Genomic DNA, 115343 nt, shown 5'->3' with positions numbered 1-115343 from the left:
CGGGAATTGTCGATGCAGGCCCTACTGGACTTGGCGTAGAATCAACAGTACTTGACTGCACCGAGGATATTCCAGTGATCCTGCGTCCAGGTAGTGTTACAAAGCAGCAATTAGAAGAAGTCATCGGTTCGGTGCGCATAGATGCTGCTGTGCTGAATCAGGAGGAATTGCCGAAAGCGCCGGGCATGAAATATACACATTATGCACCTGATGCTCCTTTAACGATTGTCGATGGAAGCAAAGAATTTATTGAACAATTAATACAAAAAGAGAAAGAAAAAGAAAAAAAAGTCGGGGTGTTGACAACAGAAGAAAATAGTCGTTTTTACAGCGCGGATAAAATTGTTGTCTGCGGAAAAAGAAGCGATTTGCGAACAGTTGCCAGCACACTGTATGATTCGCTCAGAAAATTTAATGAAGACCAGCTGGATGTATTATTCAGCGAAGCGTTTCCTGCGGAAGGCGTTGGACAAGCTATTATGAATCGCTTGTTAAAAGCTGCATCCCACCGGATCATAAAAGAACGGTAAACTTTTAATGCCTTGAACAAAAATCGGCGCTCAGGCCGGTTTTTTTTTAGTCCAGACTTTCTGATCTTTTGTCTAAAAGGCGGAATTGACAGATCAAAAGCAAATATAAAAATGGTAAAGGCCATCTGCCAGCGCACGCATAGGCAGAAACAGATCGCGCAGTTAAATAAACAGAAATCAATGAACCGGGCGCCATTCTTTGTCATAATGTCCCTCTGACGTGCATATCGTTCAATATGCGTGTCCGGGGGAGGTGATCTATATGGCTGCAGAAATAGTAACTTTATTTTTAATGGCATTTGCATTAGGGATGGATGCCTTTTCAGTGAGCCTTGGGATGGGCTTAGCTCGTTTGCGATGGAAGCAAATTTTTGACATCGGTATATACATTGGGATTTTTCATATGATCATGCCGCTTATCGGAATTGTCTTGGGGAAAGTACTATCGGAAAAGTTTGGTTTAGTTGCCATGTATATTGGAGGATGTCTGCTCACTCTTTTAGGAATTCAAATGATTTATTCGTCTTTTAAACGCGATGAATCGCCTTTCATTGCACCGGTCGGCATCGGCCTGTTCCTTTTTGCGCTGAGCGTCAGTTTAGACAGTTTTTCGGTAGGATTAAGTCTAGGTATCTACGGAGCGGAGGTTTTGTTAACCGTCGTAATGTTTGGTTTTATGAGCATGGTGCTCACTTGGAGCGGGTTATTGATCGGCAAACGGGTTCAAGATTGGTTCGGTACATATAGTGAAGCTTTTGGCGGCAGCATTTTGCTTGTATTTGGCTTGAAATTATTATTTTCAATGTAGAAAGCTGTATTGTCTAAACCAATCATTTGAGCACAGTCATTGGACGTGCTTTTTTGTTAATTTTTTGGTTAAATATGCCTATTATGCAAAAAAATTGTGACTTTTTGTCGATAATAAAAATAAAAAAATTCCTCATGGTTTCCATTCTTTCGAACTTTTTGATTATAATGAAGGTAACATCAAAAGGGAGATATAGAAGGGAGAAAACCTTGTGACAAACATTTTATTCGTTTGCACCGGAAATACATGTCGAAGCCCGATGGCGGAGGCTATTTTTAAGCATTTGCAAAAAAACGGCGGATTTAACGTTCGTTCAGCAGGCGTGTTTGCATTGGATGGGCAGAAAATTTCAGAAAATGCAAAAAAAGTGCTGGAGGAAAAGGGAATACATGTTGAGCACAGTGCTTCAAAACTTACGGAAGAACATATCGATTGGGCAACATATGTATTTACGATGACTAAAGATCATAAAAACATATTATGCCAATTTTTTCCTAAAGCAGCCGAAAAAACATTTACGGTAAGCGAGTTCGTTGTTGGAAAAGATGAGGAGGTACGTGATATTACCGACCCATTTGGCAGTTCCGTGGAAACGTACAGGAAAACAAGGGATGAGCTGGAGCAATTGCTGCAAAAGCTTATTTCAAAATTAGAAACAAATTAGCAGGCAGGTGGACTCTGTGAAAAACAAGAATCGATACAAATTCAGCATCCGTTTAAAAATCGTCATTTTTATTACGATTGTTGCTCTTATTACATATTCAACAAGCGGATTTTTCATTTATGTTGTATACGAGTATGTGAAACAATATATTGACCGAACATCTTTTACCATTTTGACGCTGACTCTTGGAATCATATGGTCAGGGGTTTTAACAGCTATTGCAGCTGGATTTCTTATTTCTCCGCTCAAGCGGCTTGAAAAAGCTGCTCTTATAGCGGCCGATGGCGATATTTCCGTAAATGTTCCTGACATCAAATCAGATGATGAAATTCGGTCTTTAAGCAGAGCCTTTAATGAAATGCTTTCCAATTTAAGACATATGGTGAAAAACATTGAAATAAATTTTGAGCAAACAAATGAGCAGGTGAAACAAATACATGCTGCAACAGAACAGGCAACAAGACAAGCTGAAAGCATTTCATATACGATTAAGGAAATTTCAACAGGAGCTGACCAATCGGCGGCTGCTATTCAGGAAACAGCAGAAGCGGTGGAAGATACGGTAGAGCTTGCTAGTCAGGTAAAAGAAAAAGCAAAAGTATCCGAAAAAATGGCGAATGAAATGGTTCAATCACTTGACCAAAGCAAAAAGATATTTCAATCTTTAATTAAAGGGATTCAATCGTTGGCCGAAAAAAACGAGCAATCTATTTTGGCGGTACAGCGTCTTGAAGAAAATGCCAAAAAGGTGGAGACTATTGTATCCCTTGTCGGCGATATTGCCGATCAAACAAACCTGCTGGCGCTGAACGCGTCAATTGAAGCGGCAAGAGCAGGTGAACACGGCAGAGGGTTTGCCGTCGTTGCGGAAGAAGTTCGAAAGCTTGCTGACCAAAGCGCCAAAGCTGTTCAAGGAATTTCCGAGCTGATCTCTAACATTCAAAAGGAAGTAAGCAATGTTGTTGAACAGATTGGAGATCAAGTGAAAACAGCTCGACAAGAAGCGCAAAGAGGGAAAGAAACAGAGAAAATTCTTGTGGAGATGTCGAAATCGATTTTGCATGTTGCCGAAGCGGTTAAGGTGATCAGCGAGCTGATGGACGAACAGCAAAAAAGCATTCAACAAACAGGAGCGCAATCTGAAGAAGTGGCAGCGATTGCCGAAGAGACATCTGCTGGTGCACAGGAAGTGGCCTCATCTGTACAAGAACAAGCTGATAATATTTCTAACATTAATCAATTAACGAGAGAGCTTGAAGCAAGCGCTCAGCAGCTAAAGAAAGTAATCGATCGATTTACTTATGAAAAATAAAAAGGAGGAGCAGCTAGTGAAAGTTATAATTGCCTCAGATCACGGAGGGGTCAACATACGTGAAGAAATCAAAAAATTGCTTGACGAGATGAATATCGAATACGAAGATATCGGCTGCGATTGTGGGACATCAGTTGATTATCCTGATTACGCATTGCCGGCAGCTGAACGAGTCGCGAAAGGCGAATTTGACCGCGGTATTTTAATTTGCGGAACAGGGATCGGAATGTCAATAGCGGCCAATAAAGTAAAGGGTATTCGCTGCGCCCTTGTACATGATGTGTTTAGCGCAAAAGCAACCCGGGAGCATAACGACAGCAACATGCTTGCAATGGGTGAACGTGTCATCGGGCCGGGACTTGCCCGCGAAATTGTGAAAACGTGGCTGACAACTGAATATGTGGGAGGCAGGCATGCGAATAGAATAGAAAAAATTTCAAAATATGAAGAAACCCATTTATAAGGTGATGATCGAATGCCGGAATTGCAAGAATACCGGGAACAGCTTTTAACAGTGTTGGCCGATTTTAAAGAAAAAGCACCAATTCAAAAAGGGCAGCTGATTGTCATAGGGTGCTCAACGAGCGAAGTAATCGGAGAAAAAATCGGCACTGCCGGAAATACGGATGTTGCCGAAATGATATTTTCTGCATTATCGGAATTTCAAAAAGAAACAGGTGTAGAGCTCGCTTTTCAATGCTGCGAGCATTTGAATCGCGCTCTTGTCGTTGAACGGGAAACAGCAGAAAAGCGCAATTACGAAATCGTTTCTGTCATCCCAATCCCGAAAGCAGGCGGTTCCATGGCAGCGTTTGCTTATGAGCATATGAGGGATCCGGTTGTTGTTGAATTTATTAAGGCAGATGCAGGCATTGACATCGGAGATACACTTATTGGCATGCATTTAAAGCATGTTGCTGTCCCTGTTAGAAGTTCGGTCAAACAAGTCGGACAAGCCCATGTAAACTTAGCTTTTAGCCGACCGAAGCTTATCGGCGGTGCGCGGGCAGTTTATACAAAATAAACATTCGAATATGAGCAGTGCGAACTTACGTCATGGTTTGTGCTGCTATTTTTTATAAAAGAAGTGGAGCGGAACGAAAAAAAACATGCACATCATTTCTTTGAAGTATATCGGGGCCCCTCCATCTTTAGAAATTGTAAGCAAAAGTCGTATCAAACTTTGATGCGATTTTGTTAGTGAAAATACAGGTTGCCGATCATTTCCTGCTTGACGACTCTGTGCATTGAGCTAGGTATAGAAGCTCCGTTGGTCGAGTTGTACAAGACATGATTCATTTTACAAACTGATAGTTTAAGAATACAGGCAGAATCGAGGTTTTAAGAAATTCCGAATTAAAAACTATTCATGCCAAAAAAAAGTTTGGGAAGAATGCGCTTACATAAAAGAAAAGGGTTGCCAAAGGATGATCAATACGGTTATTCTGATTAATAAGTAGATCGGCATGACGATTTTGTCGCTCGCCTGTGCCGTTCAATCGATGAAAGACTAGAGGGGGAACATTTCATGAAATATATTCAACAACAGGATCCTGAAGTATATGAAGCGATACAGAACGAATTAAAGCGCCAGCGTACGAAAATCGAACTGATTGCGTCAGAAAATTTTGTCAGTGAAGCGGTAATGGAGGCCCAAGGTTCTGTATTAACAAATAAATATGCAGAAGGTTATCCGGGACGTCGCTACTATGGAGGATGCGAATATGTTGATGTTGCGGAAGATTTAGCTCGCGAACGGGCGAAAAAAATTTTTGGAGCTGAGCATGCAAACGTTCAGCCGCATTCCGGTTCTCAAGCCAATATGGCTGTTTACTATGCTGTCTTAAATCATGGGGACACTGTTCTCGGAATGAATTTGTCTCACGGCGGCCATTTAACGCATGGAAGTCCGGTAAACTTCAGCGGAATGCAATTTAATTTTGTTGAATACGGTGTTGATCCTAACACTCATCTTATCGATTATGATGATGTTCGAGCTAAAGCTCTTGAGCATAAACCGAAAATCATTGTTGCTGGTGCCAGCGCTTATCCTCGTGAAATTGATTTTAAAAAGTTTCGGGAAATCGCTGATGAAGTGGGAGCTTACTTAATGGTTGACATGGCTCATATTGCCGGCCTTGTTGCTGCAGGTCTTCATCAAAATCCTGTGCCGTACTCCCATTTTGTAACAACTACGACGCATAAAACACTTCGCGGTCCAAGAGGCGGAATGATTTTATGCAAAGAAGAATTTGCAAAACAAATTGATAAAATCATTTTCCCAGGCATTCAAGGCGGTCCGTTAATGCATGTTATTGCAGCAAAAGCGGTAGCATTGGGAGAAGTTTTACAAGAAGAATTTAAAACATATGCGCAAAACATTATCAACAATGCGAAGCGGCTGGCAGAAAAATTAAAAGAAGAAGGACTGACTTTAGTATCTGGAGGAACAGATAACCATTTGATTTTAGTTGATGTCCGCAACTTGCAATTAACAGGAAAAGTTGCTGAACATGTTTTGGACGAAATCGGCATTACTGTGAATAAAAACGCGATTCCATACGATCCTGAATCACCTTTTGTTACAAGCGGAATCCGTATTGGAACGGCAGCTGTCACAAGCCGCGGATTTGGTTTGGAAGAAATGGATGAAATCGGATCGATTATTGCATTTGCATTGAAATTCCATCAAGACGAAGCTAAATTGGAAGAAGCGAGAAAACGGGTGCAAGCTTTAACAGAAAAATTCCCGCTCTACCCAAATTATTGAGGAAATATTGAGTGTTCGAGGCCACATGCTTCGGACGCTCTTTTTTTATTTTCATTTTCTGCCTCTTAAAACTATTTAAAATGGATTTCATCGTTTGGAATGTTGGCGAAAAAGGTTGATGAAAATGTTGAAACTCAAAAATTTTTTCTGTAAAATCTATTGAGGCAAAAGAAAAGGAGATGTGAAACTTGGGCAAAGTGTTTGTATTTGATCACCCGTTAATTCAGCATAAGCTATCCTATATTCGCGATAAAAAAACCGGAACAAAAGAATTTCGAGAGCTTGTGGATGAGATTGCTACATTAATGGCGTTTGAGATAACACGAGATCTTCCGCTGGAGGAAGTGGAAGTAGAAACCCCGGTAGGAGTAGCGAAAACAAAAATCTTGTCAGGAAAAAAACTTGGGGTTATTCCCATTTTGCGTGCGGGGCTAGGAATGGTTGACGGCATTTTGAAACTGATTCCTGCCGCAAAAGTCGGCCATATCGGGTTATATCGGGATCCGAAAACATTAAAGCCTGTAGAATACTATGTAAAACTTCCTTCTGATGTGGAAGAGCGGGATTTCATCGTTGTTGACCCAATGCTGGCTACCGGCGGTTCAGCAGTTGAAGCAATAGAGTGTCTAAAAAAACGCGGTGCAAAAAATATCCGTTTCATGTGTCTAGTAGCTGCTCCTGAAGGGGTAAAAGCAATGGAAGAAGCTCATCCAGATGTCGATATTTACATTGCCGCTCTTGATGAGAAATTAAACGACCATGGCTATATCGTACCAGGTTTAGGAGATGCAGGAGACCGTTTATTTGGTACAAAATAACAGGAGAGGGCGAAGTGAAGTGCCCTCTCTTTCTTTTTAGATTCATTAAAAACGACTGCAGTTCGTTTAATTGGAGAATTAGGTGATATTCGACGATTCAAAAACCATAAACAACTGAATGCTTACGTTGGTATTGATATTATGAGATATCAATCTGGGAATACCTTTTATAAAGACAAGATTAATAAAAGAGGAAATAACAAACTTAGAAAAATTCTATTTTACATGATCCAGACTACATGATCCAGACCATGATCCAACTACGGAAAAACACACAAAATCATATTGTAGATTATTATGATAAATTAAAAACGCAACCCCAGAGGAAACCTCATAAAGTTGCGTCCATAGCATGCGTGAATAAGTTCTTGAAATCGGCTTATCACCTTATCACACATAATCCGAAATACGATTACGAAAAGGCAACAATGCATCAGTAATCGTAAGTAAGATTATATCACAAAGACCTGACGAAAAAAATGGAAATCGTGAGGTCTATTTGTCATGCGAAAATTTATTTTGGAAGGAAGGGGTCCCCTTCCTTCCAAAATAAAATCTATATTAACCAAATTATTTAATAAAAAATACTTGACTAGAGGTAAGAAGGAGCTGTCCAGAAAGTTAAATCCCCATTGAAAACAAAAAATCATAAACATCGATATATCAACGTTTCTAAAACATTAATGGGCGTCAATAAGCCGTAAAAACGACTTATTAAACAGCTCCATCAATTTCTCACTTTTCCCTTAAAACGACTTTTTTCATGCAATAAACTGATGTTCATAGCGAACAATAAGTGCTGAGGTGATAGAAATGGGAAACCCTTCAGTGCGAATTTGTTTGCTTTTTTTCTTCATTTTCCACGTTTTTGATATAACTGCTTTTGCAAAGACCTTCCCCGAACATCCGCAAATCCCTGAAGAGAATGCGGATGAACAAGTCACAATGATCATTGTTTTGTCAGATCAGAACCTTTCAAAAATAAAAGAGTTGATTCAAAAAAAATATCCGGAAATAAACATTTGCTGGGAATATAAAAAAACGTTTACCGGATTTTCCGTAAAAGGGAAAAAAAGAGACCTAGATCAGCTCGTAAAAGAGCCTTACATTGAACATGCAGAGCCAGTAACGACTTTTCAAGCAACGGTTGAAGAAAGTGTTCCTTTTATAGGCGGCATCGATGCACGCGGCTATTTTGACGCGAAGGATGAAAGATTGACGGGAAAAGGAGTGAAAGTAGCTGTTATAGATACGGGGATCGACTACAACCACCGAGATTTACAAAAAAATTATCAAGGCGGATTTGATTTTGTAGATCAAGATAAAGACCCAATGGAAACAGTCGCGAAAGACAATTCGAGGACAATTCACGGCACTCACGTAGCAGGAATTATAGCGGCAAATGGAAAATTAAAAGGGGTTGCTCCGGAAGCCTCCATCATTGCCTATAGAGCGCTTGGCCCTCATGGGTACGGGACGACAGACCAAGTTATTGCAGCGATTGAAAAATCGATTGAGGATCAGGTAGATATCGTAAATCTTTCCCTTGGCAATGATGTGAACGGCCCGGATTATCCGACAAGCCTGGCGTTAAACCGAGCCGTTGAAGAGGGGATAACTGCAGTTGTATCAAGCGGAAACTCTGGACCTAACATTTGGACCGTCGGTTCGCCTGGCACTGCAAGCAAAGCAATTTCCGTCGGCGCATCGACACCGCCGCTTGACGTAAAGTATTTAACCCTTTCAGGATTTCAAAAGAAAATACCAGCTGACTCTTTGTTCAATTCTGCCCCTTGGACAACAATTAGAGGACGGATAGAATATGCAGGCTTAGGGGAGAAAAAAGACTTTAAACCTTCTGTTAAAGGAAAAATAGCCTTGGTGAAGCGCGGGGAGATCACGTTTGCCGAAAAAGTGAAAAATGCAAAATCAGCCGGAGCCCAAGCGTTGATTATTTACAATAACATGAAAGGGAGATTTACCGGCAATTTAGAAGAAAAATTGGACTTTCCTGTTGTCTCCATCTCAAAGGAAGATGGCGAATGGCTGCTGAAACAATTGAATGAAAAATCGTTCGTCAAAACAACCATTCAGATAGAACAAGATCGCCTCGCACCCTTTTCATCAAAAGGGCCGGTAACAGTCACATGGGAAGTGAAGCCCGATCTTGTCGCACCTGGTGTAGCAATTGACAGCACAATACCTAAAGGGTATATGGCTCTTCAAGGAACAAGCATGGCTGCTCCGCATATAGCAGGTGCAGCGGCATTGATCAAACAAAAGCATCCAGATTGGTCGCCGGAACAAATAAAAGCAGCTATGATGAATACTGCTAAACCGCTTTATGATCAAAATGGAAGGCTGTACAAGGTGTTTGAGCAGGGGGCGGGAAGAATCGATATTTTATCGGCTGTTCAGACAAGAGCTCTCATTTATCCGGCATCTCTATCATTCGGTCAATTTCACAAAAATATCGGCAGGAAAAAGAAAGAGATCACGTTAACTCTTGAAAATCTCTCCGATCAAGAAAAAACGTTTGTTTTTTCTAAACCGCATTATCAAAAAGGGGTTCAATGGCAGCTCCCTATTTCCGTAAAGGTTCCTGCTAACGGGAAAAGAGAAGTATCCGTCTCGATTGATGTTGCACCAAAATCATTGAGGGAAGGATTGTATGACGGGACTCTTGTTGTAACAGCCGGCAGCCAGACAATCCGCCTTCCATATTTATTCGTTGTTGGCGAACCGAATTATCCAAAAATCATGGGATTTGAATTTGGGCTTGCCGATCAAGGGAATATGTACCATTATGAGCTTTATTTGCCGCAAGGGGCGGATGAATTCGGGATTGCCCTGTATGATCCGGACACTTTAACATTCAAAGGCTTTTTAGACTGGCAAAGAAATATTCCGGGAGGTTTGTTGAAAAGAGACATTTCCGGGCAATTTAAGGACATTCCAAACGGCGTTTACAAAGCGCTTATTTTTGCAAAAAAAGACGGGGAAGAAAGCAGCTATGAAACGACAATCATTTTAGATAAAAAAATATTAAAAAGTCAATAGAAACACCAAAAATATTTGTGAACAAATTGTGATATTATTAACAAATAGCTCAACTTTTGACGTGAAACAGATTGACATTGATTGGTGCCTATTGTATGCTAAACGGGGTGGGATGATAAGGTTTTCAACAGCCTTTTAACATAATGAAATATAAGGTAATTTTATATTGTGAGGACATACCCAATGCGGCAAAAAGAGCACCATCCGCTCCGAGCATACGCTTTAATGACCGCCATTCTTTCCTATTTGGCAGGGTCAGTGCTCGTTGGGATTTTTGCAGGAAGATGGCTTGATCGACATTTGCATACAGAACCCGTTTTTTTGATCATCGGTCTTCTAATTGGACTGGCTGCGGGAATAATTGCGATGCTGAGATTAGTCCAACATTTTTTTCAGGAGAATGAACGGTAACTATGGATCGTATAGAAAAATTGTTTGTGCGCAGCAAAAAATATTTGCTGTTTTTGCTTGCCATCTATGTGTTAGCGTGGGGGTTTACTCCTTATCAAGATATTTTCCTCGGTCTTGCCCTTGGTACAAGCTTTAGCCTCTATAATTTATGGATACTAGTGCGTAAATCAAAGCAAATACAGCAAGCAATTGAAGAAGGTCGTACAGCACGTTCGCTTGGAACGGTTTCAAGGATGGCAGCCGCAGGATTGGCGGTATTAATCGCACTTAAATTCCCTGAACATTTCCATTTAATTAGCGTGGTTATTGGTTTAATGACAATCTATATTGTCATTATGATAGATTCTATTCTATACATTTGCGGACAAGCTTGGGAAGAGAGGTGAATTTTGTTGGGTCACGAAGCGCCGATAGTAAAATTATTAGGGCTTGAATTTAATTTGTCCAATATTTTAATGATTCTTGTATCTAGCGCAATTGTATTTATCATCGCCGTATTGTCGACCCGCTCTTTGGCAATGAAGCCAACGGGCATGCAAAACTTTTTGGAATGGGTCATGGATTTTGTGAAAAACATTATTAACAGCACGATGGACTGGCAGACAGGCGGCCGATTCCTTACATTAGGAATGACGCTCATCATGTACATTTTTGTTTCCAACATGCTTGGTCTACCATTCGCTATCGTTGTTGACCATGAACTTTGGTGGAAATCGCCTACGGCTGATCCTACTATAACGCTGACACTGGCCATTTTAGTCGTCGGTTTATCGCATTATTACGGGATTAAATTAAAGGGCTTTTCCGCCTATGGAAGCGACTTTTTCAAGCCACTGCCGTTTTTGTTCCCGCTTAAAATTATTGAAGAGTTTGCAAACACGTTGACGCTTGGTCTTCGTCTTTACGGTAACATCTATGCTGGGGAAATTTTGCTAGGTCTGCTTGTCAGCTTGGCAACTAGCGGAGCATTTGGCTTCCTCGGGGCAATTATTCCGATGATGGCGTGGCAGGCATTCAGTATTTTTGTAGGTGCAATCCAAGCTTTTATCTTTACAATGTTGACAATGGTTTATATGGCGCATAAAGTTAGCCATGACCATTAAAAATAAATGACTTCATCATTATGTTTGTGTAAAAAATTATCTTTAAACAAATAAAGGAGGACTTTATTCATGAATTTATTAGCAGCTGCAATTGCAATTGGTTTAGCGGCACTTGGTGCTGGTATTGGTAACGGACTTATCGTATCTCGTACAGTAGAAGGTATTGCACGTCAACCTGAGGCGCGCGGTATGCTTCAAACAACTATGTTTATCGGGGTTGCGTTGGTTGAGGCGATTCCGATTATCGCGGTTGTTATTGCATTTATGGCTTTTGGTGCATAATTCAAAAATTTCAAAAGAGCCTTGCCCAGATTGGTGTTGGAAAAAGGCTTTTTAGAAGTGCATGCAATCAATTTGCGTGAAGTCCGAATCGAAAGGACAGCAAGTGAAAAAGAGGAAATGGCGAAGTTTTTTAAGCATCTTCGCCATTCCTTTATGTTGTGAATGGTAACAGAGTCCCAATATAGCCGGTAGTTGGAAAACGGAAGTTTTGAAGGGAGTGAAACGAAGCCGTGTTAACAGTTGAATTTGCCCTCGGAGCTGGAGGCTTCGCAGCAGGAGATATGCTCGTTCAGCTCGTTGTATTTTTAGTTTTGTTAGCATTGCTCAAAAAATATGCTTTTGGTCCGCTTATGGGCATTATGAAACAGAGGGAAGAATTTATTGCAAATGAAATAAACGCTGCGGAAGAAAAGCATGCGGAAGCCAAAAAGCTTGCCGAAGAGCAGCGTGAGCTATTAAAGCAAGCCCGCATCGAAGCACAGGAGCTTGTTGAAAATGCGAAAAAACTCGGCGAACAGCAAAAAGAAGATATCATCCAAGCGGCTCGTGCGGAGGCAGAAAGACTGAAAGAAGCAGCCAAGAAAGAAATCGAACACGAAAAAGAGCAAGCCGTTGCTGAATTGCGTAATCAAGTGGCATCATTATCCGTTCTTATTGCTTCTAAAGTGATTGAAAAAGAATTGAATGAGGCTGAGCAAGAGAAGCTGATCAATGATTATATTAAAGAGGTAGGAGAACAGTTATGATTGGCGGAGTGGCAAAGCGCTATGCGTCAGCTCTTTTTCAAATTGCAAAGGAAAAAAATCAAGTGAAGCAGTTTGAAGAAGAATTGCGGATTGTAAAGCAGGTGTTTATTGAAAATCAAAAATTGCTGCAAATTTTAGAGCATCCGAAGGTGTTGCTCGAAAATAAAAAATCATTGGTCAATGAAGCGTTTTCTTCATTGAGTGCTGAAATTATCAATACTCTTCTTCTGCTTATCGATCGCCATCGCATCCGCTTAGTTCCTGAACTTGTAGATAACTTTGTGGAGCTTGCAAATGAAGAACAGCAAACAGCAGAAGCAACGGTTTACTCCGTCCGTCCGTTGAAGGATGAAGAAAAGCAGGCTCTTTCAGAAGTATTTGCGCAAAAGGTCGGAAAAAAATCGCTTAAGATCACAAACATCATTGATCAGAACTTAATTGGCGGACTGAAACTTCAAATCGGCAATCGTATTTTTGACGGTAGCATCAAGAGTAAGCTCGAACGCATCGGGCGGAATTTAGCGAAAAGTTCGTAGATAGGGGTGAAACTCATGAGCATCAAAGCTGAAGAAATTAGTGCACTGATAAAAAAGCAAATTGAAAACTATCAGTCTGAAATAGAAGTTAGCGATGTCGGCACAGTTATTCAAGTAGGTGACGGGATCGCACGTGCTCATGGCCTCGACAATGTCATGGCCGGTGAGCTTGTCGAATTTTCAAACGGCGTTATGGGATTAGCCCAAAACCTTGAAGAAAATAACGTCGGTATTGTTATTTTAGGCCCTTTTAAAGACATTCGTGAAGGCGATGAAGTGAGAAGAACAGGACGGATTATGGAAGTTCCTGTTGGAGAAGAGCTGATCGGCCGCGTTGTAAATCCGCTTGGACAACCAGTGGACGGGTTAGGCCCGATTGAAACAACCAAAACACGTCCGATTGAAAGCCCTGCCCCAGGCGTCATGGACCGGAAATCTGTTCATGAACCGCTGCAAACGGGTATTAAAGCGATCGACGCTCTTATCCCAATTGGCCGCGGACAACGCGAGCTCATCATCGGTGACCGTCAAACAGGTAAAACGCAAATTGCGATCGACACAATCATTAACCAAAAAGAAGAAAACATGATTTGTATCTATGTTGCGATCGGACAAAAAGAATCAACAGTTCGAAATGTTGTTGAAACACTCCGTAAACACGGTGCATTAGATTATACGATCGTTGTAACGGCATCTGCGTCTCAACCGGCTCCATTGCTTTATTTGGCCCCATATGCCGGTGTATCTATGGGCGAATATTTTATGTACCAAGGAAAACACGTCCTTATCGTATATGATGATCTTTCAAAGCAAGCTGCCGCTTACCGTGAGCTTTCTCTATTACTACGCCGTCCACCTGGACGTGAAGCGTTCCCTGGGGATGTCTTTTACTTGCACTCCCGTCTATTGGAACGTGCAGCAAAACTTAGCGATGCAAAAGGCGGCGGATCTTTGACGGCATTACCATTTGTTGAAACGCAGGCTGGCGACATCTCAGCTTACATTCCTACGAACGTAATTTCCATTACAGACGGACAAATTTTCTTGCAATCTGACCTATTCTTCTCAGGTGTGCGCCCTGCGGTAAACGCCGGATTGTCCGTTTCCCGCGTCGGCGGTGCAGCGCAAATCAAAGCGATGAAAAAAGTTTCGGGTACGCTTCGGTTAGACCTTGCGGCATACAGAGAGCTTGAAGCATTCGCTCAATTCGGTTCAGATCTAGATAAAGCAACTCAGGCGAAGTTAAACCGCGGTATGCGTACAGTTGAAGTATTGAAGCAAGGCATCAACAAGCCGATCCCAGTTGAAAAACAAGTCATGATCCTTTACACCTTAACAAAAGGATTTTTAGATGATATTCCTGTTGAGGATATTCGCCGCTTTGAAGAAGAATTTTATGCTTATTTAGATCAAAATGAAAAAGAGCTTCTTGAAGAAATCCGTTCGACAGGAAATCTGCCTGAAGACGAGAAAATGGAAAAAGCCATCAAAGGATTCAAAAAAACTTTTGCAGTTTCTGAATAAAGAACGATAAGGCTGTGAAAATACGGGGATTCTTTTCACAGCCGTTTTCAAAACATGATCGGCTATTTTTCAAAAAGGTGGTGAGAACCTTTGGCATCGTTGCGCGATATTAAAACACGCATCAATTCGACGAAGAAGACAAGCCAAATTACAAAGGCGATGGAGATGGTTTCAGCTTCGAAGCTGAATCGGGCGGAAACCAGCGCCAAGTCATTTGTGCCTTACATGGAGAAAATTCAAGAAGTTGTGGCAAACATCGCCCTTGGGAGTACGGACGTAAGCCACCCGATGCTTGAAAAGCGTCCGGTCAAAAAGACAGGATACGTTGTCATTACATCAGATCGCGGGCTTGCCGGTGCGTTTAACAGCAACGTGCTGCGCGCCGTTTATCAAACGATTCAAGAACGGCATCGTTCGACGGATGAATACGCCGTGATTGCCATCGGAAAGGTCGGCCGCGATTTTTTCAAAAAACGCGGTATGCCTGTCGTTGAAGAAATTGTCGGATTAGGCGATGATATAAGCTTTTCGGATATTAAAGAAATTGCTTCCAATACAGTCAAGCTGTTCGAGGATGGAAAAGTAGATGAAATTTATATGTTCTACAACCATTATGTCAGCGCCATCCAGCAGGAAGTAACGGAGAAAAAGCTGCTGCCGCTTTCGGACATCGCTGCGAATAAAAAAATGACGTCTTATGAATTCGAACCGTCTCAGGAAGACATTTTGGCAGTGCTTTTGCCGCAATATGCTGAAAGTTTAATTTACGGCGCCTTGCTTGACAGCAAAGCAAGCGAACATGCTGCGAGAATGACGGCAATGAAGAATGCAACAGACAACGCAAAAGAACTGATCAATACGCTGACTCTTTCCTACAACAGAGCTCGTCAGGCAGCGATTACGCAAGAAATTACAGAAATTGTTGGCGGGGCATCAGCGCTTGAATAGATCACTGAAACAGTACGTTAGGAGGGAAACAGGAACATGAAAGGACGCGTAGTTCAAGTAATGGGTCCGGTAGTGGACGTAAAGTTTGAAAGCGGACATTTGCCGGAAATTTATAACGCCCTAAAAATTTCACATAAAGCGCGCAATGAAAACGAGGTAGACATTGATTTAACGTTGGAAGTAGCGCTTCATTTAGGGGATGACACCGTTCGGACAATCGCTATGGCTTCAACGGACGGCGTAACGCGCGGAATGGAAGTCGAAGACTTAGGCGCTCCAATCTCCGTGCCAGTTGGAGATGTCACATTAGGACGGGTATTCAATGTGTTAGGGGAACATATTGACCTTGGAGACCCGATTCCAGCGGAAGCGCGCCGGGATCCAATTCATAAGCCTGCTCCGAAATTTGAACAGCTGTCAACACAAGTTGAAATTTTGGAAACAGGAATCAAAGTTGTTGACTTGCTTGCTCCATATATTAAAGGTGGAAAAATCGGCTTGTTCGGCGGTGCAGGAGTTGGAAAAACGGTTTTAATCCAAGAGCTGATCAATAACATTGCACAAGAGCACGGCGGTATTTCCGTATTTGCTGGAGTTGGGGAGCGTACTCGTGAAGGAAACGACCTATACTTTGAAATGAAAGACTCCGGCGTTATCAGCAAAACAGCAATGGTGTTCGGACAAATGAACGAGCCGCCTGGAGCGCGTATGCGCGTTGCATTAACAGGTTTGACAATGGCTGAATATTTCCGTGATGAACAAGGGCAAGACGTTCTCTTCTTCATCGACAACATCTTCCGCTTTACACAAGCTGGTTCCGAAGTATCTGCGTTGCTTGGACGTATGCCTTCTGCTGTTGGATACCAACCGACGCTTGCGACAGAAATGGGACAATTGCAGGAGCGGATTACATCAACAAACGTAGGTTCTGTTACATCGATTCAGGCGATTTACGTGCCTGCTGACGACTATACAGACCCTGCTCCGGCTACAACATTCGCACACTTAGATGCGACAACAAACCTTGACCGTAAGCTGTCAGAGATGGGTATTTATCCAGCGGTGGATCCACTTGCTTCAACGTCACGTGCATTGGCTCCGGAAATCGTCGGTGAAGAGCATTACAACGTTGCCCGCCAAGTTCAGGCAACATTGCAAAGATATAGAGAGTTGCAAGATATTATTGCAATCCTTGGTATGGACGAGCTTTCAGATGAAGATAAGCTTGTTGTACATCGTGCTAGAAGAATCCAATTCTTCTTATCACAAAACTTCCACGTTGCTGAGCAGTTTACAGGGCAGCCTGGTTCATATGTGCCTGTAAAAGAGACTGTACGTGGATTTAAAGAAATTCTTGAAGGTAAGTACGACCACATTCCTGAAGATGCGTTCCGCTTAGTGGGCACAATTGAAGATGTCCTTGAAAGAGCGAAGCAAATGGGCGTTGAAGTATAATATTTTGGGACCCTAGGAGGAACTGAATATGAAGACCGTACAAGTCAGTGTCGTCACTCCCGATGGCCCAGTTTATGATGCGGATATAGAATTGGTCAGCGCCAAAGCTCAAAGCGGCGAGCTTGGAATTTTGCCTGGTCATATTCCAATGGTTGCGCCGCTTGCAATTGGCGCAGTTCGGCTGAAAAAAGGAAATAATACAGAACTCGTGGCTGTCAGCGGAGGTTTTTTGGAAGTTCGCCCTGATAAAGTCACGATCTTGGCACAAGCAGCTGAAAGAGCTGAAGATATCGATGTTGCCCGCGCGGAAGCTGCAAAGAAACGTGCTGAGGAACGCTTGCAGCGCAAAGGCCAAGGGCAGGAAGACATAGATTTTAAACGCGCTGAACTGGCGCTGCAACGTGCTATCAATCGTATTAACGTGGCGAAAAAGAAATTTTAATTTCTCATTTAAGACGTCCCGGCATTTCCGTTCGGGCCGTCTTTTTTGAAAAAACTAAGAAATCATGATCATGGCTATTTTGCAATGTTGGCTCTAGCCTGGATGCAAAAAATCGGCAACTTACTTTTATTGACAGCAAAAAATGGACAACATGTAATCGCATCATTCAACTCTAAAACTGCAAATCAAAAAATAACGAATTGACCTCCTATCTACATTCCACATCAATGAATGCTTCATTTATAAGAAATAACAACATGAAAAAACTGCCTAACCATTGTTTTTCACAAAATCAAATAAAAAGTGTGCATGAATAGGCAAGATTTTTATATAATAAAGTGGGTTTGTGAAACAAGAAAGGAAGATTTCGGAAGGAGGAGTAATGTGACGGGGCTAGGCCAGCAGGCGCTCATTAGCATCATAGTAAATTTAGTATTTATTTTTCTAACTTGGCGGGCTTTACAGGCTCTTCAAATTGAAAAAATCATTCGTAAAGGAAGAGTTGTCGAGACAAGGCTTTTGCTCATTTTATTGACCATCGCCATTGCGTCATCAGTGAGCAATTTTTTCTTGAACTATTTTTTTTGGTCACAGCAGCTGCAATATCTTTTTTAAACATGTCGAGGGACAATGAATACATAAAGGCTGTTGTCTAATCTTGACGACTTTTTCCACGTATGCCAAAACCCTTTCCGGCAACACTTTTAATAAGGAAAGGGTGATGGCGGTGAAAAATTTATATTTTGTCTTTATTTTCATATTTTTATTCGGTTTTCTTTTGTCAGCTTGGCACACAGAACGAACGAATGCTGAAAGACACGATATTCATGTAGAGGAAATCGTGGAGCAATTTCAGCAACAAAACATAGATGTGGCAGAATGGTCAATTTTTGCAAAATTTTCTTTTCCCCAAAATAGCAAAAAAGTGAAACGAATCTACACACAGTTTCGTCAATTTAATTGGTCTTACTTGGAAAACGGTAATTTTGAAAAGTGGACCGGCACTTATTACAACAGCGATAAGCAGATCACTGAAACATTGCAAATTATTAAACCTCATGCAAAAGCAAGCCCGAAAATTCAAGTTATATATGAAGCAACAGGGAAACGTTGGAATGGCCGTGCATGGATGAAGCTGGAGCGCTATTTTAACCGTCACATTTTCGACAAAATTCCAGGAAATCCTACATTTTTCACTTGTGTCAAAGGCTATACAGATGATAAGATGAAAGGTGTTTTGTTTTTTGAGGCAAATAACCTTTTAAAAAGGTTTCATGCAAAACCGGTGGAAAGCTTAAACGAGCAACGCTTCGTTTCCATATCCGGTTTTACAAACGATTGGGATCATTCTATTAAAACGAAAAATGGAAAGATGAACATTCAAATTTCGCTCAGAAGTGCAGGAATGGGCGAAAGAACTACTGTAACAGTAGGAACACCTATTATTACAACTGAATATTAATATAGAGAAAATGGGACGCGGAGGGGAATACCTTGGAAAAAATCATCGTCCGCGGCGGTCGAAAGTTAAACGGTACAGTAAAGATCGAAGGAGCCAAAAATGCCGTTTTACCTGTCATCGCTGCATCTTTATTAGCTAGTGAAGGAAAGAGTGAAATTTGTGATGTTCCTAAGCTCTCCGATGTTTACACGATAAACGAAGTTCTCCGCTATCTCGGAGCAGAGGTTCGTTTTGATGGTAATCAAGTAGTTGTCGATGCATGCGGAGAGCTTTTAACGGAAGCGTCATTTGAATATGTTAGAAAAATGCGTGCATCTGTGCTTGTTATGGGACCTCTTCTTGCCCGCAAAGGCCGTGCACGTGTTGCTTTGCCGGGAGGATGTGCCATCGGATCCCGTCCGATTGATCAGCACTTGAAAGGCTTCGAAGCGATGGGTGCAACGATAAAAGTCGGCAACGGCTTTATTGATGCAGAAGTGAATGGCAGACTTCGCGGAGCCAAAATTTATTTGGATTTCCCAAGTGTCGGCGCAACAGAAAACATTATGATGGCAGCCGCACTTGCAGAAGGAACAACTGTAATCGAAAACTGTGCAAAGGAGCCTGAAATTGTCGATCTTGCGAATTTTATAAACAAAATGGGCGGAAATGTCCGCGGCGCAGGCACTGGTACTATCAGAATTGAAGGTGTAGATTCCTTGCACGGTGCAAAGCATTTAATTATTCCAGATCGTATTGAAGCAGGAACATTTATGGTTGCTGCTGCCATTACGAAAGGGAATGTCCTTGTAAAAGGAGCAGTTCCGGAGCATTTGACATCATTAATTGCGAAAATGGAAGAAATGGGCGTAACCATTATCGAGGAAGAAGAAGGCATTCGTGTCATTGGTCCGGAAACATTGAAGGCAGTGGATATTAAAACAATGCCGCATCCAGGTTTTCCTACTGACATGCAGTCTCAGATGATGGCCCTGCTGCTTCAGGCAAACGGAACTAGCGTAATTACCGAAACGGTATTTGAAAACCGCTTTATGCACGTAGAAGAATTTCGTCGTATGAACGGAGATATTAAAATCGAAGGCCGCTCTTGTATCATCAACGGTCCTGTAAAGCTTCAAGGTGCAGAAGTAACGGCAACCGATTTAAGAGCGGCAGCTGCATTAATTTTAGCTGGGCTTGCTGCAGAAGGGTATACACGGGTTACGGAGCTGAAGCATTTAGATCGCGGCTACGTCCGTTTTCATGAGAAGTTAAAAGAACTTGGCGCAGATATTGAACGTGTCAATGATGAAGCAGACATCCCGGCAATTGAACAACAAGCCGTTGCAACGAATTTAAATGTATAATTTCACAAAAGAAGCTAGCCTCTTTTAGGAGATGCTAGCTTCTTTTTCGTATTACCCGCTTATTTTTTTCATATTTTTTCGTTTTATACATAAAACTCCCCCCTGCAAACAGCATCTCCGATTTCAGTCATAAAAGGTTGTCCTTCCCCATAAACTTTACTGAAGTCAGCGATAAAAGAAATGGGGGCTGTAATATGAAACGAGTGAAACCGTTCTTTCTTTTTTTTGCAGCAATATTTTTCATTATTTTGATGGTGCCAAGTTTGCTGGTAGCCCCGTTTGCCGAGAAGACGAAAGCTACGCTTGGCGAGGAACTAGCCGAGAAGAAAACAACGGATGTGCTACAAAAGGAATCAAAAGTTTCTGTACCAATTTATCGTTCCCAAGAAAAAAAAATTGATGAAGTTCCGCTTGAAGAATATGTGGTCGGTGTTGTCGCCGCCGAGATGCCCGCAGAATTTGAAAAAGAAGCGTTAAAGGCTCAAGCTTTAGCTGCTAGAACATACATTGTGAAAGAGCTGTTTACGGGCCAAAATGTCGGCTCTCCCGAAGGAGCGGTAGTCACGGATACTGAGCTCCATCAAGTTTATAAAAATGAAGAAGAATTAAGGAGAATTTGGAAAAAAGATTTTGATTGGAAAATAAAAAAGATTAAAGAAGCTGTTGCCGAAACAAGAGGCCAAATTTTAACGTATGACGACAAGCCGATTGATGCTTCTTTTTTTTCAACGAGCAATGGATATACGGAAAATTCGGAGGCCATTTGGCCGAACGCCCTTCCTTATTTAAAAAGCGTGGAAAGCCCTTGGGATGAGAAATCGGAAAAATTTCTCGCCAGGGAGGTATTCACCGTTCAAGAGTTTGAACAAAAATTAGGGATTAAAATAGGGAAAGGCAATTCAATTGGAAAAATTATCGAAAGGACGCCAGGACACAGGGTCGCTCTAGTCGAAATTAACGGGAAAAAGTTTACTGGAAGAGAAATAAGAGAAAAGCTAGGTCTAAGGTCAACGGATTTTTCGTGGACATTGAAAGGCGACCAAATTATTGTTACGACAAAAGGATACGGACACGGAGTCGGCATGAGTCAGTACGGTGCCAATTTTATGGCGCAGGAAGGGAAAAATTATAAAGAGATTGTCTCTTATTATTACCAGGGAATTGAAATTTCGCAAGCCAACCCGTTTTTATCAAAATATATGGCGAAAAAATAAAAAATCGGTGCGTTTTGTGAGAAAATCGGTAATCGGTTTTCTCACATTTGTGTGCGCCCGGCATGGGTGTAATCTATAGGGTGAAAGTCCCGAGCTGCGAAGGCAGAAGTAGCAGTTAGCTTAACGCAAGGGTGTCCGTGGCGACGCGGAATCTGAAGGAAGCGAGCGGCAAACTTTAAGGTCTCTCGGAACACGAACTTCATATGAGGCTAGGTATCACTGGGTGAGTTTGCACAACAAAACAAAGCCCTTTCTGCCGAAGGTGATACAGAGTAAATGAAGCAGATGGATGGAAGGAAAGATTACACTCTTACCCGGGGAGGTCTGGCTGGCACGCCAAGTAACCTTGGTAACCTATCTAGTGATAGATAGCTGAACCGTCAGAAGTCAGCAGAGGTCATAGTATTAGTTGGTCTAGAACAACTAAGAAGGACCGAACAATTAAGAGAGAATAGCCCTTGGCATTCAGTGAGTCATGATGAACACAGGAAACGTAGTACCTCACTTGAGGGAGGAAGCGGTGAATCCCGTGGGAGACCTCTTGGAGGGTGGAGTGACCACTGGCATAAAGAGAACAGCTATTCACGGAAGTTATAAAGACTTGCGTCAATCATCTTAATTGAACCGCCGTATACGGAACCGTACGTACGGTGGTGTGAGAGGTCGGGGGTTAGTCACCCCCTCCTACTCGATTTCTTTAAGGCTACCGCTGATAGTGCCATTAAGCTGCCAACTTCATTTCGAACTAAATGAAATATTGATCGACTCGATAAATTCTTTTTTAGATCCCAGCCTTAAAAGCGCTGGGATCTTTTTAATGCTGCTAATTTGCAAAAAAACGTTTTTAGCTTCGATTCGTCTTTTTGGAAATAAAAGATTTTGACGATATAGTAGGATGCGAAAACACCGATTGTATCCTTAATAAGATCAATGATTGTCGCAGATCTTGAAGGAACGAAATATTGATGAATTTCATCACACAGCCCGTAAAAAACAGCGATCATCGCTGAGGCGAAACTTAATTTTTCTGTAAGCTTTTCATGGACAGCGAAGGCGAAAATGAAAAGCCAATAAAGAATTCCGAACTCAATGAGATGAAGCGACTCTTTCAATAAATGGTCGAACGAAAACGGCGTTTTGACGAAAGTGTCAGCTGGATAGCTAGATAAGATCCAAATGACCGCCATATATATAATCGGTAAAATACTGATTACATATACTGCAAACTTCTTCATGATCCAAACTCCTTCAAATATTTTTCAACAATATGCATAGAAAAAAACAAATAGCAAAAAATAAAAGAAAAAATTTTATTTTGATGTATAGATTCTCTCAAACTTGTTCACAATGGTTGCTGAGGTGATGAACAATGAGAGAGGAAGAAAAGAAACGTACTTCTCAAGGCTCGAAGTTCCAACAGTTTTTCAGAAAAAAATGGGTTTTTCCTGCTATTTATTTAGTCAGTGCAGCCGTTATTTTAACAGCCGTTTTATGGTATCAAGCAATCCGCAACAATGATGCAAACGATTTATCAACGGACGATGGTACAGACGTTTCCTATAATGAAGATCAATCGGTGGAAGTAAATCAATCCGTCGAAAACTTCAAAATGCCGGCCATCGATCCTGATGCTGTGAAAGTAGTAACAAACTTTTATGACTTTAATGCTTCAGAAAAAGAACAAGAAACGGCACTTGTCTTCCATAATAACACATACCATCCAAACCAAGGTATCGATATCGCATCAAATGATGGAAAAGCATTTGAAGTCACTGCATCTTTAAGCGGAACGGTTGCAAAAGCTGAAAAAGATTCCCTTTTAGGATATGTCGTAGAAATTGAACATGAAAACGGTGTAAAAACCATTTACCAATCGCTTGCCGATACGAAAGTACAGGCCGGCGACAAAGTTAAACAAGGAGAAATTATCGGACAAGCTGGGAAAAACCAATTCAATAAAGACGCTGGCGTCCATGTTCATTTTGAAATCCGCAAAGACGGTAAAGCCTACAATCCATTAAACTACATGGACGAGCCGTTAACAAGTTTAACTGAAAAATCTGTTGAAGAGCCTTCTGACGGGGCAGCACAAAAAGAAAATAATAAAGATGGAGAGGAAGCTACTTCAGACGAAACAGCCCCATCAGATGAAACTCAGCCTGATGAAGAACAATCTCAGTCAAAAGAAAATTCAGAACAAGAAAAATCTGATAATTCTACAACTAAACCTTAACTAATACAATCCTACTCAAACGAGTAGGTTTTTTTTGTCTAAATCATATCTGGTAAAAATTTAATGAGCATAGGCCGCTGAAATTTTCATAAAGAACAGACCGAAAAATTTTTCATAAACGGTACAAGAAACAACGTACGGTGAGGTGCAAGCGAGAAAGCAGGCTTGCCGAAACATTTTTTAAAAACATAATGTGAAGCGATCGAAAATTCACTTTATTCCATATATAATAAAATCAATCTAAGCAAGAGAAAGGAAGAAGCACGTGGAAAATATTCGCTTTCGAGATGCAACGATACATGACTTGCCTAAAATCGTCTCGATCTACAATTCAACGATCCCAAGCCGGATGGTGACAGCTGATACTGAACCTATTTCAGTGGAAGACCGTATACAGTGGTTTCATGAGCACAATCCAAAAACGAGGCCGTTGTGGATGATCGAGCAGGATGGAAGCGTTGCTGGCTGGCTCAGCTTTCAATCCTTTTATGGAAGGCCTGCTTATAACGGAACTGCGGAAATTAGCATTTACATTGATGAACAGTACCGGGGAAAACAAATCGGCGATTTTGCCTTGAAGACCGCTATAGAAAAGGCTCCAAGCCTCCAAATAAAAAATTTGCTTGGCTTTATTTTCAAGCACAACATCCCGAGCTTAAAGCTGTTTTACAAAAATGGCTTCCGCGATTGGGGGCACTTTCCCCGTGTGGCGGTACTGGACGGTGTTGAGCGAGATTTAGTGATAGTGGGGAAACGTGTAGCCGATTGAACGTATTAACAGTGTCTCCGCTCGCAATATAGTATTTTAGCTTCTTTTTCATTCGCCAGTTGAGAAAAAAGCGTCTTTTTAGCCAAACTGCAATCCTTTTTTACAACATGATTGTTCGACTGTTTAAATTTGTTTGAATCTATAGACTGATGTTGAGTTTTCCTGCGGAAAATTGTTCGCTGCATGATTATGGGCGATCCTGTTTTCTGGCAGTTTGTGCAGCGAAAGAAATTCAATCAGATCTGCCATCTGCGAGTATGTATATTTTAATTGCGTACCAGAGTATTAAATAAATGTTTGCTTCCATTGAGTGATAGGGGCTTTTTTATGTCGATTTCTTTTTGATACGAACGCTTCGATTAACGATTTATGTGGACTGGAAAACTTGCTTAACAGCAGCAATCCACCAGTGCTGAAAAAACATCCGCAGCAGCCGTTTTGGCCGGATTGACAAGCTTTACACAGAAGCAGCAAAAGTAAGTATCTTGCTGCGTAAAAGCACTTTTTCAAAAGGAGGGTGGAAACGGTGGAATTTTCGATTCAACCGCTTGGTGATACAGGAATCATCATTCAATTCGGCACGGAGATTTCCGAAGCAATTTATCAACAAATCCGCCAATATGTATATTGGCTGGAACAAAGCTGCATTGAAGGAATAGTCGAATGGGTTCCTGCTTACACCACCCTTGCTGTTTTTTATCGACCAAATATTATTTCGTACGATGAACTTTCTCAAAAGCTTTTAAAAATTGGAGAAAAGATAGAAAGCATGCCAGTGCCGGATCCAATAGTCATTGAAATCCCGACATTATATGGCAAGGAGGCAGGACCAGATATTCAGTTTGTTGCTGAAACGAATGGATTGTCGGTAGAAGAAGTAGTGAAGATTCATTCATCCTCCGATTATTTGATTTATATGATTGGGTTTGTTCCAGGGTTTCCATATTTAGGCGGGATGGACAAAAGGATTGCGGCGCCGAGGAAAAAGACACCCAGATCTAGAATTCCTGCCGGTTCAATTGGAATTGCCGGGGAGCAAACAGGGATTTATCCTTTGGAAACACCGGGAGGCTGGCAAATCATCGGGAGAACGCCTGTCAAATTGTATGATCCGCAGAAACAAGATCCAATATTGCTAAAAGCCGGTGATTACATCCGATTTGTCCCCATTACGGAAAGAGAATATGAAAAAATTGAACAGCAGGTGCTAAAGGGTTCATATAAAGTGGCCAAATATAAAAAGGAGGCGGCAGAAACATGATATCTGTTGACTTAAACAGCGATTTAGGGGAAAGCTTCGGCCATTTTAAAATTGGAAATGATGAAGAGCTGCTTCGCTGTATTTCTTCAGCCAACATTGCTTGTGGATTTCATGCCGGCGACCATAATGTCATGATGCGGACTGTAGAGCTTGCGAAAAAGTTTGATGTGGCGATAGGCGCTCATCCAGGGTTGAACGATTTAGCCGGATTCGGACGAAGGGAATTGAAAGTATCTCCTGAGGAAGTCTACAATATGGTCGTTTATCAAATTGGAGCTTTGCAGGCTGTGGCGGCATCAAAAGGGATGAAGCTGAACCATGTGAAGCCCCACGGCGCTCTATACAATATGGCTGAAAAAGACAAGGCGTTAGCGGAGGCGATTGCTCAAGCAGTAAAAGATGTTGACGAGTCGCTTATCCTATATGGACTCTCAGGAGGCGTCCTTTGCCGTGCGGGGGAAAAGATCGGACTTACGGTCGCGCATGAAGTCTTTGCCGACAGAACGTATCAGCCTGACGGAACATTAACTTCAAGATCAGAAAAAAATGCAATCATACACGATCCAGAGGAAGCGGTAGAAAGAGTTCTCCGTATGGTGAAGGAGGGAAAAGTAGCGGCAATAAACGGGCATGACATCCCCATTCAAGCTGATACAATCTGCATCCATGGCGACGGTCCGAAGGCATTAGCATTCGCTGAAGCTTTAAAAAGCAAACTGGAAGAAGAAAATATTCGTATTGTCAATCCGGGAGCGAAAAAAGATGAAAGAAATATTGTTAGTTGAAAAGCCTGGTTTGTTAACGACTGTTCAAGATTTAGGAAGAACGGGCTATCAGCAATACGGAGTTGTTGTTGCCGGCGCTATGGATTCGTTTTCCATGCAAATCGCAAATCTTTTAGTCGGCAACCGAAAAGATGAAGCGGTGCTGGAGGTAACAATCGCAGGTCCTTCCTTAAGGGCCGTCCGTGATATTGTGATTGCGATATGCGGAGGCGATCTAGCGGCAAAAATCAATGGGAAAGACGCTCCGTTATGGAAAAGCGTGCTGCTGAAAAAGGGAGATCAGCTTTCTTTTACCGGCTTGAAAAGCGGAGCGAGAGCCTATATCGCAATCGCAGGCGGAATTAACGTCCCTAAGGTCATGGGGAGTAAATCAACGTACTTAAAAGCGGGAATAGGAGGATTAAATGGAAGAGCCCTTCAAAAAGGGGATGTAATCATGGGTTCGGATGCTGTAAAAACAAGTACGATTGGCCGAATGTTATCCCCTTCCCTTATCCCGAAATACGAAAAGCACATGACCATTCGCATTGTCCCGGGTCCACATGAAGAAGCGTTTACAAAAGAAGGAATCGACACTTTTTTTTCTTCTGTATATGAAGTCACACCGCAATCGGACAGAATGGGCTATCGGCTGAAAGGGCCGAAAATTTCTCATAGAAAGCCTGCCGACATTTTGTCGGAAGCAGCTCCCCTTGGCGGAATTCAAATACCTGCTGACGGACAGCCGATCATTTTAATGGCTGATCGGCAAACAACGGGCGGATATACGAGAATCGGAACAGTTATTACAGTGGATTTGATGTACGTTGCTCAAGCAGTGCCAGGGGCAAAGATTCGCTTTCAGCCGGTTTCCGTTCAAGAGGCTCAAAAGCTTTATTTTGAGCAGATGCGCATCATACGCCAAATTTCAGTCGGAGCTGGCATATACGATGAATAAACAGAAGTTTGGAAAGAGAACGTACTGCATCACAGCGTTAAATATGAAATGTGTGATGATTGCGCGGAATCTTATAGAATGCGGCCCGATAAGAATGAACAAAACGGGAACAATTTAATGTGTTTTGGTATTTTGCACTAATAAAAGCTTGAGAAAGCCAGATAATTTCGGAACTTAACAAGCAAGGGAGAACCTTTCCATATTACCAAAGGAGCTAAGATAAAGTTTTTCCTGTTTTGCCATAAGAATCGATACTTTGCTTTATAGATTATAGAACCATTTCCTATTTTTCGACGGGGCTGTCTAATAAGTCGATTTTCCGGCTTATAGACGCCCCTTTAATGTTTTAGAAACGTTGATATATCAATGCTTATGATGTTTCGTTTTCAATGGATTTTGACTTTCTGGACAGCCCCGTTTTTTTTTCACTGGAATTATACATATTTCCCGGAAAATGATTGGCGTATATCGTCGAAAAACTAATCAATGAAAAGTGTCGAAACATGCCCTCGACTTTAAGTGGAAAATAAATTTTCATAAATCCCTTGTCCTTCTTGACTTTTCAAGAATATATCTTCACCCAAGCTAATAAAATGTTACAAACCTAACAAGAGAGTGTTTGAGGTGAGGGATCGTGGAGATAGATGATCAATACAGCAAAAATGGCAACTTTAGATTCTACATCATGTATATAGCTGTATACACTGTGCATGCGAATCTCATTTCACACTTCTCACATCCACATTAGGGAGGTCGAGTGGTGTGCACGATTACATCAAAGAACGCACAATCAAGATTGGAAAGTATATCGTGGAGACGAAAAAAACTGTTCGTGTCATCGCGAAAGAGTTTGGCGTTTCCAAGAGTACCGTCCATAAAGATTTAACGGAAAGGCTGCCGGAGATAAATCCTGATTTAGCAAACGAAGTAAAGAAAATACTAGATTATCATAAATCGATTCGCCATCTTCGTGGCGGAGAAGCAACAAAATTAAAATATAAAAAAGAAGAACAGCAAAAAGAACCGATAAAACGATGATGATTCTCGACGCCAACCGACAAAACTCTCCGAAAATCTTGTCTTTTTTTACAAAATCATACTTTTTATGCAATTATATGATACAATAAGAAATTAGGATATTAGTTGGAGAGATGATGATTGGCAAGGGAGGATCATAGTAATATGTTTTCAAAAGATGTAGGAATCGACCTAGGAACAGCAAATGTGCTGATTCATGTAAAGGGCAGAGGCATTGTGTTAAATGAGCCTTCTGTTGTGGCACTTGACCGCAACAACGGAAAGGTGTTAGCGGTTGGCGAGGAAGCGAGACGTATGGTTGGCCGTACACCTGGCAATATTGTTGCCATACGCCCGCTGAAGGATGGTGTCATCGCAGATTTTGATATTACAGAAACAATGCTCAAACATTTTTTGAATAAGTTAAATGTCAAAGGCATTATATCAAAGCCGCGGATTTTAATTTGCTGCCCGACAAACATTACTTCAGTGGAGCGGAAAGCGATCCGAGAGGCAGCTGAAAAATGCGGCGGCAAGCAAGTCTTTTTAGAGGAAGAACCAAAAGTAGCTGCAATTGGCGCTGGGATGGAGATTTTCCAGCCGAGTGGAAACATGGTGGTGGATATTGGCGGCGGGACGACGGACATAGCTGTACTATCCATGGGTGATATCGTTACCGCCTCGTCCTTGAAAGTGGCTGGAGACAAATTTGATCTTGAAATTTTAAATTATATTAAACGGGAGTATAAGCTTCTGATCGGTGAACGAACTGCAGAAGATATTAAAGTGAAAGCGGCAACAGTATTTCCAGGTGCACGCGACGAAGAAATCGATATTCGGGGTCGTGATATGGTCACAGGACTGCCTCGGACGATCACTATTAGGTCGAAAGAAATCGAGCAAGCATTAAAAGAACCTGTCGAAGCCATTATTCAAGCAGCTAAAAATGTGTTGGAGCGCACACCTCCTGAGCTGTCTGCAGACATCATTGACCGCGGTGTTATTTTAACAGGCGGCGGAGCACTCCTGCATGGGCTTGATCTGCTCTTGTCTGAAGAGCTGAAGGTTCCGGTTACCATAGCGGATGATCCGCTGCACTGCGTTGCTGTCGGAACAGGAATCATGCTTGAAAACATGGACAAACTGCCAAAAAGAAAGTTTATATAACAAAATCGTAGCAATAAGTTTTTTAGAAATCGGCTTTTACGCCGATTTTTTTACTATTAAATCTGAAAGACCAATTCTTGCTTTTACATACCCATTCAGCTCCCAACATCCAAATGATATTTTTCTTTATGAACAGTTTGGAAAGGAGACGGAAGATAAAAGACCTATCAGAAAATTGTGATCTTTTACCTATAAGATAATAAAAAAATTGTAATGAGAATCATCGAAAAGTCCTTTATAATATAAAATTAGGAGAACATGTCGGATTTGTTGGATGGGGTGAAAAATCATGCTTCGAGGATTCTATACAGCTGCAGCAGGAATGCTCACACAGCAGCGCCATGCGGAAATGCTTTCAAACAATATAGCCAACGCTAACACGCCGGGATATAAATCTGACCGGGCTGCAATACGGGCTTTTCCGGAAATGCTTTTGTCAAGAATTGAAACAAAAAACGGTGTGACAAATATTTCGGAAGTTGGATCTGTCAATACAGGCGTTTATATGCAAGAATTGATTCCACTATTTACCCAAGGGGATATCCGTGCAACTGATTTGCCGACTGATGTAGCTTTAGTGGAAGAAGCGGTTCCAATTCATGAAGAAACGAATTTAAAAGGCACTCTCTTTTTTGCTGTTGAAACGGGAAATGGTGAAGTGAAATATACGAGAAACGGCCACTTTACGATTGATGAGCAAGGCCGCCTGACAATGGCAGGAAACCCTGTCCTGTCTGTAGCCGGAACGCCGATTATTATTGAAGGAAACGATTTTACTATTACGCCTGAAGGAGAAGTTCTGGAAAACGGGCAATACACAGGTCAAACGATCGACATTCGGTTTGAAGATGATGTCCGCAATCTTGTCAATGAAGGGAATGGCTTGTTTCGAACGGCTGACGGAACAGAGCTGCCAAGTGCAATTGGAAACGGCAATGTGCAATATGTGCTGCGCCAAGGATATATTGAACGTTCCAACGTTGATGTTGCAAGGGCTTATACGGATATGCTGACAGCCTATCGTTCTTTTGAAGCAAATCAGAAGGTGCTGCAAGCATATGACAGAAGTATGGACAAAGCAGTCAATGAAATCGGCCGCATCGGCTGACAAAGAGGTGTTGTAAATGCTCCGCTCAATGATTACAGCGACTAATACGATGAATCAGTTACAGCAGCAATTGGATGCAATCGGTCATAACTTAGCGAATATCGATACAAACGGTTATAAAAAAACGAGCACAACCTTTCACGAATTGATGAGACAAGAGCTGAACAATCAGCCGGATCTTCAAAAAGAAACAGGCAGATTGACTGATTACGGCCTTCGTCTTGGCGTCGGCGCCAGACTGGATAAACAGCTTGTCTTTCATCAAGGCGCTATTAAAACGACAGGCAGAGAGCTAGATGTTGCGCTTTTACACAAGGATCAGTTTTTACAAGTGGAAGTAGACGGCGAGGTCCGGTATACAAGAGACGGTGCTCTTTATTTATCTCCTGCAAACGATGGTACGAACCGCCTTATGCTTGTGACGAAAGACGGCTACCGAGTGCTTGATGAAAATCAAAACCCGATTTACTTGGACGGAGATATTCACGATATTGTCATTTCTGCAAACGGGACACTTACAGCAGCGTCACGGAATGAAGAAGAACTGCCGCAAACGGTTAATCTTGGAGTTGTCAGAGTAGATCGTCCGAGCATGATGATTTCACTCGGCAATAATATATACGGCTTACAGCAATTAGGAAACGTGCCCATCACAGATGTGCTGACGAATTTGGAAGGGGATTTGCGGACGGAAATCGGCATGCGGCAAGGGGCTCTGGAAAGCTCAAATGTCGACCTGACTCAAGAAATTACAGACTTAATGATCGCACAACGCTCCTACCAACTAAATGCTCGGTCAATCACGATCGGCGATCAAATGCTTGGACTAATCAACACGGTGAGGTAATAGGGCGATTTCTGCAATTGTGTTGAACAGTTGAAAATCGGCAAAAATGCAATTTAACAAGTTTTACCTTTAGCCTTAAACGGGTGTTGGCGTGAATATAGAAATAGGTCTTTTTGATCTTTGACCTTAAAAGAAGCTGCTGTAGCAGCTTTTTAAAACTTGTTAATTTTTTAAGGGAGTTTTTATGATGGCTGCTCAGGAAAAAGTTGATATTTTAACAAGGGAAGAACGGAAAAAAGCGAAAAAAGAGGACGGAGTCAAGAGAAAAACGCGCACACGAGTCCGGCTTATTCCAATTTGGCTTCGTCTCATTTTACTTGTTTTTGGAATGGTCATCAGCATGGCAATCGGTGCGATGATCGGATATGGAGTGTTGGGGGACGGACGTCCATTAGATGCACTTAAACCGTCTACATGGCAGCACATCATAGATCTTGTTGAAAAGGACGCGTAATTCTAATATACTTGATGAAAGACTGGGGGAATTTTCCTCCTTGTTAAGATCTTCTGCAAGACTGGTTCTAAGAAACGAGTTGATGCATTGCTCAGATGCCGGAGATCGGGAGACGAAAAAATGGGGCATAATTCGTTTATTAGAGCCATAAAAAGCTGCGGAAACAGACTATCGTTTTAACGGATTTCCGAAAGAAGTCTCCCATCCTCAAGGAATGTGTAGGGCGTAGCCCAATGAGTAGGTGGGAGATGAATTTCGATTGGCTTTAGCCAACGAATATGATAGAATATGGCTAGAACGGACACCTTCGGAGCGAAGGGAAGCGTAAAGGGTTCTTGTGTGTGGCTTACCGTTCAGCGAACACACACAAGTCGCTTGAAGCCCCAACCTCTAAGCGAAGCGTAGGTGGTGGGTAGTTCACTCCTTAAGGAGGCATCTTCATGTTGGATATTCAGCAAATAAAAGAGATCATACCACATCGATATCCGTTTTTGCTAGTGGATCGAGTTGTTGAATTAGAGGAAGGCAAGCGGGCGGTCGGCATCAAAAATGTCACAATTAACGAACCGTTTTTTAACGGACATTATCCGGATTATCCGGTTATGCCAGGCGTTTTGATCGTTGAAGCACTGGCTCAAGTAGGCGGAGTTGCCATGATGAAAAAAGAAGAATATAAAGGGAAGCTCCCTCTTTTTGCTGGCATTGATAAATGCCGTTTTAAAAGACAAGTACGCCCCGGTGATCAACTAAAACTGGAAGTGGAAATTATTGTACAGCGGGGTCCGATCGGAAAAGCAAAAGGAATTGCAAAAGTTGATGACGAAATCGCTTGTGAAGCTGAATTAACATTTGCTGTGAAATAAACGGGTGCCTTATAATGGCATCTGTTTTTTATTAAAAAGGCAAATTAGACAGCCGCTTTTTTCAAAAGTTTTCAAGGAGGCTGTTGTATTGACCTCGTTTTGAATGTACTTGCATCTTAAAAGATCTTCTTTCTGTATTCTCTCCCAAAATTTTCGATGTGCTCCAGTACGGTGTATTCATCTCTATATCTTCATTTTTTATTTCTTCTGATGTTGAAAATATGGCTTTCGTTTGTTTTTCCCCGATTATGAGCCCTTCTAAAGTGTTTTCTCTTACATTTGGATATGAAAATGTTGGATTGCAAAAGTTTATTTTCGAAATCGTTCTTTTACGAATATTCCTTCTTATCCTTTCTTCAATCTATGTCATCATATACTGAAGGTTGAAAAATTAATCTGTATTTTAGAAAAATTTGTTGAATGTGTTAAAAATACTTGGGCATGTTAAGAACGTATAACAATAGGAAAGGAGCAATCATATGAAAAAGAAATGGATGTACATGTTGTTTAGCTTGCTAATGGCGTTTATGGTGGTAACAGGGTGCAATACGAATGATGAGGTCCCTCCGGACAATAATGACGATACAGAAGAAAATCTAGGTCCAACAGATGAAGACAATAACGGGAATACTTTAGATGAAGAATTGCCACCGGATGATGAAGAAGGTGCCGATAACAATCAAGATGATACTGCCGACGATAATAACGACGAAAACAACATGGAACAAGAAAATCAATAATTAAAGAAGGCCGTCCGTGCCTTCTATTTTATTTTTAGGAGTTAAATGAGGTGTCTCATAACTGATTTAAGTTAAAATTGATTATATGTGGAGCATCTGCGGTTTCATCTAGGCAAATCTGGCCAGGATTTTTGTTGGCTTTCACATTAAAATACGCATGACTATCCTTTTTCATGGAGGACTATTCAATTTTTTTTAAATCGGGATTTTGCTTTCGGATCATTGATTTTATTGATTGCTTTACTAAATGCCTCCAGCAGCTCTTGTCCAGATAGACCTTTTGAAATTAATTCTCTGAGGACCATTTCTGCTTCCTGTTTGGAAGTTCGGTTATTATAAATTCTGCCGTCAAAAAGGACAGAAATATGATCCTTTAACATAGTGATCGAACGAATTTTTGCAATGATATGAGCGGGTCTGTTATTTTTTTTAGTAATCGTGGCTAAAAGCTTGAGTTCATCATTATTTTGCAAATGGTGTTCAAAATAAGGACGAAACTGTTTAGAAAGAAGCACCTCAATTAACCACGAATTTTCGCCGTCCTCTTTATTAATGATCAGCCCATCAGCAAGAGGTAAATTTTCGATGCGGTTTTCCTGATCTTTCCTCTCAACTTTCAATTCGACAAGCTTAAAGGTTTTCATGGTTCAAGGCCCCCAACTAGAGTTTATGCTTTATTATAACATAAAATAAAAAAGGCTTGACAAAAGTCAGCCTTTACTCTATTTTCAACAGTTCATGAATCATCGTAGCAACATACTGGGATAATTGCTGTTGATTATGATTCGTTTGCGCTAATTTTTTAATCGCATCGTATAAATTTGGATGCTTTATTAAAAAGTCGATTACTTCCTCCAAATGTTTTTCCGACCGATACGGTTCAAGCACTTCTGCCAACATGCTCGGGGTACCGCCTTGACCAACTAGATGATCAATGCTGATTTCGAGTGCTTCACTAATCGAAACAAGCTGCTCCAGACTAGGCTGCTGCACTCCAGTTTCCAATTTGCTGATTACTGATCTTGTCATATTCAATTTTTCGGCCAGCTGTTTCTGAGTCCATCCTTTTTCTTTTCGGAAAAATTTCATATTCATTTGAAATTTTTGCTGTGCGTTCACGATTCCACCAACTTTTCCATACCATTAAAAATATGGTAAAGGAAAAAGAAGGCATCGTCAGATCGTAATAGGATCAATAAAATCTACGTTCCGTATTAGAACGAAATTGAAAAATGAAGAAAATACAAGAGATATGGAGAATTTTCGACAATTTATAGGAAAAATGAACTAAAATGCATATATTACAAATATTTCGTAAATATAGATAATTTTGACATTAAGGATTATACTTTTTTAAAAAGGCCTAAGGGGGGATTTGATGACGAAATATAAACTCAAAAAAATTCATATCATCCGCGGTTATGAAAATAGAACTAGAAATAAGGAATTCATGATGTTGAGAATTGGCGATTTTTCCGAAAACGAGCTTAGTTATCATTATTTTCAAGTTCCGAACGATGCGGTCATTGACGTATATTTTCAAATGGAGGATAAATTGTCGATATTGCGGGTAATGTTTGGGATGCAAGAAAAGCAGTTTTATCTTCAGTTGTTTACATACAACCACACAACTCATCGGTATGAAGAAGAAATCATAGATGAGGAAATGAAATCTTCTCCAATCTTCTCAAAGCTTTTGCAGAACATACACATCTATGGGTCGAATCATTTTTCCTTCATTACGACAAAAAATATGAAAAACCCCGAAAAATAATAAATCGTCGTTTATTTTCGAAAAATAGCTATAGGAAAATGAGAAAATCAACGTTGTTAAAGACGGAAAAATCTAAAAATAGACATTTTTCTATTTTTTTAACTTCAGCTACAATAAGGGTGCACATTACGAGAAGGGAGGGATGATGTGATCAACCATGTGACGCTCGTCGGTCGATTAACGAAAGATCCTGAAATCCGCTATACAAGTGAAGGGGCTCCTGTTGCCAATATTACGCTGGCTGTGAGCCGCAACTTTCGCAATGCGGCAGGGGAAATCGACACAGATTTTGTTCATTGTACACTTTGGAGACGAACAGCTGAAAATACTGCAAATTACTGCCGGAAAGGATCGATCGTTGGCGTAATCGGAAGAATTCAAACGCGCAACTATGAAAACAGCGAGGGCAAAAAAGTGTACGTAACAGAAGTTGTTGCGGATTCCGTTCGATTTATGGGCACTCCGCCGCAAAGAATGCGGGCAAGAGAACTTTTCGATCCGGAATCCGCATCTGAACAGCCTGAGGCAAAGTAAATTTGACTTTAAAGGAACAACAACCCTTCTGTCCTCAGCAAAATAAGGCATGTTTGAAGTAAAGTAAGTTTGCTTTTGATTCCGCAGAAGAAACGTAAATCAATCTTATGAGAAGAAAGTCCACCTTTTGACACAAATCGAAAATGAACTTCCGTTAGCTAAGTCGTCCGCTTTTTTTCCTTCCAGTGAAAAGAAAAAATCACAAGGCATCCCCTAAAAGCTCCTTCAACCTTTGGCCAGCCGTTTTTTGAGGCTGGCTGTTTTGTTGAGAGGAAAGGAATTATTATCTAATGAAAGGCAAGAGCCGTTTTTTAGAAATGACGTTTTGATCCATTTTGTTCAAATTTTTTAGAGATGAAAATGATGCTTCATTTTATAAAAGCTTCAACCGCTCCATTCTTGGCTTCCTTTTAATGTATTTATGCTGTTTCGTCGAGACTGCTTCCAACTTCCGGTCTTTGCCTCAGCCTCATTAAAATTGATAAGACTCCAAGATCTTTTTTTGTGGTGTATAGACTCCGCTCCTCACTCCCAAAAAGAGTGGTTAAAAGAGTTCTTATTTATTTGCAGCTTTTATTAATTCTTCATAAAGTTTTTCCCATTCCGGGGCATGTGTTTCCGTTTTAGAATCTTTTTTTGCCAAGAAGATTCCCTCCTTTTTTAACAGCTTAAGAATGGAATAATCCCTTTGCTTTCAAACTTTGACAAAAGAAGTCGCTAAAGTAGACACGGTCACTTTTTAAAAAGCTTTACATTTAAAAAAACCTTAACACTTTATCTCTTTTTTATTCCTCAGTCGTTTTCGATCGATGCAGACACGCTTTATCGTCTTTCTTCATTTCTGAGTGCAATTAAGTCCTTCAATTCTTCTGTGGAAAGTTCGGTGATCCAGTTGTCGCTTTGGATCAGCTCTTCGTTTAATGCTTGTTTTTTCTCGATCATGTCGTCGATTTTTTCTTCAATTGTGCCGGTGGTAATCAGTTTATGCACGTGGACAAACCGCTTTTGGCCGATGCGGTAGGCGCGGTCGGTTGCCTGGTTTTCAACGGCCGGGTTCCACCAACGGTCAAAATGGATGACGTGGTTGGCGGCTGTCAAATTTAATCCTGTGCCTCCGGCTTTCAGCGACAAAATAAACAAGCGGCTGCCTCCATTTTGAAACGTCTCGACAAGTTTGTCCCTTTCTGTTTTGGATAAGCCTCCGTGCAAAAATAAAACGTCTATTTTAAATGTTTTTTCAAGCAAGTTTTGCAGCATTTTTCCCATTTGAATGTATTGTGTAAAAATTAAACAGCTTTCGTCTTGATCCAAAATAGCTTCAACTAATTCAAGCAGCTTATCGATTTTATGAGACCGGCCTTGAAGAGTAGAAACAGCCTCTTCCTTCAAATAAAGAGCGGGGTGATTGCAAATTTGTTTCAGCTTGCCCAGCATTTTTAAAATGAGCGCTTTCCGCTCGAAGCCGTCCGCTTTCATAACTTCATCAAATGTGTCTTTGACAAGCTGTTCATATAATGATGCCTGCTCGACGGTGAGCGGCACGTACTCCTTTTGTTCTTGTTTTTCCGGTAAATTCAATGCGACATGCTCATCGCGTTTTGTTCTTCGAAGCAGAAACGGCCTGATGATGCTCTGCAGTTTTTGAATTTTGTCCGGTTTTTCCCCTTTTTCGATCGGAAGCACATATTGCTTCTGAAATTGGTGAAGGCTTCCTAAAAGACCTTTATTGATAAAATCAAAAATGGCCCAAAGCTCCGTCAAACGGTTTTCTATCGGCGTTCCTGTCAGCGCAATGCGCTGATGGCTGTTCAATTTCCGGATAGATCGCGATTGTTTCGTATGGGCGTTTTTAATATTTTGCGCTTCATCGATGCAGAGGCTGGACCAATGAACAGAAGAAAGTTCGTCAAAATCTACGTGGCTCAAGCCGTATGACGTCAAAACAATATCGGAGCACAAAACCTTTTTTTGAAACGCTTCGCCTTTTTTCCGATTCTGGCCGTAATGTAAATAAACGTTTAATTGAGGCGCGAATTTTTCTATTTCTTTTTGCCAGTTGCCAAGCACGGATGTCGGCACGATGATCAGTGCGGGCGTTTCCGGCTTCTCCCGTTCTTTCACATATTGAAAATAAGCGATCATTTGTACTGTTTTCCCGAGCCCCATATCATCTGCTAAACATGCGCCAAATCCGAAACGGCGCAAAAACAGCAGCCAATCCACGCCTTGTTTTTGATAAGGGCGGAGGGTGCCGGTGAAATGTTTCGGCAGGCTTACCGAAGGAATTTCCGAAAGCTCACCCAGCTGTTTCACCATTTTTTTCAATGTGCTGTTCAATTTGATTTCGATCCCAGCAAATGGACGCTCTGGCTCGTCCCCCTCCTCGTGATTTCGTCCAAATTCTTGTTCTAATATATCAAAAATGTGGAGACCCTCTTTTTCTGCACGCTTCAGCATTTTCTTCATCTGTTCGATCATTGACGGATCAAGCATGATCCATTTTCCCCGTATGTTAACGAGCCGCCGTTTTTGCTCAACCAGTTGTTCAAATTCTTCTTCGGTCAGCTCCACGCCGTTTGTTGCAATCCGCCAATTAAAGTCGATGAGGGAATTCATCCCGACAAACGATCTTCCTTTTGGAGCGGATTTCACATGCGCTTTTAATGCCAAACTAGATTGCTTCACCGCCTGCCACCAAGATGGCAGGAGAATCTCGACGCCTGAATTGATGAATGTTTCGCTTGCTTCAAATAAAAAACGCCACGCTTCTTGTTCGTTTAATAGAGCTTCTCCATTTTCAAATGCAAGCCATGGGACGATTGTAGAAAATCGCTGCTGTTCACGCTCAATCGTGTCCGTATATTTCCGCCATTTAGCCGGCAGCGAGCTTTTCCCCTTGTATAAAAGAAAAGAATCTTTGTCTGTTTGGTCTCGCAAAAACATTTCCAGTCTCCAAATGCCGCCATCCTGTTCAGGTTCATTTAAACGAAAGCCGATTTGAAACGGCTGATCGTTTAATCGCCAGCCTATTTTCTCAAGCCAGTCCTGCTCGTCAAGAAAATGCCCTTCAAACGATGTGAGCAAAGGATATGCTTGGACAAGCTGATCCCAAGCGCGTTTCGCTCCTGCGCTTCTTTCCAAAAGGTCAGAAACGGCAGCGGAAAACCATGGAAGATCAATTTCCTTAACCGTGTTATCCTTCGGCTTCCAGCCCAGCTTTTCTTTTTGCCAAGATGAGTAATCAGGCATGAAGTTACCGGTCTGAACAAGCTGAAAAATCAGTTCAGCTGTTTGCGATGTCTGGGCAAGATCGCTAGAAAAGGAAATATCGAGCAAAGAGTTGACCGGTTGTTTGGCAAAAAATTCGACCGCCTGCCATGGCGAAAGCAGAATACAATTGTCTGATACACGCAAATCGGTGCCATAAAAGGAAGAAGTATGCCAAATAAATGCATATTGCTGCCATTCCTTAAGAGAAAGAAAGGTGCCAGCTTCATCTGTACACCAAATGCTGTATTGATGATCTCCGATTTTCTCAGCACAAATCACAAGACTAGTTGTGGTGAACATGTCCCCACTTCCTTTTCTGTTGAATACTTTTGATCTTTAACCTATACATTACATCAATTTCCCTTTTACGAGCTCCTCTTGAAAAGCGCGAAGGCGTTTATACTCGCTCGTAATATGCTGAAAATAGTGTTCCCAAGTGTCCATATCGCCCATTTTTTTATAAACGCGTTTCAGCCTTTTTAAATATTTCACAGCGTCTTTGTAGCTTGATCGGTTTTTGGCAGCGATTTTGCCGGCAATTTCTTGATGCAAGAGGGGAAGCAGCACACCGGGTGCTTTTTTTTCAATGACAGTAAGAAGCCGGCTCTCTACATCATCTAGAGAGAAACCGATCGAAAGCTGAAGCTCCGCCCATGTATGAAACAGGCCTTTTTCTATTAAATATTCATGATAAACTGCATAGCTGTACGGAAGAAGCTTTCGGCAAGCGTGTTCGAACGTCTCGTCATCCCCAACTTGAGCACGGTAATGTTCAAACTCATTTAATAAATAATATATCGTTTCTTGTCGATCGTAAAAATATTCTACTTGAATATACAAATTGGCTTGATCAAGAATTACCGGAACCCATTTTCGGAACCGTTTAAATTCTTTTCGTTTATTCATCGATATAATCCAATCAAACAATAACGGCAAAAGTGGAAGCTCAGTTTCGTTCAAATAATGGATGATGCGGTCATCGTTTTTGTCCAAAAAATCAAAATGGAAAATAGCGAGTTCGCATTCAAGAATGAACAAACCGCCTTTTTTCATTTCATCATCTTTTCGATGTTCAAGCATCGTCCGCTCTTCTTCTATCCACTTTTTTCGGTTCAATAAATACTCCCAGATGATCCGGTAAATAACGACTCGCTCGTAAAGAAAAGCTTTGCCGCAAAACAAAAGCTCGCGGATGTGATCCCTCATGTCATGTAAAATGGGATCAGCGGAAAAAGGTAAAGGCGTTGTTTTGATTTGCTTTACATGTTCAATGATCTCAAGCTGCAATTCTTCTATCACCTGAGCAGCATACTGGAAAAGAGCTGGCGAATTTGTATTTGGTTCGTTTTGATGGCAAAAACGGCAAATTTCAACAAGCAGACTACTTGCCAGCATGATATGGTAGAGAGGTTTTAATTCTCGGTTTTCAGGCTCCTTTTTTTTCAGAAGCGGATACACTTTATACCAAATCGCATAAATTCTTTGTGTACCGAAGAGCGTTTCGACATTGTCCAGTTCGGCTTTAAAAAGCTCCGCCCAATCTTCGGCCGATTGTTCACTCGGCTTCATTCCTTTTTGAATCAAGCCTTCCTCCTTCCACATGACAAGTTTTTTGTTTGGATTTTCTTTCCATTTGCTAAAAAAATTACCGAGATCGTCTGTAAATGCATAAATATATAAAAAAACAGCAATGAGATGACGGCATGGAAACTCATTAGAACAGGAGCAGCTTGACAGCTGAAAATATTCCAAATCAAGCTTGACATATGCGCGCTTTACGTCCTCAACAGCCGCCGAAATAAATATTCCTTCCTGCTTGACATTAAACACGTTTCCTTGTCTATATAAAAGAAACCCTTTTTTTATCCACTCACGGTGTTCCTCTGTTTCAGGGGAAAGCATGTTTATCACTTGTTCTGAACAATGAAGCACTAATTCTTTATCGAATATATGGGAAGGCATGAGAAGTTCGCTCCTTTGTCGTTTATAGGCAACACGTTCCTTACGATTATAGCGCAAAATGCGAAATTGAACACGATTCTTGTCTAGTAAACTATTGCAACTTTGATTTGATGTTAGTATAATTGTCATATCTTGCTGTTTATTTTTGTAAAAATATGAAGAAAGGAAATTTTTCAGAATGGAAGAGACAAAGAAAATCCAGGATGAATTTCTGAAAATTCTCCTTAATGCGTATAAGCAAGGTGAAACGAACGAACATGTCACAACGAAAGAATTGTTAAAACAGCTTGAACATGAGATTAAAAAGGTGTATGTATCATAGCTGTGGGATTGTGGCATTATCCCGCAACATACTGAAAGTAGCTGGCATCCGCCAGATACTTTCAAACAAAAATAGAAATATACGAAATCAAGTAGAGAAAAAAGGTTTGTTTTTCTCTACTTGATTTATTTTAAGTGACTTATCTGACATCTCCTTTCATTCTGCATGTTTTAAAAGCTAGGGAACGTTTGATTGTTCTATCTCCTCCGAACTAAAAATAAGCCTTTTTTCCTGTAAACATCATAAGGCAGCTGACCGATATGGGTAATGTAGTTCTTACTTCATATTATTTTTGTAAGGATTTGTGAAGTTTTTGATGACGCTTTCTTGGTATTTGCTAGGAGAAGCGCATCAGGGGAAGGGGAGGGTGAAGGGTTGAAGGGTCAATGGTTGACACCGGAAGAAATCGAGGCAAGAAGAAAAATTAAAAAAATGTGCCTTTATATCATTTTTCCGGTTTTTGCTGTTGCCATTGGGGTGGCTTCTGCAATTTTGCTGAATACGATGTAGGAAGAAAGTGTAAGGAGGTGAATTGAAGCGATTCGCCTCCTTGCGCTTTTTTCTGAAAAAGGACAAAATTCTCTATAAAAATTGTCGAATCAACTAGATGTTGGAAGAATTTAATATTATAATAAATTGATAGGTAATGACATTTTTTGCAACGGAGGTAAACATGGAAGAAACAATTAGTTTAAAAGAGATATTGGATACATTGAAAAAACGGATCAGCTTAATTATTCTCATTACGGCGATTGCAACGGCGGCAAGCGGCATTGTCAGCTATTTTTTTATTACTCCGATTTATCAAGCTTCCACCCAAATTTTAGTCAACCAAACGAAGGATGACCAAGCCGCTTTTCAATACAACGAAATTCAAACGAATTTGCAGCTCATTAATACATACAATGTCATTATTAAAAGTCCAAGAATTTTGGAGCTGGTGATTGAAGAGCTGGGTTTAAACGAGACGGTCGATGAATTAAATGAAAAAATTACGGTCGGAAGCGAAAAGGACTCGCAGGTCGTCAACATTTCCGTTCAAGATCCTGACCCGAATCATGCAGCAAATATTGCCAACACGATCGCGAGCGTTTTCCAAAAGGAAATTAAAAATATTATGAACGTTGACAATGTCAACATTTTGTCGAAAGCGGAAGTGAAAGAGAATGCTTCCCCTGTCAAGCCGAAGCCTGTGTTAAATATGGCGATTGCGTTTGTTGTCGGATTGATGGCCGGCGTCGGACTTGCGTTTTTGCTTGAATATCTTGACAACACGGTAAAGACGGAGCAGGATATTGAGAAGCTTTTGGAGCTTCCTGTGCTTGGGGCAATTTCTGAAATGGATAATGAAATGAACAGTTCGACAATGAATCAAGCGGTCAAAAAATCGAGAGTCAGGGGTGAGACGTATGGCGCCTAGAGCGAAAGGAATGAAGCAAAAACAGCGCACATTGATCACGGCGCTAAACCCGAAATCGCCGATCTCTGAACAATACCGGACGATTAGGACAAACATTCAATTTTCGTCTGTGGACCATGAAATTCGTTCAATCATGATTACATCAACTGGCCCTGGAGAAGGGAAGTCGACAACGGCGGCAAACTTGGCTGTTGTGTTTGCTCAGCAAGGGAAGCAGGTGCTGTTAATTGACGCCGATTTGCGCAAACCGACAGTTCATTATACATTCCGGCTGCAAAACATTCACGGATTGACGAGCGTGCTGTTAAGAAATGCGACTTTACAGGAAGCTGTGTCGGTAAGTGAAGTTGATCATTTGGACGTTTTAACGAGCGGACCGATTCCTCCGAATCCAGCCGAGCTTTTGTCATCGAGAAGCATGGTGGAGCTGCTCAAAGAAGCTTATGATCATTACGACATTGTGATTATTGATTCTCCGCCTCTTTTAGCGGTAGCGGATGCGCAAATTTTGGCTAATCAAGTCGATGCGTCGATCATGGTGGTGGCAAGCGGAAAAACGGAGAGAGAAGCAGCGTTAAAAGGAAAAGAATCATTGTTGTCGGCAAAAAGCAAGCTGCTAGGAGTTGTATTAAACGGCAAGCCGCAGAAAGACAGCCATTATTACTATTATTACGGCGGGAAAAATTAGGTATTTTTTCCTATTTTTCTTTGAAAAAAACAGTCTACTTGTTTAAAATGAGAATATCTGATTTTTTTCCGTGATTTGAAGGATGGTGTCGTATGATTATTGATCTGCACTGTCATATATTGCCGGAAGTGGACGATGGAGCGAAGCATTTGACTGAAAGTATCGAAATGGCGCGAGCGGCTGTCCGTCAAGGGATTTCGGTCATTACCGCAACACCGCACCATAAAAACGGGAAGTTTGATAATGAATGGAACTCCGTTAAAGAAAAGACAGAAAAATTGAATGAAACATTGAAACAGGAAGGAATTCCGCTTACAGTTGTTCCCGGCCAGGAGATTCGGCTGTACGGGGAACTGCTTGAGGACTTTTCAGCTGGGAACTGCGGCGGTTTAAATCAGTCAAACTATTTTTTAATTGAGTTTCCTTCAAACCATGTGCCAAGATATGCGGAACGGTTGATATTTGATATGATGATGGCCGGGCTGAATCCGATCATTGCCCATCCAGAGAGAAACAGCGAAATTGCGCAAAATCCCGACCTATTGTACAAACTGGTCAAGCAGGGGGCAACAGCCCAGCTGACAGCAGCAAGCATTACGGGGACGTTTGGCAGCAAAATTAAAAAATTTTCTTTCGAGTTACTAAATGCCAATCTTGTCCATTTTATTGCTTCAGATGCGCACGATTTGAAGTATAGGAGCTTTCACATGCAGGAAGCTTTTGCGGAAGTGGAAGAACAATTCGGCTTAGATGCGGTCGAATATTTCAAAGATAACGCCGACTGCGTCATCCGAAACGAAGCGATTTACAAAGAACCTCCCGAACGCATCAAAAAAAAGAAGTTTTTTGGAATTTTCTAAACTACAATATATTGAATGGCTATTAGCGCCTTTTCTATATAATATATTGTTTTTTAGAATTTTTTTAAAGGTGATGTCTCTTTACCTTTATCAATAGAGGCACTCGGCCGCACTGTGGGTGCTTCCAAAAGGACACCTTAGACGCTAGTCGTCGATGGTGCGGTGTGAGGGCGGGTTAGATGCCCGGTTTATAAACAAAAGAAATTATTAATGGGTGCCAAAATGAATGAGCAGCTGTTAAAGTATCCTTCGGCTGTCTTATAAGGAAGGATAATACTAATTCATGATGATAAATGTGAAACAAGTGCAAAAAATAGAAAACGGCGAGGAATGAAGCATCGTAATACTAAGAAAAAAATTTTTGATAAAAACTTGCTCAAAAAGACATTAAGCTTTGATAATAAATGAGATGCCTGAAAAACATACAGAATTGAAAGCAAAACAATTACTGAACTAGGGAGAGCTATGGTTGGTGTATTTTAACAAAAAATGTTAAAACTAAGAAGTGAACTGGAAAACCACTGGGAACGACATCAAGTGGTTATTTTTTTTCAAAACCGATATGTATCTACGTATGCTCTATTGATGAATAGATTATACGTAGGTTCGTATAAACAAAAAGTACAAAGGGAAGTGAGTGAGTATATTGAAAAAAGTGAGGAAAGCCATCATACCAGCTGCGGGGCTCGGAACAAGATTTTTGCCTGCAACGAAAGCGATGCCGAAAGAAATGCTGCCGATCGTTGATAAACCGACGATTCAATACATAGTAGAGGAAGCGATCGAATCCGGAATTGAGGACATCATCATCGTCACCGGAAAAGGAAAAAGAGCGATCGAAGATCATTTTGACAACAACTTTGAGCTTGAACAAAATTTAGTGGAAAAAGAAAAATTTGATCTCTTGGAAAAAGTGCGCCAATCTTCCAAAGTAGATATTCATTACATACGGCAAAAGGAACCAAAAGGGCTTGGACATGCTGTCTGGTGCGCCCGAAAATTCATCGGCGACGAACCGTTTGCGGTGCTTCTTGGAGATGACATCGTGCAGGCGGACAAGCCTTGCTTAAAACAGCTAATGGACGAATATGGAAAAACGGGAGCATCGATCATCGGCGTACAGCCTGTTCCTGAAGAAGAAACACACCGCTACGGCATCATCGAGCCGCTCGAACAAACGGGCCGCCGATACGAAGTCAAAAACTTCGTCGAAAAGCCGGCAAGAGGAACAGCGCCATCCAATCTCGCCATTATGGGTAGGTACATACTGACACCTGAAATTTTCCGGTTTTTAGAAGAACAAAAAATCGGAGCTGGCGGCGAAATCCAGTTAACAGACGCCATCCAAAAACTGAACGAAATTCAACGTGTCTTCGCCTACAACTTCGAAGGAAAACGGTATGATGTTGGGGAGAAAGTAGGTTTTATACAGACGACTATTGAATTTGCATTGCAGAATCAGGAGTTAAGAGAAGATCTTATTCAATTCATGGAGAAAATATTAAGCGATATGAAAGTAGAAGAGAAATAAAGGGGGACGGGGAGTTGTCGAAGTCGAATTCTGTACAAAAAGTATTTGCTTCTAATCACAGCGTAGAATACACTTCCTTTCAAAGTTTAGAAGATACATCTAAACTATACGCTATTACAAAAAGAACAATGGATATTGTCGGAGCAATCATTGGACTTATTTTAACAAGCCCACTTTTTTTGATTATTAGCATCTTCTATTTATTCGGTGACTCGAAAGGACCGATTTTTTTCAAACAAATTCGTGTAGGGAAAAACGGAAAAAAATTTTATATTTATAAATTTCGCTCCATGATTGTTAAAGCAGAGGAGAAACTGAAAGCAGATAAAGAACTTTATGAAAAATATTTAAGAAACAATTATAAGTTAGAACCACATGAAGATCCAAGAATTACAAATTTAGGACGCTTCTTACGCAAAACTAGCCTTGATGAAATTCCCCAACTGATTAATGTATTAAAAGGGGAAATGAGTTTGGTTGGACCGAGACCAGTGGTTTTTGAGGAATTAAGAGAGTATGGTAATAGAGTAAATGAATTTCTGTCAGTAAAACCAGGGATAACCGGTTATTGGGCTGTGAGTGGAAGAAGTAGTATAGACTATCCTGAAAGAGTAAATTTAGAGCTTTTCTATATATATAATCAGTCTCTAATGCTTGATTTAAAAATAATTTTAAAAACTTTTATAGGTGTTATCTCAGGAAAAGGAGCATATTAAGCTCTGGATAGGGGGAATAGAATGTTTTCGTTTCAAGAGTTTATTAAAAGAATTAAATGGTGGGAAGAGGCAGACAGACTATATACATGCACCTTAAAACCATGACTTCTGTATGAACACCTTTTTTCATGGCTATACTGCTCCTAAATATTTCTATACAAAAGGAGCGGAATTGGCATGAAACGTTTGAAAATCACAAATGATCACGGTTGGACGCCTCGAACACTTCGGAAACAAGAACGGAAAATCAAAGATGCTTCGCTTCGCGTTCGGGTGACCGCTGTTCGTCTTGTCATGGAAGGTCACCTCGGTAAAGATGTCGCGAAAATGGTCAACGTATGCCGTCAATCGGTTGTCCTCTACGTTGCACGTTTTAATCAAGGTGGGCTCGATCATCTACTCGATCGTCGCTTACCACCTGGTCGCGTGCCGTTTCTTACGGAAGAACAACAACAAGAAATCAGACAACTCGTGTTAACTACTACACCTGTGGATGCTGGCTGGGGCATCGCTTCGTCATGGAACACGCGTATTTTACAATCTTACATTCAACAAACCTATGGTGTTTCCATGTCACAGGAGGGCATTCGCAAGTTGTTGCATCGTTTGCGTTTGTCATGGACACGCCCGACGTATAGTCAAAGGAGACGCTAAGCGTCAAGCTGCTTTTCAAAGAGAACTTGAATTTATAAAAAAAAACTAATTACCGAGAATGTTACCATGTTTTATGTGGATGAGACACATGTTCGTGCCTATCAAGCGTTGCGTACGACATGGGCAGAAGTAGGGAATCAGAAACAGGTGCCAAGCTACGGACACCATGACCATGTGTCCATTTTTGGTGCAGTTGACGTTCAACAAGGCGATGTGGTGTTTCATTGTGCATCATCTGCCAATGCCGAAACGTTCCTTGACTTTTTGCGCCGATTGAAAGAGAAATATGCTGATCGATTCCTCGTGCTTGTGTTGGACAATGCGCGTATTCATCATGCCAAGATGGTACAAGCCTTTCTTGATAGCGAGGAAGGTGCTGCTTTTCATTTCATCTTTTTTCCACCGTATTCTCCACAGTTGAACCCGATTGAACGGTTATGGAAGTGGTTGAAAGATGAGGTGATTGCCAACGTTTTTCACAAGGATCAAAATGACATTACCCAATCCATTACTCGCTTTGATTTGCTTATTTTGGTGAAGGAGCTAATTTTAGACCTTATGCTTATGCTATAAATTGCTCTAAAATATATATAGGTAGAAATGTAGTAATAAGACCTGGTACAATGCTTTTTGCAAGTCCCGATGATAGCGAAGGGAAAATAATTATTGAAGATGATGTACTGATTGGATCAGGAGTTCATGTTTACGTAGCAAATCATGAGTATCGCAATCCTAATATTTTATTTTAATATCTGAACAAGGACATTCTAAAGCTAAAAAAGTTGTTTTAAAAAGGGGTTGTTGGATTGGGGCTAATAGCATTATTCTTCCCGGGGTTACAGTAGGAGAACACTCTGTTGTTGGGGCTGGGAGTGTTGTTACTAAAGATGTACCACACCTTATACTGTTGCGGTTGGTAATCCGACAAGGGTGATAAAAAAATAAAATAATTGTTTAGGAGTTTTTACTTTGATTGTACAGAGTATCTTATCTATTCTTCTTAGAAGCCTTACTTTATTAAGCAAATTTATATTTTTAATATTTATAGCTAGGTTTCTAGGTCCAAAACAGTTAGGTGATTATGGTCTCATAACAGCAAGTATATCTGTTGTAATATATATTTTAGGAGCAGATTTTTATATTTATAATACTAGGGAGATACTAAAAAGTGATCAAAATAACGTACCAATTCTTATTAGAGATCAGTTTATTTTTCATTTATTGTTATATGTTGTAATACTGCCAATATGTCTTTTTCTATTTGTTTTTAACTTAATACAATGGAATTATTTCTTAATATTTTATTTGTTGCTTGTATCTGAGCACTTATCTCAAGAATGTTATAGATTGTTAATAACTTTATCACGACCGATATTCGCAAATTTTATACTTTTCATTAGAAGTGGAATCTGGATATATATATTGATTATACTGTTTGTTTTTTTTGATAAGATTCAAAGTTTAAATGTTGCTCTTTTGGCATGGTTTTTAGGTGGATTGTTTAGTATTATTTTAACATTATATGGTTTAAAGAAATTGGATTGGTCTGTTATAAAAAATCAACAAATAAATTGGAAATGGATAAAGACAGGGGTATTGAACTCCTTAATTTTCCTGTTGTCCTCTATTTGCATCCAATTAATACCTTTTTTAGAAAGGATTGTATTAAAAAAATTCGAGGGAACTGAAAAGGTAGGGATATATACTTACTACTCTAATATAACAAATACGGTTTTAACCTTTATAGTTACTGGAGTTTTTACTATTCTATATCCTAAGCTAATTAAGAGTTATCAAAATGGGAATTTTGAAGAATATAAAAAAATAATGAAAAAAATATCCATTTTTGGGAGTTTGGGTGGTTTGATTGTTATAATTTTAGCTGTTATAGGTATTCAAATTGTGCTTCTTGTTTCTAACAATGCTATATACTATAAAAATATACATGTTTATTGGATATTGTTATTTTCAGTTTTTATGAACATATTGTCATATATTCCTCACTATGCTTTATATGTTCGCAAAGTTGATAAATATATCATGTTTAGTGCATTGGGTTCACTCATAGTTTCTATTTTGTCTAACATTATTTTAGTTCCTAGATTAGGGATAATAGGTACTGCTATTAGTAATTTTTTAGCAACAACCTCATTATTTATATTAAAAATAATATTTATTCAAAGGATTAATAAGTTATGAATATGCTGAATAATGCAAAACGGATGAATAAATACATATAAAAATCCATCATATTAGAAATTATATACAGCGACCAAACTAAGGGGATACTATCATGATTTTCATTTGAACAGTGAACATGTATGGTTTTACTATCTCGACATATTGACTCATTACCGTTGCTGAAAACAACGTTTAAGACAGGAAGGCTGTCGGTGTCGAAAAATCTTTGTTTAAAGTTATTTTTTTTAAAACCTATTGTTCCATTGGTTCCTTGCGTAAATGAATACACCCATCAACCGCCACAATAGCGTGGAACGGAAAGCGCCTATGGCAGGGTTCTACCTGTCTTTTTGAAAAAAAGATTTGACCAATGCTTGGGCTTCGCCGTGAGATGGAACGGGTATTTAATGATTAATGAGTAAAAGAGTAACAGGTTGGAACAGCCACGATGGAATGGATTTTATCGATATGTACTGCATGTGTGATGTTATATCCTTATACATAACTTCGAGTTTTTACTCTAGTTTTGCAACACTATTCACCATTTTATATACCTAATATAAATCCAACTTAAAAATCCGCCATATGAGTAGGTCTAATTTTTTTTGGAGTGCTTTTTTCATGCAATTGTGATGTATTCACATGCTGAAAAATCAAGTTGGACTTAATATATAAAGAAAGAGAGAGTGATATCTAATGAATTTAGTGTCATTACATTCACCATATCATTTGTTTTTGTATAGGAATTTTTTAAAAAAAATTGTTGAGAAAGAAAAAACTATATTACTTATCTACCCGTATCAAAATATAGCTTTGAATGTTTTTAAAGATGATGCTAAATCTATAGTATATGCTCAAAGTAATAAATTGTTAAATCGTTTTAATTATAAAACATTGTTTTTTAATTTTTTTAGTTTTTTGGCTGAAAATATTAAAGCAAATAATAGCAATATAGAACTTTTTGAAAGGATATTCAAAGAAAATAAAATAAACACATTATATGTCTTTACTGACAATCTTCCGTTTTATGTAAATTTAATTAAGATTGCTAAGAAATATAAAGTTGAAGATAGATATTTAGTAGAAGATGGTCTTATACATTATATAGACTTGTCAGCACAAAAAAAAATAGACTATGTATTTAAGAGTATAATTAAAATGTTCTTAGGTTATGGTAGGCAGTTATTTAAGGGATATGGCTCAAATAAGTTGATTGCCAAACATTTTTGCTTAAACCCAGAATTATCTAGATTCAATGTAGAAACTTTATCATTAATAAAGGAACCTTTTTCAATAGAGCCTACTAGTTCATGTAAAATCAAAGAAATAATATATATAAGTCAACCTCTATCTGAGATTAATTATTTGTCACTTGAAGAAGAATTAGGAGCAATAAATAAGCTATATCACAAAGCTTTAGAAAAGGGATATAAATTTTATATAAAGCCACATCCTAGAGAGAATTTGAAAAAGTTTAGAGGTCTACCTAAAGAATTAATAATACATGATGATAGCATTGCTGAACTATTAGTTATTAATCGAAGAGCTATAGCGGTTTCACCGATATCAAGCGCGATATTTAACCTAGTTAATATCTATGGTTATAAGGATGCATATTATGTATTTGATGCACTGAATTTAAATAGTGTAAATTTAGAGGACTTAACATCTAAGATTCCAAAAGAAAATCGAATTTTTAATCTAGATGAATTTCTTAACTAACATTGTTGTTTATTCTTTGTATGAGTGTTAACTTTTTATGTTGATTTATAAACTGATTTGCGTTTTGCAGTATGTTCATTAAGAGTAGAGGGTGTATTCCGTTGTTGCTCATTTTTTCAATTCTATTTTTGATTTTATCTATCGTCTTTAACACACCTATTATAAGCAAGGGCAGTATTGTAGTCTATTTTAGTCACATTACAATCGCATTCCTTGTAACTTTTATCATATTCTATATTCTTATAAATAAGATAAGAGATTTTAAAATATTCTATGCAGATATTGTTGTATTATTATTTTATTTTACTACATTTTTTGGGTTAAGAGGGGATTCTTCTACATTTAGTAATTTTATAAAGATTACTGTGTTTATCGTAGGATATTTTCTATTTAGATTTATCTTTGCTAAGACTAATGAAAAACAAAATTTAATCTTATTATTAATATTGACAATATCATTGAGTTTAAAGGAATTAGTATCACTAATAAGTTACGATATCAATAATCTTGATTATAAATCTAGATTAAATAATGAGAGTATGGGTGGTTTTAATAACTTTGCATATCTTGTATCTTTAAATATAATGTTAAAAATTTCATTAATTAAGAATGATATTTTTAGTTCTAGAATAAAAACTATTCTTAAAACAATTATACTGTTTGATGGAGTTTTTATTTTAATACTGTTTTCTAGAGGAGGATGGATTTCTCTTATTGGAGCTCTTAGTCTCTATTATGTTTTAGATAAAATGAAAAAAAGGAATGAATTAGGTTTATTACAGCACTTAAAAGTGTTTTTCCATTTATTTGTTATATTAATAGTTGGCTTTTATTTAGAGAGTAAATTCAGCTTGATTAATAAGGTTATTGAAAGGTTTGCTATGCTTGAGACAGATGGAGGGACAGGGCGTATCTTAGTTTGGAAAATAGCGATAAATGACATTCAACAAAGAAATATAATAAGTTTCCTATTTGGAGATGGTTGGGGTTCCTTTCAGATTCCTATCTATGGTAGAGTGTTTGAATCAACACATAATATGATTTTGCAGTTATTATATGAATCTGGTCTTATAACTACTTTAATGTTTATAATTATGTGTTTATACTTTATAAAAATATCAAATAATAGAAACAGAGGATTAATTATTGGGATACCTATTACATTAATTTTCTTTTTAAGTAATTTTTTTGACTCTCATCTTTTAGTATCGCAAACTAGTTGGATTTATGGTATGGTATTTGCTTACCTAGTCTCATTATCAAGGAGAAATGCCTACTTATGTAAATTCTTTTGAAAGTAGGGTTTGTTTCATCAAATAAATTTGTGTTTGTTATATGTGATAGCTCATTAGCCCCTTGATGAATTTGGACACTCGATGAGGTTGTTTTTTATAATCGAAGTGAACCAAATGAAGGGGCTTTTGATATACATGAAATGAAGAAAACATTCAAAGGAATTTAAACAATTGAAATTTCCTGTATGGTAAAGGTGATCAAACCGTAACCAAGGAGGAAATTTCACTTGCTATCCCAGTTTATCAAAAATGATTTGATCTCTTTACCAATTTTCGAACTTTCTCCTGCGCCTAGTTGTCCAATCTGTCCTGTTTGTTACGAATGTACGAAGAAAATGTCATCGAAGAAGCGCCAATGGATTCATGGGTATTGCCATTCCACTGGCTTATTTTGGATTGAACTTTCTCGTCCGATGACCGTTGCCGGACTTATCATCTTCCGCTTACCGTGTCCTATCCGGGGATTCCTGATCACGGCATTGCGACAGAATCATTTCAACGTTGGATCGTTCCATCGTGTGTCGGAGAAACCATTCGAGAAGTTGTTCGTTTTTTTCAACTTACCTACACGACTGTCGAACAATGGTCTTATTATCGGTATGCTTCTGAGATGGTTATCAAACGAGAGTGGTGTCAAGAAGACGCTCTGTTACGTCATTTGTACCAATCGCTGCAACATCTTTGTTACGTACTCAAAAGTGAAATGAAGAAGCAGGTGGATATTCACTTAAAGCAATGGTTCGATCGGTATCTCTTTAATGATTATGTTGCGGTGCTTGTCACTCAATGAGAAGTATTATTTTTTCGTGTGCCCTTTTCCCTTATTCGAACGGCATCATGGAAGGGACAAATAATAAAATGGCTCAAACGATGAGCATATGGCTATCGAAGCACTCAACGATTTGCATTGCGAGGCCGGTTAGAAACAGGGACATATCTTGTTCAAAAAATCAAGTGCATTTTATGGTGTAGAGCCATTTCTATATTATTGTAAAATAACAAAAAATTTTAAATAATTCTTGTTTCGAGGGGAAGTAATCTTATGAAAATTGCTATTGTTCACGATTGGTTAGTGACATACGCGGGAGCAGAAAAAGTTCTGGAAAAAATTATAGAGATATATCCTAATGCAGATTTATATAGCGTAGTAGATTTTTTAGATGATGACAAAAGAAAATTAATTCAAAATAAAAGGGCAGCTGTTACATTTATTCAAAAATTACCTTTTGCTAAGAAAAAATATCGCAATTATCTTCCTTTAATGCCTTTAGCTATAGAACAATTAGATCTTTCTAAATATGATGTAATTATATCGAGTAGCCATGCAGTTGCTAAAGGAGCCATAACAGGACCTGATCAATTGCATATATCATATGTGCATTCTCCTATCCGATACGCATGGGATCTACAGCATCAGTATCTAGAAGAATCAGGATTGAATCACGGATTAAAAGGACTTTTAGCAAGGTATCTACTGCATAAGATTAGAATATGGGATGCTAGAACGACTAATAGTGTAGATTATCTCATTGCAAATTCTTCTTTTATTGCAAGAAGGATTTGGAAATGCTACAGAAGAGAAGTGGAAGTTATCTATCCGCCAGTAGATGTTCATAGCTTTAATCTTCATACGAAAAAGGAAGAATTCTATTTAACAGCCTCTAGAATGGTTCCCTATAAAAAGATTGATTTAATAGTAGAATCTTTTAATAAAATGCCTGATAAAAAATTGGTAGTAATAGGAGACGGACCTGATTTTCACAAAATTAAAAGTATAGCAGGATCTAATATACATTTAATGGGATATCAACCTTTTGAGGTACTCAGAGAATATATGCAAAAGGCGAAAGCATTTGTATTTGCAGCAGAAGAAGATTTTGGCATTGTTCCCGTAGAAGCACAAGCATGTGGTACCCCTGTAATAGCTTACGGTAAAGGTGGAGCATTAGAAACAGTAAGGGATATAAGTAATACTAAACCGACAGGTGTATTTTTCAAAAAGCAAACTCCAGAATCAATTATTGAAGCTGTCAAAATTTTTGAAGACATGAGTGAGCAGTTTTCTCCTTACTACTGTCGTGAAAATGCAGAAGCTTTTTCAGTAGATAGGTTTAAAAGGGAATTTTCTGCTTTTGTACAGAAGTGCATAGACGAAAAATTTAATGGTCAAACTATTAATGATTAACTAATTTCATAGTAAATAAATGGTGAATAATTATTTTGGAAGGGGAAATATTTTTATAAAGGAGTATTATTACAATGTTTGAAAATAAAACAATACTAGTTACCGGTGGTACAGGTTCAATAGGTAGCGAAATAGTTCGTCAATTATTACTGCATAATCCGAAGTCTATAAGAATTCTTAGTCGTGACGAGAGTAAACAGTTTTTAATGCAACAAGAACTTCATGAGTATGATAATATAAGATATTTGATAGGTGATGTAAGGGATAAACAGAGGCTGTTGTACGCAACTGAAGAGGTAGACTATATCTTTCATGCTGCGGCATTAAAGCATGTTCCTGCGTGTGAGTATAATCCGTTTGAAGCAGTCAAAACGAATGTTATAGGGGTACAAAATGTAATTGAAGCAGCCCTTGCTAATGAAGTTAAGAAAGTTATTTCTATCAGCACTGATAAAGTAGTTAACCCAATGAATACTATGGGGGCTACAAAATTATTATCCGAGAAATTAATAAGTGCAGCCGATTATTATAAAGGTGCACATAAAACAGTTTTTTCTTGTGTAAGATTTGGAAATGTAATGGGTTCAAGAGGTTCTGTTATACCTTTATTTAAGGAACAAATTAGGAGTGGCAAACCAATTACTTTAACAGATAGAAGAATGACAAGATTTATGATGTCTATTCCTCAGGCAGCAAACTTAGTTTTAAAAGCTGCGGAATATGCTCGGGGTGGAGAGTTGTTTATATTAAAAATGCCTTCTTTGAATATTTTAGATTTAGCAGAAGTATTGATAGAAGATTATGAGAAAGCTTATGGCATAAAATTCGAACCAAGAATTAGAGAAATAGGAATTAGACCAGGAGAAAAGCTTTACGAAGAACTTATGACTCTGGATGAATCTGAAAGGGCGTTATGCAATGATGAGATGTTTTTAATTCCTTCAAGCATTAATGACAGGGCTAAGAGTTATGAATATGCTGGGTTTGTAAAAGCAAAGTATGAGGAGTATTCTTCCTTAAATGCGCCAAAATTAAATAAGAACGCAATATTAGAATTATTACAGCGGGAAGGGCTGTCTTTTAGATAAAAATATATGATTTTTTGATAAAAAGGTGATAATGTGAAGATATTGTTCGTTGGGTTTGGCTCAATCGGAAGAAGACATTTAAGTAACCTTCAAATGGTTGCGTGATGTAGGGATAATTCTTTATATGATTACTAGGATAGACAGGGAAAGAAATAAGTTAAGACAATATTCTCAAAAATAATCTATTAGAAAGCAGAATAGTTGCTATGAAGAAGATGATTCTGTAGGAACGTTGTATAAGAGAATACAATCATCAGGTATCCTGTGAAGTTGCAAGAGCAGAGGAAATAAGATTTTGTTAAAAATCGAGTGAACTAGATTCTGTTAATGTAGGAATATATGTGCTAACTCCCTCAAAAAAGAGAATATATATTTTAAAAATATTTCACAAATACCTGATTTTCAAAATAAACTCTTATTATTTGGAGGTCTTTGAATGATTAATAATAAAAAAATTTTGGCTATTATCCCTGCTCGAGGAGGCTCAAAAGGAATTCCAAAAAAAAATATCAAACTTCTTAAAGGCAAACCGTTAATTGCATGGACAATAGAAGAAGCAAAAAAATCTTGTTTTTTAGATAAAATTATTGTTTCTACTGATGATGAAGAAATCATGAAAGTTGCAAAAAAGTGGGGAGCTGAAGTCCCGTTTTTAAGACCTTCAGAATTAGCTCAGGATGATACACCTGGGATTGCTCCAGTACTTCATGCATTAGAATATTTTTTGGATTATGAATATGTTGTCGTTTTGCAGCCAACATCGCCGTTAAGACTAGCAGAAGATATTGATAATGCTATTTATTTATGTGAAAAAAACAAAAGCAATTTTTGTGTTTCTGTTATGGAAAGCAAGATTATACCAGAATGGATGTTTCGTATAAATAATCGAGGTGTGTTAGAACCCTTAAATAGTAATGGAGAAATCCCTTATCAAAGGCAAAAGATAAAAAAAACTTATGTTCTAAATGGAGCGGTATATGTAGGGAGAAAGGAAGCGCTAATAAAAACCCAGTCGTTTTTAACCCCTGAAACTATCCCATATATCATGCCTAGCAAACGTTCTATTGATATAGATGATATAATTGATTTTGAGTTTTGTGAATATATATTAGAAAGAAATGAATGAGTATTTATCATGTCTATTGTTGTGTGTATTAGTTAAAGAATAGAATTGAGGTCTATTATAGGCAAGCTAAAAAAACAAATGAAGTGATCATTGTTTATTGTTCTCTACATTAAGTTAAAGAAGTTTTTTTACAGGAGAAAGTGTTTTTTCGTCATTGTTATGAAACTAATTAACTGATGAGAAGGTGGATATTCAGCACATGGTATTTTTAGCGTCTGATTCATCAAATTATATTACAGGGCAAAATATTGTTGTAGATGGCGGTTGGACTGCTTCCTAAGAAAGGGGTGATAAAAAAATGGGGAAACAAAAGATTAATACTGTTGTGAATGGTGGAAGTGATTCCACTTATATTATTGCCGAAATTGGTGTTAATCATAATGGAGATCTAAATTTAGCTCTTAAGATGATAGACGCTGCATATGAAGCAGGAGCTGATGCTGTAAAATTCCAAAGTTTTAAAAGTGATAAATTAGTTTCAAGGTTTGCCGAAAAGGCTAAATATCAACAAGACAATACAGGTACCAACGAAACTCAATTGGAAATGTTAAAAAAATTAGAGTTATCTCGTGAAGACCATTTAATAATAAAAGAATATTGTACGAAAAAAAATATTGACTTTTTATCTACACCATTTGATGAAGAAACAGCCATCTTTCTAAAAGAAATAGGTATTAATGCTTATAAAGTTGGATCAGGAGATTTAACTAATATCCCTTTTTTAAAGAAAATAAACGACTTTGGCCTACCTATTATTTTATCAACTGGAATGTCTAATTTAAGAGAGATTGAGGAAGCTTTAGAAGTTATAAATAAAAGTAGTGTTGCCCTATTGCATTGTACCTCCAATTATCCTGCGCCTGTCGAGGATGTTAATTTAAGAGCAATGGTTACAATTCAAAAAGCATTTAATAAAGTAGTAGGTTATTCTGATCACACCGAGGGGATTGAAATAGCATTAGCTGCTGTAACGTTAGGTGCAAGAATAATAGAGAAACATTTTACATTAGATAAGAATTTACCAGGCCCCGATCATAAAGCTTCTTTGGAACCTCATGAATTTAAACAGTTAGTTAAATCTATTAGAATTATTGAGAAAGGTCTAGGTGATGGAGTAAAAAGATGCATGCCTTCTGAGGAAAACACTAAGGAGGTAGCAAGAAAAAGTTTGGTCGTTAGTCAAGATTTAAAACCAGGAGATATAATAACGAAGGAAAACCTTGTAATAAAGAGACCTGGAACTGGTATACCACCAAAGTATTATAATCTATTGTTAGGAAAAACGGTGAAACGTAAGCTTAAACAGGATCAAGTGCTAACTTGGGATGATGTGTTATGAGGAAAAAAGTAAAAAAAATTGTGGTTGTTACAGGTACGAGAGCCGATTATGGAATTTATGTCCCTCTACTAAAAAAAATAGAAAAGGATCCTGTTTTAGAGCTTGGATTGATAGTCACAGGAATGCATTTATCTCCTATTTACGGATATACAATAAATGAAATTAAGGCAGATAAATATAAAATTATAGGAACAATAGACATTTTGTTGCAGGGTTCTACTTCTGCAAATATGGCACGATCAATTGGCCTTGGGATCATTGGAATGACCCAGGTTTTAGAAACAAACCAGCCTGATCTTTTGTTTGTTTTAGGTGATCGAGGAGAAATGCTTGCTGCGGCTATTGCAGCATCCCATTTAAATATTCCAGTTGCTCATCTTCATGGAGGGGAAGTATCTGGTTCAATAGATGAATCTGTAAGACATGCTATTTCTAAATTATCTCATATTCATTTCCCGGCTACGGCCAAAAGCGCTGAACGATTAAAAAAAATGGGAGAAGATGAATGGAGAATTCATCAAGTTGGTGCGTTAAGATTGGATACTATTCTTAAGGCAAGTCTCCCATCCTTTGAAGAGGTTAGAGATAAGTATGGTCTTGGTTTTATTGAGAAGAATAATTACTTTTTATTAGTGTATCATCCTGTTACTACTGAGGTTCACTCATTAAAGGATCAAATTAAAAATGTTCTTGATGCACTAATAAAGCATCAAAAACCAATTATTTGTATTCTACCAAATTCTGATTATGGAACAGAAGAGATTACGGCTGTATATAACGAATATAAACAGTCTAATATTAAATTTATAAAGAACTTTAATCATCTGGATTATTTAACAGTTTTAAAACATTCATTAGCATTAATAGGCAATTCATCATCCGGAATTATCGAAGCAGCGTCTTTTCATGTACCTGTATTAAATATTGGAAATAGACAGAAAGGTAGAGAACGTTCAGGTAATGTTGTAGACGTTACAACTGCTTTAGAAGATATAGAAAAAGGGCTAAACCAAGTTTTAAGCGAATCATTTAGGCAAAGTGTTTCAAAGGTATCTAATGTATATGGAGATGGGAAAGCTAGTGACAGAATAGTTAAAATAATAAAAGATTTGATTATTGACGATACTATTTTAAATAAGATTATTGCATATTAAAGGGGTAATATCTAATATGTATGTACTTATTGGGGCTGGCGGACACGCAAAGGTTATTTTGGATATACTACAAGAAAATAAAGAAACTGTTATAGGTCTAATAGATGATAATCCCCTACTGCAAGAATTAAGAGGGTACCCTGTTTTAGGAAATATTAATTATGTACCTTATTTGTTAGAAAAGTATAAAGGGAATTTGAAGTTTATCATTTCTATTGGTGACAATAGAGTAAGGGAAAAAATTTCCGCTAGATTAAATTGTTTAAAGGTTACATTTGGAAAGGCAATTCATCGATCTGCGGTAGTTAGTTCAAATGCTTTCATTGGAGAAGGTACCGTTGTTATGCCAAACGCTGTAATTAATTCGTCAGCCTATGTAGGAAAACATGTTATTATTAATTCAGGTGCAATAATAGAACATGACTGTGTAGTTGAGGATTATGCTCATGTTTCGCCAGGAGCAAATTTAGCTGGAAACGTACAAATAGGTAGATTAGCACATATTGGAACAGGGGCCAATATTATTCCTAATATTGCGATTGGAAACAATTCAATTATTGGGGCTGGGGCTGTTGTAACTCAGCCAATTCCTGAGGCAGTGGTTGCTGTTGGGATTCCAGCAAAGGTAATAAAAAAACGTTGCTAGTTTGTAGAATAATTAATATAAGGAAGGGTCTTCTATGTTAAAAGAGAGAATTTACTTATCACCTCCTCATATGAGTGGTAATGAACAAAAATATATTGATGAGGCCTTCAAAACAAATTGGATTGCTCCATTAGGTCCTAATGTGGACGCATTTGAAAAAGAATTGGCTGAATATGTAGGGATTGAAGGGGCTGTTGCAGCTATTTCGGGAACAGCTGCGATTCATTTAGCATTACGTTTGCTTGATATTAAAAGTGGAGATCGTGTTTTTTGTTCAACTCTTACATTTATCGCTAGTGCTAGCCCTATATTATATCAGGGAGCTGAGCCAGTTTTTATTGATTCAGAACCCGATACATGGAACATGTCTCCTGTTGCATTAGAAAGGGCACTTGAAGATGCAAAACTTGAAGAAAAGTTACCTAAAGCAGTGATTGTGGTTAATCTATATGGCCAAAGTGCAAAAATGGATGAAATTTTGAGTTTATGTAATAAATATCATATACCTGTTATTGAAGATGCAGCAGAATCACTTGGATCTACATACAAGGGAAAAAAGAGCGGTACGTTTGGAAAGTTTGGAATCTATTCTTTTAACGGAAATAAAATTATTACTACCTCTGGAGGAGGAATGCTAGTTTCTAATGATATAGAAGCGCTCAAAAAGGCCCGCTTCTTAGCGACACAGGCTCGAGATCCAGCTCTCCATTATCAGCATAGCCAATTAGGCTATAACTATCGAATGAGTAATGTTTTAGCTGGTATTGGACGTGCTCAATTAGAAGTATTAGAACATAGAATAGAGGCAAGGAGAGCTATTTTCCAGCGTTATTTTGAAGAGTTAGGACAAATTGACGGAGTTTGTTTTATGCCAGAGTTAGAAGGTACAGTTTCTAATAGATGGTTAACTACTTTAACGATTGATCCGGAAAAATTAAGAGTTAGTCCTGTAGAAATAATCAATTACTTATCTGAAGAAAACATAGAAGCTAGACGTGTATGGAAACCACTTCATATTCAACCATTGTTTGAAGAGATAAAATACTATCCTCATCATGAAAATTATAGTGTATCAGAAGCTTTGTTTGAAAATGGTATATGTTTACCTTCCGGGTCAAATATGACGCCAGACCAACAGGCCAGAGTTATTTGGGCTTTTAAAAAGGCTATTTATCGAAAATAATTTCTTTGATATTGAAAAAGGGAGGAGACAATGAAATTAGTTTTACTCTCCGGCGGCTCGGGCAAACGCCTTTGGCCTTTATCTAACGATGCGCGCTCTAAGCAATTTTTAAAAGTGTTAGAAAATCAAAACGGCGAGCTGCAGTCGATGGTGCAGCGCGTATGGGGTCAGTTAGGAAATGTCGGTCTAGCTGATTCCGCTGTGATTGCGACAAGCAAATCCCAAGTCGATATGATTCAAAGCCAATTAGGACAAGATGTACCGATTATTATTGAACCGATGCGGCGCGATACGTTTCCAGCGATTGCTCTAGCATCGGTTTACTTGTATAGCGTAGAAGGAATTCGTTTAGATGAAGTAATTACGGTGTTACCTGTCGATCCTTATGTAGAGGATCGCTTTTTTCATCGAGTAAAAGATTTAGAAGAAACCGTACTCGCAAGTGGGACTGATTTGGCGTTAATCGGTGTCGAGCCAACGTATCCGTCTGCGAAGTACGGTTATATTGTTCCAGCTTCCAAATCTAGTGATAGTGATTATTTAAGAGTAAGCCATTTTACGGAAAAACCAACGGAAGAAAAAGCCAAAGAATTAATTAGACAAGGTGCGCTTTGGAACTGTGGAGTTTTTGCTTTTAAGTTGGATTATATGATTTCTTTATTAAAAGAAAAGGGACTTCCGATTCAATATGATGAATTGTCAAAACAATATCATAAGCTTCCAAAGATTAGTTTCGATTATGAGGTAGTTGAAAAAGCGCAACATATTGTCGTGTTACCATATGATGGCTATTGGAAAGACCTTGGTACGTGGAACACGTTAACAGAGGAAATGGCAACAAACCAAATCGGTAAAGGTGTTATTGCTGCTTCAGAAAATACTCACTTAATTAATGAACTCGATATTCCAGTTACTGTATTAGGAGTGTCCAACGCTATTGTTGCTGTGAGTCCGGATGGAATTTTAGTTTCTGATAAAGCAGCAAGTCCAAAAATTAAAGAACTTGTAAGCGACTTTGATCAGCGTCCAATGTATGAAGAACGCCGCTGGGGCTGGTATCGGGTATTAGATTATACAAGGTTTGAAGATGGACGAGAAGTATTAACAAAACGAATTGGCGTTACAGCAGGGAAAAATTTAAGTTATCAAATGCATTATCATCGCAGTGAAGTGTGGACCATCATTAAAGGTGAAGGAGAATTTGCTTTTAACGGAGAAATTCGCCGTGTGAAGCCGGGGGATGTGCTTGAAATTCCTGTCGGTGCGAAACATGGAATTAAAGCGATTACTGATTTAGAATTTATCGAAGTGCAAACAGGAACGGAGTTAATTGAAGAAGATATTGTTCGTATTTATATGACATGGGAAGAAGTAGAAGCAAATTGCTTCTCTGCGAGTAAATGATTTATTGGCTGCTAGAAGGATGTGTTTCTTCTAGCAGCTTCTTTTTTGTTAGTAAAAGAAAAAGAAGGGTTTTAATCGATTTTCATGCACTCTGTTTTCTAGGAATGCATCTGGTGCGGTACGAAATTGCGGGATTTGTACGGATATGACATTCCTTCTGAGCAAACGGGAAAGTGTTGGTTATTTCAGCGCATCCATACAAGAGAGCGAAGAACTTGTTTCCGCATTAGAAAACTCAGTCATAACAATAGTCCATCAAATAGTTAACGTATTAAATTGGGGGATTGTATATGATTCTCGTTGTTGGCGGAGCCGGTTATATCGGCAGTCATTTTGTGAAAGAGTTAGTGGAAAAAGAGCAAGTAATTGTGCTTGATAACTTCTCGACCGGTCATCGGTATTTAGTGGATGGTCGTGCGGTGTTTGTGCAAGGGGATTTAGGGAACAAAGCGGATCTAGAACCGATTTTTGAAAAATACCCGATTCAAGCTGTCATGCATTTTGCGGCGAACAGCTTAGTCGGCGAATCAGTGGTGAATCCGCTGAAATATTATCAAAACAACGTTGCTGCTACATTAACGTTGCTAGAAACAATGTTGAAATATAATGTGAAAAACTTTATTTTTTCGTCTACTGCGGCAACGTATGGGATTCCGAATGTCGAATTAATTATGGAAGATTGCCCAACAAATCCAATTAACCCATACGGCCGTTCAAAGTTGATGATCGAACAAATTTTAGCGGATTTTGCTTCTGCGTATGGCCTCAACTATGTCGTCCTTCGCTACTTTAACGCAGCTGGAGCGCACGAGTCGGGAGAAATTGGCGAAGACCATAACCCAGAAACGCATTTAATCCCGATTGTCTTGCAGCATTTGTTAGGTCAGCGCGACAAAATTTCTGTCTTTGGTACGGACTATAATACACCAGATGGGACATGCATTCGTGACTATATCCATGTCACCGATTTAGCGAAGGCGCATATTTTAGCGCTGGAAGCTTTATTGTCAGGCAAAAAGAAAACCGCCATTTACAACCTTGGCAACGGCTTAGGCTATTCCGTCAAAGAAGTGATTGAAACATGTGAGAAAGTAACTGGCCGCAAAGCGGTAATCGAATACACTGACCGCCGCCCGGGCGACCCGGCGCGTCTTGTCGCATCCTCGCAAAAAATTTATGAAGAGTTGGGATGGAAAGCGGAATATTCATTGGAACAAATCATCGAAAGCGCGTGGAAATGGCATCAGTGGAAAGGGTCCAAATGGTCGAGCCGCCCTTGATGGGGCGGTTTGTTTTTATGGACGCTGTTAACTGAATATTCGGTCTATTAATTGGTTAATAGGGTTGTGCTGGCGGTCGGCGGGGGAACGCACCCAAAGCCTGGCGAGGTGTCGCTGGCACATCGCGGTGTTTTGTTTCTCGATGAAATTGTTGGGTTTTGGGTTCGGTGCCTGTCACCGCCCGAAATTTGTCGAAATATTGGTAATTGAAAGATAAAAGGGAGGGTATTACAATAATGGGTAAGAACTAATGTTCTGTGATTGGGAGGGATGGATGAGTGACGGTGAAGATTTTAAGCATTGGGTTAAGGGGGTTAGAAGGGTATCGAGTGCAGGTGGAGGTGCAGGAAGTGCCGGGGATTGCGGCGATGGTGATTGTTGGGTTGCCGGATGCATCGGTGAAAGAGGCAAAGGAACGTGTTCTTGCTTCGCTTTATGCTTTCGGATGCGACTTTTTTGATAAAAGGCTTGTTGTTCATTTGTCTCCGCCGGAGAGGAAAAAGCATAGCCCGATGTTTGATTTGGCGATGGCGATTGGGATTTTGAAGGCAATCGGGTTATCGGGTTCGGTGCCTGTCACCGCCCGAAATTTGTCGAAATATTGGTAATTGAAAGATAAAAGGGAGGGTATTACAATAATGGGTAAGAACTAATGTTCTGTGATTGGGAGGGATGGATGAGTGACGGTGAAGATTTTAAGCATTGGGTTAAGGGGGTTAGAAGGGTATCGAGTGCAGGTGGAGGTGCAGGAAGTGCCGGGGATTGCGGCGATGGTGATTGTTGGGTTGCCGGATGCATCGGTGAAAGAGGCAAAGGAACGTGTTCTTGCTTCGCTTTATGCTTTCGGATGCGACTTTTTTGATAAAAGGCTTGTTGTTCATTTGTCTCCGCCGGAGCGGAAAAAGCATAGCCCGATGTTTGATTTGGCGATGGCGATTGGGATTTTGAAGGCAATGGGCAAGCTGACAGCGCCGGCTTCCTCCGATGCAGCGTTTTTAGGTTCGTTATCGTTGGATGGAACGATTCAGCCGGTGGATGGCATGCTTCCTGCGATATTGGCAGCAAAGAAGCTCGGTTTTCAAAAAATATACCTTCCGTATGATCCCACACTTCCGCTTCATCATTTGAAAGATCTCGAATGTATCTTTGTTCAGACGTTGGAAGAAACGGTGCAATATCTGCATGGACAACGTGTTCTTTCGTTACCCCCAGTTTTTCGCTCTCCTGAAATTATGGACTCCCTCGAAAGCATCATCGAGATTTTCAATCGATTATTGGTCATCATCAAGCAAAGCGTGCATTGGAGATCGCAGCGGCAGGCGGACATAACGTGTTAATGGTTGGACCGCCTGGGTGCGGGAAAAGTTTGTTAGCGGAAACGTTTCCGTCGATTTTGCCGGGTCTTTCTCATAATGCGCAGTTAGAGGTGATCAGTTTGTACCAGCTGGCAGGAGAAAAAATCGAGAGTGGCTATCCACCTTTTCGTCATCCGCATCATTCTGCTTCATCGGTTTCTTTAATTGGCGGGGGAACGCACCCAAAGCCTGGCGAAGTGTCGCTGGCACATCGCGGTGTTTTATTTCTCGATGAAATGGCGGAATTTGCAAAAAAGACGCTGGATATGCTTCGCCAGCCGTTAGAGACGGGGAAAGTGACGATTAGCCGTATTTCGTCGACGGTGACATATCCTGCGGACTTTATTTTGCTTGGGGCGATGAATCCGTGTCCGTGCGGATATTTAGGCTCAAGAACGCGCTATTGCACATGTAGTCCGAAACAAATTCAAGCGTATCGAAATCGTGTTTCCGGGCCGATTTATGACCGGATGGATGTTTTATTACCATTGGAAGTCATTGATTTCACCAAAGAAACGAGGGTTTCGGAATCTTCGGAAACCATAAGGAAAAAAGTGGAAGAAGTAAGAAGAAAGCAAAATGAACGTTGTTTTTCTTCAAGACTATCAAACTCGTAAGCAAGCGGAACAAAGCATATTTGAATATATTGTGAGTTTTTATAATGATCAACGGATTCGTATGAAAAACTCTATTACAGTAGGAATCAAGATATTACAAAATGGCATTGTCGAAACAGATAACGATTATCACGGAGTTGGATCCTATTAACGCAGATTATAGATATTCTTTAGCTAGATAGAGACTAGAAAGAGGGAAATATATTTAAATAATTAGATGATATAAGGATCGAATATATTATTATTTCAAATAAAGTTTCAGAGAGTCTTATTTTATAAATACAATTGTTCGATGTTAGGCTAACATAGGAGGATGAAGGGACGGTTTTGATTGCTGAAAAAGAGACTGCTTTGAGGTATTCAATTATATCTGCGTTTTATTTAATAAAGAAAGCAGGCGAATCATCTGGATTATATAGATGATTCGCCTGTTTTTACCTGATTAAAGTAGGGGCCTTTCTGTGTTTTGTGGCTTGTTCGTAAGCGTAGGCCATTCCAATTAGTGCGGCTTCGCTCCACATTTTTCCAAAGAAGGCTAAGGCGAACGGGGATCCGTTTTCGTAATAGCCAGCTGGAACTGTGATCAATGGTAAACCGCTGATATTTATTTCTGATATTGTTGTTGATTGTATATTTTCCTCTTGGATGTTTGGAATTGCAGTCGGCATTTGAGGATATACAAATCCGTCAAGCTGTTGGTCCTCCATCACTTGATAGATAATTCGGAGCAATTCACCTTTCACTTCATTGAATTCTGTCAAATCTGGTAAAACACTATGATCTGCCATAGCTTTCTCTTCATTGACAAAATCCGAAACTAAAGCAAGTGGTCCATCTTCTGTCCATGGGACCGCCCCCGCTTTGTCGAATACAGTTTTAATGGAAAGGGTTTTATCCTCTGGATCCAGATTTTTTATGTACTTTTCAAGGTCATAAAAAAAAGTTTCCATTCCTAAGAAAGTATTTTTGGATGAAACATACTCAGCGAGCCCTGTTCCGGCAAACGGATCTTCAACTACCTCTGCACCTTGTGCTTTTAGCATTTCAATGGCAGAAGCATAAAGCTTTTTTGTTTCATCAGAGAGTTCCTGTGTACGCCATCCCGGTCCGTACAAGCCGACGCGTTTGCCTTTTAGATAATTTTTATTAAGAAAAGCAGTGTAGCCTTCTTTAGGAATATTCCCGATTGCAGCAATTGTTTTAGGATCTTCTTTTGAATACCCAGCCATCACACTCAGCATAATTGCAGCGTCTTGGACAGTACGAGCGTGCGGTCCCAAGACATCCCGAGTACTGCCGGCAAGAGGTGTCACCCCAGTTGTTGGGATTAATCCGAAGGAAGGTTTAATTCCAACTAAGGCTTGAGCTGCTGCAGGAACTTGAATGGATCCGGCCGTTTCTTCGGCGACGCCCAGCACAGCTAAGTTTCCTGATACAGCAGTCGCCGTACCACTGCTGCTTCCGCCTGGTGAAATCGACCGATTTACTGCGTTATATGTCGGACCGTCCCAGCTATTGTTTGCATTATAAGCACAACTAAAAGCAGGAATATTAGTCTTACCAAGAATAATCGCTCCCGCTTCTTTAAGTCTTGTTACAACCGGGGCATCCTTTGTTGGCATTAATTCGATCCCGCCTGCTTTTTTACAAAAAGGTGTCCAGCCAAATGTCGATGGATATCCTGCCATATCCACCGCTTCTTTTATAACAATTGGAATCCCTGCCAGTGGTCCAAGTTCAGCTCTTTCTTCATACAGACGATCCATTTCTTTCGCGTCTTCCAAAGCATTAGGGTTCATGAAGGTGAATGCGTTATAAATTTTTTCAAATTGTTCAATTCTATTTAAATAGGATTGAACAACCTCTTGAACTGTGTATTCACGATTTTTGTAACCGGCTATGAGTTCGTCTACAGTCACTTCTTCAAATCGGAAACCTTCGCCAACAGATTTTAATAAAGTACTTTTTTCCAATTGTAATAACACCTCTTTGTTTTTATTTTTATATTCCCTAATACAAATTTAAAATCCTATTATTTGGATTGACTTAATTTTATTACATATATAAAACTCACTGTATTAACTTGGCAGATCATCTTACATAAAAATTTGAAAAATCAAGAAATGTGTGCTAATGTTTGACGTTGGCAATCCAATAACCCGAACGTTTAAGATCAGTAAACCCTGCCTTAATTTTAATTAGATGAAACATAGGTCAATATAACAACCTCGCAATTCTGAAAAAGGAAGAGATCTACAGAGTCAACTATTTAAACTTTCAAGCTGCCAGAAGGGCCTTATTCGAATTTATAAGGCTGGTACAACTGGTACAATCGGAAACGGATTCATAGCTGCCTGGGCTATATGACGTCACAAGAAACAGAAGACAGTATCAAAGGGGCAGCGTAGTGCTCTTCACAATTTTACAAACATCCGCTTTACATGGAGTGGCGGGTGTGGTAGGCTTGTTTGCCATGCGAAAGAAATTATTGCCCCTTTCGCCCTTCGCATAACACCACGCCCGCAGAGGCTCCATGTCAAGCGACCAGCGATGTCAATGAGATCAAAATTAAATTTCACTTATTGGTGTCCAAAATATTGACTTAAATCCAATGATCAACAGTAAAAGGGTGTAATGTATAGTGTATGCTTGCAAAGCTGTCGCGTTTGATTTTCATGTCATGTGGAGAAAATGGGTAGTGGACAATGTTCAAAGGAATAGAAATCATTATACAGTTTATATTATGATGATGTTAAATGTATGATATTTATTGGAGTGATGATGGTGAAACTGACATTCACTAATATTGGTATGGTTGAAAAAGCAGAAATTGAGTTAAATGGCTTAGTATGCATTGCGGGCGAAAATGATACTGGAAAAAGCACCGTTGGCAAATTGTTATTTTCGATTGTCTATGCGCTTAATCATTTTGAGGAAATGTTTGAACAAGACCGCACCCATTATTTATTAAATCAAGCAGAACTGTTTTATTTCAGGCTTCGCCGCTTAATTCGTTTATCTGACGAAGATCGTTTGTTTTTTGGAGTGGAATTTCAACATGAATTATCGCATTGGCTTAATTCTGGTGAAAATGTGACGGAGAAATTAACAGCAACAATTGAGAAGCGTCTATTGAAATTAGAACATTTGCACTTAGATGAAGAAGGAAAGAACCTATTAGCGGATATGCTCACGGAAACCATTGACTTTTTGAATGTTGCTCGTGATGAGGAAAAAATAAAGCAAGAAGCAGTGGAAATGGTGATGAGAAGCGAATTTCAAAAATCCATTTCACGTCTTAACAATGAAAACGCTGAATCGCTTGTTTCGATTACGGAAAATCATCAAGAAATTCTTCGCCTGGCTTTAAAAAACAATCGTTTGACGGAATTTAAGTTGGGAGATCCTCTCTACTATAAGGATGTTATTTATATTGAATCTCCATTTGTATTTTACTTTATCGATTTGCTGCAACGATTTATGGCTAGACGCCTAATGCAAAGAACAAATCGGGACCAAAGCATTCCATATCATTTAAAAGATTTATTTGAAAAGTTGAAATCGAAAAATCCGCAAATGTTTTCGATGTCAGAACATATTGCGAAAGATGCAAGTGAAAATTCACTATATCATTCTCAACTTGAGAGCTTAATGGGCGGGAAAATGTATTATAAAGAGATGGAAGATGAATTTGTTTTTCAACGGTCAGGCGGGCAGGAAGAAAAGTTTGCATTAATGAATACAGCCACAGGAATTAAAGCGCTGGGAATTTTTCAATTGTTGTTGCAGTCGGGATGGTTGACGAAGAGAACGCTTCTTATCATTGATGAACCTGAAGTTCACTTGCATCCTAGCTGGCAAATAGAGTATGCGCGAATTTTGGTCGAGCTAGCCAAAAGCGAAGGGGTCCATATATTAGTAAATTCCCATAGTCCATATTTTATCGAAGCTCTTAAAGTTTATAGTGACCAAAAGGGGCTTGAAGAGGATATGAAATTTTATCATGCCCAAAAAATTAGCACGTCTTCATCTGTCATTCGAGATGTTACGAATCAGCTCGAGGAAGTTTTTCAGCTATTGACAGAACCTTTTCACCAATTAGAAGAGGAGACATTGCAGGATGATGAAGATAGATGAGTTAAAAGCACTATTGCAAAACAAATACAGAGAATTTTTTCAATCCATCGAGGACATCAGCAGGGATGATCAAAATAACGAAAGTCTTTGTTCTTCTCCATTTGTTTGTTTAGCATTTGATAATGCTATTCAAGATTTAGCAAGTAAAAAGGGGGAAGATGCATTAAAATCCCCCGACCTTCTTCATATTCAAGACAATCAATTACTTTTTGTAGAATTTAAGAACGGCAAAATTGATAAAAAAGAACGGCAAAGCCTCAGATTGAAGGCAATCGAGGGACCTTTTATAGGTCTATATGAAATGATAAAAGAACATGATCCTTCTATATCATTTCATGACATCGTCAAAATAGATAAAGTATATTACGTTGTGTACAATTAGGAAAAAAATCCTCAGAAAAGAACAGCTGGGTTACAAAGACATTTGGAAGGACAACAAATCCGTTTTTCTTTAAAAAAATATAAAGGCACTTTCATGAAGGACGTAAAAACGATATGCGCAACCGTATTTTTAGAATCGGTTGTTTCGAAGTGGAAATAGATGAAGAGTGTCTATGATTGATTAAAAGTTTAGTAGTTTTCATCATCGATGGTGCTGGCTACATTGGCAGGGCAGCCACGGGATGAAAGAGCTGTTGCATAGAAAAAGGTCGCTGTGCTGCAACTTATCGACCGGTCATCGCTATTTAGTTGATGAACGAGCGGTGTTTGTTCAAGGAGATTTAGGGAACAAAGCGGATCTTGAACCGATTTTTGAAAAATACCCGATTCAAGCTGTCATGCATTTTGCGGCGAACAGCTTAGTCGGCGAATCAGTGGTGAATCCGCTGAAATATTATCAAAACAACGTTGCTGCTACATTAACGTTGCTAGAAACAATGTTGAAATATAATGTGAAAAACTTTATTTTTTCGTCTACTGCGGCAACGTATGGAATTCCGAATGTCGAATTGATTACGGAAGATTGCCCAACAAATCCAATTAATCCATACGGCCGTTCAAAGTTGATGATCGAGCAAATTTTAGCGGATTTTGCTTCTGCGTATGGGTTGAACTATGTCGTCCTTCGCTACTTTAATGCGGCTGGGGCGCACGAGTCGGGGGAAATTGGCGAAGACCATGACCCAGAAACGCATTTAATCCCGATTGTTTTACAGCATTTGTTAGGCCAGCGCGACAAAATTTCTGTCTTCGGTACGGACTATGGTACGGCGGACGGAACATGCATTCGTGACTATATTCATGTCACTGACCTAGCGAAAGCGCATATTTTAGCGCTTGCAGCATTGTTGACGGGTAAAAAGAAAACTGCCATTTACAATCTCGGAAACGGCTTAGGTTATTCCGTTAAAGAAGTGATAGAAACTACTGATGAACAGTTTGTATCAAATTTATGTTAAAATGAATATAAGATTTATACAAAAAGGAACGATTAGCATTGTTGAGAGATGTTAGTGATTGGGAACGGATCGGATATGGTAGAAAAAGTACATTGGAGAAAGAGGAATTGATATCTCCAGAGAAAATACATTATCTTATAAAATATCCTCGACAATTTAAAGAAGGAGTTTCTTGGGAGGATATTACAGAATTAATTGCCGCTGAAATTGGAGCTATATTTGGTTTGGAAATGATGAAGGTAGAAATTGTAACTAGGAACGGTAGAAGAGGATGTCTTCTGCGAAATTTTGTAAAAGAATATGATGCAAAAATGGCTGAAGAAGGCGGAGTTTTATTATCAGCACTAGTAGATGATTATACGAAGCTCCAAGAATCCTCATTGAAGGGCATGGAACTTATTGATGCTGGATTCAAAATAATGAGGGAGTTTGCATATTGGAAGGCCATAAAATCAGAATTTATAGATATGCAATTGTTTGATATTCTTATTGGCAATCAAGATAGGCATCCATTTAATTGGAAATTACTATTTCTCGAAACAGGAGCAAAGTTCTCCCCCATTTATGATAACGGTGCTTCCTTAGGTTTTCGATTTGATGATGAAAAGCTCATGCAAATGGTTTCGAATCCCCAAGAAATGAACAAATATACCGAGAAAACAAAGGTTAAGGCGGGTATATTTGAAAAGAAAAAAGTCAAAGCTAAAGACTTGTTAACATATATTAGTAAAAACTTTACAGATGAGTTTCATCAAAGTATCCAAAAGTTAGTTGAATTTGATTTAATAAGGTATTCTGATTTTATTCAATCATTAGATATTTTTAGCGAGGCACAAAAAGACTGGTTATTGAGTATAGTGCCTTTTCGAAGAAAGAAAATATTGGAGTGGATTGGAAGGGGTGATCAATAACATGAAAAAAGTTCATACACTTTTAGTGGTTTGGCAAAATCCCAAAACCCGTTCTTTTTATCATATAGGAACTCTTTCTCATTATGATGGCTATTATGAGTTCACTTACACCTATAATGCCTCTGGTCACGGAAAACTGAAAGATGCATTGAATAACGGGTATATGTTGCATCCAGCTTTCCCAGACCCAACTAAAATATATCGATCAAAGGAGCTGTTTCCGGCGTTTGAACGCCGATTGCCGTCACCAGATCGTGCGGATTTTAAAGCCATTTTGTCCGATTTAGGTCTGGATGAGAATTCCACTAAGATGGACTTGCTTCAACAAACACGTGGGCGGTTAGCCAGCGACACTTATTCTTTTGAGCAGCCGCTGCGTCTTGAAAACGATGGCAAGCTGCGCGTCAGCTTTTTTGTTCATGGCATGCGCCATCAAAATCTTCCTCAAAATTGGGCAACATGGCTGGCCATTAACGAAACGTTGAAATTAGTACAAGAACCAACAAACGCTTATGACCCTCATGCTGTTGCTATTTACACTCATGGGGGGAAGAAGCTTGGATATGTTCCGGCTTTTTATAGTAAGGCCATCTTTTCCTTGTTAGAAAATGGAGTGAACCCTTCTGTTCGTGTTGTGTATATGAATGAAAAATCAACACCTCATTGGTGGCTGAAAGTAGCCTTTGAGTGCGAGATTCCTTCTTTCCAAGGTGCAACATTGGATGAATTAGCCCCTGTTATGGGATAATACCTGCCGTGCTTCGAAGTTTGTCAAAGATTTAACATTAGGGGGGATGGCTTGGTCATTGCCATGGATATTGATAACCTCGGCAACGGCTTAGGCTATTCCGTCAAAGAAGTGATTGAAACATGTGAAAAAGCACCGAACGCAAAGTCATTTGAATCCATCGATCGCCGCCCAGGCGAACCGGTGCGCCTTGCCGCCTTATTCACAAAAAATTGATGAAGAACTTGGATGGAAAGCGGAATATTCGCTCGAACAAATCATCGAAAGCGCGTAGAAGTGGCATCGTTAAAAAGTAAGATAAACACAAAGGCCTCCTGCAGAATGAGTATCAGCGGGAGGCTGTTTATTTTTATATAGTCACCTCGTCGGATTTTGCTTTGATATTTAATGTTCCGCCTGTTTTTCGCAATATTTTTTGTAATCTAATGATATACGTAGATTTAGGGCAGGTGTTCTAACTCTTGTAGTAATAATCCTTCCTTCCAAAATATATTCTGGGAGATATGGATGTAATTGTTCGATTGTTTTTGAAATTTGCTGTACGGCTTTTTCTAGATCAGACCCTTTCAGTTCTATAAAGAATGCTCTTTTATCTTCATTAATTAAAAATAGGAAGTCACATTTTATCCCTTCTGTAAGAATACAGCCATCTACCCGATATAGTGCGACTTTTTTCCTTTTGTTGTTTATAAATTTTATCCCCCGACCGTTTTCTTCAACTGTTACCAAACTTCGGTTATCGTTGTATTCTAGGCATCTTTCCCATGCTTGAATCGGCATCTTTAATCTCTGTAAAATGTAACTTGATGTTCAATAATGAAAAAGATATGATGTATATAAAGAAAAGATGACAAAAGTTGGGGAAACTAGAGGTATGTTTAATGAGGTACTTTATTGGTTATCATGGTACTAGCTCAGTCTTTGCTGAAAAAATTCTACGCACAAATTTTATCGTGGATCACACAAAAGTTGGCTGGTTAGGGACAGGTATTTACCTGTTTGAAGAAAATCAGGAATTAGCTCGTTCATGGGCAAATTATAAGTACTCTAATAGTAAAAAGGGAGTAATTAGGTGTGAAATAGAAATAGCGGAGGAAGAAGTATTTGATGTTGTAGATCCTCTAGGTGAACATAACAAATTTTTTCATGCTGTAAGAAAACAACTTATTGAACAAGAAATTAAAAAAAGAAATTTACAACTTAGAGCTAAAAACCGAAAGGATTTTGATGGAAAAACATACAATTTTATTTGTAAAGCCAAGGGATTTAAGTTAGTAAGAGCAGCAACATATACCTACCAAGATTACGACAGAATTTTTGGATGGAATTCCAGAGTGCCAAATGGTGTTGAATTATGTGTTAAGGACATAAATTGTATAAAAAACAAGCAGCTTGTTTAGTGAGGTGGAAAGAAATGATGAACGCTGAATTAGAAGCTAAAAAGCTATTTGAGTCTTTATCGGATGAAGAATTAATACAATTGCTTCAAGAATCCGGCTTCGAAGTGATAAAAGGGAACGGTGAAGTTATTTATACAGAATCTAATGAGTATGTTAATGTTGTTAGTGGCAAGGTAACGGTCAAGTTTAATCCGAGCAACCCAACGGCGGAAAAGCCAACAAAAATGGATTCTTTTCCTTTTGCTTGTTAATTTATGGTATAGGAGTATTCATGATGAAGGATGCAGTTAGTGTATTACGATTTCATACTTATTCTGTAGATGAAATGGTCTATCGTAGAAATTACGACTTCTTTTCAAGCGAGCAAGAAATTGAACTTGACTTTCATTTAGAGGGAAAAGCAATTCTCTCCGATGAGAATGATAAATCAATCATTATCTTGACCTGTGAGATCTTTAGCGATGATTTTGAAAAAAATAATGTTCCTTTTTATTTAAAGACAACCGTAAGAGGATTCTTTACATGTAGTGAGGAAGTAAACATTGAGGACTTTCAGTTTCATGGCATGGCCATTTTATTGCCGTACGTTAGATCAATCATAACAAGTTTTACTGCCCAATCAGGTATTAATCCAATTATTTTGCCACCTATAAATGTATATAAGGTTTTTGGGAAATCAGAAACTGAATAACCCCTCAAATATTTAAGAGTCTGATATAAAACTATATAAAACTAAATACGGGTCTAAGCATAACAAAAGAGTCAACCTTTGCTGTTGACTCTTTTGTTATTATATCTTGGTTCGGTGCCTGTCACCGCCCGAAATTTGTCGAAATATTGGTAATTGAAAGATAAAAGGGAGGGTATTACAATAATGGGTAAGAACTAATGTTCTGTGATTGGGAGGGATGGATGAGTGACGGTGAAGATTTTAAGCATTGGGTTAAGGGGGTTAGAAGGGTATCGAGTGCAGGTGGAGGTGCAGGAAGTGCCGGGGATTGCGGCGATGGTGATTGTTGGGTTGCCGGATGCATCGGTGAAAGAGGCAAAGGAACGTGTTCTTGCTTCGCTTTATGCTTTCGGATGCGACGTTTTTGATAAAAGACTCGTTGTTCATTTGTCTCCGCCGGAGCGGAAAAAGCATAGCCCGATGTTTGATTTGGCGATTGCTTGGTTCGGTGCCTGTCACCGCCCGAAATTTGTCGAAATATTGGTAATTGAAAGATAAAAGGGAGGGTATTACAATAATGGGTAAGAACTAATGTTCTGTGATTGGGAGGGATGGATGAGTGACGGTGAAGATTTTAAGCATTGGGTTAAGGGGGTTAGAAGGGTATCGAGTGCAGGTGGAGGTGCAGGAAGTGCCGGGGATTGCGGCGATGGTGATTGTTGGGTTGCCGGATGCATCGGTGAAAGAGGCAAAGGAACGTGTTCTTGCTTCGCTTTATGCTTTCGGATGCGACGTTTTTGATAAAAGACTCGTTGTTCATTTGTCTCCGCCGGAGCGGAAAAAGCATAGCCCGATGTTTGATTTGGCGATGGCGATTGGGATTTTGAAGGCAATGGGCAAGCTGACAGCGCCGGCTTCCTCCGATGCAGCGTTTTTAGGTTCGTTATCGTTGGATGGAACGATTCAGCCGGTGGATGGCATGCTTCCTGCGATATTGGCAGCAAAGAAGCTCGGTTTTCAAAAAATATACCTTCCGTATGATCCCACACTTCCGCTTCATCATTTGAAAGATCTCGATTGTATCTTTGTTCAGACGTTGGAAGAAACGGTGCAATATCTGCAAGGACAACGTGTTCTTTCGTTACCCCCAGCTTTTCGCTCTCCTGAAATTACGAACTCCCCGCGAAAGCATCATCGAGATTTTCAATCGATTATTGGTCATCATCAAGCAAAGCGTGCATTGGAGATCGCAGCGGCAGGCGGACATAACGTGTTAATGGTTGGACCGCCTGGGTGCGGGAAAAGTTTGTTAGCGGAAACGTTTCCGTCGATTTTGCCGGGTCTTTCTCATGATGCGCAGTTAGAGGTGATCAGTTTGTACCAGCTGGCAGGAGAAAAAATCGAGAGCGGCTATCCACCTTTTCGTCATCCGCATCATTCCGCTTCATCGGTTTCTTTAATTGGCGGGGGAACGCACCCAAAGCCTGGCGAAGTGTCGCTGGCACATCGCGGTGTTTTATTTCTCGATGAAATGGCGGAATTTGCAAAAAAGACGCTGGATATGCTTCGCCAGCCGTTAGAGACGGGGAAAGTGACGATTAGCCGTATTTCGTCGACGGTGACATATCCTGCGGACTTTATTTTGCTTGGGGCGATGAATCCGTGTCCGTGCGGATATTTAGGCTCAAGAACCCGCTATTGCACATGTAGTCCGAAACAAATTCAAGCGTATCGAAATCGTGTTTCCGGGCCGATTTATGACCGGATGGATGTTTTATTACCATTGGAAGTCATTGATTTCACCAAAGAAACGAGGGTTTCGGAATCTTCGGAAACCATAAGGAAAAGAGTAGAAGAAGCAAGAAGAAAGCAATATGAACGTTACGGAAAAGAAATAACGAATGGGCGTGTTCCTTTTGAGTTATTAATGGAAAAAAGCCCGCTTGCTAAAAGGCAGCAACACCTGTTGCAGCAATGGGCATCCCAGCATCAATGGAGCAATCGTGTGCAAACGAAAATCATTCGGCTGGCAAGGACTATTTCCGATTTAAAGGGAACCGAAGAGATAGCAGATGAATCGCTTTGGGAAGCGATGACGCTAAGATGGCTGAAAACATATACGAAGCAACAGGCAACAGCGAGGTAAAAAGAATGGGACGGCAAAAGCGGATCTGGGTGCCCCATCGGTTTTATCATATCGTTTGCCGCGGCAATCGGCGTGATCCCCTATTCAAGGAAACAAATGATTTTCTCGCTTTTCTTCATATCCTCCACCAGCTACATGAAAAAATCCCGTTTGAAATAGCCGCATATTGCCTTATGACGAATCACTTTCACCTGCAGCTGCGCTCAAAACAGGAGCCGATTTCGAAAGTCATGGCGCTCATGAACAAACGGTATGCAAATTATTATAATACTCGCTATCGTTTGACGGGACATGTATTTGAAAAGCGTTATTATGGTAAATTGATTGACAATGATAGCGGAATGTTGGAAGTGAGTCGATATATTCATCTCAACCCGGTAGAAGCTCATTTGGTACATGCGCCGGAACTTTACCGATGGAGTAGTTTTTATTTGTATATGCATCCAAAATCGCTGCCTCCGAAATTTATGAATATGGATGCATTATTAGATTACCTTTCAGGCACAAAAACAGAGCGGAAGAAAAAATATGCTGAATTTGTGAGGGGGTGAGGCTGCCTGTCGCTTGTCAGCCATCGAAAGCGCGTGGAAATGGCATCAGTGGAAAGGGTCCAAATGGTCGAGACGCCCTTGATGGGGCGGTTTGTTTTTATGGGTGCTGTTAACTGAATATTCGGTCTATTAATTGGTTAATAGGTCGTGCTGGCGGTCGGTTATGGAACAGTCCATACGTCACAGGTATATTTTCGTAAAAAGTTTATGGAGGAAAAAGGATTAAGAAGAAACGTGTAGGAATAAAGGGATTGATGTCCATATCACGAATATGGGAAGATGAACTAGGAGTGATTGGCGTAACAAATGTTGGCAGTTCTGTTTAGGTGATGCGCATGAGTGTTTATTGCAAAATAAAAATACAGAGTTCTGCAACAAAAAATGCAGAACTTGATTGCATAAAAAAAGGCTTGCCAGCTTAGTGGCCCATGGAAGCAACCTGCCCACCCCTAAAATAAGGCTAATTTAAATGTTTTCACAAAAAAACGCATCCAGCAACAAACAGCGTTACTGGATGCGATCAGTAGGAGTATTTTTAAAACGGATTATAAAACCGGCTTCCATCATGGAATGTGATGATTAAGGTGACAATGAACAGAATAGTAAATAGAGCGATTGCAAAGTAGTCACTTTTTTGAAAAGGTCTTGCACTATACCATGTGCGTTTTTTGTTTTTGCCAAAGCCGCGCAGTTCCATTGCATTGCTGATGGTATCAATTTTATTTAGGCTTGATAAAATAAGCGGTGCAAGGATGGAGGCAGCATTTTTGATCCGTTTAGGAAGTTTTTCTTTGCGGGACATGTCAAGGCCTCTAGCTTGTTGGGCGCGTGCTATATTCCGAAAATCCCGCTGTACGTCCGGTATATATCTTAATGCCAAAGAAACAGCATACGAAATTCGATAACTCACACCGATGCGATTGAGGGAAGCGGCGAATTCGCTCGGATGAGTCGTCACAATAAAAAGCAAAGCCGCTGGGATCACTGTGAAATATTTTAACGTAATATTCAATTGGTAAAAAAGTTGTTCCAATGTGACGTTATACCTTCCTGATATTTCAAATAACACATGGCTGGAGCCGTAAATTTTTACTCCTTCTTGCGGTGAAAAGACATAAATGGCAACATTGTTTATGAAAAGAAATACTAAAATAAATACAAGAACAAACAATATCTCTTCAAGTTTAATTTTTGGATTCTTCATCACTTTTGGTGATTTTACAGTAAAAAAGAAAACATTTTAGAATTCCTGGCAATAATGTTAGCTAGCACACCACATTAATTAGGAGGTTTCTAAAATGTTTTCTGTACCACTAGAATTGCCAGAATTTAAAGTTATTAAACAAGAAATGCATTCTACTCATTATACCGTCCATGTTGAAAGAAAAGAGAAGGAGGCACGCTGTCCCCAATGTGGCTTTTTCACCTCTTTTGTCCATGACAGGAGGACAAGAAAAGTACGTGATTTATGCGTACTAAATAAGCCACTATATCTTTTGGTGTGTGTAAAACGGTACAAATGTGAAAACTGTCAAGAGATTTTTACAGAAACGTATGAATCCATTATGTCACGCCAGCACTATACCAATCGATTTCGACTTTTTCTGTATGAACAAGTCTTGGGAACAACCATTCAGGATGTCAGCCGTAAACATGGTATAGCTTATTCCACTGTAGAACGTATTTTTTATACGGTTGCCCAGGAAAAGGTGGACCTTCATGAAGAATATCTTGAAAAAATGCAGGACCAACAAGACATGGCCCTAAGTCTGGATGAAGTATCCGTCCGAAAAGGCCATAAATACGAAACGGTCCTCTTAGATGCCAACCTAGGTGCTGTCATGGGGATGGGCCAGAACCGCGATTATGAGTCAACGCTGAAGCTTTTAAACCAAAAGGTAGTGGCTTCTGACCGGGTAAAAACCATTGTCATGGATATGTGGGACCCTTTCCACAAGGCTGTCCGGAAGGCTTTTCCATGCGCCGATATTGTCATTGATAAATATCATGTGGTTCAAAAGGTAACTCAAGCTTTAGATCAAGTCCGTAAGAAAATTCCTGGCTTGAAAAAAAGTCGTTTCCTCCTCTTGAAAAGTTATGAAAACTTAAAAGAATATCAAAAAGAACAGTTAGATGAACTCTTGGAAACACATGATGAGCTGGCTTACAGCTATGGTCTGAAGGAACTGTTTCGGGACGTGTATAGATCCCCTGACTATGAGACAGCTCAAGTGCTCCTAACCGAGTGGATTCAATTCGCATGGAGTAGCCCTTTTCCGTCTTTTCATGAGGCCGCCAAGACACTGGAAAATTGGAAAGTGCAAATCCTGCAATACTTTAAGACACCTTTTACAAACGGAAGAACAGAAGGAACCAACCATAAAATTAAGAACATAAAACGCCGGGCTTATGGATATAGGAACCTACATCGATTTAGAACACGTGTATTTTTGGAATGTACAGGAAAAACTTATCAAGAACAGGCGTCCTAGCCCCTCCTTCTTCAGCATTATGGTGGATGATAGTTGGTGGAAAGGAAGCCGTCAAGGAAAGCACTTGACCGCTTCCTTTCCACCAACTGGCCGGTCTGTAAGCTGAAGAAGGAGAGATTGTGAGGGGCCATAATCTAGCTAACTAATTGCCAGAATTGTGCTTAAATCACAAACTATGGTGAAGAGACAATTTTTGAAATAATAAAAATGAGAATACTAATTAAAAATAAAAATAGTAGAATACGAGTGTCGTATGTCAGCATAGCTGCTGTCGACCATAAGATAAAGCATATTAGTTTTGTTACACCTGTCAACTGATGAACAGGAGATTTTCGGTCAATATAAGATAGCATCTCGGCTGCCAACCTGCCTTACCTCCCGATCATATTCTATGAAACGTTCCACAAACTTCCTCGGTTCTGGTATTCCTGTTTTTAATGCCAGGTTATAAAGAGACGTTTCTTTTAAATTTGCCTGTTTGATGATGTCAATATCAGAAAGGACATTGACAGCAGAATCATCGGCAATTTTCCTGCCTTCTGCAAATACTATCGCTCTTTCTGTATACTCCAGCATTAAATGCATATCGTGAGTAATCATCATAATTGTGACGCCTTGCTGATTTAATTGAACAAGAAACTCCATAATATCTGTATAATGGCGAAAATCTTGTCCGGCAGTTGGCTCGTCCAAAATAATGATGTCTGGTTCTAACACTAAAATGGAAGCAATCGTAACCCGCTTTTTTTGACCGAAGCTTAATGCTGAAATCGGCCAATTCCGAAATGGGTACAGCCCGCAAATTTTTAATGTATTGTCGACGCGTTCTTTTATTTCAGCTTCCGCTACGCCGCGAACCTTTAAGCCTAAGGCTACTTCGTCAAAAATCATATGCTTTGAAATCATATGATTTGGATTTTGCATGACCATGCCGATTTTTAACGAGCGTTCTTTAATCGTTTCGTTTGTTATATCCTTGCCGTTAAACAATATGCTCCCTGAGGAAGGCTTTTCAAATCCACAAATTAATTTTGTAATTGTAGATTTCCCTGCTCCATTTTTTCCAACAATGCTCACCATTTCCCCTTTGTTAATTGAAAAAGAAACATCCTTTATCGTTTCGTGACCTGGTGAATAGCTAAACGAAATATTTTTCAGCTCTAAAATTGTTTTTCCTTCTTTACTTGGCGTTTTTGGATTTGAATCTTCAAACCATTCCAACAAGTTTTTTCGGCATAAATCCGCTTTAAACTGATTGAAATAATATTCGGTGCCTGTCACCGCCCGAAATTTGTCGAATCATTGGTGATTGAAAGATAAGATAAGGTGTATTACAATAACATTATCAGAACATACGTTCTGAATGTATATGGTGGCAAAGTTTTCATTAGAACGTCTGCTGGTTGAGATTTGTCAAGAAGTGCGTTTTGGAAGGTGATGCGTTTTCTTTTATCTGGAAAATATGCAAATAACTTCGGCTTTTCTTTAGATAAACCTCTACTCCCCTCCAAATTCTCCTCGAAAGGATGTTCCCGTTATGAAGGAATACCTCGATTTAAAATTGGATTTTATGTTTAAACAATTGTTCGGCCATCCGAGCCGAAAGCAGCTTACAATCGCTTTTTTGAATGCGGTTTTGCATCGGACAGGCCATGATCGTATCATCGATGTGCAGTTTGATAACACAGAGCTGGCAAAAGAGTTCGAAGAAGGGAAAATGAATCGGCTTGACGTGCTCGTGTGGACCGACCGAGGCGAGCGGATTAACGTGGAAATTCAAATCATTGACCAGCACGATATGCCGGAGCGGATTTTGTATTACTGGGCGAGGCTCTTTTCCCAGTCGCTCTTCAAAGGCCAAGGGTACAGCGAACTTCCTCCCACCATTATGATTGCAATTCTCAACTACCCGCTCTTTCCGCATGAAACCGATCGGTTTCACACCATCTTTCATATCCGCGAAGATAAAGAACAATTTCTTTGGAGCGCGCATCTTGAATTTCACGCCATTGATTTATCACAATTTATGGTAAAATGGAAGAAATATAGACGTGATGTGAAGCGATCTTCGGAGTGGCCCTGGTTGATGATGCTGTCAGCGGTGGATGCCCGGAAACAAGAGATTGATGAGACGATTCTCAAGGAACTGGAGGTGTTGGCGATGAACGAGCAAGAAATTCGCAAAGCATTGGAAGAGTGGGAGAAGCTAAGCGTCAGTTCCGAAAATCGCTACGCGTATGAAATGCGGCTGAAATGGCTGCGGGATCAATTGTCCAATCTTCTTGGCGAGCGGCGTGCGGGGATGGAGGAAGGGTTGAAACAAGGGCTAAAGCAAGGTCGGGAGGAAGAACGGAAGAACATGATCCGACATATGTCGGCGAAAGGAATGGCAGCGAAAGATATTGCCGATCTCACTGGACTTGCGGAAGAGGAAGTGCGAAAGTGGTTGAAATAGATTGCCTGTCATTTGTCGAAGCCGTTTGACAGTGGTTTAGGCTTATTCATCCGAAGAAGTAGTGGAAACGTTAGAAAACCTGCCGCCTAATAAGGCTTTGCTGCGCCATCGAAAAATAAATGTAGCACTCGGTAGGCGAAAAAAATGAAAGTGCTCTTGCATGAAACTGAAGATCGCACTTTCCTTTTAAAGGACTTTTCCATGCAAGAGCTATTTTATATCCCCTAATTTTTGAGCTACGGGTATTATTCAATAGAAACCATGCTGGTCATTCAGCATGTTGGTATCATGGACTCTAGCGATTGGGCAAATCGCCGAATTCCCTCGGGAATGGATTTTGTTTCTACTCGGCCGTAGGTAAAACGTATATATTTAATTAATCAAATTGAAAATAAAAAAGAGTCACAATCTGTATCTCAAATATTAAGAAGTATGCCAGTTTGGGGAAACTGGTGCGGACCTGGACATGGTGGCGGTGTACCAAAAAATAAATTAGATTCTTTATGTATGACACATGATCTTTGCTATAAAGTAAAAGGATATTTCAATTGTGGCTGTGATAAAGCTTTAGTAGCTGGGATAACTGCCGCTCTTCCATTTATGAAATCTGACGAAAAAAGAGCTGCCTTAGCAGTAGCAGCTTACTTTAGTATAGCACCTTGTAAAAAATAATAGAGTGGGGAATTAAATGATTTATAAACTTATCATGTTTATAATATTTTGTATTTTAATGTTTATAGGATATTTAATTGAATGGATTACAGGAGGGAGACCTTGAATTTAGGATCATTATCTTAGTCAGTTCTTGAAAAATACAAAACATCAGCTAGTACTTTCGCTTGTTGACAAAGTCTCTGCTTAGACAGTCTACAAGCTTTATTACTATATCTAAAAGTTTGACAGAGTACACTAAAGAAAAGCCCGAAAATACTGGTGTTTTGGACTTTACCCACAACACGAGGGTGTCTAATAAGTTGTTTTTACGGCATGATTTTACGTAATAGCCGACCAAGCCCTAACTTTTCCCATACCTTTCGGAACAGATAAACTGGCCCAAACTCTTTTGTCCAAAGCACGGAGACAGAAGAGGAAGAACCTTGCCCGTGAATTCGGTCAAAGTAACGCTCTGAAAATTTGGCTAATCCCTCGATTTATTGATCGACAGAGCCATTCTCTAATAAATGTTCTAACCTCCCTAGATTACAAAGTGTTTGTTGCCGAACTTTATTGTCTACACGAAATGTACGACATATTTGTAGATATTGACGAACAGAACCATTTTTATTTTTTTGCTTGGGTCAGGTGCCTATCACCACTCGATGCCCTGTCTGAGCTCAAGGGATGGTAAAAAAAGGTATACACATTCGTCTGTCATGGCAAGGGATGAGAGTCCAAAAGCACTTACGCAGGAAATTCAAAAAATGGTTCGCTAACACCTATGACTTACACCTGTTTTCAGCGAACCAAAAAAGCTACAATAAAGTCTTGACTGACTCCGGAAAACGATGCTCATACACAAATGCACATTTATTTGTTAAAATATTAATTATATTCTGACAAAAATGAAACCTATCGTTTTCGGAAGCAAGAGGTATTCTTTCGAAAAATTTACATCCATGAAACAAAATCATTAAATATACAAAGTAATCTATATATGGAATAAACGGTTTGCGGCCGTTTTATCACCGACAGAATGGGGGAGGGTGCAGTGGAGAAGATTGCCTCGCATGCGTATGAAACAAAGAGGCAGCCGGGCTGGAAACTGTATGTTTCGTTGCCGATTTTATCGTGGGCGTTGTATGATTTTGCGAATACGATTTTTTCCTCGAATGTGAATACGATTTTTTTCCCGCTTTATGTTTCGGAAACGGTGGGAAAAAGCGAGAGCTTGAACCAAATCGCCAGTACATTTATTTCGTATGCAAATGCGTTAGCCTCTTTCTTTTTAGTGATATTTTCACCTTTATACGGCACATGGATTGACCGGACCGGGAGAAGAAAGAAATGGCTTGGGATTTTTACGACTCTTTCGGTTACGGCGACTTTGCTTATGGGTGTTGCCGGATATTCGAATCTTGGGAATGCCATGTTTGGATTGCCGGCGTCTTTTGTCATAATCGTGCTTTTATTTGTCGCAGCAAAGTTTTTTTACCATTCGAGCCTTGTTTTTTACGATTCCATGATTTCCAGTTTGGGGAATAAACAGGAAATACCGCTTATCTCCGGTTTTGGCGTTGCTGTCGGATATGTCGGAACGCTTGTCGGGCTCGCTGTGTATCCGTTTGTTGGAGAAATGGATTACTATCGGGCTTTTATTCCAAGCGCCCTTTTGTTTCTCCTCTTTTCTTTCCCGCTGTTTTTCTTTGTCAAAGAAGAAGCCGAAAAAGCCGATGCCTTAAAGCGAAAGGCCGGATTTTTTGCAGGCTATCGGGATATTTATGCAACATTGAAAGAAATGAAAAAGTATCAAAACATTTTTACTTTCATGATTGCTTATTTCTTTTTGAATGATGCGGTGGCGACGACGATCGCCATCATGTCCGTTTATGCTAAAGTCATTGCCGGGTTTACGGCAGGGGAGTTCATCCTTTTATATTTAGTCTCCACAGTTTCGAGTATTATCGGTTCCTTTCTTTTTGGCTATATTACGAGAAGCAAGGGAGCCAAAAAAGCGGTTTTGTATGTCGGCATCGTGATGTGCATCGCACTGGCGATAGGGGTGCTTGCTTTTTCCAAGCTATCTTTTTGGATTGCTGGGAGTTTGTTCGGCGTCAGTTTAGGAGCGATGTGGGTCACTTCGAGAACATATATAGTCGAACTTTCCCCGCCAGATAAGCAAGGGCAATTTTTCGGACTGTTCGCTTTTTCTGGAAAAGTGTCAGCCATCATTGGTCCAGCGATTTATGGAAGCATTACCCTCCTTTTTCATTCATACGGAAACATTGCCAATCGGTTGGCGATGGGATCGCTTTTGCTGATGGTGCTCCTTGGCATTTTCTTTTTGCGGAAGGTAAAGCCACAGGCGCCTGCCGCGCCGAAAAGCTGATGAGAGGTTTTAAGGAGGACATTGCCGAAAGCTATTCCGTCATTGAAATCATGGAAGCACAAATAACTACCAGCCGCCATCTGGGCGCTCTTGTTCGTCTTTCTTGTTGCCTCATCGCTAAAAATTTATGAAGAACTTTTTTTAAAATTGGTTCTAAAATGAATTGACTTAACCGGACAAAAAATTAAGGTCAAGTAGATGAACACCATATCTGAGCATACTGCTTATTTAGCATAAATGATCCGAATAAAATTTTACATGGAGTGGCGGACATGTTAGGCTTGATGCCTTGCGAAGCAAGGATTGGCGCTCGCTCCTTTCGTTAGGAAACATGTCCGCAGAAGCTCCGTGTCAAGCGATATAGACCTAAAATTTTATACAGGGAATGGAATATTCGTATTTTGTCATTCATACATTTTTTAATTGCCAAAAACAGATAAATAAAGCAAAAAGGTTGGTGTTTAAACTTTCGGAGCCAGTTCGACAGCGGCGCGAATGGCTTCGAGCATGCTGCGTTCGTCCGTCAGATTTTTTCCTGCGATATCAAAGGCTGTTCCATGGTCGACAGATGTGCGGATGATACCGCCTTTGAGGCCGACGGTGATGTTTACTCCGGCTTCCAGCCCCAGCACTTTAATAGGGGCGTGCCCTTGGTCATGGTAGCAAGCGACAACAATATCAAAATCTCCGCGCACCGCACGGTAAAATAATGTATCTGCCGGATATGGTCCGGTTGCATTGATTCCTTCCACTTGTGCTTTTTGGATGCCGGGAATGAGTTTTTCCTCTTCCTCTCCATTGCCAAACAGTCCGTTTTCTCCAGCGTGAGGGTTGATGCCGCACACGGCGATGCTTGGGTTTTCTTTTCCAGCTCTTGTCAACGTTTCATGAGCCAGTTTAATGACTTTGTAGGTCCGATCGGGATTAATCATTTCTATCGCTTTAATTAACCCGACATGGGTAGTAATATGAATGACTTTAAGTTTTGGAGAGGATAACATCATCGCATAATCTTGAGTGCCCGTTAAATCGGCCAAAATTTCTGTATGTCCCGGGTATAGATGTCCGCCTTTGTGCAGGGCTTCTTTATTTAAAGGAGCTGTACAAATGGCCTGTATATATCCGTTTTTAGCTAATTCGATGGCACGTTTTAAAAATTGGAATGCGGCATCTCCTGCAGCTGCTGATACTTGTCCAAAAGACAAATTGGCAGGAAGCAAATTTAAATCAATGCAATCAATTGTACTGTATTGGTAAGTTGCTTCCTTTACAGATGAAATAGGGTGAATGGTCAGTTTGGAATTGGTAATTCTAGCTGCCCGTTCTAATATTTTTGCATCTCCTATCACTAAAGGATTGCATTGCTCATAAATGGATCGGTTTTGTAGGGCTTTTACGATAATCTCCGGTCCAATACCGGCAGCATCTCCCATCGTTATTCCGATGATAGGTTTCATTTGACATCTACTCCTTGTAATTGGTGAATTGCTTGAATAAATGTATTTTCCGAACCAAAGGCTCCCGCCTTTGTCACTACATGCATTCCTGAGTCATGAATTAATTTCGCTATTGGCACTCCTGTTTCCACTTCATCCAGCAATTCAAAACCCGAAGCTCCGATTTTCTCGCATACATGTTTTGCAGTATCCCCGCCTGTTAATATCATCCCTCTAAAATAGCCCTTGTTGATCAATGTGGAGGCAACTTCGCCTAATTTTTGAACAATGAAATTGCTTATTTCTATTGTGCTTAATCCTTTCGATTTTCCTATTTCCTGTACCTGTTTTATTTCATTGGGTGAAGCAGAAGAATATAGTGCGACATGATAACCCTGTTTGACCCAATCCTCTGCCTGGTGAATGGCTTTTTTCATTTCATCGCAGCGAATTTGGTCATCACTAACCAATCTTATGGAATCAAGCTGTACACCTTTGACATTCGTTAAAGAAAGGGCAAGATCTAACTGTTTGCGGGATACTTGGCTGACGCTACCAACTACTAGCAGGATGGGCTGTCGATTTTGATCAATCTTGATCGTTCTTTTTGCTTTTTGAAGCTGATAAACCTCGGGAAGGTAATTAGCCAGACCTGCCGACCCGACCCATACGACTTTTTCGTTAATGTGGCAAACGTATTGTGCGATACAACACAAATCTTCTTCAGTTAAAGAGTCAAAGACAATGTAAGGAATATGATTCGCACGATAATCGTTTAGTCTCTCTTTTACTTTATCAAATCCGAGACGAAGTGTTAGATAGTCAATTAATCCTATAGGACGCTTTGTCTGTTTGGCAATTAAACTGGGAATATACGACTCTTTAACTGGACATTTAGGGTCTCTTGATATTTCTGTCTCATGTAGCAATGTATCGTGTAAAAAATGATATCCTTTATAAGTGGTTCTTCCGTTTTTGGGATAACCTGGCGCAATAATCATAAATGTCGGCTTTATTGCATCGTAAACAGCATCGATTTCCGCTCCGATATTTCCTCTAAGGGTGGAATCGATTTTTTTGTAGATAATCGGGAAACAATCTTTTAGTTTTTCCGATACGACCTTTACTTTCTCATAGGCTTCTTTCTTAGATAAAGAGCGGCTATCAGTATCAATGACAACCGCATCGTTTTCGTCTAGTTGGCTCGAATGCAGTTGAAATAGTACGGATGTTTTTAAACCGTAATGAGCAAGCTGAACGCCGCTGTCGTTGGCTCCTGTTAAATCATCTGCGATGATTGCGATCTTCATGGTGCATCTCCTTCCTTAAATGGAGGAGCCCAAGTCATAGACATGGGCTTTATGGGTTAGTTTGGTAATTGGTAGTATTGCTGCAATTTATTTTTCTTTTCCAATCGTTTCGCCAAAAACGCGATGTAAATTGGTAGTAAAATCGCTGTCGTGACCGTACTTGCCGCTACTTGGACTGTCGCTAAATCAGCTACGCTTGCGAAAGAAGCATTCGCTGCCGCGATCGCAGCAGGAGTAGCTACAGCGTTTCCTGCGGTAGAGCCTTCAGCAGCACCGACAAGTGGATTCCAGCCGAATGCTTTAAAGATTAAGTATCCGGCAGTTCCTGTTAACAATACTGTAGCTACGCCCAACAATACGCCACTTAATCCCCCTTTGATGATGGCCCCAAAGTCGATCCCCATTCCTAAGGCGAACGCAAAAAATGGTATTAACATATCGCTGCCTTTTGCTAAAAATTCTCTCATTTCATTGTCTAAGTTTCCAAGTATCATGCCGATTGCAATTGGAAGTAAAACGGAGATAAAGGAGACAATGGAAAACATTCCATCGACAAACCCCATTGCGCCGAAAATAGATAACGCTACCATTGTTAAGAATGGTCCATCATTTAATGCTAATAGAGAATAGGCCGCTTTGTCATCTTCTTTCCCATACTGACCGACAATCGCCATATAAAGACCGCCGTTACTGTTGGTCATTGCCGCAATAATAGCCAGTGGTGTTAAACCTAAAAATAAACCACTTGGACCAGCTGCTATATAGGCGATTAATCCTACAAGTGCCCCTACCGCCCACTTGACGAACAGTAATGTAAACCCTTTACCAAGCGCAATGCCTGCGCTTCTTACATTAATTTGTGCTCCTGCGCAAAGTAAAAATAGAGCGATTAAAGCACTTGCGCTGTTGACGAATAGCGCTTCTGTAAAGTTGCCGATTCGAAGCAGATTCGGTGCGAACGTATTGATCGTCGCGGCCAACAGCAATGGCACGACCATCATTCCACCAGGAATGCGGTCTAATGTTGCCTTAATTTTCATTCTTTCTCCTCTCCTTTGTTGTTGTTTTAAAATGAAACAATTTTATAAAAAATATAATAATAAACCGCTTTCAATTTAATTTTATTAGGGTATGTTTTATTTATCAACAATATTTTTACATAAAAATAATAAAACTGAAATAATGTTGCATTATGCAACATTATTTCAGCTTTCTCCATAACGTACTTCGATTGATCCCCAATCTTTTGGCTGCTCTTGTCTGATTCATTTCTTCTTCTTGTAACACTTTCCAGATAATATCCTTTTCAATCTCAGCTAGCGGTTTATTGAGATCAATCACGGAACAACCTAGTTGAGCGTGTTCATCTGTATTTTTCCAAATGTTGTTTAAATCTTCTTTATTAATATACTCATTATTCGTAAACTGGACGGCTTGTTCAATCACACTGCTTAATTCTTGTAAATTATTTTTCCAAGTACGGCTGTACAGCCATTTTAGCGCTTCTTCCTGCATGCCTACGATTTGCTTTCCATATTTGACGTTATATTGTGCAATAAATTTTCGAACATATTCGTTTAAATCTTCCGCGTGTTCTTTCAGAGACGGCAATCGAATTTGGTTTTGTTTAAATTGTTTAAAAATTTGAACCGATAATTTTTTTTGCTGCAACAAATCAATCGGGTTATCATGAAATAAAAAAATAATGCGTGCTTTTGTCTGGTGGATCAGGTGCGCTAGATGATTTTGGTGTTCCAACCGCAAACGTTCAACGCCTTCGAAAACACATGTCCCTATGTCCAAATGTACTAAGATAAGCTTGAGATAGTCTGCTATCTCGCGATGATCTTCTAAGACTCGGATGAGCAACAGAAAACTATCTTTCGCCTCGCTTTCACAATGAATGATTCCTGCTAGTGTTTTTTTTCCAGTTCCTTTTTCTCCGTATAATGCAACTGGCTTATTATGTGCAGCAGCCTTTTTCCCTTGCTTAATAACAGCTTTCATCAATTGGCTATTCCCGAGAATCTGTGAAAAGGAAGTCATGATTGGTTGTATGGCAGCAACGGATAGGCCATAATCTTGTTGGTCTTCCTTCTCTTCGGCTGAAAACCGCAGGTAATACTGGTGGTTTTCGGAGTTATCTATTTTAAGATACCCTTGCCGAAACTGCATATGTTCATCATCTGTAACGAAAGTGTACAATATTTCTATTGGTTCAATTTTTTTGCATAATTGTGTGCATGCATTGTTGAGAAATGGAAAATACGAATAAATAGTAGATTTATCCGAATCATTTTTGAGTGCTGGAAATATTTTTTGAAAAGAAGAACTAGTAAATTGTATCATGCCATTTTCGTCATAAACAACTAAAGGTTCTTTTGTTTTTTGCAGCAGTTGTTGATATACCTTTGTTTGTTTGGCAGTGTTTTTAATAATTTGATAAGTTTGTTTTGCTTGTTCAAACGCTTCGATTATGGACTCTCTGCCTGAAGTAATCAGTATGCTCTGAAGCCCGTTCGCTTCCGCAGTCTTGCAAGTAATCGTGTCTCCGATAATCGCTTGGGCGCCGTTGGCTTTAGCTTGTTGGACTGCCTCCTCTACCTCTTCTTGGTCATGGATAATGGTATAAGGAATTTTAACATCTAAAAGATTGGATACAGAAACAAAACCTTGGCATATGTTTAGGAATCCAATAATGTGAAGATGTGCGTTATGGTCTTTAACCAATGTCAATATACGTAATAAGTCATAGCCTGAGACTTTTATTTCAATAACTGGCAATGAGATATGCTGGCGCAGCAACTGAGCGGTGCCGCCGCGACTGATAATGAGATCATAACCTTCTTTTTCATATTGTTTCGCAATGGGTATAGCCTCTTGTAAATCTCCTTGTACAACTGTAATGTCCAGGGATTGTTGTTCTTTACCGAGAGTTAAGGCTAATTCTTTTAAACCGGGGTAGGGAGCAATCAATAATGTTTTTATTTTCATGTTTATCAATCCACCCATCTCATTTGTTTCTGCTACCATTCATTATAGCCTAGTTTCACTTTGAGGTAAGTTTCCTTATTGTTATTTTAGCTTTTGTCCTCTATCTCTCCCGATCCGGAATGATGGTTCCATTTTTGTAAATGTTGATGAATATTTTGGAAAGGCTGACAGTGGTGAACGGCGTCTTTGCACAGAATTTTGTACAGCTAGCAAGAAATAGGGATATAAAAATGTTTCGTGATGTAGATCTATGGCAATTAGCCGACTTAGCCGGCTTATGAGTGAATCATAACCGTTGTAGATGTAAGGAGATATTTTCGGGAGAGGATAAAGGAAAGCAAATAGAAAATATTTCGTTAGTGAATTTATTGAGGATTTGACAAGATAAGAGATTGAGGTAAAAGAGAATTAAAAGAAGAGGTAGTTTTTTCGGTTGTGTACTTCGCTTTCTAGCATGACTAGTGGGAAAAAGGCTTTTAAGAACCTTCCCCATTTAGTCATGTCAGATCGAAAAATTTTAAATAAAATCATTTCTTTTGATCTTAAATGGGTTGTGCGTATAAAAGCTGATAGTTCTCTTTTAACTACGGACAGATATTATAAGTGAAAGGGGAAAGGTCACAGCGGAAAATAGAAATTGAGCATTCTTATCCAAGATGAATCATTTTAAAACATTATGGCATTGTTCCTAAAGCGGTTATTCGTCCGATGTAAAGTTAATAAATAACACGGTACAATCTATCTACGGCAACTGGTATGTCTTCATTTTTTATATTGGCAAATCCGATAACCAAAATAATTTTTTTTCCTTCTTCGATATTGCCTAGTAAATTGAACCTCTTCATGGAGTATATTTCAAGTTTTTCTTTTTTTGCTCTTTCTTCAATTTCTTTATACCCTTTATCTGTTTTGAATTCCGCAATGAAATGAAGTCCTGCCGGCACATTTTTAATCTTAATGCCATTTCGAAATTTCCATTTCAATTCCTTAATCAGGTTTTCTCTTTTCATCTCATAGTGATTGTTCATGCGCTTGACGTGTTTTGCGTACTCGCCGCTTTCAATAAAATAGTGAAGCGTAAATAAATTCAGTGTATTGCTTCCCTGTATCCAATATGAAAAATGTCTTTTGTACTCTCTTAATAAATCGGTAGGCAAAACGAGATAACTGATTCGGAAACTCGGCATGATCGTTTTGGAGAATGTTCCTGCATAAATCACGCGTTGATTCCGATCTAGGCTTTGCAGCGACGGAATATTGTCCGTTCCGTATTTAAATTCGCTATCGTAATCGTCTTCTACAATATACCTTCCTTCAGAAGCCGAGGCCCAATTCAAAAGTTCAATTCTTCTTGAAATAGGCATAATGATTCCGGTCGGGAATTGGTGTGACGGGGTGATAAAAAGGAAATGTGGATTCAAAGCTTCCACTTTCTTGATGTCTATTCCTTTTTTATCTAGATCGATTGGAAAAACTTCAAAATTCATATCTTTTAATAATTGGTAGATGCGAGAATACCCAGGGTTCTCAATTGCAGCTTTTATATTTTCCTTCTGCATGCCCAACACTTGACGTAACAAGGGCTGTGTCCCGGGGCCGATAATCACTTGTTCTGGTTCGCATTTAACGCCGCGTGTGAGCGCAATCATACGTGAGATGGTTTTTCTCACAAGGTAAGGACCTTGAGGATGAGAAATGTCCGAAAGTTCGTTTTTGTGATTTTTTATTGCTATTTTTTCACACTTCATCCATTCTTTAAACGGGAACATGGAGATGTCAGCCGTCATATGTGATAAGGAAAGCCATCTCTCATCTTTCTTGGAGAATTCTTCTTTTAAATCATCTGGAAAGTTCATTTTAGCCTCTTTTTGATTGTTGAACTGTGTAATATTTTCCACATAGTAGCCTTTTCTTTCAATTGCGTAAATATATCCTTCAGCCAGGAGCTGCTCGTACGCATTGGAAACCGAATTAATGCTCACTCCTAATTTTTCTGCTAATTTTCTTTTGGAAGGCAATTTTTCATTGGTTGGGATTTTTCTCTCTAAAATTGCTTCTTTTAACTCTTTATAAATTTGTTGATAGATATGATTTGACTTATCCTTTTTATCTATTTGAAAGAAAATCATAATCTATCTCTCCCTCTGGTACCTGAAAAATCAGAAAACTGGTACTTTTCTTTTAATATATTTATCATAATATTATTAAAAAGCAATGTAAAGGAGGACAACATTGAATGTTAGGAATATTGACGACTGAAGGGCTGTAAACTAATCGGAAGAAAAGTTTCAAGCGGTTTCACGGAAATTGTGCCTATTAAGCAGTCGTCCTATTTGCCGAAGGGTTTTACGGAAGAAACGATATAACGTTCGGTATGAGAAGCTAAGCAATATAAATATGGAAACATTTGATATTGTTCCGGATTTGATGATCGTTTCCAAGTCGTCGGCTGCGGGTTATTAAGCAGTGTAGCAGGCAAGATGGGAATTTGAAAGGCTGCCCGTACTAGGTGAAACGCATGCCGGAAATCCGTCAGCATGTGCTCTTTTATTGGCGATGATGGGTATCGTTGAAAAGAAGAATTTGCTCCCAATTTCTGAAATACTTGAAAAAACTGCTGAATGACAAGTGGAACATAATAGATGAAGGGAAATTCGCGGCATACATCCTATAGTTGCGCCGGAGATTATTGAAGACCACACGGACCATAAAAAAACGAACCAAATTCTGAAATACCCGAATGAATGTGACTTTTTATTTTCTGACGGTATTGATGGAAATTTATAGACCCTTTAACACCGTTTGTTGTTTCAAGTTGAGGGATAGAAATTCCTGTATTGGAAGTAAAGGTGGGTCAATGGCATAGAGCCGGAGATGAAATAAATTAATGAGTGTTTACTAATTTGCTGTGGAAAAAGGTTTGGTAAAAAATAAAAATATTTCATTTAACGGAATTATATATATTTTAAACTATGAAAGTAAGAGGTGGTGTGAAAATGACTCGTTATGAATATGGTGGCGACGAATTTATATTTGTCGAATTAAGTGAAGAGATGAGTTTGGAAGTAAACTTTAAAGCAATGGCTATTACGAATCGATTAAAGGAGGAGAGACTTCCAGGAATAATAGATATTTGTCCATCGAATTCTTCGTATATGATTCGTTTCGATCCAGATCGTACCCATCCGAACGATTTGATTTCAAAATTGAGAGAACTAGAGGAATCTGTTTCTTCTGATGACATTGAAATATCTTCACGTGTTGTAGATGTCCCCATCTTATTTGATGATCCATGGACACACGAGGCATTAATGCGTTTTAGGGACAGGCATCAAGATCCCTCATCAACCGACTTGGAATATGCGGCACGTATCAATGGTTTCAAATCGAAAGAAGATTTAATAAAAGCAATAACTGACTTCCCTTTTATTGTATCGATGATTGGATTTGTGCCGGGGCTTCCATGGTGTTATCAAATGGTGCCTCGTGAGCAGCAAATAGAAGTACCGAAATATGTTCGGCCCCGGACATATACTCCCGAGCGGGCATTTGGTTTTGGTGGAGCGTTTGCTGTTATATATCCAGTTCAAGGGGCAGGAGGATATCAATTATTTGGTATTGCGGCAGCCCCCATCTTCGAGAAAGAACAGCGCAATCATGATTTTAAAGATTCAATGACTTTCCCAAAACAAGGAGATATATTTAGATACCGCAGTATCACCATGGAAGAGTATGAGGAAATTCGTAAAAAAGTAAATGATGGAACCTTCCGCTATTTGACGAAGGATATTACGTTTTCAACAAAAAAAGTACTAGAGGATCCTAAAGCATTTTCTGAAGATGTGTTAAGGAGGTTGTATTCATGATAAAAGTCATAACCCCCGGACTGCAAACGACTATTCAGGACAATGGCCGTATTGGCTACTATGAAGTTGGAATGCCTCCGTCAGGTGCGATGGATAAGTTCTCTTACATTGTAGGCAATTTACTTGTCGGTAATAATGAAAATGCTGCTGCATTGGAAATCACATACATGGGGCCAACTCTTGAATTTCAAGAAGATGCCATTATTGCTCTAACCGGCGGGGAAATTCCTCCAAAAATAAATGGACAATCCGTTCCAATGTGGGAAGCTTTGGCTGTTAAAGCTGGGGATCAACTTTCTTTTGATTTTGTCAAAAATGGCGCAAGAGTATACCTCGCTGTAGCGGGCGGTTTTGATGTTCCTTTAGTAATGGGCTCGCGTTCTACATACACGCTATGCGGCATAGGGGGGCTAGATGGGAGACAACTGCAAGAAAATGACATACTTAAAATAGGAAATGAAAATATACGCCCTGCAAAAATTGGGGCACGCATTGACGATTCATTTATTCCGCAATTTTCAAATCAACATGAAATCCGCGTTGTTTTGGGGTTATGCAGTTATCGTTTAACGGAGGAGAGTAAGGAACGCTTTTTTTCCATTGATTGGACTGTTTCAACAGAAGCAAATCGGGTGGGCTATCGCTTCAGAGGGGAACGTTTGAATTTTGTTGAACGCAAACAGCCGTTTGGGGCTGGAAGCAACCCTTCGAACGTAGTCGATTTAGGTTATCCGATTGGATCCATTCAAGTGCCAGATGGTATTGAGCCAATTGCATTATTAAATGATGCCGTTACAGGCGGAGGATACGCTACAATTGGTACAATCATAAGCGCCGATTTAAACAAATTGGCACAAGTCAAAACAAATGAATCCGTAAGATTTGTGGCTGTTGATATCGAAGAAGCCCTTTCAGCAAGAAAAGAAATAAAAAATATATTAAATCAAATAAAACAACAACTTTGTTAAATTGGAGGAATCTAATATGGAAAGTATCATTGTATCTGCGATCCCTGGAATATTTTATCGAAAGCCGTCGCCTGAAGAAGATGAATTTGTTAAGGAAGGTGACCGTATTAAGGCAGGAGATGTTATAGGATTAGTTGAAGTCATGAAAACTTATTACGAAATAAAGGCAGAAAAAGATGGAATTATTGATAGATTTTTAGTTTCAAATGAAAAACCAATTAATGCCGGACAAGAGATAGCAGTGATTAAAGAAGAAAAGTGAAAGAATGGGGTGAACAAACAAATCAATGAGTCTTTTCAAAAAAGTATTAATCGCTAACCGTGGAGAAATTGCCAGAAGAATTATCAAAACTTGCAATCGGATGGGCATTCAAACCGTTGCAGTATATTCTGATGCAGATGCGGATGCACCGTTTGTAAAGGAAGCAGCTGAAGCAGTTTACATTGGAGAAAGCCAAGTAAAGAAGAGTTATCTGAATATGGAAAGCATAATCCGGGCAGCAAAAGAAACAAAAGCGGAAGCAATTCATCCTGGATATGGTTTCTTATCTGAAAATGCTGATTTCGTTAAGAGATGTGAAGAAGAAGGTATTGTTTTCATTGGTCCTAGTGCACAGGTAATGAAATTGATGGGAAGCAAAGTAGAAGCCCGGATCAAGATGTCTGAAGCGGGAGTTCCTGTAGTCCCTGGATCGGAAAGAAGTTTGGATTCAGTGGAAGAAGCGTTATCTATTGCGAACCAAATTGGTTATCCCCTTATGTTAAAGGCGAGCGCAGGTGGCGGGGGAATCGGGATGAAACTGGTTCGAAACGATAAAGAACTGGAAGAAGCCTTTCACTCAACGAGGCAACAAGCAACATCTTTCTTTGGAGACGGAACGATTTTTCTGGAAAAATGGATTTCAGAACCACGTCATATTGAAGTACAAATAGCTGCCGATCATTATGGCAATACTGTCCACTTATTTGAAAGAGAATGTTCTATACAAAGAAGACATCAGAAAGTGATTGAAGAAAGTCCATCCCCATTTCTTGATGAGGAACTTAGGGAAAAATTGTTAACAACAGCACTTCGGGGAGTAAAGCATATAGGATATACCAATCTAGGTACAATGGAATTTATCTTTGATGAACATAAAAATTTCTACTTCCTTGAAATGAATACAAGGCTGCAAGTAGAGCATCCGGTAACTGAAGAAATTACAGGCCTTGATTTAGTTGAATGGCAGCTGCGGATTGCCGCTAAACAACCTCTTCCGTTGCAACAAGATCAAATTCACAGAAACGGCCATGCCATTGAGTGCCGGTTGTATGCGGAAGATCCGGTCACTTACTTTCCTTCTCCCGGGCAGATCGAACGTTTGACTTTGCCTGTTCATCAAGCAAGATTTGACTTCGGTGTAGTAGAAGGGAATCATGTTACTCCATTTTACGATCCTATGATAGGAAAGATAATTGTACATGGCAGCAATCGAAGAGATTCGCTAGAAAAAACAAAACACGTCCTTGAGCAAATCGAAATTCAAGGAATTAAAACAAATCTGCCATTATTGAAAAAAATTATGCAAAATGATCTGTTTGCAAAAGGCCATTATACAACCAAGTTTCTCGATCATTTTAATTTGAATCAACAAGTGAAATGAGGGGATCAACGTGTATAAGGTAGATATCAATTGCGATATGGGTGAAAGTTTTGGCCTTTATGAACAAGGAAACGATGAAGAAATGATGAAGTATATTTCTTCAGCAAATATCGCATGCGGTTTTCATGCAGGAGATCCTCATGTCATGAGGAAAACAGTTGAATTGGCGAAGAAATATAATGTAGGAATTGGTGTGCATCCCGGATTTCCTGATTTGCTTGGTTTCGGCCGGCGCGCAATGGCTTGTACACCGTCGGAAATTAAGGATTATATCATTTATCAAATGGGAGCATTGAGAGAATTTGCAAACATTTTTGATGTAAAATTACAACATTGCAAACCGCATGGAGCTTTGTATATGAGGGCAATGGAGGATAAACAGGTGGCACGTGCCATTCTTGAGGCTATCCATGCTGTGTCAAAGGACATGATTGTGTTTGCTTTAAATAATTCAGAATTTATGGAAGAAGCAATAAAAATGGGTATCCCTGTTGCCAAGGAAGCTTATTCGGATCGTGAACATACGGAAAATGGGTCTATTATATTAACTAGAAAAGGCTCCGAGATAAAGGACTATGCTGCAATGGCTGATCGTGTTGTTAGAATGATTAAAGATAAAAAAGTCATTACTCACGATGGAAAAGAGGTTTCTATTGAAGCAGATACGATTTGTATTCATGGAGATACTCCTGGAGCACCGGAACTAGCAAAGGCAATCGTAGAAGCATGTAACAACAATGATATACAAGTTCTGCCTATAAATAAAATTCTTAATTGAGTTATGAATCTGAACAGGAACTCTCCCTTTATGTGTAAAGGAAAGATTTTGAATTAGGAAGTAATGCTTTCACGTGAGCTTTTCATATACAGACGATACAAGATGTTAAGTGTGGTTTAAAAAATTGTTGCGTAAATCAGGAAATTTATCAAGTGAACCTTAAGGGATTTGATAAAAAAGAATATTTGGACCGTGGAACAAAATCAATGAAAAAGAACTTTCTTATAGGCTTTTTCAAAAGCATGTTTGGTAACTTTCTTAGCAATGAAAATTGTAAAACCATTCTAAGCCTCGTTTTGTCTGTTTTGAAGGGATGGCTAGGATCCGTGGTATCCGTCAGAAGATGTGCCATCTTTTTGGCAAACAAAAAATAATATCAATACGAGCTCAAGCCAATACCTTATATTGGCTCAACACTTAGGGAAAATTGGAAAGTGACAGACGTCAGTGAAACACTCGGACACCAGAGGTTTTTTCATAAATAATGTGGTATTAGATTAGGGACAAAATACAAGGAAGAAACCTAACATAACGTTTTTAGAAATGTGCCGGCAAAAATTTACCGACGGTGTCATTACTGGTTTAAAGTGGTGGGACTATATGTTTTCTGTGCCATATTTTAAAATAACTAATTAACTGTAGTTGAGCAATTTTAATTACAATAATTACCATGCAAAAGAGACAAACAGGGTACCCCTTATGCCACGTGGAGCTGTTTTTTCACGGTATCAATGGGAATATTTTGTTTCGCTGCACGGTAAATGAACTCCACGAGGCTATGTCCTTTTCTCTTGCGCAGAAGATCGAGCCCATCAGAAAAATCGCTGTTCGACTCGAACATGCTGTACACGTAAGCAAGCTGCACCAAGATCCAGTAGCGTTTCACCGCCCGACGTCCGCGAACGCGGTACCCATCGAGCTTCAGCTGGTCTTTCGCTTGTCGAAAAAAGCATTCGATCGACCAACGCTGGGCATAGTAGCGCAAGATCTCTTCATCGCTTAGCTCCCGGTCGGTGCTCAAGACGCAGTGAAGATGTTCAGGTGTCATCGGCTGATCGGCTTTCCAAGCGAGCAGCACAACGGCATCATCGAGACCTTTCAGCGCTCCCTCGTAGCGATACACGCGATAACGCTCTTCTCCCACCGTGACGAGATGGGTGTCGTTCGGTTCGATATAGCGGGCAAACTGTTTGGCTTGGATGGCGATGCCTTTTGGATAAAGAACCCGATTCGTCTTGAGCATTGCGATTACGTGGAATCCCTTTTTCAGACAAGCTTCCACGAGCTTTTGCGATGGATACCAAGAGTCCATCAGCACATAAACAGGACGGTGTACATCCAAAGAAGAAAGCATCTCGATCGCGAGTTCCCCCTTGCTTTTCCCAGCCGCCTTGTCGTAGAGGCGGAACGCAAAGGGAAAAGCCTGGGTCATCGTATGAACCATGAGCCAAACGAGAGAATGTCCCCAGATCGACTTTTTCTCTGTGTGAGAATAGTGCCAATCACACCCTTGAATGGCGTGCGTTGCCTGTGACGAAGGCTTGGTTTTTTGGCAAATCGTATCATCGATCGAAACAAAAAGGGGTTGATTCTCCTGTTTGGCGATGCGTTCGACACGACGAAGCATCCACTGTTGAAGTTTGCGAAGCAGCGTCTCTTCATCCCAAGGGCTTTTCGTGAAAAAATGGCTGAGTGTCGTTCGATGATTGGGGTGAAAGCTCCAATGATGAAGATCGGTCAACGTTCCAGAAAAGCCTTTCGTGATCATCGCATCCACGATATGAACGAGATGCTTCATGACAGGTTTTGAAAAATAAAGTGCCAACCCCAACATCGTGAAAAACTTGTGGATTCCTTGATGATGTGCTAATCTATTCATGAGACATGAACCTCCTTGTGAATAATTTTGGTGACACATCTATTCTAATCAAGGAATCGGGTTCATGTCTCTTTTTTTGTTTGGTTGTAAATTTATGTTAGCGAATTTGCTCATCTACAGTAATTAATCAATCTTTTTTAAGAGTCAGCGTTTAATTCAGCTGACCAATTCTTCTTGAAATAAAAGTTATCCGGCAGGTTTAAAGAATATGTTCTTAGGTCGATCATTACTCGTTCCAGTTCATATACACTCTCTTTTGTAAGCGTCGTCATTTCTGGCTAATCACAAAGAAAACTAATAATTCTCTTTTTCCTGTTTGTGATTCTAATGTTAAACATTGTTTAAAAGGAAGGATGGAAATATCAGCAGGTATATGTAAAAGAGAAAGCCAGCCTTCCTTTCTTCATATATGATTTGATTTACCGGAAATTACTTTGTAATTTTTAACTTTGTAATATTTTCTTCATAACATCTTTTTCTTTCAATTGTCGTAAATATTTTCTTCATCTAGGAACTGCACGAATGTTACTTCCCCCCTGATTTTCTTTTAGAAGGTAATTTTTATTTGGTTGGAATCATTAAAATAGATTTATTTACCGTTTTTAGAAATTCCCTATGAAAATGATTGGAATGAGTGTATTTATTTGAAAAAAACATGATTAATCTCTTCTACTGGTACCTGAAAAATCAGAAAACTGGTGCTTTTCACTATAACAGAAAATTGACATAATTCGTATATATATTGATTTTGAGGAGGCAATGAAAAAATGGCATCATCGACAACGATGGAAGACTTGCAAGCTAAACGGAAAAAGTATGTTCCTAAAGGGGTGAGCAATGGAAATTTAAGTATTGCGCATCATGCAAAAGGGGCTACCATCGTAGACATTGATCAGAATGAATGGATCGATTTTGCAGGGGCAATCGGAACTTTAAATGTAGGGCATAGTCATCCTAAAGTAACGGCTGCGGTAAAAGAACAGGTTGATAAATTTTTGCATCCTGGTTTTAATGTGATCATGTACGAAGGATACATTAAGCTGGCAGAAAAATTATGCAAGATTACGCCAGGCAATTTTGATAAACAAGCAATTCTTTTTAATTCGGGGGCTGAAGCAGTTGAAAATGCAGTTAAAGTGTCCCGTAAATTTACAGGCAGACAAGCGGTCGTTTCATTTGTCAGAGGGTTTCATGGAAGAACGAATCTGACGTTGAGCATGACGAGCAAAGTCAAACCATATAAATTCGGATTCGGTCCTTTTGCTTCAGAAGTGTATCAAGCTCCTTATCCATACTTGTACCGAAAACCGGATCATATGACAGATGAACAATATATTGATTGGACGATTGAAGAATTCAAGAGGTTTTTCGCTGCTACTGTGGCACCTGAAACGGTTGCTTGTATCGTAATGGAACCTGTTCAAGGGGAAGGCGGTTTTATTATCCCACCGAAGAAATTTGTCAAATTTGTCAGGGACTTCTGTGATGATCACGGTATTGTTTTTGTGGCAGATGAAATTCAAACTGGTTTTGGCCGTACAGGCAAATTATTTGCAATTGAACATTTTGATGTTGTCCCGGATTTGATTACTGTTTCCAAGTCATTGGCTGCCGGGTTGCCTTTAAGCGGTGTAGTAGGAAAGGCGGAAATTTTAAATGCTGCCGATCCGGGTGAACTGGGTGGAACGTATGCTGGGAATCCTGTAGCTTGTGCCGCCGCACTGGCAGTCATTGATATCATCGAAGAAGAGGATTTGCTCACAAAATCAGAAATACTGGGACAAAAGATTGAGAAAAAACTGCTGGAATTACAAGCGAAACATGAGTTTGTAGGGGAAATTCGCCGCTTAGGTGCTATGGTAGCGGTGGAGATCGTAGATAACCGCCAGAACAAACGACCGAATAAAGAGAAAACGAATCAAATTCTGAAATATGCGAATGAACATGGTCTTTTATTGCTTTCAGCTGGTATTGATGGAAATATTATACGCTTTTTAGCTCCGTTGGTTATTACTGACGAGGAATTAAATAAAGGGTTATCCATATTGGAAAAAGCTTTTGCTCAATGAACTGGGTGAAGAAACTGAGGATAAAATTGCCGGGAATCCATTAACCAGTGGCGTTATATATTATTATATCCCGGCAAAGAAAAACCCAGAGGGAGGTAAACCTTGATGGCAGCGACGATTAAAGTCACGAATCCTGCAACAGGTGAGTTGATCCAGGAAGTAAAGGCAGATACAGAAGAAGAGATTCATCTTGCATTGCGGAGAGGGCATGAAAGTTTCCGAAAGTGGTCCAAAATAAATGCACATGAACGATCGAAACTATTAAAGCTTTGGTCTAAAAAAATCCAAGAACATAAAGATGATCTTGCAAAGATCATGACAATGGAAAGCGGTAAACCTTTGCACGAATCATTGGGTGAAGTTGACTATGCAACTAGTTACATTGATTGGTATGCAGAAGAGGCGAAGCGGCTTTATGGACGAACAATTCCTGCAAATACGGAATCCAAACGTATCATTGTCAGCCGCCAACCGGTAGGATTGGTTGCAGCCATTACTCCTTGGAATTTTCCAGCCGCAATGATGACAAGAAAAGCTGCACCGGCATTGGCAGCTGGATGTACATTCGTTGTGAAACCAGCAGAAGATACCCCGTTAACCACGATGAAATTGATTGAGCTCGCTCATGAAGCCGGAATACCAGCGGATGTAATTCAATGTGTGAATGGCTATGGCAGTGAGGTAGGAAAAATATTTACGGAAAGCAAATATGTCAGAAAAATTACGTTTACCGGCTCGACTCCTGTAGGAAAATTATTGATCAGAGACAGTGCCAGTACAGTTAAACATGTTTCAATGGAATTAGGCGGCCACGCACCGGTCATTGTTGCACATGATGCTGATATTGATTTGGCGGTAGAACAAACGATAGCTTCCAAGTTCAGAAATGCCGGTCAAACATGTATTTGTGCAAACAGAGTTCTAGTGCATGAAAGCATTGTAGAGGAATTTGCTGAAAAATTAACAAATGAAGTTAAAAAATTAAAAGTTGGAAATGGTTTGGAAAAAGGCACTCAAATTGGGCCAGTTATTAATGAAAAAGGCTTTCATAAGATTGTCTCGCAGGTCAATGATGCAATCAGTAAAGGTGCTGAAGTTCTATGCGGCAATAAATACAATGCAAATAGGGAAAAAGGCTATTTCTTTGTTTATCCGACAGTTCTCAAAAATGTCAATGAGAACATGAAGATTATGCAAGAGGAAACATTTGGACCCATTTTACCAATCACAACGTTTCAGGAATTAGAAGAAGCTGTTAATATTGCAAACAGCACGCCTTATGGTCTGGCCGCTTACTTTTTTACAAATGACTATAGAACAGGCATCTATCTGCATGAGCATTTAGATTTCGGAATTATCGGCTGGAATGACGGCTCTCCATCTGCTGCCCACGCTCCTTTTGGAGGAATGAAAGAAAGCGGAATCGGCCGTGAAGGTGGAGTGGAAGGCATTGAACCGTATTTGGAAACGAAATATTTGTCAATAGGGGATATTTATAAATAAAAGATTTTTTGCAGGGAGTTTTTAACAGCTGTTAATTTTCAATTTGATAGAAACTAATCGGTTTTTCATAAAGTTGGTTACATCCACCATCCATGATCAGGAATTCGACTTGGAAATTTATACAATCTGTCACATTTCCGATCAATGTTGGGTCGACTTCTCCATCGTTTACATGAGTTGGAGTTACTTCAATCGCAATCGGTAATTCACTGATGGTATCTACAGAAAAATGCACTTTATGGCCAAACCAAGTGATTTTATTGCTAAAAGAATCAAACTTTGCTCCCCAATTTGCATTGCCTGTTTGTTCACTCTGTTTTTTAGGCTTGTTCTTTTCATAGGCGTTAATGGCGGCACTATCGATAGCCTGATGCCCTCCATTGATACGCCTTCAGCTTGGCCTATCTGGACAAGATTATATAAAGATTTTTTTGAGTGTGTTCATGGAAAATACTGTACTAAAAGTAGAGGTAGATGGTTCAGGTCGACCGATATTTAAACCACATTGATAACGGAACGAATGTCTTAATCCAATCGGTTACGAAGGGCTGTAAACGTATCAAAACCTTCTAATGGAGCAGCAATAAGAGCTCTTAAAATTCCTTTCCCTAGAATGACCTTCAGCCCCCCTTGGGGTGAAGAATTGCTTAGCAAAGGGACGTAAATCAAGAGCACTAAAAAAGATTTGGCAAATTTTCTTTAGAATCTAAAATTTACAGTTCTTCAAAAAGGAAAATAGACTTTCTTGTAGAATGTACTAAGTGACTTCCCCCTAGCGAATTGTTGTGTTTAGGCCACATCAAAAATTCTACAAATGAGGGGTGAAGTCCTTTTTTCTTTCTCTTAGAACAAAAAAATGTAAAATGTTCAAATAAAAAACTTGATTGGAAGTTAAAATTTTTTTATTTTTGTTCTTAATTTCTCTAAATTTCAAATGGTTCAGGTATCAATATTTGGATTTCCACAACCTAAGTTTAGTATCCTTGATAACTGGGCACTTCATAGTACAGCTTCCAGTTCATTAGGGTTTCTGTTTTTTTCCAAAATGAAAGGGCAGAGAATTGCAAAATCCTTATGCAGTGATATGCAAAGGGGCTATACATGGAGAGAGGGCCATGATAACCTTTTTGGTTTTCCAAAATTATTGAAGCTGACGCTTGACTAAAGAATCATGGCTACAGAGGATCCACGCCAAGCCCTTGATGGATAGATCGCATATATTTATACATAATTTTGATAAGATATACTGAAACACTCTGTATTTTTTCTTGCAGAAAACAGTTTTTTGAGTCGCGAGATCTATTTTCATAGAATGCAAGAGTTTTCCTGATGATTCATGAAGAAGAATATTTGTTACAGCCTGAATACGTGTTTTGATTTGCCGCAAGTCTTCGTACCCATTCATACACTCTCCCTTTCAATAAGTACATGCAGTCAAAGGATTCGGACTATGATGAAACTTAGTCTAATGCTTCTTCGCGGAAAGGCACGGATCATGCTTGCCTCTTCTCAGATCCTGTCTGCTATTTCGATCGAGCCAAATAAAATAACTCCTTTATTTCCGCCTCCATTTGAAAAATAAGGAAGGATTACTCATCTAGAAAATAATTAGGATCTATTTTCAAGGGAAGAAGAACTTACTGACTAAAAGGGTTTACCTTTTGGTATAGTTTTTGGCTCTGTTCAAAATTTGTCGAATCATTGGTGATTGAAAGATAAGATAAAGTGTATTACAATAACATTATAAGAACATATGTTCTGGATATATATGGTGGCAAAGTTTTCATTAGAACGGCTGCTGGTTGAGATTTGTCAAGAAGTGCGTTTTGGAAGGCGATGCGCTTTCTTTTATCTGAAAAATCTGTAAATAACTTCAGCTTTTCTTTAGATAAATCTCTACTCCCCTCCAAATTCTCCTCGAAAGGATGATTCCCGTTATGAAGGAATACCTCGATTTAAAACTGGACTTTATGTTTAAACAATTGTTCGGCCATCCGAGCCGAAAGCAGCTTACAACCGCTTTTTTGAATGCGGTTTTGCATCGGACAGGTCATGATCGTATCATCGATGTGCAGTTTGAAAACACAGAGCTGGCAAAAGAGTTCGAAGAAGGGAAAATGAATCGGCTTGATGTGCTCGTGTGGACCGACCGAGGCGAGCGGATTAACGTGGAAATTCAAATCATTGACCAGCACGATATGCCGGAGCGGATTTTGTATTACTGGGCGAGGCTCTTTTCCCAGTCGCTCTTCAAAGGCCAAGGGTACAGCGAACTTCCTCCCACCATTATGATTGCAATTCTTAACTACCCGCTCTTTCCGCATGAAACCGATCGGTTTCACACCATCTTTCATATCCGCGAAGATGAAGAACAATTTCTTTGGAGCGCGCATCTTGAATTTCACGCCATTGATTTATCACAATTTATGGTAAAATGGAAGAAATATAGACGTGATGTGAAGCGATCTTCGGAGTGGCCCTGGTTAATGATGCTGTCAGCGGTGGATGCCCGGAAACAAGAGATTGATGAGACGATTCTCAAGGAACTGGAGGTGTTGGCGATGAACGAGCAAGAAATTCGCGAAGCATTGGAAGAGTGGGAGAAGCTAAGCGTCAGTTCGGAAAATCGCTACGCGTATGAAATGCGGCTGAAATGGCTGCGGGATCAATTGTCTAATCTTCTTGGCGAGCGGCGTGCGGGGATGGAGGAAGGGTTGGAAAAAGGGTTGAAACAAGGGCTAAAGCAAGGTCGGGAGGAAGAACGGAAGAATTTGATCCAGCATATGTCGGCGAAAGGAATGGCAGCGAAAGATATTGCCGATCTCACTGGGCTTGCGGAAGAGGAAGTGCGAAAGTGGTTGAAATAGATTGCCTGTCATTTGTCGAATCCGTTTGGCATTCATCCGAAGAAGTAGTGGAATGTTAGAAAACCTGCCGCCTAATAAGGCTTTGTTGCACCATCGAAAAATAAATGTAGCACTCGGAACTAGGAAATCGGAATATCTGCTCGAACGAATCGTTAAACAGGCGGTGGATGCCCGGAAACAAGAGGTCATGAATCGATTCTCAAGGAATTGGAGGTGTAGCCACCGGAAAATTAGAAAGGCTACAAAATATATATTACGAAATAAGAACAGTAAAAAATAGAAAAGGCAGAGTTGTTGCTAAACGAAAGAATCCCACTGATGAATTAATACGTGTTATGAAAAGGAATTAAAAATTGAGTGTGTGATGATGAAACAACTGAATAATGGCATTTTTTCCTGAAAGGTTGCTAGGGAAAAAATGTTGGAAATGTCAAGTTTATGGATAGGATGGCAGCTATGAGGAGTAAATTTATCAATTTTCGGTAGTATTATGCAATTACGACTTATCCACAGTTGGTAAAATTTTCCAGTTAAATTTATTTACAAAAAGGGTCAAAAAGAACCAATTTTGCTTATTTTTTTAAAAAATGTGGATAACTTATTTTTGTTTGTTGTGGATAACTTTTTTTCTTTGCCAAACATCACATCCTTTGGTACAATTAATTCGCTAGGTAAACCTAATTTGCATAGGTTTTCCCAGTTGTGCGATATCCTCGTCTGTTAGTGTTTGCCCACGGAAGGCTTCTAACAATCGCGAGGATATTTCTTTTATCGTTTTCTTCATGCTTCTCAATATTTTTGACCCATGCTCATGTAACACCATGATAATCTCTGTAATTTGGGTTAATAGGTAGTGATTTTTCATGGCATTGTAATCTTGGCTGCTTGCGTGTTCAATGTGGTAGCGCAGGTTTTTTTGTCTGTTAAACCCCTCATTCTCTATTCTCCAGCGGCTTCTGCCAGCGTTCATCAGTTTCTTTGCATTGTTTTTTGTGATTTTTATATCTGTGATAAAGGTAAATTTTTGTTTTCTTTTTTCATCTTCTAATTCGCATTCGAAAACATTCACCCCAAAGCCTCTGTAATCAATATCGTTCACCCAGGTGATTTCCCCTCGCTGTTCGCTTTCACGTATCTTTACCACATTGGCTTTCTTGCCTTCCTCCTCTTCCATATTTTTTAACGCTTGAAACTCATCGGTGATGCTTTTAATACGATCTTCCTTAAAACGGAATAAGTAGTTCCAATTATTCGCCTTGCATTGTTTAAATACATTTTCGCAGGCATAAAGACTATCGGCAATCAGACAGATAGGCAGTTTTTTAAAGGTGTCTTTCAGTCTAGCAGTCAGTCGATAAAAAGCATTCAACTCACAATCTTGCTTTTCCACGTCCTCTGATTCATTTTCAATAAACTCGGAGGCCACACTTAGTACCATATTTCCCACAATTAACTTGGCTTCCAAGACATGATGCATGTAGATGGTCTTTATTTTTTCTTCACCCGTTTCCTTGTCTATGTATTTGCGCTCCCGTTTCAGGCAGTGTTCACAATGTTTTTTGTCAAAAGTAAAAATACCGGTCCCATCTATGGCAATACCCCAGTATTTCCCATTGATACGATAGGATTCAAAACACCTCTTTTTGAATAATTTCTTGATCATATCGATTCGGATCCTTTCAAGTTCTGCCGGGTTCACTCGTGCCAAAAAATCATTGATTGTGTCATAATGGGGCAGTTCTTCCAAATCTTCATTCCCCAACAATTTCCCCAAATTTTTAATGCACTCTTCCTTATTAAATTCGTTTGTCATTTCGCGCATACTTTTTAAGTTGCATGCATTTTTCAAAATAACCATCATCAAAAGGACTTCCGTGTCATAGGTAATATAGCTTTGGTGCCTTGGATCATCAATAGTTTTGAGCAATTTGTTTAAATTTTTAAAAAAGTGATTTTGTGTTTTTAGCAACTCGAATAAATAATTTACCTCTTTTTCCTTTTCACGCTTTTCCTTCCTCGTTACCATAAAAAAATCCCCCCCAAATGCCAATATATTAGGTTTTTTACATACCCTTATTATCACATATTTGGCAAAGTTTAGGTGGAATTATCTCGAAGAATTTTTACTCCTCAGAGCTGATAGGATGGCTAAAAATCCATTTGCAACCAGTCGATCTAAAAAATAAACAGGTTGTTCGTACACAGCCAAAAACGAACAGGAGGAAAGTAAAATGTTGAAAAAACTTTTTTCATTTACTGTTGCGACTGGACTTATTTTCGGTTTGTTTTCATCATCACCAAGTATTGCAAGCGCAGGAGAAAAGAAAGGTACAGGAAAATGTTCCATTACGATTACGACAGACAATACTTACAACAACAAAGCACAAGCAACAGGACTTTGTAAAGGATACATTTATGGCTACTATGTAAGTGGTCAGTTCGTAGTAGATGGGTCTTACACTGGAGAAGTTGTGAATGGTCAAAAAATTACATTTTTCTTGCCGCCATTTGTTAGTGACTATGAAAATTACGAATTGACGGTCAAAACGGTTGTAAAAAAAAAGCCAGTGGAACCAGCACCAAAACCAGCACAACCAAAACCGGAAGTGGAAAAACCGTCAAAGCCAAGCCAAACACCAAAGCCAACACAACCAAAACCGGAAGTGGAAAAACCATCAAAGCCAGCACAAAAGCCAAATCAAGCAACAAGTCAAAATCAAACTCAAAAGTCAAATCAAACAACAAAGCAAAGTCAAACTCAAAAGTCAAATCAAACAACAAAGCAAAATCAAACACAAAAGCCAAATCGAGCAACAAATCAAAATCAAGCAACAAGTCAAAGTCAAGCGCCAAGGCAAAATCAAGCAAGTCCAGCACCAAAAAATGACAGTCATGAATCCAAAACTTCTTCTAACGTAGCAATGAACAAAGTAGAAGGAGATAAAAAGATCCCAGATGAAAAGGAAGTAACATCATGGACGACAGAAGATCTTAAAGCAAAAGGCGCAAAAGTCGTTGAAAAAGATGGAAAATTATTTGCATTAGTTGATGGGGTTTATGTGGAAATAACGGAAGATCAAGCAAAAGAACTAGGGTACAAAAAGGAAAATGAAACACAAAAAGCAGAAAATGATGAAGAAGAAAATGTAGTAGAGGACAAAAAAGATGATGAAAAACAAAACAGCGAAAAGAAGGAAGAAAAGAACAATGCAGGTAAAGTTCTTCCTATTGTAGCAGGTGCGACAACAATTGCAGGTGCAACAATTGCAGGTTTGTACTACTTCCACCCATCTACAAAGGAAATCATCAACAAGATTATACAATACATTTTGAATCTCTTCAAAAAGTAAAAAATAAATATTTTTAAATAAACAGAGGGAAGTGTTTTTTCAATCAGAAATGGTATTATCCCCTACAGGTAGACAGTAAAAAAAAGAGGCTATTTGATATGACACCTAGGAGGGGATTTTTTATGGCTAAAAAAGTCGAAAACACTATGATGGAAATGCTAATTTAACTATGTACAAACATGATTGTTTAAAGCTATATAGTTTCTCTCATTGCCTTAGGGCAACTTTACATGGAGAGGCGGGCATGATAGCCTTGTTAGGCGGAGCCAGCTATTGATATTGCTGGCTTCTTGGCTCGTAAGTCATGCCCGTAGAGGCTCCATGTCAAGTTATTACTATCCACCACTTAATAACATAATTATCCATAAAATCATTTTTGTACATCACTTTACAATCAAAATTGTGCATTCTTATTTTGACATTTACACTATGATAGTCGTGTAAAAGAATTGTATCCAGTAAAATATAATCAGTTTGGAGAACTCTAACCGAAAATCAAGGGAAAACAAGATAATCCTATGAAAAATAGATCAAAGCGTCATTACGGAATAATCCAGACTGACTGATTATTGCTGAAACAAGGGGTTCAGAGCTTATGATATGTTTAGATCAAGATGCTTTAAATCAAACTATTGAAACGATGGAAAAGGAAGCTGTTTTAAAAACGGATCATTTTAGCAAAATTCAGTTCTTGTTTACCTAATCATTTGTGCTGCTTTCATGCTCATATCACCGTAATCTTTCGCTGGCAGCAATAGCATCATTCACATTTCTTGTTGTGAATAGGTAAGTTTTCCGCGGCAAAATGTCATTACTACGTCAAGGCGGTCATTTAAAACAACTAAGTCAGCATCTTTTCCTTTTGCAATGCTTCCTTTGCGATCATAAACGTTTATTTGTTTAGCAGGGTTAACGGCTGCCATTTGAATAATGTCTTGAAGCGTACATCCGGTGTAAGCCATCATGTTTTTGGCTGCATCGTTCAGCTTCAAAATACTTCCTGCCAGCGTCCCATCCCGCAAAACTGCTCGATCTTCATTCACTCGGACTTCTTGGCCTCCAAGTTCATAGATTCCTTTACCGAGACATTTCGCTCTCATTGCATCCGTGATTAAAATAAGCCCGTCATTTCCTTTATTTTGATAAGCAAATTTCACCATTTCCGGACACACATGAATGCCATCTGCGATAATTTCGCACAACACCTCATCATGCATGAGCACTGCTAGAGCAGCTCCCGGCTTGCGATGGTGCAATCCGCTCATTCCATTAAATAAATGGGTTGCATGGGTAATGCCAGCTTGTATGCTTTTAGCAGCTTCAGCATAAGAAGCATCTGAATGCCCGATGGAGGCGACAACTCCTGTTTGTTTTAAATAATCGGTTAATTCTATTCCACCTTTTCTTTCAGGCGCCAATGTCACAAGCTTTATCGCTCCACCGGACATATGCTGCCATTTTTTAAATAACTGCAAGTTCGGTTCGAGAATATTTTCTGAGTGCTGCGCCCCTGCTCTTTTAGGGGAAATAAACGGACCTTCCAAGTGGACTCCTAACACTTCTGCATATCCGGGTTCATTCGCTGTTTCCATGTACTTTCTTACATTGATCAGAGCTTCTTCAATCCGCTGTTCAGAGCTTGTCATCGTTGTTGCTAAAAAACTCGTCGTTCCTTCCCGGGGGAGTGCCGCTGCCATTTTGCGAATTGCCTCATCGGTTCCATCCATCGTATCGGCGCCTGCTGCTCCATGAATATGCAAATCGATAAAACCAGGAATAACTGCATAATTGTTTTTGCTTTCAATTTTTTCAACCCGTTCGTCTGTAACAGCCAGCTTTTCTTGAGGACCAACGTCAAGAATTTTCCCATTTTCTATTAATACATATCCATTTTTGAAAACTCGTTCTTCAGCATATACCGTCATATTCGATAATAAAATCTTGCTCATAAAGATCTCCCTTTTCTAGTAACAATCTCTATTTAAATTGTATGTATGTGGAACAAAATGTTAAATGACTTTTATGGGATTTTTAAGCACATATATTGAGTCTGTCCGGAAAATTGAAATATGAAACTACTGCTTCCAGATAAAGAAGATTTCAATAATTCTTTTTAGCAGCTTTTCCTTTAAACCGCAGTCGTTTCAGTATTTTGAAGCAAACATATCGTTCATCTGCATGCCGGAATACACATTATATCACAATCGCTTATTCGTAATGTAAGCTTCCGTTCTGAAAGAAACGTTTTTTTCGCTAGTGTGCATAAAGCAGACCGGTCCAATCAGTAAGGATATGTCGTTAAGCGTCGCCTGCGAAGCTCCGAACAATCGAGAGGCTAGCGGCTGGATAAAGGGGCTGAATAATTTTTTTGATTTTCGCAAAACTTTTTATTTATTATTTGCGAATATATAGGTAGTGATAGAAGTTTTGAGCTTTGGGATTGGAAGTGAAGCTTCACGATGGATCAAGAGAAGAAATGGATAAAAGCAATACAGAAGCGGGCAAGTGAAAAAGCGGCAAATAAGCTGATCTCTTATTATTACAAAGAGATTTATGCGTTCGTATTTAAACAAACGTTTGATCAAGAATTAGCGAAAGATTTGACGCAGGAGATTTTCATCAGCATGCTGCGCGGCATTCACCATTATGAGGGGAAAGCGGCGTTCCGGACATGGCTGTATAAAATCGCAAAGGCGAGAATCATCGATTACTATCGCTCGAAAGAATATAAACAGCAGAAGAAAACGGTCAATTTGTTAACAGATCAGCGGGAAAGTGATGATGTGCTTTTTACAATCGAACAAAAGGACGAGGTAAAACGGGTTTTAAACCTGCTTGAACGATTTGATCATGAGAATCGACGAATTGTGCAAATGAAAATTTTTGCAGGACAAACATTTGCCGAGATTGCCGCAAAGCTCCAGATAAAAGAATCAACCGTAAAAACGAAATATTATTCTACATTGCGAAAAATCAATGAGCAGTTAAAGGAGGATGTCCATGGCCATTGATAACGAAAAAATTCCTTTTCCTAGCGATAAGGAGATCAAACAAGAAATTCAGAAGATTATTGCAAAAGGCATGAACAAAAAGCCTTCCTTTTGGCAATATATGTTCACTATGTATCGCGAAGTCGGTTTCCGCAACGTCTTTCGTGATCTGACGGAAATCGCTTTTACGATTGTTTTAACTATCGCTGTTTTCGCTATGTTTGTTCTTTCAACCGCAGAATATTTTTCATGGACAGCCTTGGATGTATATACATTCATCTTTTGTTTTTCACCTGTTGTTTATTTTGTCATCGTTTTTTTCTTTTTTATTTGCCAAAAGCAAAAGCCGGCGTTTGAGGTGGAAATGACTTGTAAATACAATGTGTATCAATTAGCAGCATTCCGTATGTTCATGTTCAGCATTTTCGCTATGCTCGCCAATGGAGTCATCATTTTCTGGCTGGCAACAGAGTTTTCCATTCATTTTCCTTTTGCCTTTTTATTATCTGTTGCATCTTTATTTCTTTTTGCTGCTGCTTTTTTGTATGTATTGCTTTATGTACCGACAAAAAGTGGGAAAATTGCTTTATTTATCAGCTGGATTGCCGCAAACTTGTTTCTTTCTTACATGAACAGCTATGTTTATCAAGCCTTTTTGTTAAACGTTCCGTATTTTATTTACATCATCATCGGGATGGCTGCGATGTATATATATGTTTATCAGCTTAAGCTGTTTTTCGTCAAAACCAATATAAAAGGAGTTTTGTAAAGATGCTAGTTGTCGACCATGTTTCCAAATATTACGGCAATTTTATTGCTCTTGAAAATGTTCATTTACAGTTTGACAACGGAATTTACGGACTATTAGCTCCAAATGGCGCTGGGAAGACAACATTGATGAAAATGCTTGTCACACTCATCTTTCCGACAAAAGGAGAAATTCGTTACAACGGAGAAAATATCATCCATCTCGGCAGCAAATACCGCGAGCTTCTCGGTTATTTGCCGCAGCAGTTCGGATATTACAAGCATTACACCCCTGCAAAATATTTGCTTTACCTTTCAGCATTAAAAGGGATTTCAAAGCATGAAGCAAAAGAAAAAATACCGGAGCTTTTAAAGCTCGTTGGACTTGAAGATGTCATGCATAAAAAAATGAGGAAGTTTTCCGGCGGGATGATTCAGCGGGTCGGCATCGCCCAGGCATTGCTGAACGATCCAAAGATTTTGATTCTTGATGAGCCCACTGCAGGTCTTGATCCGACCGAACGCGCCCGTTTCCGCAAGCTTTTAACCCAATTAGCAAACGATCGGATCATTATTTTATCAACGCATATTGTGTCTGATGTCGAATCGATTGCCAATGAAATCATTATGATTAAAGATAAAACGATTTTATATAAAAAGCCGATACGTGAATTATGCCAATTATTGTCCGGCCGCATTTATGAGACCGCAGCTGATTTTCAGGATGCAGAAATCTTTCGGAAGCGATTTGCAACAATTTCGGAAAAGCAAGAAAATGGCCAGATGATCTTTCGGTTTGTTAGCGACGAACAGCCAAATGAAAATTGGAAAAGTGTTGAGCCGACATTAGAGGACGTATTTCTTCATGTATATGGAGAAGGAGCGCTGGCATAATGATCAAATACGAATTAATAAAAGTTGTCAAGTCGCCGATTTTTATCATTTTACTATTATTTTTTGTGGCGTTGAATGGTTTGATTATTTTCGACGATAAAAATGAACGGGAAAATTTACCTGTTTTACAAAACATAGTTGAGCAATACGGGACGAAAATCGATGATGAAGCATT

105 protein-coding genes and 11 pseudogenes (2 of these 116 cut by a window edge) are annotated in these 115343 nt (G+C 39.4%); 96 read left to right on the top strand and 20 right to left on the bottom strand.

Annotated features, from left to right (window positions below; translation table 11 throughout):
- The 24 genes and pseudogenes from NSQ44_RS17380 to spoIID form a co-directional block, all read left to right on the top strand.
- A protein-coding gene (locus NSQ44_RS17380) for an L-threonylcarbamoyladenylate synthase (RefSeq protein WP_340857820.1) crosses the window boundary here: on the top strand, positions 1–530 show its 3' portion. Its footprint begins 514 nt before the window's first position; the window shows 530 of its 1044 coding nt (coding positions 515–1044); the start codon falls outside the window, past its left edge; the stop codon is at positions 528–530.
- Positions 531–792: 262 nt separating this feature from the next.
- Entirely contained in the window at positions 793–1338 is a 546-nt protein-coding gene (locus NSQ44_RS17375) for a manganese efflux pump MntP (RefSeq protein ID WP_340857816.1), read from the top strand.
- A 211-nt stretch (positions 1339–1549) separates the two neighbouring features.
- Positions 1550–2002, top strand: coding sequence for a low molecular weight protein arginine phosphatase (locus NSQ44_RS17370; RefSeq protein WP_327863442.1), 453 nt, complete (start codon positions 1550–1552; stop codon positions 2000–2002).
- 16 nt (positions 2003–2018) lie between these two features.
- Complete coding sequence (locus NSQ44_RS17365; protein WP_117016858.1) at positions 2019–3314, top strand: methyl-accepting chemotaxis protein; 1296 nt, start codon at positions 2019–2021, stop codon at positions 3312–3314.
- Positions 3315–3330: 16 nt separating this feature from the next.
- Positions 3331–3777, top strand: coding sequence for a ribose 5-phosphate isomerase B (gene rpiB / locus NSQ44_RS17360; RefSeq protein WP_063389024.1), 447 nt, complete (start codon positions 3331–3333; stop codon positions 3775–3777).
- A 12-nt stretch (positions 3778–3789) separates the two neighbouring features.
- Positions 3790–4338 carry a TIGR01440 family protein gene (locus NSQ44_RS17355; protein ID WP_063389023.1) on the top strand — a complete coding sequence of 183 codons (549 nt, stop codon included), beginning with the start codon at positions 3790–3792 and terminating at the stop codon, positions 4336–4338.
- A gap of 504 nt (positions 4339–4842) precedes the next feature.
- The gene (glyA, locus tag NSQ44_RS17350; RefSeq protein ID WP_063389022.1) at positions 4843–6084 is read left to right on the top strand and encodes a serine hydroxymethyltransferase; all 1242 of its coding nucleotides are present in this window, start codon (positions 4843–4845) and stop codon (positions 6082–6084) included.
- Between the two features lie 188 nt (positions 6085–6272).
- Positions 6273–6902, top strand: a complete 630-nt coding sequence (gene upp, locus NSQ44_RS17345; RefSeq protein WP_063389021.1) for a uracil phosphoribosyltransferase — start codon at positions 6273–6275, stop codon at positions 6900–6902.
- 54 nt (positions 6903–6956) lie between these two features.
- Positions 6957–7342: pseudogene (locus tag NSQ44_RS17340) on the top strand (transposase); the annotation flags it as partial.
- A gap of 373 nt (positions 7343–7715) precedes the next feature.
- Positions 7716–9962 (top strand): S8 family serine peptidase, encoded by a 2247-nt coding sequence (locus NSQ44_RS17335; RefSeq protein WP_340857814.1) that lies wholly within the window; start codon positions 7716–7718, stop codon positions 9960–9962.
- Positions 9963–10145: 183 nt separating this feature from the next.
- Positions 10146–10373, top strand: a complete 228-nt coding sequence (locus NSQ44_RS17330) for an AtpZ/AtpI family protein (RefSeq protein WP_094244712.1) — start codon at positions 10146–10148, stop codon at positions 10371–10373.
- Between the two features lie 2 nt (positions 10374–10375).
- Complete coding sequence (locus NSQ44_RS17325; protein WP_063389019.1) at positions 10376–10759, top strand: ATP synthase subunit I; 384 nt, start codon at positions 10376–10378, stop codon at positions 10757–10759.
- A gap of 6 nt (positions 10760–10765) precedes the next feature.
- Positions 10766–11476 (top strand): F0F1 ATP synthase subunit A, encoded by a 711-nt coding sequence (gene atpB / locus NSQ44_RS17320; RefSeq protein WP_066251301.1) that lies wholly within the window; start codon positions 10766–10768, stop codon positions 11474–11476.
- Between the two features lie 69 nt (positions 11477–11545).
- Entirely contained in the window at positions 11546–11758 is a 213-nt protein-coding gene (atpE, locus tag NSQ44_RS17315; protein WP_063389017.1) for a F0F1 ATP synthase subunit C, read from the top strand.
- Between the two features lie 281 nt (positions 11759–12039).
- Positions 12040–12504, top strand: coding sequence for a F0F1 ATP synthase subunit B (atpF, locus tag NSQ44_RS17310; protein ID WP_082830384.1), 465 nt, complete (start codon positions 12040–12042; stop codon positions 12502–12504).
- Positions 12501–13040 carry a F0F1 ATP synthase subunit delta gene (locus NSQ44_RS17305; RefSeq protein WP_063389015.1) on the top strand — a complete coding sequence of 180 codons (540 nt, stop codon included), beginning with the start codon at positions 12501–12503 and terminating at the stop codon, positions 13038–13040. The genes atpF and NSQ44_RS17305 overlap by 4 nt, the downstream gene beginning before the upstream one ends.
- A gap of 15 nt (positions 13041–13055) precedes the next feature.
- The gene (gene atpA, locus NSQ44_RS17300; RefSeq protein ID WP_063389014.1) at positions 13056–14564 is read left to right on the top strand and encodes a F0F1 ATP synthase subunit alpha; all 1509 of its coding nucleotides are present in this window, start codon (positions 13056–13058) and stop codon (positions 14562–14564) included.
- A 90-nt stretch (positions 14565–14654) separates the two neighbouring features.
- Positions 14655–15512, top strand: a complete 858-nt coding sequence (gene atpG, locus NSQ44_RS17295) for an ATP synthase F1 subunit gamma (RefSeq protein WP_066251293.1) — start codon at positions 14655–14657, stop codon at positions 15510–15512.
- Positions 15513–15548: 36 nt separating this feature from the next.
- Entirely contained in the window at positions 15549–16967 is a 1419-nt protein-coding gene (atpD, locus tag NSQ44_RS17290; RefSeq protein WP_066251292.1) for a F0F1 ATP synthase subunit beta, read from the top strand.
- 28 nt (positions 16968–16995) lie between these two features.
- Positions 16996–17409: a F0F1 ATP synthase subunit epsilon gene (locus tag NSQ44_RS17285; protein ID WP_340734327.1), complete on the top strand. Its 414-nt coding sequence runs from the start codon at positions 16996–16998 to the stop codon at positions 17407–17409.
- Positions 17410–17793: 384 nt separating this feature from the next.
- Positions 17794–18024 (top strand): DUF1146 family protein, encoded by a 231-nt coding sequence (locus NSQ44_RS17280; RefSeq protein ID WP_063389010.1) that lies wholly within the window; start codon positions 17794–17796, stop codon positions 18022–18024.
- Between the two features lie 112 nt (positions 18025–18136).
- Positions 18137–18871, top strand: a complete 735-nt coding sequence (locus NSQ44_RS17275; RefSeq protein WP_339193580.1) for a YwmB family TATA-box binding protein — start codon at positions 18137–18139, stop codon at positions 18869–18871.
- A gap of 32 nt (positions 18872–18903) precedes the next feature.
- A complete protein-coding gene (murA, locus tag NSQ44_RS17270) occupies positions 18904–20217 on the top strand; it encodes a UDP-N-acetylglucosamine 1-carboxyvinyltransferase (RefSeq protein WP_311066654.1) in 1314 nt (437 codons plus the stop codon).
- A 194-nt stretch (positions 20218–20411) separates the two neighbouring features.
- Complete coding sequence (spoIID, locus tag NSQ44_RS17265) at positions 20412–21431, top strand: stage II sporulation protein D (protein ID WP_094244707.1); 1020 nt, start codon at positions 20412–20414, stop codon at positions 21429–21431.
- Positions 21432–22225: 794 nt separating this feature from the next.
- Here the strand turns inward: spoIID and NSQ44_RS17260 are convergent.
- Positions 22226–22666 (bottom strand): VanZ family protein, encoded by a 441-nt coding sequence (locus NSQ44_RS17260; protein WP_340857811.1) that lies wholly within the window; start codon positions 22664–22666, stop codon positions 22226–22228.
- A 134-nt stretch (positions 22667–22800) separates the two neighbouring features.
- On the opposite strand from NSQ44_RS17260, the gene NSQ44_RS17255 reads away from it, so the two are divergent.
- From NSQ44_RS17255 to NSQ44_RS17200, 12 genes are all read left to right on the top strand, one after another.
- The gene (locus tag NSQ44_RS17255; protein ID WP_340857809.1) at positions 22801–23664 is read left to right on the top strand and encodes a M23 family metallopeptidase; all 864 of its coding nucleotides are present in this window, start codon (positions 22801–22803) and stop codon (positions 23662–23664) included.
- Positions 23665–23929: 265 nt separating this feature from the next.
- Positions 23930–24433, top strand: a complete 504-nt coding sequence (locus NSQ44_RS17250) for a GNAT family N-acetyltransferase (protein WP_066248016.1) — start codon at positions 23930–23932, stop codon at positions 24431–24433.
- A 526-nt stretch (positions 24434–24959) separates the two neighbouring features.
- Positions 24960–25694: a 5-oxoprolinase subunit PxpB gene (gene pxpB, locus NSQ44_RS17245; protein ID WP_327864006.1), complete on the top strand. Its 735-nt coding sequence runs from the start codon at positions 24960–24962 to the stop codon at positions 25692–25694.
- Positions 25691–26479: a LamB/YcsF family protein gene (locus NSQ44_RS17240; RefSeq protein ID WP_063389002.1), complete on the top strand. Its 789-nt coding sequence runs from the start codon at positions 25691–25693 to the stop codon at positions 26477–26479. Before pxpB ends, NSQ44_RS17240 begins: the two co-directional genes overlap by 4 nt.
- Positions 26457–27416: a 5-oxoprolinase subunit C family protein gene (locus NSQ44_RS17235; protein WP_340857807.1), complete on the top strand. Its 960-nt coding sequence runs from the start codon at positions 26457–26459 to the stop codon at positions 27414–27416. Before NSQ44_RS17240 ends, NSQ44_RS17235 begins: the two co-directional genes overlap by 23 nt.
- Before the next feature lie 762 nt (positions 27417–28178).
- Positions 28179–28454, top strand: coding sequence for a sporulation transcriptional regulator SpoIIID (gene spoIIID / locus NSQ44_RS17230; protein ID WP_063388999.1), 276 nt, complete (start codon positions 28179–28181; stop codon positions 28452–28454).
- 144 nt (positions 28455–28598) lie between these two features.
- On the top strand, positions 28599–29600 hold the full coding sequence (locus NSQ44_RS17225) for a rod shape-determining protein (protein ID WP_063388998.1): 1002 nt from the start codon (positions 28599–28601) through the stop codon (positions 29598–29600).
- A 289-nt stretch (positions 29601–29889) separates the two neighbouring features.
- On the top strand, positions 29890–30708 hold the full coding sequence (locus NSQ44_RS17220; RefSeq protein WP_063388997.1) for a flagellar hook-basal body protein: 819 nt from the start codon (positions 29890–29892) through the stop codon (positions 30706–30708).
- Positions 30709–30724: 16 nt separating this feature from the next.
- Positions 30725–31555: a flagellar hook-basal body protein gene (locus NSQ44_RS17215; protein ID WP_094244699.1), complete on the top strand. Its 831-nt coding sequence runs from the start codon at positions 30725–30727 to the stop codon at positions 31553–31555.
- 187 nt (positions 31556–31742) lie between these two features.
- The gene (locus NSQ44_RS17210; RefSeq protein WP_066248025.1) at positions 31743–32009 is read left to right on the top strand and encodes a DNA-directed RNA polymerase subunit beta; all 267 of its coding nucleotides are present in this window, start codon (positions 31743–31745) and stop codon (positions 32007–32009) included.
- 440 nt (positions 32010–32449) lie between these two features.
- The gene (fabZ, locus tag NSQ44_RS17205) at positions 32450–32872 is read left to right on the top strand and encodes a 3-hydroxyacyl-ACP dehydratase FabZ (RefSeq protein ID WP_063388994.1); all 423 of its coding nucleotides are present in this window, start codon (positions 32450–32452) and stop codon (positions 32870–32872) included.
- A gap of 479 nt (positions 32873–33351) precedes the next feature.
- Positions 33352–33612, top strand: coding sequence for a hypothetical protein (locus tag NSQ44_RS17200; protein WP_340857806.1), 261 nt, complete (start codon positions 33352–33354; stop codon positions 33610–33612).
- A 185-nt stretch (positions 33613–33797) separates the two neighbouring features.
- On the opposite strand, the gene NSQ44_RS17195 is transcribed toward NSQ44_RS17200, so the two are convergent.
- Both NSQ44_RS17195 and NSQ44_RS17190 read right to left on the bottom strand, forming a co-directional pair.
- Positions 33798–34256 carry a YwpF-like family protein gene (locus tag NSQ44_RS17195; protein ID WP_340857804.1) on the bottom strand — a complete coding sequence of 153 codons (459 nt, stop codon included), beginning with the start codon at positions 34254–34256 and terminating at the stop codon, positions 33798–33800.
- 73 nt (positions 34257–34329) lie between these two features.
- Positions 34330–34731 carry a helix-turn-helix domain-containing protein gene (locus tag NSQ44_RS17190; protein ID WP_339210631.1) on the bottom strand — a complete coding sequence of 134 codons (402 nt, stop codon included), beginning with the start codon at positions 34729–34731 and terminating at the stop codon, positions 34330–34332.
- A 259-nt stretch (positions 34732–34990) separates the two neighbouring features.
- Here NSQ44_RS17190 and NSQ44_RS17185 point away from each other — a divergent pair, with 259 nt between their 5' ends.
- Both NSQ44_RS17185 and NSQ44_RS17180 read left to right on the top strand, forming a co-directional pair.
- Positions 34991–35386 carry a hypothetical protein gene (locus tag NSQ44_RS17185; RefSeq protein WP_066248035.1) on the top strand — a complete coding sequence of 132 codons (396 nt, stop codon included), beginning with the start codon at positions 34991–34993 and terminating at the stop codon, positions 35384–35386.
- Between the two features lie 147 nt (positions 35387–35533).
- The gene (locus NSQ44_RS17180) at positions 35534–35920 is read left to right on the top strand and encodes a single-stranded DNA-binding protein (RefSeq protein WP_094244693.1); all 387 of its coding nucleotides are present in this window, start codon (positions 35534–35536) and stop codon (positions 35918–35920) included.
- 822 nt (positions 35921–36742) lie between these two features.
- On the opposite strand, the gene NSQ44_RS17175 is transcribed toward NSQ44_RS17180, so the two are convergent.
- Positions 36743–39490, bottom strand: coding sequence for a DEAD/DEAH box helicase (locus NSQ44_RS17175; protein ID WP_340857802.1), 2748 nt, complete (start codon positions 39488–39490; stop codon positions 36743–36745).
- Positions 39491–39538: 48 nt separating this feature from the next.
- Positions 39539–41152: an SWIM zinc finger family protein gene (locus NSQ44_RS17170; RefSeq protein WP_340857801.1), complete on the bottom strand. Its 1614-nt coding sequence runs from the start codon at positions 41150–41152 to the stop codon at positions 39539–39541.
- 178 nt (positions 41153–41330) lie between these two features.
- Here NSQ44_RS17170 and NSQ44_RS17165 point away from each other — a divergent pair, with 178 nt between their 5' ends.
- The 28 genes and pseudogenes from NSQ44_RS17165 (at position 41331) to NSQ44_RS19115 (ending at position 66069) form a co-directional block, all read left to right on the top strand.
- On the top strand, positions 41331–41474 hold the full coding sequence (locus NSQ44_RS17165; RefSeq protein ID WP_198318547.1) for a hypothetical protein: 144 nt from the start codon (positions 41331–41333) through the stop codon (positions 41472–41474).
- A 375-nt stretch (positions 41475–41849) separates the two neighbouring features.
- Entirely contained in the window at positions 41850–41984 is a 135-nt protein-coding gene (locus NSQ44_RS17160; protein WP_339210625.1) for a hypothetical protein, read from the top strand.
- Between the two features lie 163 nt (positions 41985–42147).
- Positions 42148–42894 carry a YveK family protein gene (locus tag NSQ44_RS17155; protein ID WP_066248041.1) on the top strand — a complete coding sequence of 249 codons (747 nt, stop codon included), beginning with the start codon at positions 42148–42150 and terminating at the stop codon, positions 42892–42894.
- Positions 42884–43582: a CpsD/CapB family tyrosine-protein kinase gene (locus NSQ44_RS17150; RefSeq protein ID WP_117017292.1), complete on the top strand. Its 699-nt coding sequence runs from the start codon at positions 42884–42886 to the stop codon at positions 43580–43582. The genes NSQ44_RS17155 and NSQ44_RS17150 overlap by 11 nt, the downstream gene beginning before the upstream one ends.
- Positions 43583–43677: 95 nt before the next feature.
- Positions 43678–44442 (top strand): tyrosine-protein phosphatase, encoded by a 765-nt coding sequence (locus NSQ44_RS17145; RefSeq protein ID WP_340858296.1) that lies wholly within the window; start codon positions 43678–43680, stop codon positions 44440–44442.
- Positions 44443–45085: 643 nt separating this feature from the next.
- On the top strand, positions 45086–45973 hold the full coding sequence (gene galU, locus NSQ44_RS17140; protein ID WP_340858295.1) for a UTP--glucose-1-phosphate uridylyltransferase GalU: 888 nt from the start codon (positions 45086–45088) through the stop codon (positions 45971–45973).
- 14 nt (positions 45974–45987) lie between these two features.
- Positions 45988–46689, top strand: a complete 702-nt coding sequence (locus tag NSQ44_RS17135; RefSeq protein ID WP_445659515.1) for a sugar transferase — start codon at positions 45988–45990, stop codon at positions 46687–46689.
- 177 nt (positions 46690–46866) lie between these two features.
- Positions 46867–47343 carry a helix-turn-helix domain-containing protein gene (locus NSQ44_RS17130; protein WP_445659514.1) on the top strand — a complete coding sequence of 159 codons (477 nt, stop codon included), beginning with the start codon at positions 46867–46869 and terminating at the stop codon, positions 47341–47343.
- Positions 47344–47409: 66 nt separating this feature from the next.
- Entirely contained in the window at positions 47410–47916 is a 507-nt protein-coding gene (locus NSQ44_RS17125; RefSeq protein ID WP_340857798.1) for an IS630 family transposase, read from the top strand.
- Positions 47917–48085: 169 nt separating this feature from the next.
- Positions 48086–48277 (top strand): DapH/DapD/GlmU-related protein, encoded by a 192-nt coding sequence (locus NSQ44_RS17120; RefSeq protein WP_340858293.1) that lies wholly within the window; start codon positions 48086–48088, stop codon positions 48275–48277.
- Positions 48278–48312: 35 nt separating this feature from the next.
- On the top strand, positions 48313–49542 hold the full coding sequence (locus NSQ44_RS17115) for an oligosaccharide flippase family protein (protein WP_340857797.1): 1230 nt from the start codon (positions 48313–48315) through the stop codon (positions 49540–49542).
- Between the two features lie 267 nt (positions 49543–49809).
- Positions 49810–50009, top strand: a pseudogene (locus tag NSQ44_RS19125) (ISNCY family transposase); the annotation flags it as partial.
- Positions 50010–50220: 211 nt separating this feature from the next.
- On the top strand, positions 50221–51246 hold the full coding sequence (locus tag NSQ44_RS17110) for a polysialyltransferase family glycosyltransferase (RefSeq protein ID WP_340857796.1): 1026 nt from the start codon (positions 50221–50223) through the stop codon (positions 51244–51246).
- Between the two features lie 101 nt (positions 51247–51347).
- Positions 51348–52541 carry an O-antigen ligase family protein gene (locus tag NSQ44_RS17105; protein ID WP_340857795.1) on the top strand — a complete coding sequence of 398 codons (1194 nt, stop codon included), beginning with the start codon at positions 51348–51350 and terminating at the stop codon, positions 52539–52541.
- Positions 52542–53583: 1042 nt separating this feature from the next.
- Complete coding sequence (locus NSQ44_RS17100; protein ID WP_340857794.1) at positions 53584–54726, top strand: glycosyltransferase family 4 protein; 1143 nt, start codon at positions 53584–53586, stop codon at positions 54724–54726.
- Positions 54727–54800: 74 nt separating this feature from the next.
- Entirely contained in the window at positions 54801–55814 is a 1014-nt protein-coding gene (locus NSQ44_RS17095) for a UDP-N-acetylglucosamine 4,6-dehydratase family protein (RefSeq protein ID WP_340857792.1), read from the top strand.
- Positions 55815–56250: 436 nt separating this feature from the next.
- Positions 56251–56940: an acylneuraminate cytidylyltransferase family protein gene (locus NSQ44_RS17090; RefSeq protein ID WP_340857791.1), complete on the top strand. Its 690-nt coding sequence runs from the start codon at positions 56251–56253 to the stop codon at positions 56938–56940.
- A 199-nt stretch (positions 56941–57139) separates the two neighbouring features.
- On the top strand, positions 57140–57220 hold the full coding sequence (locus NSQ44_RS19120) for an SDR family oxidoreductase (RefSeq protein WP_445659541.1): 81 nt from the start codon (positions 57140–57142) through the stop codon (positions 57218–57220).
- An 18-nt stretch (positions 57221–57238) separates the two neighbouring features.
- Positions 57239–58279, top strand: coding sequence for an N-acetylneuraminate synthase (gene neuB / locus NSQ44_RS17085; RefSeq protein WP_066249394.1), 1041 nt, complete (start codon positions 57239–57241; stop codon positions 58277–58279).
- Positions 58276–59433: a UDP-N-acetylglucosamine 2-epimerase gene (gene neuC / locus NSQ44_RS17080; protein WP_340857790.1), complete on the top strand. Its 1158-nt coding sequence runs from the start codon at positions 58276–58278 to the stop codon at positions 59431–59433. The genes neuB and neuC overlap by 4 nt, the downstream gene beginning before the upstream one ends.
- Before the next feature lie 16 nt (positions 59434–59449).
- Positions 59450–60079 carry an acetyltransferase gene (locus NSQ44_RS17075; protein WP_066249387.1) on the top strand — a complete coding sequence of 210 codons (630 nt, stop codon included), beginning with the start codon at positions 59450–59452 and terminating at the stop codon, positions 60077–60079.
- 34 nt (positions 60080–60113) lie between these two features.
- Positions 60114–61262, top strand: a complete 1149-nt coding sequence (locus tag NSQ44_RS17070; protein WP_340857788.1) for a DegT/DnrJ/EryC1/StrS family aminotransferase — start codon at positions 60114–60116, stop codon at positions 61260–61262.
- A gap of 30 nt (positions 61263–61292) precedes the next feature.
- Positions 61293–62666, top strand: a complete 1374-nt coding sequence (locus NSQ44_RS17065; protein WP_340857786.1) for a sugar phosphate nucleotidyltransferase — start codon at positions 61293–61295, stop codon at positions 62664–62666.
- A gap of 290 nt (positions 62667–62956) precedes the next feature.
- Positions 62957–63946, top strand: a complete 990-nt coding sequence (gene galE, locus NSQ44_RS17060) for a UDP-glucose 4-epimerase GalE (RefSeq protein WP_340857785.1) — start codon at positions 62957–62959, stop codon at positions 63944–63946.
- 66 nt (positions 63947–64012) lie between these two features.
- Positions 64013–64156, top strand: a complete 144-nt coding sequence (locus tag NSQ44_RS17055) for an ATP-binding protein (RefSeq protein ID WP_340857784.1) — start codon at positions 64013–64015, stop codon at positions 64154–64156.
- Positions 64157–64224: 68 nt separating this feature from the next.
- A pseudogene (locus NSQ44_RS17050) lies at positions 64225–64503 on the top strand (magnesium chelatase domain-containing protein); the annotation flags it as partial.
- A 123-nt stretch (positions 64504–64626) separates the two neighbouring features.
- Positions 64627–65888 (top strand): annotated as a pseudogene (locus NSQ44_RS17045) (YifB family Mg chelatase-like AAA ATPase); the annotation flags it as partial.
- On the top strand, positions 65881–66069 hold the full coding sequence (locus NSQ44_RS19115; protein WP_327848440.1) for an IS3 family transposase: 189 nt from the start codon (positions 65881–65883) through the stop codon (positions 66067–66069). The pseudogene NSQ44_RS17045 and the gene NSQ44_RS19115, both read left to right, overlap by 8 nt.
- A gap of 283 nt (positions 66070–66352) precedes the next feature.
- Here the strand turns inward: NSQ44_RS19115 and NSQ44_RS17040 are convergent, their stop codons facing one another.
- Entirely contained in the window at positions 66353–67891 is a 1539-nt protein-coding gene (locus NSQ44_RS17040) for an amidase (RefSeq protein WP_327848442.1), read from the bottom strand.
- A gap of 257 nt (positions 67892–68148) precedes the next feature.
- Between NSQ44_RS17040 and NSQ44_RS19110 the strand changes: the two are divergent.
- The 7 genes and pseudogenes from NSQ44_RS19110 to NSQ44_RS17010 all read left to right on the top strand — a co-directional run.
- A pseudogene (locus tag NSQ44_RS19110) lies at positions 68149–68326 on the top strand (IS3 family transposase); the annotation flags it as partial.
- A 352-nt stretch (positions 68327–68678) separates the two neighbouring features.
- On the top strand, positions 68679–70055 hold the full coding sequence (locus NSQ44_RS17035; RefSeq protein WP_340857783.1) for an AAA family ATPase: 1377 nt from the start codon (positions 68679–68681) through the stop codon (positions 70053–70055).
- Positions 70039–70437, top strand: coding sequence for a hypothetical protein (locus tag NSQ44_RS17030; protein ID WP_340857782.1), 399 nt, complete (start codon positions 70039–70041; stop codon positions 70435–70437). The genes NSQ44_RS17035 and NSQ44_RS17030 overlap by 17 nt, the downstream gene beginning before the upstream one ends.
- Before the next feature lie 200 nt (positions 70438–70637).
- Positions 70638–71431: pseudogene (gene galE, locus NSQ44_RS17025) on the top strand (UDP-glucose 4-epimerase GalE); the annotation flags it as partial.
- A 62-nt stretch (positions 71432–71493) separates the two neighbouring features.
- On the top strand, positions 71494–72366 hold the full coding sequence (locus NSQ44_RS17020) for a HipA domain-containing protein (RefSeq protein ID WP_340788894.1): 873 nt from the start codon (positions 71494–71496) through the stop codon (positions 72364–72366).
- 1 nt (position 72367) lies between these two features.
- Positions 72368–73114 carry an HIRAN domain-containing protein gene (locus NSQ44_RS17015; protein WP_091705233.1) on the top strand — a complete coding sequence of 249 codons (747 nt, stop codon included), beginning with the start codon at positions 72368–72370 and terminating at the stop codon, positions 73112–73114.
- A 75-nt stretch (positions 73115–73189) separates the two neighbouring features.
- A pseudogene (locus NSQ44_RS17010) lies at positions 73190–73388 on the top strand (UDP-glucose 4-epimerase GalE); the annotation flags it as partial.
- Between the two features lie 110 nt (positions 73389–73498).
- Here NSQ44_RS17010 and NSQ44_RS17005 read toward each other — a convergent pair.
- Entirely contained in the window at positions 73499–73894 is a 396-nt protein-coding gene (locus NSQ44_RS17005; RefSeq protein ID WP_340857781.1) for a hypothetical protein, read from the bottom strand.
- A 101-nt stretch (positions 73895–73995) separates the two neighbouring features.
- On the opposite strand from NSQ44_RS17005, the gene NSQ44_RS17000 reads away from it, so the two are divergent.
- The 6 genes and pseudogenes from NSQ44_RS17000 to NSQ44_RS16975 all read left to right on the top strand — a co-directional run bounded on the left by NSQ44_RS17000 (position 73996) and on the right by NSQ44_RS16975 (position 77881).
- The gene (locus NSQ44_RS17000) at positions 73996–74514 is read left to right on the top strand and encodes a hypothetical protein (RefSeq protein WP_340857779.1); all 519 of its coding nucleotides are present in this window, start codon (positions 73996–73998) and stop codon (positions 74512–74514) included.
- 17 nt (positions 74515–74531) lie between these two features.
- Positions 74532–74765 (top strand): hypothetical protein, encoded by a 234-nt coding sequence (locus NSQ44_RS16995; RefSeq protein WP_340857778.1) that lies wholly within the window; start codon positions 74532–74534, stop codon positions 74763–74765.
- Between the two features lie 23 nt (positions 74766–74788).
- A complete protein-coding gene (locus NSQ44_RS16990) occupies positions 74789–75205 on the top strand; it encodes a hypothetical protein (RefSeq protein ID WP_340857777.1) in 417 nt (138 codons plus the stop codon).
- Positions 75206–75430: 225 nt separating this feature from the next.
- Positions 75431–75685: pseudogene (locus NSQ44_RS16985) on the top strand (magnesium chelatase domain-containing protein); the annotation flags it as partial.
- A 118-nt stretch (positions 75686–75803) separates the two neighbouring features.
- Positions 75804–77330, top strand: a complete 1527-nt coding sequence (locus NSQ44_RS16980) for a YifB family Mg chelatase-like AAA ATPase (RefSeq protein WP_340857774.1) — start codon at positions 75804–75806, stop codon at positions 77328–77330.
- A gap of 5 nt (positions 77331–77335) precedes the next feature.
- Positions 77336–77881 (top strand): transposase, encoded by a 546-nt coding sequence (locus NSQ44_RS16975; RefSeq protein WP_340858292.1) that lies wholly within the window; start codon positions 77336–77338, stop codon positions 77879–77881.
- A gap of 535 nt (positions 77882–78416) precedes the next feature.
- Here NSQ44_RS16975 and NSQ44_RS16970 read toward each other — a convergent pair.
- Positions 78417–79085 carry an energy-coupling factor transporter transmembrane component T family protein gene (locus NSQ44_RS16970; RefSeq protein ID WP_340857771.1) on the bottom strand — a complete coding sequence of 223 codons (669 nt, stop codon included), beginning with the start codon at positions 79083–79085 and terminating at the stop codon, positions 78417–78419.
- Between the two features lie 94 nt (positions 79086–79179).
- On the opposite strand from NSQ44_RS16970, the gene NSQ44_RS16965 reads away from it, so the two are divergent.
- Positions 79180–80373 (top strand): ISL3 family transposase, encoded by a 1194-nt coding sequence (locus NSQ44_RS16965; RefSeq protein WP_340854666.1) that lies wholly within the window; start codon positions 79180–79182, stop codon positions 80371–80373.
- A 188-nt stretch (positions 80374–80561) separates the two neighbouring features.
- Here the strand turns inward: NSQ44_RS16965 and NSQ44_RS16960 are convergent.
- Positions 80562–80738 (bottom strand): annotated as a pseudogene (locus NSQ44_RS16960) (energy-coupling factor transporter transmembrane protein EcfT); the annotation flags it as partial.
- Positions 80710–81615 (bottom strand): annotated as a pseudogene (locus NSQ44_RS16955) (ATP-binding cassette domain-containing protein); the annotation flags it as partial. The pseudogenes NSQ44_RS16960 and NSQ44_RS16955, both read right to left, overlap by 29 nt.
- Positions 81616–81910: 295 nt before the next feature.
- Here NSQ44_RS16955 and NSQ44_RS16950 point away from each other — a divergent pair.
- Both NSQ44_RS16950 and NSQ44_RS16945 read left to right on the top strand, forming a co-directional pair.
- The gene (locus tag NSQ44_RS16950) at positions 81911–82828 is read left to right on the top strand and encodes an Rpn family recombination-promoting nuclease/putative transposase (RefSeq protein WP_340857770.1); all 918 of its coding nucleotides are present in this window, start codon (positions 81911–81913) and stop codon (positions 82826–82828) included.
- Between the two features lie 432 nt (positions 82829–83260).
- Positions 83261–83500 carry a phospholipase gene (locus NSQ44_RS16945; protein WP_340857769.1) on the top strand — a complete coding sequence of 80 codons (240 nt, stop codon included), beginning with the start codon at positions 83261–83263 and terminating at the stop codon, positions 83498–83500.
- A gap of 314 nt (positions 83501–83814) precedes the next feature.
- Here the strand turns inward: NSQ44_RS16945 and NSQ44_RS19105 are convergent.
- Positions 83815–84081 (bottom strand): annotated as a pseudogene (locus NSQ44_RS19105) (IS1634 family transposase); the annotation flags it as partial.
- 455 nt (positions 84082–84536) lie between these two features.
- Between NSQ44_RS19105 and NSQ44_RS16940 the strand changes: the two are divergent.
- Entirely contained in the window at positions 84537–85874 is a 1338-nt protein-coding gene (locus NSQ44_RS16940; RefSeq protein ID WP_340857768.1) for an MFS transporter, read from the top strand.
- Between the two features lie 461 nt (positions 85875–86335).
- Here NSQ44_RS16940 and pdxA read toward each other — a convergent pair whose 3' ends face one another.
- The 5 genes from pdxA to gabR all read right to left on the bottom strand — a co-directional run bounded on the left by pdxA (position 86336) and on the right by gabR (position 93746).
- A complete protein-coding gene (gene pdxA / locus NSQ44_RS16935) occupies positions 86336–87331 on the bottom strand; it encodes a 4-hydroxythreonine-4-phosphate dehydrogenase PdxA (protein ID WP_340857765.1) in 996 nt (331 codons plus the stop codon).
- Positions 87328–88620, bottom strand: a complete 1293-nt coding sequence (locus NSQ44_RS16930; RefSeq protein WP_340857763.1) for a four-carbon acid sugar kinase family protein — start codon at positions 88618–88620, stop codon at positions 87328–87330. Before NSQ44_RS16930 ends, pdxA begins: the two co-directional genes overlap by 4 nt.
- Before the next feature lie 56 nt (positions 88621–88676).
- The gene (locus tag NSQ44_RS16925) at positions 88677–89660 is read right to left on the bottom strand and encodes a 2-keto-3-deoxygluconate permease (RefSeq protein WP_117017418.1); all 984 of its coding nucleotides are present in this window, start codon (positions 89658–89660) and stop codon (positions 88677–88679) included.
- Between the two features lie 160 nt (positions 89661–89820).
- Positions 89821–91614 carry a sigma-54-dependent Fis family transcriptional regulator gene (locus NSQ44_RS16920; RefSeq protein ID WP_340857762.1) on the bottom strand — a complete coding sequence of 598 codons (1794 nt, stop codon included), beginning with the start codon at positions 91612–91614 and terminating at the stop codon, positions 89821–89823.
- A gap of 716 nt (positions 91615–92330) precedes the next feature.
- A complete protein-coding gene (gabR, locus tag NSQ44_RS16915; protein ID WP_445659540.1) occupies positions 92331–93746 on the bottom strand; it encodes a MocR-like transcriptional regulator GabR in 1416 nt (471 codons plus the stop codon).
- A gap of 864 nt (positions 93747–94610) precedes the next feature.
- Between gabR and NSQ44_RS16910 the strand changes: the two genes are divergently transcribed.
- Genes NSQ44_RS16910 through NSQ44_RS16890 form a run of 5 tightly spaced genes read left to right on the top strand, consistent with a single transcriptional unit; the run spans position 94611 to position 98869 of the window.
- The gene (locus NSQ44_RS16910) at positions 94611–95480 is read left to right on the top strand and encodes a 5-oxoprolinase subunit B family protein (protein WP_117017414.1); all 870 of its coding nucleotides are present in this window, start codon (positions 94611–94613) and stop codon (positions 95478–95480) included.
- Positions 95477–96448: a 5-oxoprolinase subunit C family protein gene (locus NSQ44_RS16905; protein WP_117017413.1), complete on the top strand. Its 972-nt coding sequence runs from the start codon at positions 95477–95479 to the stop codon at positions 96446–96448. The genes NSQ44_RS16910 and NSQ44_RS16905 overlap by 4 nt, the downstream gene beginning before the upstream one ends.
- Positions 96449–96464: 16 nt before the next feature.
- Entirely contained in the window at positions 96465–96710 is a 246-nt protein-coding gene (locus NSQ44_RS16900; protein WP_340857758.1) for an acetyl-CoA carboxylase, read from the top strand.
- A 25-nt stretch (positions 96711–96735) separates the two neighbouring features.
- Entirely contained in the window at positions 96736–98091 is a 1356-nt protein-coding gene (locus NSQ44_RS16895) for an acetyl-CoA carboxylase biotin carboxylase subunit (protein ID WP_340857757.1), read from the top strand.
- A 10-nt stretch (positions 98092–98101) separates the two neighbouring features.
- The gene (locus NSQ44_RS16890) at positions 98102–98869 is read left to right on the top strand and encodes a LamB/YcsF family protein (protein ID WP_340857756.1); all 768 of its coding nucleotides are present in this window, start codon (positions 98102–98104) and stop codon (positions 98867–98869) included.
- Positions 98870–99566: 697 nt separating this feature from the next.
- Here the strand turns inward: NSQ44_RS16890 and NSQ44_RS16885 are convergent.
- The gene (locus tag NSQ44_RS16885; RefSeq protein ID WP_340857514.1) at positions 99567–100748 is read right to left on the bottom strand and encodes an IS701 family transposase; all 1182 of its coding nucleotides are present in this window, start codon (positions 100746–100748) and stop codon (positions 99567–99569) included.
- A gap of 767 nt (positions 100749–101515) precedes the next feature.
- Here NSQ44_RS16885 and gabT point away from each other — a divergent pair.
- Both gabT and NSQ44_RS16875 read left to right on the top strand, forming a co-directional pair.
- Positions 101516–102817: a 4-aminobutyrate--2-oxoglutarate transaminase gene (gene gabT, locus NSQ44_RS16880; protein ID WP_066248811.1), complete on the top strand. Its 1302-nt coding sequence runs from the start codon at positions 101516–101518 to the stop codon at positions 102815–102817.
- A 105-nt stretch (positions 102818–102922) separates the two neighbouring features.
- The gene (locus tag NSQ44_RS16875) at positions 102923–104320 is read left to right on the top strand and encodes an NAD-dependent succinate-semialdehyde dehydrogenase (RefSeq protein WP_340857755.1); all 1398 of its coding nucleotides are present in this window, start codon (positions 102923–102925) and stop codon (positions 104318–104320) included.
- A 31-nt stretch (positions 104321–104351) separates the two neighbouring features.
- Here NSQ44_RS16875 and NSQ44_RS16870 read toward each other — a convergent pair whose 3' ends face one another.
- Positions 104352–104555 carry a hypothetical protein gene (locus NSQ44_RS16870; protein ID WP_340857753.1) on the bottom strand — a complete coding sequence of 68 codons (204 nt, stop codon included), beginning with the start codon at positions 104553–104555 and terminating at the stop codon, positions 104352–104354.
- A gap of 1702 nt (positions 104556–106257) precedes the next feature.
- Here NSQ44_RS16870 and NSQ44_RS16865 point away from each other — a divergent pair.
- On the top strand, positions 106258–107187 hold the full coding sequence (locus NSQ44_RS16865) for an Rpn family recombination-promoting nuclease/putative transposase (protein WP_340857752.1): 930 nt from the start codon (positions 106258–106260) through the stop codon (positions 107185–107187).
- Between the two features lie 667 nt (positions 107188–107854).
- Here NSQ44_RS16865 and NSQ44_RS16860 read toward each other — a convergent pair.
- Positions 107855–109213 (bottom strand): transposase family protein, encoded by a 1359-nt coding sequence (locus tag NSQ44_RS16860; protein WP_094245205.1) that lies wholly within the window; start codon positions 109211–109213, stop codon positions 107855–107857.
- Between the two features lie 205 nt (positions 109214–109418).
- On the opposite strand from NSQ44_RS16860, the gene NSQ44_RS16855 reads away from it, so the two are divergent.
- Positions 109419–110537, top strand: coding sequence for a hypothetical protein (locus NSQ44_RS16855; RefSeq protein WP_340857751.1), 1119 nt, complete (start codon positions 109419–109421; stop codon positions 110535–110537).
- A gap of 764 nt (positions 110538–111301) precedes the next feature.
- Here the strand turns inward: NSQ44_RS16855 and nagA are convergent.
- The gene (gene nagA / locus NSQ44_RS16850) at positions 111302–112486 is read right to left on the bottom strand and encodes an N-acetylglucosamine-6-phosphate deacetylase (RefSeq protein ID WP_340857750.1); all 1185 of its coding nucleotides are present in this window, start codon (positions 112484–112486) and stop codon (positions 111302–111304) included.
- 510 nt (positions 112487–112996) lie between these two features.
- Here nagA and NSQ44_RS16845 point away from each other — a divergent pair.
- The 4 genes in view from NSQ44_RS16845 to NSQ44_RS16830 are tightly spaced (at most 2 nt apart) and all read left to right on the top strand, a layout consistent with a single transcriptional unit that may run on beyond the window.
- Positions 112997–113548, top strand: coding sequence for an RNA polymerase sigma factor (locus NSQ44_RS16845; protein WP_340857749.1), 552 nt, complete (start codon positions 112997–112999; stop codon positions 113546–113548).
- Entirely contained in the window at positions 113538–114296 is a 759-nt protein-coding gene (locus tag NSQ44_RS16840; RefSeq protein WP_340857748.1) for a hypothetical protein, read from the top strand. The genes NSQ44_RS16845 and NSQ44_RS16840 overlap by 11 nt, the downstream gene beginning before the upstream one ends.
- 2 nt (positions 114297–114298) lie before the next feature.
- Positions 114299–115168 carry an ABC transporter ATP-binding protein gene (locus tag NSQ44_RS16835; RefSeq protein ID WP_340857747.1) on the top strand — a complete coding sequence of 290 codons (870 nt, stop codon included), beginning with the start codon at positions 114299–114301 and terminating at the stop codon, positions 115166–115168.
- Positions 115168–115343 carry the 5' end (the start) of a hypothetical protein gene (locus NSQ44_RS16830; RefSeq protein WP_340857746.1) on the top strand. The gene runs 1078 nt beyond the window's last position, so the window shows 176 of its 1254 coding nt (coding positions 1–176); the start codon lies at positions 115168–115170; its stop codon lies off the right edge, out of view. Before NSQ44_RS16835 ends, NSQ44_RS16830 begins: the two co-directional genes overlap by 1 nt.

The organism is Aeribacillus sp. FSL M8-0254, from assembly GCF_038008845.1.
Classification (GTDB): Bacteria; Bacillota; Bacilli; order Bacillales; family Aeribacillaceae; genus Aeribacillus; species Aeribacillus composti.
Note: the sequence above shows the minus strand (reverse complement) of the source record. Positions and strands in the feature narration are given on the sequence as shown.

Coding starts and splice junctions, on each gene's coding strand:
- NSQ44_RS17375 (WP_340857816.1), top strand. CDS start 793: ATGGCTGCAGAAATAGTAACTTTATTTTTAATGGCATTTGCATTAGGG.
- NSQ44_RS17355 (WP_063389023.1), top strand. CDS start 3,790: ATGCCGGAATTGCAAGAATACCGGGAACAGCTTTTAACAGTGTTGGCC.
- glyA (WP_063389022.1), top strand. CDS start 4,843: ATGAAATATATTCAACAACAGGATCCTGAAGTATATGAAGCGATACAG.
- NSQ44_RS17335 (WP_340857814.1), top strand. CDS start 7,716: ATGGGAAACCCTTCAGTGCGAATTTGTTTGCTTTTTTTCTTCATTTTC.
- NSQ44_RS17330 (WP_094244712.1), top strand. CDS start 10,146: ATGCGGCAAAAAGAGCACCATCCGCTCCGAGCATACGCTTTAATGACC.
- NSQ44_RS17325 (WP_063389019.1), top strand. CDS start 10,376: ATGGATCGTATAGAAAAATTGTTTGTGCGCAGCAAAAAATATTTGCTG.
- atpE (WP_063389017.1), top strand. CDS start 11,546: ATGAATTTATTAGCAGCTGCAATTGCAATTGGTTTAGCGGCACTTGGT.
- atpF (WP_082830384.1), top strand. CDS start 12,040: ATGCTCGTTCAGCTCGTTGTATTTTTAGTTTTGTTAGCATTGCTCAAA.
- NSQ44_RS17305 (WP_063389015.1), top strand. CDS start 12,501: ATGATTGGCGGAGTGGCAAAGCGCTATGCGTCAGCTCTTTTTCAAATT.
- atpA (WP_063389014.1), top strand. CDS start 13,056: ATGAGCATCAAAGCTGAAGAAATTAGTGCACTGATAAAAAAGCAAATT.
- atpD (WP_066251292.1), top strand. CDS start 15,549: ATGAAAGGACGCGTAGTTCAAGTAATGGGTCCGGTAGTGGACGTAAAG.
- NSQ44_RS17285 (WP_340734327.1), top strand. CDS start 16,996: ATGAAGACCGTACAAGTCAGTGTCGTCACTCCCGATGGCCCAGTTTAT.
- spoIID (WP_094244707.1), top strand. CDS start 20,412: ATGAAACGAGTGAAACCGTTCTTTCTTTTTTTTGCAGCAATATTTTTC.
- NSQ44_RS17260 (WP_340857811.1), bottom strand. CDS start 22,666: ATGAAGAAGTTTGCAGTATATGTAATCAGTATTTTACCGATTATATAT.
- NSQ44_RS17255 (WP_340857809.1), top strand. CDS start 22,801: ATGAGAGAGGAAGAAAAGAAACGTACTTCTCAAGGCTCGAAGTTCCAA.
- NSQ44_RS17240 (WP_063389002.1), top strand. CDS start 25,691: ATGATATCTGTTGACTTAAACAGCGATTTAGGGGAAAGCTTCGGCCAT.
- NSQ44_RS17235 (WP_340857807.1), top strand. CDS start 26,457: ATGAAAGAAATATTGTTAGTTGAAAAGCCTGGTTTGTTAACGACTGTT.
- NSQ44_RS17225 (WP_063388998.1), top strand. CDS start 28,599: ATGTTTTCAAAAGATGTAGGAATCGACCTAGGAACAGCAAATGTGCTG.
- NSQ44_RS17220 (WP_063388997.1), top strand. CDS start 29,890: ATGCTTCGAGGATTCTATACAGCTGCAGCAGGAATGCTCACACAGCAG.
- NSQ44_RS17215 (WP_094244699.1), top strand. CDS start 30,725: ATGCTCCGCTCAATGATTACAGCGACTAATACGATGAATCAGTTACAG.
- NSQ44_RS17210 (WP_066248025.1), top strand. CDS start 31,743: ATGGCTGCTCAGGAAAAAGTTGATATTTTAACAAGGGAAGAACGGAAA.
- fabZ (WP_063388994.1), top strand. CDS start 32,450: ATGTTGGATATTCAGCAAATAAAAGAGATCATACCACATCGATATCCG.
- NSQ44_RS17200 (WP_340857806.1), top strand. CDS start 33,352: ATGAAAAAGAAATGGATGTACATGTTGTTTAGCTTGCTAATGGCGTTT.
- NSQ44_RS17195 (WP_340857804.1), bottom strand. CDS start 34,256: ATGAAAACCTTTAAGCTTGTCGAATTGAAAGTTGAGAGGAAAGATCAG.
- NSQ44_RS17185 (WP_066248035.1), top strand. CDS start 34,991: ATGACGAAATATAAACTCAAAAAAATTCATATCATCCGCGGTTATGAA.
- NSQ44_RS17175 (WP_340857802.1), bottom strand. CDS start 39,490: ATGTTCACCACAACTAGTCTTGTGATTTGTGCTGAGAAAATCGGAGAT.
- NSQ44_RS17170 (WP_340857801.1), bottom strand. CDS start 41,152: ATGCCTTCCCATATATTCGATAAAGAATTAGTGCTTCATTGTTCAGAA.
- NSQ44_RS17165 (WP_198318547.1), top strand. CDS start 41,331: ATGGAAGAGACAAAGAAAATCCAGGATGAATTTCTGAAAATTCTCCTT.
- NSQ44_RS17155 (WP_066248041.1), top strand. CDS start 42,148: ATGGAAGAAACAATTAGTTTAAAAGAGATATTGGATACATTGAAAAAA.
- NSQ44_RS17150 (WP_117017292.1), top strand. CDS start 42,884: ATGGCGCCTAGAGCGAAAGGAATGAAGCAAAAACAGCGCACATTGATC.
- NSQ44_RS17130 (WP_445659514.1), top strand. CDS start 46,867: ATGAAACGTTTGAAAATCACAAATGATCACGGTTGGACGCCTCGAACA.
- NSQ44_RS17125 (WP_340857798.1), top strand. CDS start 47,410: ATGTTTTATGTGGATGAGACACATGTTCGTGCCTATCAAGCGTTGCGT.
- NSQ44_RS17110 (WP_340857796.1), top strand. CDS start 50,221: ATGAATTTAGTGTCATTACATTCACCATATCATTTGTTTTTGTATAGG.
- NSQ44_RS17100 (WP_340857794.1), top strand. CDS start 53,584: ATGAAAATTGCTATTGTTCACGATTGGTTAGTGACATACGCGGGAGCA.
- NSQ44_RS17095 (WP_340857792.1), top strand. CDS start 54,801: ATGTTTGAAAATAAAACAATACTAGTTACCGGTGGTACAGGTTCAATA.
- NSQ44_RS17090 (WP_340857791.1), top strand. CDS start 56,251: ATGATTAATAATAAAAAAATTTTGGCTATTATCCCTGCTCGAGGAGGC.
- NSQ44_RS19120 (WP_445659541.1), top strand. CDS start 57,140: ATGGTATTTTTAGCGTCTGATTCATCAAATTATATTACAGGGCAAAAT.
- neuB (WP_066249394.1), top strand. CDS start 57,239: ATGGGGAAACAAAAGATTAATACTGTTGTGAATGGTGGAAGTGATTCC.
- neuC (WP_340857790.1), top strand. CDS start 58,276: ATGAGGAAAAAAGTAAAAAAAATTGTGGTTGTTACAGGTACGAGAGCC.
- NSQ44_RS17075 (WP_066249387.1), top strand. CDS start 59,450: ATGTATGTACTTATTGGGGCTGGCGGACACGCAAAGGTTATTTTGGAT.
- NSQ44_RS17070 (WP_340857788.1), top strand. CDS start 60,114: ATGTTAAAAGAGAGAATTTACTTATCACCTCCTCATATGAGTGGTAAT.
- NSQ44_RS17065 (WP_340857786.1), top strand. CDS start 61,293: ATGAAATTAGTTTTACTCTCCGGCGGCTCGGGCAAACGCCTTTGGCCT.
- galE (WP_340857785.1), top strand. CDS start 62,957: ATGATTCTCGTTGTTGGCGGAGCCGGTTATATCGGCAGTCATTTTGTG.
- NSQ44_RS19115 (WP_327848440.1), top strand. CDS start 65,881: ATGAACGTTGTTTTTCTTCAAGACTATCAAACTCGTAAGCAAGCGGAA.
- NSQ44_RS17035 (WP_340857783.1), top strand. CDS start 68,679: ATGATATTTATTGGAGTGATGATGGTGAAACTGACATTCACTAATATT.
- NSQ44_RS17030 (WP_340857782.1), top strand. CDS start 70,039: ATGATGAAGATAGATGAGTTAAAAGCACTATTGCAAAACAAATACAGA.
- NSQ44_RS17015 (WP_091705233.1), top strand. CDS start 72,368: ATGAAAAAAGTTCATACACTTTTAGTGGTTTGGCAAAATCCCAAAACC.
- NSQ44_RS17005 (WP_340857781.1), bottom strand. CDS start 73,894: ATGCCGATTCAAGCATGGGAAAGATGCCTAGAATACAACGATAACCGA.
- NSQ44_RS17000 (WP_340857779.1), top strand. CDS start 73,996: ATGAGGTACTTTATTGGTTATCATGGTACTAGCTCAGTCTTTGCTGAA.
- NSQ44_RS16995 (WP_340857778.1), top strand. CDS start 74,532: ATGAACGCTGAATTAGAAGCTAAAAAGCTATTTGAGTCTTTATCGGAT.
- NSQ44_RS16990 (WP_340857777.1), top strand. CDS start 74,789: ATGAAGGATGCAGTTAGTGTATTACGATTTCATACTTATTCTGTAGAT.
- NSQ44_RS16975 (WP_340858292.1), top strand. CDS start 77,336: ATGGGACGGCAAAAGCGGATCTGGGTGCCCCATCGGTTTTATCATATC.
- NSQ44_RS16970 (WP_340857771.1), bottom strand. CDS start 79,085: ATGAAGAATCCAAAAATTAAACTTGAAGAGATATTGTTTGTTCTTGTA.
- NSQ44_RS16965 (WP_340854666.1), top strand. CDS start 79,180: ATGTTTTCTGTACCACTAGAATTGCCAGAATTTAAAGTTATTAAACAA.
- NSQ44_RS16950 (WP_340857770.1), top strand. CDS start 81,911: ATGAAGGAATACCTCGATTTAAAATTGGATTTTATGTTTAAACAATTG.
- NSQ44_RS16945 (WP_340857769.1), top strand. CDS start 83,261: ATGCCAGTTTGGGGAAACTGGTGCGGACCTGGACATGGTGGCGGTGTA.
- pdxA (WP_340857765.1), bottom strand. CDS start 87,331: ATGAAACCTATCATCGGAATAACGATGGGAGATGCTGCCGGTATTGGA.
- NSQ44_RS16930 (WP_340857763.1), bottom strand. CDS start 88,620: ATGAAGATCGCAATCATCGCAGATGATTTAACAGGAGCCAACGACAGC.
- NSQ44_RS16925 (WP_117017418.1), bottom strand. CDS start 89,660: ATGAAAATTAAGGCAACATTAGACCGCATTCCTGGTGGAATGATGGTC.
- NSQ44_RS16920 (WP_340857762.1), bottom strand. CDS start 91,614: ATGAAAATAAAAACATTATTGATTGCTCCCTACCCCGGTTTAAAAGAA.
- NSQ44_RS16910 (WP_117017414.1), top strand. CDS start 94,611: ATGACTCGTTATGAATATGGTGGCGACGAATTTATATTTGTCGAATTA.
- NSQ44_RS16905 (WP_117017413.1), top strand. CDS start 95,477: ATGATAAAAGTCATAACCCCCGGACTGCAAACGACTATTCAGGACAAT.
- NSQ44_RS16900 (WP_340857758.1), top strand. CDS start 96,465: ATGGAAAGTATCATTGTATCTGCGATCCCTGGAATATTTTATCGAAAG.
- NSQ44_RS16895 (WP_340857757.1), top strand. CDS start 96,736: ATGAGTCTTTTCAAAAAAGTATTAATCGCTAACCGTGGAGAAATTGCC.
- NSQ44_RS16885 (WP_340857514.1), bottom strand. CDS start 100,748: ATGAATAGATTAGCACATCATCAAGGAATCCACAAGTTTTTCACGATG.
- gabT (WP_066248811.1), top strand. CDS start 101,516: ATGGCATCATCGACAACGATGGAAGACTTGCAAGCTAAACGGAAAAAG.
- NSQ44_RS16875 (WP_340857755.1), top strand. CDS start 102,923: ATGGCAGCGACGATTAAAGTCACGAATCCTGCAACAGGTGAGTTGATC.
- NSQ44_RS16865 (WP_340857752.1), top strand. CDS start 106,258: ATGAAGGAATACCTCGATTTAAAACTGGACTTTATGTTTAAACAATTG.
- NSQ44_RS16860 (WP_094245205.1), bottom strand. CDS start 109,213: ATGGTAACGAGGAAGGAAAAGCGTGAAAAGGAAAAAGAGGTAAATTAT.
- NSQ44_RS16855 (WP_340857751.1), top strand. CDS start 109,419: ATGTTGAAAAAACTTTTTTCATTTACTGTTGCGACTGGACTTATTTTC.
- nagA (WP_340857750.1), bottom strand. CDS start 112,486: ATGAGCAAGATTTTATTATCGAATATGACGGTATATGCTGAAGAACGA.
- NSQ44_RS16845 (WP_340857749.1), top strand. CDS start 112,997: ATGGATCAAGAGAAGAAATGGATAAAAGCAATACAGAAGCGGGCAAGT.
- NSQ44_RS16840 (WP_340857748.1), top strand. CDS start 113,538: ATGGCCATTGATAACGAAAAAATTCCTTTTCCTAGCGATAAGGAGATC.
- NSQ44_RS16835 (WP_340857747.1), top strand. CDS start 114,299: ATGCTAGTTGTCGACCATGTTTCCAAATATTACGGCAATTTTATTGCT.